This window comes from Companilactobacillus musae (genome assembly GCF_003967595.1).
Taxonomy (GTDB): Bacteria; Bacillota; Bacilli; order Lactobacillales; family Lactobacillaceae; genus Companilactobacillus; species Companilactobacillus musae.
Window position 1 is genome coordinate 576,713 of record NZ_BIFW01000001.1, and the last position, 115,343, is coordinate 692,055.

At 34.8% G+C, this 115,343-nt stretch carries 114 protein-coding genes, 4 tRNA genes, 1 pseudogene, 1 riboswitch and 2 other annotated features (2 of these 122 running past the window's edge); of the genes and pseudogenes, 28 read left to right on the forward strand and 91 right to left on the reverse strand.

Annotation, left to right across the window (positions count from 1 at the left end; genetic code table 11):
* The 15 genes from recN to LAB100_RS02880 all read right to left on the reverse strand — a co-directional run.
* Nucleotides 1–214, reverse strand: the 5' portion of a protein-coding gene (recN, locus tag LAB100_RS02810) for a DNA repair protein RecN (RefSeq protein WP_119326034.1). The gene continues 1,484 nt to the left of window position 1, outside the view; the window shows 214 of its 1,698 coding nt (coding positions 1–214); its start codon is at nt 212–214; its stop codon lies beyond the left edge, outside the window.
* Nucleotides 215–222: 8 nt separating this feature from the next.
* The gene (locus LAB100_RS02815; protein ID WP_119326033.1) at nt 223–1,047 is read right to left on the reverse strand and encodes a TlyA family RNA methyltransferase; all 825 of its coding nucleotides are present in this window, start codon (nt 1,045–1,047) and stop codon (nt 223–225) included.
* A 10-nt stretch (nt 1,048–1,057) separates the two neighbouring features.
* Entirely contained in the window at nt 1,058–1,906 is an 849-nt protein-coding gene (locus tag LAB100_RS02820; protein ID WP_119326032.1) for a polyprenyl synthetase family protein, read from the reverse strand.
* Complete coding sequence (locus LAB100_RS02825; protein WP_119326031.1) at nt 1,906–2,148, reverse strand: exodeoxyribonuclease VII small subunit; 243 nt, start codon at nt 2,146–2,148, stop codon at nt 1,906–1,908. The genes LAB100_RS02820 and LAB100_RS02825 overlap by 1 nt, the downstream gene beginning before the upstream one ends.
* Complete coding sequence (gene xseA / locus LAB100_RS02830; protein ID WP_119326030.1) at nt 2,141–3,490, reverse strand: exodeoxyribonuclease VII large subunit; 1,350 nt, start codon at nt 3,488–3,490, stop codon at nt 2,141–2,143. The genes LAB100_RS02825 and xseA overlap by 8 nt, the downstream gene beginning before the upstream one ends.
* Nucleotides 3,483–4,331: a bifunctional 5,10-methylenetetrahydrofolate dehydrogenase/5,10-methenyltetrahydrofolate cyclohydrolase gene (locus LAB100_RS02835; protein ID WP_371851200.1), complete on the reverse strand. Its 849-nt coding sequence runs from the start codon at nt 4,329–4,331 to the stop codon at nt 3,483–3,485. Before LAB100_RS02835 ends, xseA begins: the two co-directional genes overlap by 8 nt.
* A 38-nt stretch (nt 4,332–4,369) precedes the next feature.
* Complete coding sequence (gene nusB, locus LAB100_RS02840) at nt 4,370–4,774, reverse strand: transcription antitermination factor NusB (protein ID WP_119326028.1); 405 nt, start codon at nt 4,772–4,774, stop codon at nt 4,370–4,372.
* Between the two features lie 5 nt (nt 4,775–4,779).
* Complete coding sequence (locus LAB100_RS02845) at nt 4,780–5,199, reverse strand: Asp23/Gls24 family envelope stress response protein (protein ID WP_119326027.1); 420 nt, start codon at nt 5,197–5,199, stop codon at nt 4,780–4,782.
* A gap of 23 nt (nt 5,200–5,222) precedes the next feature.
* Nucleotides 5,223–5,786, reverse strand: coding sequence for an elongation factor P (efp, locus tag LAB100_RS02850; protein WP_119326026.1), 564 nt, complete (start codon nt 5,784–5,786; stop codon nt 5,223–5,225).
* Nucleotides 5,787–5,924: 138 nt separating this feature from the next.
* Complete coding sequence (gene rpmA, locus LAB100_RS02855) at nt 5,925–6,197, reverse strand: 50S ribosomal protein L27 (protein ID WP_057867981.1); 273 nt, start codon at nt 6,195–6,197, stop codon at nt 5,925–5,927.
* A gap of 12 nt (nt 6,198–6,209) precedes the next feature.
* The gene (locus LAB100_RS02860; RefSeq protein WP_119326025.1) at nt 6,210–6,554 is read right to left on the reverse strand and encodes a ribosomal-processing cysteine protease Prp; all 345 of its coding nucleotides are present in this window, start codon (nt 6,552–6,554) and stop codon (nt 6,210–6,212) included.
* 2 nt (nt 6,555–6,556) lie between these two features.
* Entirely contained in the window at nt 6,557–6,868 is a 312-nt protein-coding gene (gene rplU / locus LAB100_RS02865) for a 50S ribosomal protein L21 (RefSeq protein ID WP_025085481.1), read from the reverse strand.
* Nucleotides 6,869–6,879: 11 nt separating this feature from the next.
* Nucleotides 6,880–6,947: a sequence feature (ribosomal protein L21 leader region), on the reverse strand.
* Between the two features lie 44 nt (nt 6,948–6,991).
* On the reverse strand, nt 6,992–8,551 hold the full coding sequence (locus LAB100_RS02870) for a glycosyltransferase family protein (RefSeq protein WP_119326024.1): 1,560 nt from the start codon (nt 8,549–8,551) through the stop codon (nt 6,992–6,994).
* A 96-nt stretch (nt 8,552–8,647) separates the two neighbouring features.
* The gene (locus LAB100_RS02875; protein ID WP_119326023.1) at nt 8,648–8,896 is read right to left on the reverse strand and encodes a hypothetical protein; all 249 of its coding nucleotides are present in this window, start codon (nt 8,894–8,896) and stop codon (nt 8,648–8,650) included.
* Between the two features lie 146 nt (nt 8,897–9,042).
* Complete coding sequence (locus LAB100_RS02880; RefSeq protein ID WP_119326022.1) at nt 9,043–10,443, reverse strand: carboxylesterase family protein; 1,401 nt, start codon at nt 10,441–10,443, stop codon at nt 9,043–9,045.
* A 187-nt stretch (nt 10,444–10,630) separates the two neighbouring features.
* Here LAB100_RS02880 and LAB100_RS02885 point away from each other — a divergent pair, with 187 nt between their 5' ends.
* Together LAB100_RS02885 and LAB100_RS02890 are read left to right on the forward strand one after the other, a co-directional pair.
* Nucleotides 10,631–10,816: a hypothetical protein gene (locus LAB100_RS02885; protein ID WP_119326021.1), complete on the forward strand. Its 186-nt coding sequence runs from the start codon at nt 10,631–10,633 to the stop codon at nt 10,814–10,816.
* Nucleotides 10,817–11,280: 464 nt separating this feature from the next.
* Nucleotides 11,281–11,354: transfer RNA gene (locus LAB100_RS02890), tRNA-Arg, on the forward strand.
* 28 nt (nt 11,355–11,382) lie between these two features.
* Here the strand turns inward: LAB100_RS02890 and LAB100_RS02895 are convergent.
* Nucleotides 11,383–12,073, reverse strand: a pseudogene (locus LAB100_RS02895) (type 1 glutamine amidotransferase domain-containing protein).
* A gap of 86 nt (nt 12,074–12,159) precedes the next feature.
* Here LAB100_RS02895 and LAB100_RS02900 point away from each other — a divergent pair.
* Nucleotides 12,160–12,233: transfer RNA gene (locus tag LAB100_RS02900), tRNA-Arg, on the forward strand.
* Nucleotides 12,234–12,261: 28 nt separating this feature from the next.
* Here the strand turns inward: LAB100_RS02900 and LAB100_RS02905 are convergent.
* The 4 genes from LAB100_RS02905 to miaA form a co-directional block, all read right to left on the reverse strand.
* Nucleotides 12,262–13,266 carry a cation diffusion facilitator family transporter gene (locus LAB100_RS02905; RefSeq protein WP_119326020.1) on the reverse strand — a complete coding sequence of 335 codons (1,005 nt, stop codon included), beginning with the start codon at nt 13,264–13,266 and terminating at the stop codon, nt 12,262–12,264.
* A gap of 241 nt (nt 13,267–13,507) precedes the next feature.
* Nucleotides 13,508–13,639, reverse strand: coding sequence for a hypothetical protein (locus LAB100_RS11745; protein ID WP_281273966.1), 132 nt, complete (start codon nt 13,637–13,639; stop codon nt 13,508–13,510).
* A 491-nt stretch (nt 13,640–14,130) separates the two neighbouring features.
* Entirely contained in the window at nt 14,131–15,381 is a 1,251-nt protein-coding gene (locus tag LAB100_RS02910; RefSeq protein WP_119326019.1) for a methionine gamma-lyase family protein, read from the reverse strand.
* On the reverse strand, nt 15,374–16,300 hold the full coding sequence (gene miaA / locus LAB100_RS02915) for a tRNA (adenosine(37)-N6)-dimethylallyltransferase MiaA (RefSeq protein WP_119326018.1): 927 nt from the start codon (nt 16,298–16,300) through the stop codon (nt 15,374–15,376). The genes LAB100_RS02910 and miaA overlap by 8 nt, the downstream gene beginning before the upstream one ends.
* Before the next feature lie 85 nt (nt 16,301–16,385).
* Between miaA and LAB100_RS02920 the strand changes: the two genes are divergently transcribed.
* Nucleotides 16,386–16,580, forward strand: coding sequence for a DUF3042 family protein (locus LAB100_RS02920; protein WP_119326017.1), 195 nt, complete (start codon nt 16,386–16,388; stop codon nt 16,578–16,580).
* 61 nt (nt 16,581–16,641) lie between these two features.
* Here LAB100_RS02920 and LAB100_RS02925 read toward each other — a convergent pair whose 3' ends face one another.
* The 13 genes from LAB100_RS02925 to LAB100_RS02985 all read right to left on the reverse strand — a co-directional run bounded on the left by LAB100_RS02925 (nt 16,642) and on the right by LAB100_RS02985 (nt 28,844).
* Nucleotides 16,642–17,040: a rhodanese-like domain-containing protein gene (locus LAB100_RS02925; protein ID WP_162894197.1), complete on the reverse strand. Its 399-nt coding sequence runs from the start codon at nt 17,038–17,040 to the stop codon at nt 16,642–16,644.
* 21 nt (nt 17,041–17,061) lie between these two features.
* The gene (locus tag LAB100_RS02930) at nt 17,062–18,024 is read right to left on the reverse strand and encodes an ROK family glucokinase (protein ID WP_119326015.1); all 963 of its coding nucleotides are present in this window, start codon (nt 18,022–18,024) and stop codon (nt 17,062–17,064) included.
* Complete coding sequence (locus tag LAB100_RS02935; protein WP_119326014.1) at nt 18,021–18,251, reverse strand: YqgQ family protein; 231 nt, start codon at nt 18,249–18,251, stop codon at nt 18,021–18,023. Before LAB100_RS02935 ends, LAB100_RS02930 begins: the two co-directional genes overlap by 4 nt.
* The gene (locus tag LAB100_RS02940; protein WP_119326013.1) at nt 18,244–18,921 is read right to left on the reverse strand and encodes a rhomboid family intramembrane serine protease; all 678 of its coding nucleotides are present in this window, start codon (nt 18,919–18,921) and stop codon (nt 18,244–18,246) included. Before LAB100_RS02940 ends, LAB100_RS02935 begins: the two co-directional genes overlap by 8 nt.
* Nucleotides 18,905–19,465 carry a 5-formyltetrahydrofolate cyclo-ligase gene (locus LAB100_RS02945; protein WP_246001229.1) on the reverse strand — a complete coding sequence of 187 codons (561 nt, stop codon included), beginning with the start codon at nt 19,463–19,465 and terminating at the stop codon, nt 18,905–18,907. Before LAB100_RS02945 ends, LAB100_RS02940 begins: the two co-directional genes overlap by 17 nt.
* Before the next feature lie 58 nt (nt 19,466–19,523).
* Complete coding sequence (gene rpmG / locus LAB100_RS02950; protein WP_083477753.1) at nt 19,524–19,673, reverse strand: 50S ribosomal protein L33; 150 nt, start codon at nt 19,671–19,673, stop codon at nt 19,524–19,526.
* An 86-nt stretch (nt 19,674–19,759) separates the two neighbouring features.
* Complete coding sequence (locus LAB100_RS02955) at nt 19,760–21,856, reverse strand: peptidoglycan D,D-transpeptidase FtsI family protein (protein WP_371851208.1); 2,097 nt, start codon at nt 21,854–21,856, stop codon at nt 19,760–19,762.
* A gap of 37 nt (nt 21,857–21,893) precedes the next feature.
* Entirely contained in the window at nt 21,894–22,190 is a 297-nt protein-coding gene (locus LAB100_RS02960) for a HesB/YadR/YfhF family protein (RefSeq protein ID WP_119326010.1), read from the reverse strand.
* 54 nt (nt 22,191–22,244) lie between these two features.
* On the reverse strand, nt 22,245–22,721 hold the full coding sequence (greA, locus tag LAB100_RS02965) for a transcription elongation factor GreA (protein ID WP_119326009.1): 477 nt from the start codon (nt 22,719–22,721) through the stop codon (nt 22,245–22,247).
* Between the two features lie 105 nt (nt 22,722–22,826).
* Nucleotides 22,827–23,996, reverse strand: a complete 1,170-nt coding sequence (gene mltG, locus LAB100_RS02970) for an endolytic transglycosylase MltG (protein WP_119326008.1) — start codon at nt 23,994–23,996, stop codon at nt 22,827–22,829.
* Nucleotides 23,997–24,049: 53 nt separating this feature from the next.
* Nucleotides 24,050–26,455, reverse strand: coding sequence for a phenylalanine--tRNA ligase subunit beta (pheT, locus tag LAB100_RS02975; RefSeq protein WP_119326007.1), 2,406 nt, complete (start codon nt 26,453–26,455; stop codon nt 24,050–24,052).
* Nucleotides 26,456–26,459: 4 nt separating this feature from the next.
* Nucleotides 26,460–27,506: a phenylalanine--tRNA ligase subunit alpha gene (pheS, locus tag LAB100_RS02980; protein WP_119326006.1), complete on the reverse strand. Its 1,047-nt coding sequence runs from the start codon at nt 27,504–27,506 to the stop codon at nt 26,460–26,462.
* Nucleotides 27,507–28,082: 576 nt separating this feature from the next.
* Nucleotides 28,083–28,844 carry a TrmH family RNA methyltransferase gene (locus LAB100_RS02985; RefSeq protein ID WP_119326005.1) on the reverse strand — a complete coding sequence of 254 codons (762 nt, stop codon included), beginning with the start codon at nt 28,842–28,844 and terminating at the stop codon, nt 28,083–28,085.
* 65 nt (nt 28,845–28,909) lie between these two features.
* Here LAB100_RS02985 and LAB100_RS02990 point away from each other — a divergent pair, with 65 nt between their 5' ends.
* From LAB100_RS02990 to trpX, 3 genes are all read left to right on the forward strand, one after another.
* On the forward strand, nt 28,910–29,185 hold the full coding sequence (locus LAB100_RS02990; RefSeq protein ID WP_119326004.1) for an acylphosphatase: 276 nt from the start codon (nt 28,910–28,912) through the stop codon (nt 29,183–29,185).
* Between the two features lie 58 nt (nt 29,186–29,243).
* Nucleotides 29,244–30,245, forward strand: a complete 1,002-nt coding sequence (yidC, locus tag LAB100_RS02995) for a membrane protein insertase YidC (protein WP_119326003.1) — start codon at nt 29,244–29,246, stop codon at nt 30,243–30,245.
* A gap of 427 nt (nt 30,246–30,672) precedes the next feature.
* A complete protein-coding gene (trpX, locus tag LAB100_RS03000; protein WP_119326375.1) occupies nt 30,673–31,689 on the forward strand; it encodes a tryptophan ABC transporter substrate-binding protein in 1,017 nt (338 codons plus the stop codon).
* A gap of 42 nt (nt 31,690–31,731) precedes the next feature.
* Here trpX and LAB100_RS03005 read toward each other — a convergent pair whose 3' ends face one another.
* The 17 genes from LAB100_RS03005 to LAB100_RS03085 form a co-directional block, all read right to left on the reverse strand.
* Nucleotides 31,732–32,685 carry a hypothetical protein gene (locus LAB100_RS03005; protein ID WP_119326002.1) on the reverse strand — a complete coding sequence of 318 codons (954 nt, stop codon included), beginning with the start codon at nt 32,683–32,685 and terminating at the stop codon, nt 31,732–31,734.
* 87 nt (nt 32,686–32,772) lie between these two features.
* Nucleotides 32,773–33,867 (reverse strand): sensor histidine kinase, encoded by a 1,095-nt coding sequence (locus LAB100_RS03010; RefSeq protein WP_119326001.1) that lies wholly within the window; start codon nt 33,865–33,867, stop codon nt 32,773–32,775.
* Nucleotides 33,864–34,550, reverse strand: a complete 687-nt coding sequence (locus LAB100_RS03015; RefSeq protein ID WP_057867881.1) for a response regulator transcription factor — start codon at nt 34,548–34,550, stop codon at nt 33,864–33,866. Before LAB100_RS03015 ends, LAB100_RS03010 begins: the two co-directional genes overlap by 4 nt.
* 626 nt (nt 34,551–35,176) lie before the next feature.
* Complete coding sequence (gene gnd, locus LAB100_RS03020; protein ID WP_119326000.1) at nt 35,177–36,601, reverse strand: NADP-dependent phosphogluconate dehydrogenase; 1,425 nt, start codon at nt 36,599–36,601, stop codon at nt 35,177–35,179.
* 71 nt (nt 36,602–36,672) lie between these two features.
* Nucleotides 36,673–37,227, reverse strand: a complete 555-nt coding sequence (locus LAB100_RS03025; protein WP_119325999.1) for a YceD family protein — start codon at nt 37,225–37,227, stop codon at nt 36,673–36,675.
* Nucleotides 37,227–38,324 (reverse strand): nucleotidyltransferase, encoded by a 1,098-nt coding sequence (locus LAB100_RS03030; protein ID WP_119325998.1) that lies wholly within the window; start codon nt 38,322–38,324, stop codon nt 37,227–37,229. The genes LAB100_RS03025 and LAB100_RS03030 overlap by 1 nt, the downstream gene beginning before the upstream one ends.
* A gap of 287 nt (nt 38,325–38,611) precedes the next feature.
* Complete coding sequence (locus tag LAB100_RS03035) at nt 38,612–39,343, reverse strand: class I SAM-dependent DNA methyltransferase (protein ID WP_119325997.1); 732 nt, start codon at nt 39,341–39,343, stop codon at nt 38,612–38,614.
* Nucleotides 39,343–39,699, reverse strand: a complete 357-nt coding sequence (rsfS, locus tag LAB100_RS03040) for a ribosome silencing factor (RefSeq protein ID WP_174233487.1) — start codon at nt 39,697–39,699, stop codon at nt 39,343–39,345. The genes LAB100_RS03035 and rsfS overlap by 1 nt, the downstream gene beginning before the upstream one ends.
* Nucleotide 39,700: 1 nt before the next feature.
* Entirely contained in the window at nt 39,701–40,303 is a 603-nt protein-coding gene (yqeK, locus tag LAB100_RS03045) for a bis(5'-nucleosyl)-tetraphosphatase (symmetrical) YqeK (protein ID WP_119325996.1), read from the reverse strand.
* Nucleotides 40,296–40,934: a nicotinate-nucleotide adenylyltransferase gene (locus tag LAB100_RS03050; RefSeq protein ID WP_119325995.1), complete on the reverse strand. Its 639-nt coding sequence runs from the start codon at nt 40,932–40,934 to the stop codon at nt 40,296–40,298. Before LAB100_RS03050 ends, yqeK begins: the two co-directional genes overlap by 8 nt.
* A 17-nt stretch (nt 40,935–40,951) precedes the next feature.
* Nucleotides 40,952–41,266: a YhbY family RNA-binding protein gene (locus tag LAB100_RS03055; RefSeq protein ID WP_119325994.1), complete on the reverse strand. Its 315-nt coding sequence runs from the start codon at nt 41,264–41,266 to the stop codon at nt 40,952–40,954.
* Between the two features lie 10 nt (nt 41,267–41,276).
* Complete coding sequence (gene yqeH / locus LAB100_RS03060) at nt 41,277–42,401, reverse strand: ribosome biogenesis GTPase YqeH (RefSeq protein ID WP_119325993.1); 1,125 nt, start codon at nt 42,399–42,401, stop codon at nt 41,277–41,279.
* The gene (locus LAB100_RS03065) at nt 42,388–42,915 is read right to left on the reverse strand and encodes a YqeG family HAD IIIA-type phosphatase (RefSeq protein WP_119325992.1); all 528 of its coding nucleotides are present in this window, start codon (nt 42,913–42,915) and stop codon (nt 42,388–42,390) included. Before LAB100_RS03065 ends, yqeH begins: the two co-directional genes overlap by 14 nt.
* Before the next feature lie 71 nt (nt 42,916–42,986).
* Nucleotides 42,987–43,343 (reverse strand): 50S ribosomal protein L20, encoded by a 357-nt coding sequence (gene rplT / locus LAB100_RS03070; protein ID WP_057892750.1) that lies wholly within the window; start codon nt 43,341–43,343, stop codon nt 42,987–42,989.
* A 51-nt stretch (nt 43,344–43,394) separates the two neighbouring features.
* The gene (gene rpmI / locus LAB100_RS03075; protein WP_057867869.1) at nt 43,395–43,592 is read right to left on the reverse strand and encodes a 50S ribosomal protein L35; all 198 of its coding nucleotides are present in this window, start codon (nt 43,590–43,592) and stop codon (nt 43,395–43,397) included.
* A gap of 13 nt (nt 43,593–43,605) precedes the next feature.
* Nucleotides 43,606–44,139, reverse strand: a complete 534-nt coding sequence (gene infC, locus LAB100_RS03080) for a translation initiation factor IF-3 (protein WP_119325991.1) — start codon at nt 44,137–44,139, stop codon at nt 43,606–43,608.
* 260 nt (nt 44,140–44,399) lie between these two features.
* Complete coding sequence (locus LAB100_RS03085; RefSeq protein WP_119325990.1) at nt 44,400–45,413, reverse strand: NAD-dependent epimerase/dehydratase family protein; 1,014 nt, start codon at nt 45,411–45,413, stop codon at nt 44,400–44,402.
* A gap of 97 nt (nt 45,414–45,510) precedes the next feature.
* Here LAB100_RS03085 and LAB100_RS03090 point away from each other — a divergent pair, with 97 nt between their 5' ends.
* Nucleotides 45,511–46,002, forward strand: coding sequence for a MerR family transcriptional regulator (locus tag LAB100_RS03090; RefSeq protein ID WP_119325989.1), 492 nt, complete (start codon nt 45,511–45,513; stop codon nt 46,000–46,002).
* A 32-nt stretch (nt 46,003–46,034) separates the two neighbouring features.
* A complete protein-coding gene (locus LAB100_RS03095; protein WP_119325988.1) occupies nt 46,035–47,339 on the forward strand; it encodes a hypothetical protein in 1,305 nt (434 codons plus the stop codon).
* 53 nt (nt 47,340–47,392) lie between these two features.
* On the opposite strand, the gene thrS is transcribed toward LAB100_RS03095, so the two are convergent.
* From thrS to LAB100_RS03140, 9 genes are all read right to left on the reverse strand, one after another.
* Nucleotides 47,393–49,357 (reverse strand): threonine--tRNA ligase, encoded by a 1,965-nt coding sequence (gene thrS, locus LAB100_RS03100; RefSeq protein ID WP_119325987.1) that lies wholly within the window; start codon nt 49,355–49,357, stop codon nt 47,393–47,395.
* A gap of 299 nt (nt 49,358–49,656) precedes the next feature.
* Nucleotides 49,657–50,565, reverse strand: a complete 909-nt coding sequence (gene dnaI, locus LAB100_RS03105) for a primosomal protein DnaI (RefSeq protein ID WP_119325986.1) — start codon at nt 50,563–50,565, stop codon at nt 49,657–49,659.
* 2 nt (nt 50,566–50,567) lie between these two features.
* Nucleotides 50,568–51,938, reverse strand: coding sequence for a DnaD domain protein (locus tag LAB100_RS03110; RefSeq protein ID WP_119325985.1), 1,371 nt, complete (start codon nt 51,936–51,938; stop codon nt 50,568–50,570).
* Between the two features lie 11 nt (nt 51,939–51,949).
* On the reverse strand, nt 51,950–52,423 hold the full coding sequence (gene nrdR / locus LAB100_RS03115) for a transcriptional regulator NrdR (RefSeq protein ID WP_119325984.1): 474 nt from the start codon (nt 52,421–52,423) through the stop codon (nt 51,950–51,952).
* A gap of 21 nt (nt 52,424–52,444) precedes the next feature.
* On the reverse strand, nt 52,445–53,038 hold the full coding sequence (gene coaE / locus LAB100_RS03120) for a dephospho-CoA kinase (protein WP_119325983.1): 594 nt from the start codon (nt 53,036–53,038) through the stop codon (nt 52,445–52,447).
* Nucleotides 53,035–53,862 (reverse strand): DNA-formamidopyrimidine glycosylase, encoded by an 828-nt coding sequence (gene mutM / locus LAB100_RS03125; RefSeq protein ID WP_119325982.1) that lies wholly within the window; start codon nt 53,860–53,862, stop codon nt 53,035–53,037. Before mutM ends, coaE begins: the two co-directional genes overlap by 4 nt.
* Before the next feature lie 8 nt (nt 53,863–53,870).
* Nucleotides 53,871–56,528: a DNA polymerase I gene (gene polA, locus LAB100_RS03130; RefSeq protein WP_119325981.1), complete on the reverse strand. Its 2,658-nt coding sequence runs from the start codon at nt 56,526–56,528 to the stop codon at nt 53,871–53,873.
* Between the two features lie 113 nt (nt 56,529–56,641).
* Complete coding sequence (locus LAB100_RS03135; RefSeq protein ID WP_119325980.1) at nt 56,642–58,057, reverse strand: MFS transporter; 1,416 nt, start codon at nt 58,055–58,057, stop codon at nt 56,642–56,644.
* Nucleotides 58,058–58,164: 107 nt separating this feature from the next.
* On the reverse strand, nt 58,165–59,364 hold the full coding sequence (locus tag LAB100_RS03140; RefSeq protein WP_119325979.1) for a metal-dependent hydrolase family protein: 1,200 nt from the start codon (nt 59,362–59,364) through the stop codon (nt 58,165–58,167).
* Between the two features lie 187 nt (nt 59,365–59,551).
* Between LAB100_RS03140 and LAB100_RS03145 the strand changes: the two genes are divergently transcribed.
* A complete protein-coding gene (locus tag LAB100_RS03145) occupies nt 59,552–60,742 on the forward strand; it encodes a hypothetical protein (protein WP_119325978.1) in 1,191 nt (396 codons plus the stop codon).
* 74 nt (nt 60,743–60,816) lie between these two features.
* On the opposite strand, the gene murC is transcribed toward LAB100_RS03145, so the two are convergent.
* From murC to LAB100_RS03160, 3 genes are read right to left on the reverse strand one after another with little or no spacing between them, the layout of a single operon-like run.
* Nucleotides 60,817–62,148, reverse strand: coding sequence for a UDP-N-acetylmuramate--L-alanine ligase (gene murC / locus LAB100_RS03150; RefSeq protein WP_119325977.1), 1,332 nt, complete (start codon nt 62,146–62,148; stop codon nt 60,817–60,819).
* Nucleotides 62,149–62,156: 8 nt separating this feature from the next.
* On the reverse strand, nt 62,157–62,789 hold the full coding sequence (gene ytpR, locus LAB100_RS03155) for a YtpR family tRNA-binding protein (protein ID WP_119325976.1): 633 nt from the start codon (nt 62,787–62,789) through the stop codon (nt 62,157–62,159).
* Nucleotides 62,790–62,811: 22 nt separating this feature from the next.
* Nucleotides 62,812–63,138: a thioredoxin family protein gene (locus tag LAB100_RS03160; RefSeq protein WP_119325975.1), complete on the reverse strand. Its 327-nt coding sequence runs from the start codon at nt 63,136–63,138 to the stop codon at nt 62,812–62,814.
* 124 nt (nt 63,139–63,262) lie between these two features.
* On the opposite strand from LAB100_RS03160, the gene LAB100_RS03165 reads away from it, so the two are divergent.
* Nucleotides 63,263–63,577 carry a hypothetical protein gene (locus LAB100_RS03165; RefSeq protein ID WP_119325974.1) on the forward strand — a complete coding sequence of 105 codons (315 nt, stop codon included), beginning with the start codon at nt 63,263–63,265 and terminating at the stop codon, nt 63,575–63,577.
* A 10-nt stretch (nt 63,578–63,587) separates the two neighbouring features.
* On the opposite strand, the gene trmB is transcribed toward LAB100_RS03165, so the two are convergent.
* From trmB to LAB100_RS03180, 3 genes are read right to left on the reverse strand one after another with little or no spacing between them, the layout of a single operon-like run.
* Nucleotides 63,588–64,235 carry a tRNA (guanosine(46)-N7)-methyltransferase TrmB gene (gene trmB / locus LAB100_RS03170; protein WP_119325973.1) on the reverse strand — a complete coding sequence of 216 codons (648 nt, stop codon included), beginning with the start codon at nt 64,233–64,235 and terminating at the stop codon, nt 63,588–63,590.
* A gap of 18 nt (nt 64,236–64,253) precedes the next feature.
* Nucleotides 64,254–65,471, reverse strand: a complete 1,218-nt coding sequence (locus tag LAB100_RS03175; RefSeq protein ID WP_119325972.1) for an ABC transporter permease — start codon at nt 65,469–65,471, stop codon at nt 64,254–64,256.
* Nucleotides 65,471–66,205 carry an ABC transporter ATP-binding protein gene (locus LAB100_RS03180; protein WP_119325971.1) on the reverse strand — a complete coding sequence of 245 codons (735 nt, stop codon included), beginning with the start codon at nt 66,203–66,205 and terminating at the stop codon, nt 65,471–65,473. Before LAB100_RS03180 ends, LAB100_RS03175 begins: the two co-directional genes overlap by 1 nt.
* Before the next feature lie 89 nt (nt 66,206–66,294).
* Here LAB100_RS03180 and LAB100_RS03185 point away from each other — a divergent pair, with 89 nt between their 5' ends.
* From LAB100_RS03185 to LAB100_RS03205, 5 genes are all read left to right on the forward strand, one after another.
* Nucleotides 66,295–66,723, forward strand: a complete 429-nt coding sequence (locus tag LAB100_RS03185; protein WP_119325970.1) for an HIT family protein — start codon at nt 66,295–66,297, stop codon at nt 66,721–66,723.
* Nucleotide 66,724: 1 nt separating this feature from the next.
* Nucleotides 66,725–67,018 carry a hypothetical protein gene (locus LAB100_RS03190; protein WP_119325969.1) on the forward strand — a complete coding sequence of 98 codons (294 nt, stop codon included), beginning with the start codon at nt 66,725–66,727 and terminating at the stop codon, nt 67,016–67,018.
* Between the two features lie 106 nt (nt 67,019–67,124).
* Nucleotides 67,125–68,027, forward strand: coding sequence for a peptidylprolyl isomerase PrsA (locus tag LAB100_RS03195; RefSeq protein ID WP_119325968.1), 903 nt, complete (start codon nt 67,125–67,127; stop codon nt 68,025–68,027).
* A gap of 385 nt (nt 68,028–68,412) precedes the next feature.
* A complete protein-coding gene (locus LAB100_RS03200) occupies nt 68,413–68,874 on the forward strand; it encodes a universal stress protein (protein WP_119325967.1) in 462 nt (153 codons plus the stop codon).
* A gap of 54 nt (nt 68,875–68,928) precedes the next feature.
* Nucleotides 68,929–70,302: an Nramp family divalent metal transporter gene (locus LAB100_RS03205; protein WP_246001219.1), complete on the forward strand. Its 1,374-nt coding sequence runs from the start codon at nt 68,929–68,931 to the stop codon at nt 70,300–70,302.
* Between the two features lie 90 nt (nt 70,303–70,392).
* Here the strand turns inward: LAB100_RS03205 and LAB100_RS03210 are convergent, their stop codons facing one another.
* The 5 genes from LAB100_RS03210 to LAB100_RS03230 are packed head-to-tail and all read right to left on the reverse strand — an operon-like array spanning nt 70,393 to nt 77,399.
* A complete protein-coding gene (locus LAB100_RS03210) occupies nt 70,393–71,331 on the reverse strand; it encodes a 3'-5' exoribonuclease YhaM family protein (RefSeq protein WP_174233488.1) in 939 nt (312 codons plus the stop codon).
* Complete coding sequence (locus tag LAB100_RS03215) at nt 71,312–73,750, reverse strand: ATP-binding protein (RefSeq protein WP_162894174.1); 2,439 nt, start codon at nt 73,748–73,750, stop codon at nt 71,312–71,314. Before LAB100_RS03215 ends, LAB100_RS03210 begins: the two co-directional genes overlap by 20 nt.
* A 2-nt stretch (nt 73,751–73,752) precedes the next feature.
* Nucleotides 73,753–74,916 (reverse strand): metallophosphoesterase, encoded by a 1,164-nt coding sequence (locus tag LAB100_RS03220; protein WP_119325964.1) that lies wholly within the window; start codon nt 74,914–74,916, stop codon nt 73,753–73,755.
* A 59-nt stretch (nt 74,917–74,975) separates the two neighbouring features.
* Nucleotides 74,976–75,317 carry a YlbF family regulator gene (locus LAB100_RS03225; RefSeq protein ID WP_119325963.1) on the reverse strand — a complete coding sequence of 114 codons (342 nt, stop codon included), beginning with the start codon at nt 75,315–75,317 and terminating at the stop codon, nt 74,976–74,978.
* 9 nt (nt 75,318–75,326) lie between these two features.
* The gene (locus LAB100_RS03230; RefSeq protein ID WP_119325962.1) at nt 75,327–77,399 is read right to left on the reverse strand and encodes a PBP1A family penicillin-binding protein; all 2,073 of its coding nucleotides are present in this window, start codon (nt 77,397–77,399) and stop codon (nt 75,327–75,329) included.
* A gap of 91 nt (nt 77,400–77,490) precedes the next feature.
* Here LAB100_RS03230 and LAB100_RS03235 point away from each other — a divergent pair, with 91 nt between their 5' ends.
* Nucleotides 77,491–78,393: an RluA family pseudouridine synthase gene (locus LAB100_RS03235; RefSeq protein ID WP_119325961.1), complete on the forward strand. Its 903-nt coding sequence runs from the start codon at nt 77,491–77,493 to the stop codon at nt 78,391–78,393.
* Between the two features lie 83 nt (nt 78,394–78,476).
* On the opposite strand, the gene LAB100_RS03240 is transcribed toward LAB100_RS03235, so the two are convergent.
* From LAB100_RS03240 to LAB100_RS03275, 8 genes are all read right to left on the reverse strand, one after another.
* Nucleotides 78,477–79,397, reverse strand: coding sequence for a prenyltransferase (locus LAB100_RS03240; RefSeq protein WP_119325960.1), 921 nt, complete (start codon nt 79,395–79,397; stop codon nt 78,477–78,479).
* Nucleotides 79,398–79,409: 12 nt separating this feature from the next.
* Entirely contained in the window at nt 79,410–81,104 is a 1,695-nt protein-coding gene (argS, locus tag LAB100_RS03245) for an arginine--tRNA ligase (protein WP_119325959.1), read from the reverse strand.
* Between the two features lie 251 nt (nt 81,105–81,355).
* Nucleotides 81,356–82,297, reverse strand: a complete 942-nt coding sequence (arcC, locus tag LAB100_RS03250; protein WP_119325958.1) for a carbamate kinase — start codon at nt 82,295–82,297, stop codon at nt 81,356–81,358.
* A gap of 35 nt (nt 82,298–82,332) precedes the next feature.
* Nucleotides 82,333–83,439, reverse strand: a complete 1,107-nt coding sequence (locus LAB100_RS03255; RefSeq protein WP_119325957.1) for an aminotransferase — start codon at nt 83,437–83,439, stop codon at nt 82,333–82,335.
* A 13-nt stretch (nt 83,440–83,452) separates the two neighbouring features.
* Complete coding sequence (gene arcD, locus LAB100_RS03260) at nt 83,453–84,865, reverse strand: arginine-ornithine antiporter (protein WP_119325956.1); 1,413 nt, start codon at nt 84,863–84,865, stop codon at nt 83,453–83,455.
* 79 nt (nt 84,866–84,944) lie between these two features.
* Complete coding sequence (gene argF / locus LAB100_RS03265; RefSeq protein ID WP_371851202.1) at nt 84,945–85,982, reverse strand: ornithine carbamoyltransferase; 1,038 nt, start codon at nt 85,980–85,982, stop codon at nt 84,945–84,947.
* Between the two features lie 62 nt (nt 85,983–86,044).
* Nucleotides 86,045–87,274: an arginine deiminase gene (arcA, locus tag LAB100_RS03270; RefSeq protein ID WP_119325954.1), complete on the reverse strand. Its 1,230-nt coding sequence runs from the start codon at nt 87,272–87,274 to the stop codon at nt 86,045–86,047.
* Nucleotides 87,275–87,701: 427 nt separating this feature from the next.
* Nucleotides 87,702–88,178, reverse strand: coding sequence for a hypothetical protein (locus LAB100_RS03275; protein WP_119325953.1), 477 nt, complete (start codon nt 88,176–88,178; stop codon nt 87,702–87,704).
* Nucleotides 88,179–88,343: 165 nt separating this feature from the next.
* Here LAB100_RS03275 and LAB100_RS03280 point away from each other — a divergent pair.
* Nucleotides 88,344–88,414 (forward strand) — tRNA-Gly (locus LAB100_RS03280).
* A gap of 38 nt (nt 88,415–88,452) precedes the next feature.
* On the opposite strand, the gene LAB100_RS03285 is transcribed toward LAB100_RS03280, so the two are convergent.
* Both LAB100_RS03285 and LAB100_RS11750 read right to left on the reverse strand, forming a co-directional pair.
* A complete protein-coding gene (locus LAB100_RS03285) occupies nt 88,453–88,983 on the reverse strand; it encodes a TetR/AcrR family transcriptional regulator (RefSeq protein WP_119325952.1) in 531 nt (176 codons plus the stop codon).
* A gap of 197 nt (nt 88,984–89,180) precedes the next feature.
* Nucleotides 89,181–89,303, reverse strand: a complete 123-nt coding sequence (locus LAB100_RS11750) for a hypothetical protein (RefSeq protein WP_281273967.1) — start codon at nt 89,301–89,303, stop codon at nt 89,181–89,183.
* A 428-nt stretch (nt 89,304–89,731) separates the two neighbouring features.
* Here LAB100_RS11750 and LAB100_RS03290 point away from each other — a divergent pair, with 428 nt between their 5' ends.
* Nucleotides 89,732–90,013, forward strand: coding sequence for a hypothetical protein (locus LAB100_RS03290; RefSeq protein WP_119325951.1), 282 nt, complete (start codon nt 89,732–89,734; stop codon nt 90,011–90,013).
* Between the two features lie 136 nt (nt 90,014–90,149).
* Here the strand turns inward: LAB100_RS03290 and LAB100_RS03295 are convergent, their stop codons facing one another.
* The gene (locus LAB100_RS03295; protein WP_119325950.1) at nt 90,150–90,587 is read right to left on the reverse strand and encodes a MerR family transcriptional regulator; all 438 of its coding nucleotides are present in this window, start codon (nt 90,585–90,587) and stop codon (nt 90,150–90,152) included.
* A gap of 194 nt (nt 90,588–90,781) precedes the next feature.
* A complete protein-coding gene (gene glnA / locus LAB100_RS03300; RefSeq protein ID WP_119325949.1) occupies nt 90,782–92,110 on the reverse strand; it encodes a type I glutamate--ammonia ligase in 1,329 nt (442 codons plus the stop codon).
* Between the two features lie 307 nt (nt 92,111–92,417).
* Between glnA and LAB100_RS03305 the strand changes: the two genes are divergently transcribed.
* The gene (locus tag LAB100_RS03305) at nt 92,418–93,395 is read left to right on the forward strand and encodes a GMP reductase (protein ID WP_119325948.1); all 978 of its coding nucleotides are present in this window, start codon (nt 92,418–92,420) and stop codon (nt 93,393–93,395) included.
* A 349-nt stretch (nt 93,396–93,744) separates the two neighbouring features.
* Here LAB100_RS03305 and LAB100_RS03310 read toward each other — a convergent pair whose 3' ends face one another.
* Entirely contained in the window at nt 93,745–94,713 is a 969-nt protein-coding gene (locus LAB100_RS03310) for a glycosyltransferase family 2 protein (RefSeq protein WP_119325947.1), read from the reverse strand.
* Nucleotides 94,714–94,734: 21 nt separating this feature from the next.
* Nucleotides 94,735–97,140 (reverse strand): ArnT family glycosyltransferase, encoded by a 2,406-nt coding sequence (locus LAB100_RS03315; protein WP_119325946.1) that lies wholly within the window; start codon nt 97,138–97,140, stop codon nt 94,735–94,737.
* 222 nt (nt 97,141–97,362) lie between these two features.
* On the opposite strand from LAB100_RS03315, the gene LAB100_RS03320 reads away from it, so the two are divergent.
* The 4 genes from LAB100_RS03320 to LAB100_RS03335 all read left to right on the forward strand — a co-directional run bounded on the left by LAB100_RS03320 (nt 97,363) and on the right by LAB100_RS03335 (nt 103,062).
* Entirely contained in the window at nt 97,363–98,055 is a 693-nt protein-coding gene (locus tag LAB100_RS03320) for a response regulator transcription factor (RefSeq protein WP_119325945.1), read from the forward strand.
* Complete coding sequence (locus tag LAB100_RS03325; protein WP_162894173.1) at nt 98,039–99,364, forward strand: sensor histidine kinase; 1,326 nt, start codon at nt 98,039–98,041, stop codon at nt 99,362–99,364. Before LAB100_RS03320 ends, LAB100_RS03325 begins: the two co-directional genes overlap by 17 nt.
* 296 nt (nt 99,365–99,660) lie before the next feature.
* A complete protein-coding gene (locus tag LAB100_RS03330; protein WP_126322020.1) occupies nt 99,661–102,567 on the forward strand; it encodes a hypothetical protein in 2,907 nt (968 codons plus the stop codon).
* Between the two features lie 51 nt (nt 102,568–102,618).
* Complete coding sequence (locus tag LAB100_RS03335; protein WP_119325942.1) at nt 102,619–103,062, forward strand: ASCH domain-containing protein; 444 nt, start codon at nt 102,619–102,621, stop codon at nt 103,060–103,062.
* Nucleotides 103,063–103,116: 54 nt separating this feature from the next.
* Here LAB100_RS03335 and mscL read toward each other — a convergent pair whose 3' ends face one another.
* Nucleotides 103,117–103,512, reverse strand: a complete 396-nt coding sequence (gene mscL, locus LAB100_RS03340; RefSeq protein ID WP_119325941.1) for a large-conductance mechanosensitive channel protein MscL — start codon at nt 103,510–103,512, stop codon at nt 103,117–103,119.
* A 150-nt stretch (nt 103,513–103,662) separates the two neighbouring features.
* Between mscL and LAB100_RS03345 the strand changes: the two genes are divergently transcribed.
* Nucleotides 103,663–104,049, forward strand: a complete 387-nt coding sequence (locus LAB100_RS03345) for a hypothetical protein (RefSeq protein ID WP_119325940.1) — start codon at nt 103,663–103,665, stop codon at nt 104,047–104,049.
* 49 nt (nt 104,050–104,098) lie between these two features.
* Here the strand turns inward: LAB100_RS03345 and LAB100_RS03350 are convergent.
* Nucleotides 104,099–104,183 (reverse strand) — tRNA-Leu (locus LAB100_RS03350).
* Nucleotides 104,184–104,250: 67 nt separating this feature from the next.
* On the opposite strand from LAB100_RS03350, the gene LAB100_RS03355 reads away from it, so the two are divergent.
* Nucleotides 104,251–105,090 carry an NAD(P)H-hydrate dehydratase gene (locus tag LAB100_RS03355; protein WP_119325939.1) on the forward strand — a complete coding sequence of 280 codons (840 nt, stop codon included), beginning with the start codon at nt 104,251–104,253 and terminating at the stop codon, nt 105,088–105,090.
* Between the two features lie 108 nt (nt 105,091–105,198).
* On the opposite strand, the gene LAB100_RS03360 is transcribed toward LAB100_RS03355, so the two are convergent.
* From LAB100_RS03360 to LAB100_RS11755, 3 genes are all read right to left on the reverse strand, one after another.
* Nucleotides 105,199–106,836: a putative polysaccharide biosynthesis protein gene (locus LAB100_RS03360; protein ID WP_119326372.1), complete on the reverse strand. Its 1,638-nt coding sequence runs from the start codon at nt 106,834–106,836 to the stop codon at nt 105,199–105,201.
* Nucleotides 106,837–107,215: 379 nt separating this feature from the next.
* Entirely contained in the window at nt 107,216–109,630 is a 2,415-nt protein-coding gene (gene leuS, locus LAB100_RS03365) for a leucine--tRNA ligase (protein WP_119325938.1), read from the reverse strand.
* Nucleotides 109,631–109,674: 44 nt separating this feature from the next.
* Nucleotides 109,675–109,887 (reverse strand) — a binding site (T-box leader).
* Nucleotides 109,886–111,133 carry a glucosaminidase domain-containing protein gene (locus tag LAB100_RS11755; RefSeq protein ID WP_119325937.1) on the reverse strand — a complete coding sequence of 416 codons (1,248 nt, stop codon included), beginning with the start codon at nt 111,131–111,133 and terminating at the stop codon, nt 109,886–109,888. Its footprint overlaps the feature before it by 2 nt.
* A gap of 80 nt (nt 111,134–111,213) precedes the next feature.
* On the opposite strand from LAB100_RS11755, the gene LAB100_RS03375 reads away from it, so the two are divergent.
* Nucleotides 111,214–111,873, forward strand: coding sequence for a phosphatase PAP2 family protein (locus LAB100_RS03375; RefSeq protein ID WP_119325936.1), 660 nt, complete (start codon nt 111,214–111,216; stop codon nt 111,871–111,873).
* Here LAB100_RS03375 and LAB100_RS03380 read toward each other — a convergent pair.
* Nucleotides 111,820–113,295, reverse strand: coding sequence for an MDR family MFS transporter (locus LAB100_RS03380; protein WP_119325935.1), 1,476 nt, complete (start codon nt 113,293–113,295; stop codon nt 111,820–111,822). The two genes, LAB100_RS03375 and LAB100_RS03380, sit on opposite strands and share 54 nt — an antisense overlap.
* Before the next feature lie 72 nt (nt 113,296–113,367).
* Entirely contained in the window at nt 113,368–114,561 is a 1,194-nt protein-coding gene (gene metK, locus LAB100_RS03385; RefSeq protein ID WP_119325934.1) for a methionine adenosyltransferase, read from the reverse strand.
* Nucleotides 114,559–114,636: riboswitch (SMK box riboswitch) on the reverse strand. (Overlaps the previous gene by 3 nt.)
* A gap of 91 nt (nt 114,637–114,727) precedes the next feature.
* Between metK and LAB100_RS03390 the strand changes: the two genes are divergently transcribed.
* Nucleotides 114,728–115,343, forward strand: partial view of a hypothetical protein gene (locus tag LAB100_RS03390; RefSeq protein WP_119325933.1) — the 5' portion only. It continues 59 nt past the right edge of the window; 616 of the gene's 675 nt are visible here — the first part of the coding sequence; its start codon is at nt 114,728–114,730; its stop codon lies beyond the right edge, outside the window.

The following is a 115,343-nucleotide window of genomic DNA, read 5'->3' on the forward strand; positions in this document are numbered from 1 at the left end:
GTTTCACCTCAAATAGTCCTTGTACATTCAGCTGTTCTTGTCCGGTTCTAATAAAATCGATTGATGATCTACTTCCGACCAATAATCCCAATGCATCGATAATGATTGACTTACCAGCACCAGTTTCACCAGTTAAAGCCGTCATTCCATCATGGAAATCAATTTGCAATTTATTGATGATCGCAAAGTTATTGATTATTAGTTTTTTTAGCATTATCTCACCTATTTATTAAGATTTGCATATGCCGCTTCCATAGTCTTTTCAACGGAAACAGTATCTAAAATTTCCCCATCTTGAGCAGTCTCTGGTTTTTGAATATGCATCAAGAATTCAATATTACCTTCACCACCCTTAATTGGTGAGAAGTCTAATCCTGACACAATAAAACCAGCATTTTTAGCAAAATTAGTAATCTTTTCTAAGACCATCTGATGAACTTTGTGATCTCTGACAATTCCATGTTTACCAACATTTTCTGGACCAGCTTCAAACTGTGGCTTGATCAAACAAACAGCATCTGAACCCGGCAAAATAATATTAAACATTGGTGGCAAAATCAATTCCAAAGAAATAAATGAAACATCAGTCATCGCAAATTGAGGCAAGCCTTCATGAAAGTCTTCCGGTTTACTGTAACGGAAGTTAACCCGTTCCATAACCACAACACGTTCATCCTTGCGTAATTTCCAAGCTAATTGATTATATCCGACATCTAAGGCATAAACTTTTTGCGCACCATTTTGCAAGGCCACATCAGTGAATCCACCTGTAGAAGATCCAATATCTAGACAGATACGATCTGTCAAGTCAATATCAAAAGACTTCAAAGCTTTTTCCAATTTATATCCACCACGACTGACATACTTACTATGAGCATTTTCAGCCAAATGAAATATGGTATCTGGATCAACTTTTTCACCCGGTTTATCAAAACGTAAGTTATCTTGGTTATAAACTTCTCCCGCCATAACTGAACGTTTAGCCTGTTCTCTTGATTCAAATAAATTTTGTTCAACTAATAAAACATCAATTCTTTTTTTTGCCAATATGTGTCACCTATTCTTTAAAATAATTCAAAAAGCTTACCAATAAGTTTTTATCGAAATTTTCTTCCTTGAGAACTGCATTCAAAGCATTCTTGACCAAATCATTTAACTTAGTCTCAGTTGCTTTCTTACCGATCAAATTGGGGAAAGTATTTTTATCAATATCTTCGCCGTCATCGGCATCATTCAAATCATCCTTTAACTGAAATGCTAAACCAACACTATTAGCATAATCAACTAAATTTTTAGACAATTCATGTCCCGCACAAAAGGCTCCCATTGTTACCGCTGCAGTAATTAAATCAGCCGTCTTTTGTTTATGTAAGGTCGTCAATTCAGTTTCATCCAGTTTTTTATCTTCCATAGTGATGTCAGTCATTTGACCTGCCACCATCCCCATAGGACCTGCATTATGAGCCAGAATTCTAACAGAAGCCATTCTTTTATCAGTTTCCAAACTCGACTTAGCAATCCAATAGAATGCTTGAGTTAACAAACCATCACCGGCCAAAACTGCCGGACCAACACCAAATTGTTTATGATTAGACAATTTCCCACGACGATAATCACTATCATCCATTTCTGGCAAATCATCATGAATCAAAGAGTAAGTGTGAATCAATTCAATTGCTCCAGCAATATCAAAATACTTCGACAAATCAGTCATCTTAACGCCACAGGAATAAGCAGTCGCTAGAAATAACATAGGACGAACCCTTTTACCACCAGTATTCAAAGAATACAACATTGCTTCCTTGAGTGTTTCCTGCTTGATCTCAGAATTTAGACGATCATTCAAAAATTGATTGAAGTCTGGTAAGACTTGATCACAAAATTCCGAAAAATTTTTAATCTCCATTATTGATCATTTCCTTCATCCTGATTATTCTTCACGCTGATCTCTTGACCATCTTTGGTCATGATCTTAGTTACTGTTTCCTCAGCATCACTAAGTGTTTTTTCAAGCTCTTTGCTCAAAGTAACACCTTTTTTGAATTTTTCCATGGCCTCTTCCAATGGAACATTTCCTGATTCAAGATTAGTAACAATTGCCTCCAAATCAGCTAAATTTTCTTCAAATGTTTTCTTCTTTTCAGCCATTATTATCCTCACTTACTTCTTTGGTTGTTAACTTGACGCTTCCGTTTTTAACCTTCAAATCAACCTCTTGACCAACTTGATAATCCGACACATCAACTAATACCTTGCCTGTTTTATTAGTGGGGATAGCATAACCACGACTTAAAGTCTTTAACGGACTTAAAGAATCCAAGGCTGCTACCCGACTATTAAATATATTACGGTTTTTATTAATAACTTTATTTACGTTATTGATCAAAATCTGATAATTTCGATTAACTTGATTGCCATAACTGTATATCTGATCTCGTGGTGAAACGCGAACCAAACGATTAGCATATTGAATTAAATCAGTTTTTGAACGATTCAAAGTATTTTTCATACTTTGTTGCAACTTATCTTGTAAATAATCTACTTTTTGTAGATATACCTCATAGATTCTTTCAGGATGCTGCAAAAAGACGTTCTGAGACAAAGATTTGACTCTATCCTGGTAATTAGCAATCAAATTATTTTGAGCGCTGTAAAGCCTTTTATTAAGATCTTGGAGGTGTTCCAAAACATCACTCAAAACTGGCGTAGCTAATTCGGCGGCTGCGGTCGGAGTAGCGGCTCTTAAATCAGCTACTAAATCAGCAATTGTTGTATCAGTTTCATGTCCCACCGAACTAATAACTGGAATCTTACTTTGAACAATTGCCTGAGCGACAATTTCTTCATTGAATGGCCAGAGGTCTTCAATAGATCCCCCACCACGACCAATAATGATCGTATCAAAATTACCAGCTTCATTGATTCGCTTCAACTGCTTCACAATTGTACCAGCTGCTTCATCACCTTGAACTTGAGCCGGATATAAAACTAACTGCACAATTGGATAACGTCTAGCGACAGTCGTCATAATATCGTGAATAACTGCTCCAGATTGACTTGTTACTATCGCAATTCGTTTTGGAAATTGGGGAATCGGTTTTTTAGGTAAATCAAAGACACCTTGTTGTGCTAACTTTTTCTTCAATTGCTCAAAAGCTGCATACAAAGCTCCCAATCCGGCTGGTTCCATAGATTCAACATAAATCTGATATGATCCGGACGGTTCATATAAAGAAATTCGACCTTGAACAAGGACTTGCATACCTTCTTCTGGTTGAAATTTAATTTTTTCAAAATTACTTCTGAACATTATCGCAGAAATCTTAGCCTTATCATCTTTTAAAGAAAAATATTGGTGTGCATGAGGGCGTAATCTAAAATTGGAAATTTCCCCCATCAAATAGACGTGTCCCAAATAAGGGTCCACGTCAAATTTTCTTTTCAAATATTGGCTTAAAGCGGTAACAGTTAAATATTGCTCACTATCCATTTACCCTGCCTTCGGCTAATTCAATCACTTGGTCTACTAAAGCAGTGATTGTCATTGGACCAACACCACCAGGAACAGGTGTCATCATAGAAGCTTTTTCTTTGACATCATCAAAGTCAACATCTCCACAGAGCTTGCCATTTTCATCGCGATCCATCCCGACATCAACAACAATAGCCTGATCTTTAACATATTCCTGCGTGATAAACTTGGCTTTTCCAATAGCTACGACTAGCACATCAGCCTTACTTGTAATTTCTTTAAGGTTCTTAGTATGAGAATGCGTAATCGTTACAGTGGCATTACGATCCAGCATTAAAGCAGCAGTTGGTTTACCAACAATATTGCTCCGTCCGACAATAACAACATTCTTGCCATCAAGATCAACATTATAGTGATCCAACATCATCAAAATTCCTGAAGCAGTAGCTGGTTTGGTTAGTGGTGTTCCAATCCAGAGATTTCCAACGCTAATTGGTGTGAATCCATCAACATCTTTATGAGGATCAATTGCTTCAATAACTTTATCTTCATCGATATGATCTGGCACTGGTAATTGAACAATAAAACCATCAATTGCAGTATTATGATTCAATTCATCGATTTTATTCAATAACTCTTCTTCAGAAACAGTGGTATCAAAGTGAATCAACTGGAAATTAATGCCAAGCTTTTCTGCTCGACGTTTCTTATTGCGTACATAAACTGCACTGGCAGAATTATCACCAACAAGAATTACAGCTAATCCTGGAGTTACACCCTTTTTCTTTAAATCAGCAACTCTTTGAGTCATCGTTTCATCTAATGCAGCTGCTACTTTTTTACCTTCTAATAATTTCACACTAATCACCATAAAAAGGCTGGTAAATTTACCAGCCTTTACCCTTCTACAAAATTAGATAAAATACCATTAACGAAGGACTTTGAGTCCTTATCACCAAAATCACCAGCCATTTCAATTGCTTCATCAATAGCTACTTTCTTTGGTACTTCCAAACTGTTTTCCATTTCAAATAAACCAACACGCAAAACTGCGCGATCAATTCTAGACAGACGTTGAACTGTCCATTTGTTCTTCAAATGAGCAGCAATTTCTTTATCAAGTTCAGCCTGATGCTCATTTGCACCAGAAACTAAAAATGTTAAATAGTCAGGAACCTCTTCTTCAGCCAAATCGCATAGTTGCATGGTAGATGCGATAGCAGCCTCGGGAGTATCCTGAGTCGTTTCTATGGAAAATAGTGATTGAACTGCGAGTTCTCTGATTTTATGTCTACTTATCACTAGTTTTATTCCTTTTTATCTGTTGTTACACGTTCGATCTCGCCAGTTTCTTTTTTGGCGATCAATCCTACAACATGCACATTAATTTCACTCAAGTCTAAATCGGTCATGAATTCAAGTTGTTCAATGGCTGATTTTTGGATTTCTAAGGATACCTTAGGGATCGATACGCCATATTCCAAATATACATAAACATCCGCAGATATTTTATCATCATTGAACGACACATCAACACCCTTGCCATGGTTAATTCTACCAAAGAGTGAATCTATTCGACTAGAAATAGTCCCACGCATTTCGTAAACACCATCAACTTGGTTTGTAGCAATTCCCAGAAGGATCTCAATAACTTGATGTGATATTTCAACATTACCGTTTATTTTTCCACTATCTTGTTGTAGAGAAACATATTTTTGTTCAGCCATAAACTTATCTCCATAATCAGTTATTAATTAGCACGTGAAATGTAAGTACCATCTTGTGTGTTAATTGTTAGCATATCGCCTTCATTAACGAAGAAAGGTACTTGGACAACTAAGCCTGTTTCCATTGTAGCTGGTTTAGAACCACCTGATTGAGTATCACCTTTGATTGATGCTTCAGTTTCGGTAACCTTCAAGTCAACTGTATTAGGGATATCAACACCGATAGTTTCACCATTGTACATCATGATATTAACTTCCATGTTTTCTTTCAAGTACTTCAATTGTTCTTGAATTTGATCACCAGCAATAGTTAATTGTTCATATGTTGTAGTGTCCATGAAGACATAGTTGTCACCTTCAGCATATAGATATTGCATCTTCTTGTTTTCGATATTAGCTTTTTCAACTTTGGCTGTTGATCTGAAAGTCATTTCTTGAACAGCACCAGTTCTTAGGTTCTTTAACTTTGAACGAACAAAGGCACTACCCTTACCTGGCTTAACATGCTGAAATTCTACAACACGCCAGATACCATCTTTTACTTCGATTGTTAGTCCATTTTTGAAATCATTTACTGAAATTGACATTTTATTCTCCCTTGGTTCATAAGATTTTGCCGATAAAACACTATACATTATCTTACCAATATTTACGTGCTAATGGCAATAACCCAAGCTTATTATATAAAAAAAAGAGGAACATTGTCCTCTTTTTTTCTCAATATATTAATATACTGAAACTTTTCTCTTGTCTTTGCCAAGTCTTTCAAACTTAACAACGCCATCTGTAAGTGCGAACAATGTATCATCGCCACCGCGACCAACATTAGCACCTGGATGAATCTTTGTACCACGTTGTCTATAAATAATTGCACCAGCAGTGATAGCTTGGCCATCAGCACGCTTAGCACCTAGTCTACGACCAGCTGAGTTACGGCCGTTACTTGTTGATCCACCACCCTTATGGTGAGAGAAAAATTGTAAATTCATCTTAAGCATGAAGTTTACCTCCTAATCAAGATCTATCTTATTTTTTTGTACTTGAACTTCAATGTTTTTCGAATAACTGCTTTCAATATCCTTAAGGATCCAAAAGAGATTATCCAACAACAAGGCAGTATCATGTGATATCGCTTTGTCAAATTGGCATCCGAGATGCCCACCGTTTACTTCATCCATGACTACCTGAGGACTAGCCCCAGTAAGCTTTTCCAGATTATTGATGGTTCCAATCGTTACTGCTGAAACAGCAGCACAAACTAAATCTTGACCATAAGGTCCTGAGTCAGCGTGCCCTTTAATTAAAAAAGAATCGATTTTCTTATCTGAATTCTGGTGAAAACTTGCTCTAATCATAATTAAGCCTTGATACTATCGATAAGTACCTTTGTATATGGTTGACGGTGACCAGTCTTCTTGTGTGAATGCTTCTTAGGTTTGTACTTGTAAGTAACAACTTTCTTTTCCTTACCTTGTTTTTCAACCTTACCAGAAACACTAGCGCCTTCAACTACAGGGCTACCAACTTTAACAGTCTTGCCATCAGAAACTAAGATTACATCATCAAATGTAACTGCGTCCCCTTCTTTGACATCAAGCTTTTCAACATAAATTGAAGCATTTTCTTCAACTTTATATTGCTTACCACCAGTTTTAATAATTGCGTACATATTAGCGTACACTCCCTTCTAAGACTCGCCAATCAGGTGCACTAAGCTTAAACCTGATTTTGAGCGGTTGTAGATGCAATAGTGATTGCAACTTATAAAATATAGCAAATTTTACTTGTTTTTTCAACTATTCTTCGGAATTTTTTTCTTTTTCCAGCTAAGATCTTTTATTGATAAATAGACCAAATACATAATTCCCAATAGATTTAATAATAATGATCCAATTCCCAGCCAATCGTATTGAGTATGAATTTCAACAATACTCTTTCCAGGATGCGTTCTCAGTTGAATTGTCCCACGCTTAGAAATACTTGTTTTGACATTTTCATTATTTAATTGGATTTTATAACCAGAATATTTTTGAATCGGCAAATCTAAAATAACTGACTTAGGATTATAATATTGAATCCAATAATCATTAGCTTTTGTATAGAACGAAACTGAAGTTTTTTGGCCATTAACTAAGAATTGATTTTTACCATTAGTTGCTTTGTCATGATAATCAACAACAAATTTTTCATATTTGGCATTGGCCATGGCAATGGTCTTTGGTGCATGCAACTGTGTACTTTGACTGTACACCAAACTTGAAAAGCCTATCGTCGCAATAGCAACTAACAATAGTTTTAAAATACTAGGCATTTCCTGACAGATCAAAATAGCAATTCGACTGACAATAATTATTAAAAATATCTCCAAAATAATTTGGAAAGCAAAAACTAACCGACTGGCATCTGCAAATTGCAGTTTGATTGGAAATAAAATAGCCGCTGTCAAAGGTAACGTTTCTAGCAATAGTATTTTATAACTAAACTTACTCTTCAGAAAAATAATGATTAGCAATAGGCCTAGCAAAATAACGATACTCAGTAGCAAATATCGTTGTAACTGTGAAAAATTAAATTGATCAAACCACTTAAAATAATCGACATTCTTAATTGGATCTTGAACCATTTTGTTTGACGATTGCTTAACTAAAGGTCCCCAATAACCGACCGTTGTTATCAAAGTTATGGACATTAATTTGACGATATTTAAACACAGCATCCCCCAATATTGCCAATGATGAGAGGTCCTTTTAAAAATCATCGCAAAAAACATTGGAACAAGTGTTATAACAACTGCCAAAGCAATATAAGGAGCTGTCCAAATAGCTAAGACTAACCCCCAAGTCAAAATATGCCAATCCCTATTATTAAATAGCTGATAGGCACCAAAATAAATCATCGGTAAAAATATTAAAACCAAATAATTTTCCAAACGCTGATTTTGAAAAACTAAATTGAAACGATTCAAAGAAAAAGTGTAAATAACTGAAAATAGTAAAGATTCTAAAGTATCTTTAGAAAACTTATTCATGAAATAATATGCACTAACAAAAGTCAAAAAGGTAATAATCGCTAAATAAATCGTAAATCCATAAGGTACATTTATATTTACAAAGATCCACCCTGACAAAATGGTCAGCCAAGGACTGAAAAGATTTATCTGACTACCAGAATGATTCCAATAATTAAAATTAATAGGTGAAGTAAAAATATTTCCCAAACTTTTTAAATGCGCTATATTAAAAATCATCGTTTCGCCGAAGTTAGCCCGTTGATAAAACAATACTGCATAAAATATACTCAAAAATAAAAATATAATACCTAAAATTATTCTTTTCCATGAATGATTCGACATGGGTAACTCCCTCACAAACAATGTTTTATATCATTATACTAAAAAAAGGATTGTGCAACTGACTCCAACACAATCCTTTGACAATATTCAAATTTATTAAGCTAAGGTCGTCATAACTAAACGTCCTAAGACGATTAAGAAAAAGACGGTTACAAAAACCAATTTGCCTCTTTTTAGATTTAGTTTTGTTAGAACCTTAGTTATTAATACTAGAGCAATAATTAGACTAACCCCGATCAGAATCCCCATCAAGTTGCTAATAACCGCCTGTTGCGTTAAAAACGCCGCCATAACATCTATTAAAATGAAAGCAATCGTAATAACAAACGCAAACTTTCTTTTCAAAATACGTCCACCTCTAAAATCCCAGGCATTTCAAAAAATGCCTAAAGTTTAAGCACAACGGTGCTATTGTAAAATTAAATTATATACAATGCAAGATGATTTTATATTTAGGTGCCAAAAAGGTTAATACACCAGCAAATATTTTTTTATAATTTATACGATTGCCAAGGTAAATCTTGTGGATAGCGTTGGTTAATAATCGAAACACTTTTCAAATCATCTGGTTCCAACTCCAAAATTAAGCGATCATCATCAAACAAAGGCCATTCGTACTTTATTTCTTCAGCATAAGGTTTACCCGTTGCGATGAAATCAAACAACAAATTCAACAAATACTGCTGATTCTTACGATAATCAATATTTAATTCTGACACTGGCTTATTAAGATAATTGAGAATCCCACCATGTTGACCCTCAAATACTCGAGCTAAGTTGCAATAAACTTCAGCATCCGAATTTTGAACCAATAAATCTGCCAATCTTTTAGCTGGTAAAGCATACATTGCTAAACCCAACATCTTTACAAAATCACTTTTAGAATAGGTTTTCTGTAAAAGTTTCTCCTTCAAAACTTCTGCATTCTTGCCAAAGAGATCAGGCAAAACATCTTTTTCTAAGTGACTGATACTCATATCTTTATATGTTCCCAGTTCATTGCTACCAGCTGAAATAATTGTCTTAAAACGAGTTTTCTTAACACGTTTTAATAACTTATCTTGCCAGTCCTTTGAAATCAAATCATCGTCAATGACCGGCCCAAACCAATTTGTTGCTACATGGTCTTTCAATGCTCTTTGTTGAACAATTTGTAAACCATCATCTGTCAGATTAAATAGATCTTTAGTAGATTTGATATTATTTTCCCGACAAATTTGTTCAGAAACTTTTTGGGCTGTTTTCAAATCACGAATCGTCTGAACTCCGCCTGAAAGAAGAATGATTTTTTGAATACGATCCATAACGGGAGCATTGGAGGACATTAAAGCGGCAATTGATTTAGCACCGGCTGAAATACCAACTAAGGTAACATTTTCTACATCACCGCCGAAACTAGAAGCATTATCAACGACCCACTGAATAGCCATCAATTGATCAGACAATCCAACATTAGTATCACCACCGTCAACTGCGCCCCAACCAAAAAGTCCTAGACGATAATTAGGTGTCACGTGAACTACTGACTGATGATTCAGCCAAGACATTTGTTTACTATAATTTCCACCTCGTAAAAATCCTCCACCGTAAAACTCAATTACAATCGGGTATTTTCCTTCAACATCAGGGGTACAAATATCTAAATTCAAACAATTCTCACCAAAAGAAATTATGTCATTTCGATTCAAGGCTTGTTCTTGCATCGGTTGAATGCCCTGATGAACTGCATAATGCAATTTATTAACTTCATTGGGTCCAAATTTTGCAATAGAAAATTCTTCTGCCCTTTTGAAACGACGACCGTAACCAAATGGAATTCCCAAGAAATCGACATGGTTGTGATCCATTACTCCATGATAAGTACCTGTGGTAGTTTTCATTATCTTCTTCATGTAAAAATAACCCCCAATGAACAAAATATTAATTTAAATAACATTCTAAACTAATAATAGCAATGTACAAGAATTTCATGAAACCATTTTTATAACAAACTTATATGAAATTATTCATATTTAACCTTGTCTAGTTAAATAACCTTGTATATAATTTCAAAGATATGTTTTTAAGGGAGAGAAATATATGGTATTAACAGACGCTCAAAAACGTGCAAACGAAAAATGGCACAAGAATCACCGTGAACGCGCTAATTATATTGCTATGCGTTCGTCAGCAAGAAGTTTCATCAGAAAAAAGTCGACCTTAGATGATCTAGAAGAATTGCAAAATATCATTGAAAATCGACGTAAAGAACTCGTTCAACCCTAAATAATCAATTTTAAAAAATGTAAAGGCATACATTTGAATAATTAAAAATTTTTTATTGAAATAAGACATATTTTTATGTCAAATGTAATATTTCTGATATAATCTAGACATAGATAAGGGGTCAGGAAGCCTTATCTGTAAGGTGTTCTGTCCAGATGCTGATGACATTAAAAGCTGCGCTTATTTCGGAGATGAGAATCATGAAATTGATAGAATTAATCAAATCATTATTAAAAGCCGAAAGAACTGAAACTTCCACACATGACCGAGAGGTACTAGCTGAACTTGAGGGAGAAAACAAATCCTTTATTTTCGGGAAATAATGTCATTCAGTAAATTATTATTAGGGATGGTTCACTTTTAAATAAGTGAACCTTTTATTTTGTCTAAAATAACTTTTTTAAATTTATATCAAAATTACGTTGACAGAATCTAGCTTCTTTAACTATAATAATACAAGTGATGTCACAGTGGCTCAGTTGGATAGAGCAACGGTCTTCTAAACCGTAGGTCGTGAGTTCGAATCTCACCTGTGACATTTTTTTATACCTTTAAGTCGTCGGAATTTATTCCGGCGACTTTTTTAGTTTATCAACTAATATTTTAGCAACTGCTTTAGGTGAAAAGGGATTTTGTCCAGTGATAAATTGACCATCAGCCAAAGCGTATTCAGCATAAGCCCTCTTTTTAGAAAAGATGGCTCCATGTAATTGAGCAACATCTTCATTTAAAAATGGTACATATTTTTTCTTGCCACTCAGATTTTCTTCTGAATTAGTAAAACCGGTAATATGACGATGCTTGATCAAATACTGACCTTGCTCATTCTTCAAGAATAGTAAGCCTGATATTCCGTGACATACCGATGTTAAGAATCCACCGTTTTGATAAATCTGCCAACTGATTCTATGGAGATTCTCATCGTAAGGAAAATCCCACATCACACCATGTTCACCGGTAAAATAAATTGCTTGATAATCACTAGGATCAATTTGAAGCGGAGTTTTGGAATTAGCCAAAGCGCGTTGTTGAAAATCTTGTTCTTGATACATTTTCATATCATCCTCTGAAGCATATTTAAAACTCCGAGGATCAATTGGTACAAACCCACCTTTAGGGCTAAATATAATCAACCGTAAATCCAGCATCTTGTACAACTTTGACAAACTCTGTTGCTTCACCTAACCATAATCCGGTCGCCTCTGGTTGATATCCATATTGTGTTTGGTTAGTCAGTACTACTAATATTTTTCCCATCGTTAAATTTCTCCTAATAAACATCAAAATATTTTAATTTAGTCGTTGCAAGTTAAGGCACTTTTATCTATAATAGTACGAGTGATGTCACAGTGGCTCAGTTGGATAGAGCAACGGTCTTCTAAACCGTAGGTCGTGAGTTCGAATCTCACCTGTGACATTTTTTTATACCCTTAAGTCGTCAGAGATTATTCTGACGGCTTTTTTTGTTGTGTTGAAACCCAAGGAACCGCCATAACATCTGTATCCACAATTCCAAATTGGTGTCGCATTTGAGCCTCTATCCTTTCTCCTAAGCGATAACTATCTTTAACTTCCATATGGGCATCAACGGCAATAATAACGTCAAGGGTTACCATATTGCCGCTATAATGAGCATTCAATTCTTCAACCCGCTTTACTTCAGGCCACTTTTCAATCGCATGACGAAATTGGTCTTCAGCCTTAGGATCAAAATAATCAGCTAGATTCAAACTACTTTCTCGAAAAATTTTTATCCCAGCAGTCAATATAAAAATACCAACAATGATACTGGCGACCCCATCTAACCAGGCAATTTTAAATAATAAAGCTCCACCAATGGCAATTAAAGTACCTAAACTGGTCAATGCATCGCTTAAACTATCTTGGGCGGCCGCTGTCAAAGCAGCATTTTGTAACTTACGTCCACCGGTTTTATTGAACCACCATACAACCAGCATGATTACCATAGCAATAAACGCCCCAACTAAAGTTATTGGACGTGGGACTTCTTGATTAGACTGATCCACCAAACTTTTGATACCGTTATACATAACATTAAGTGAAATAGCAATCATGATAATTCCCGTGATCATTGTAAAGACTGTTTCATAATGAAATCTTGTTAATTGCAATCTTTGACCGCTTTTAGAAATATCTTCTGGCAATGGCTGTCCCATTAAATCGTCATCATCAATATCACGAGCAATGAAAATACCAATTAATAACAAAACAGCTGAAATTATTCCTGATAAATTATTTAATGCATCAGCTCGTAATGTCTGTGAATGTCCAACTACGGCTAAATAAAATTCAATCACAGAGATTAGCAGATAAGCTGCCACATTAAACCAAAGATGATGTGAAACACTGTGTAATTTCTTTAACTCTTTACTTTGAATCTTTTTCCAAGTTTTTTGCTCTTCTTGACGATGCTGTTGTCTTTCTTGCATACTCAAGCCTTCTTTTATTCATGCCCATCTATAACTAATATTAACAATTTATTAAACTAATAAAAAATAAAAAGCCCCTTCCATAATGGAAAGGACTTTCTTCATATCGTTGAGGATAGAACTGCAACTTTCGTTGCCCATTCAATATATCATCTACTAAGCCAAAATTCGAGTAATTCAGAAACATGTAAAACAACTGTATTCTAGATTACGATTTTGTTAATAATTGATAATCTCGATTCTATGCACTCATCTTCAATATTTTATTCATAGCTTCTTCAATTGACTTACCGCATGCAGAAACCCTAGTGTTTTTCTTATCAAATACGGTAAACAATTGATGCTTAGTATCTAAAGTAACTTTATATCTCATATTGCTTACCTCCAATTAATTATGATTCTTAATCATACTCGCTTTTTCATAAAAATCAATAGAAATAAACAAACATTTTTATTTTTTATGATTAATATAGTTCGGTACACTACTTTTGAGTTTCTCAAATAAACTGTCTAAATTAAGTAGTAGAGGCAATTAATAGTTTTTTTAGCCATCCCTAAATATATTTTAATGAAATCTTTTAAAACGGCATCTTGTCATTAATTTGTAATATTGTAATAGACATGTTATATAAAATTACTTTGCAGAAAATAAATCTTCTCATTTTTATTAATTCAATATTTTTTTCATACTCTAGTAAAATAATCCAACATCGTTCGTATTCTACTGAATTTAATCCATAAGATAACTATTCTTGTTTCATGAAACAAAGAAACCACGACAAGTATTGCTTTCTATCAAAAAAAGTCCAAGTATAGCAACTATCTCAATAGTCACCACACTTGAACTATATAATTAAATACTCTTTAAAAGAATAATTCCTTACAAGCATTAGAAATTGCAATTTTAACATGCTCATAGGTCAATCCACCCTGAATATAAATAATATAAGGCGCTCTCATAGGACCATCGCAGGAGAATTCAATACTTGCCCCAGAAACGAACGTTCCTGCTGCCATCACGACTTGATCTTCATACCCTGACATAGGGCTTGGAACTGGAGAAACATTAGAATCAATAGGTGAAAACATTTGAACTAATTTGGCAAATTTAACCATCTTATCAGGATCATTAAATTCAATCGTTTGAATCAAATCTGTTCGGTCATCATTCCACTTAGGAGAAACATTCAAACCAAGTTTTTCAAAAATTGCTGCTTCAAAAATTGCCCCTTTAATAGCATTTCCAGTCACTCTTGGTGCTAGGAAAAATCCTTGGAACATTTCAGATAAACGATCAATCGTAGCTCCTTCGGCAGCTCCAATTCCAGGAGCAGTCAAACGATAACTTGCCAATTCAACGAGCTCCTTTTTACCGACAATATAACCACCGACTTTAGCCAAACCTCCACCGGCATTCTTAATCAATGAACCAGCCATTAAATCTGCTCCAACTTCCGTTGGTTCAATTGTTTCAGAAAATTCACCGTAACAATTATCGACAAAAACAATCGCATCACTGACTGTTTTAACTTGTTTAATAATCTCGGCAATTTCCTTAACGGTCAAACTCTTTCTTGTTGAATAACCTCGTGATCTCTGAATCGCAATAACTTTAGGTTTTTCTTCTTTGATCTTTTGTTTCATCAACTCAAAATCAACCTTATCGCCATCCATTTTGACATAATCAAAGCCTATCTTATAGTCAATCAATGAACCCTTCTTATTACCTGCCACACCAATTACTTCTTGCATAGTGTCATAAGGTTCCCCAGTGACATAGAGTAAATTATCTCCCGGACATAAAAGTCCAAAAAGCGCTGTCGCTAAAGTATGAGTTCCAGAAACAAATTGTGGACGAACTAAAGCTGCTTCTGTTTTAAAAACATCTGCATAGACAGCTTCCAACTGATCACGACCACGATCATCATCCCCATAGCCGGTCGTACCTAAAAGACTACTCTCATCAATACTTTCTTTTCTAAATGCTTCCAAAACCTTACTTTGATTATCTAAAACTTGTTCATCGATCTCGGCTAGTTTTGGAGCAATCATTTGATCAGTTTCCTTAATAACTTCTTTTAGTTTATCTGGAAAAGCTGCATTCCACTTAGTCATTATGTCCTCCTAAAAAATTAATAATATTTTTTTCAATTATTTCTTGATAATTTTTATCATCACTAATATTATACCAATCTACATCCATTTGATTACGGAAATACGTAAATTGACGTTTGGCAAAATGACGGGAATTCTTTTTGATTTCATCTAAGCAATCATCCAAACTTGCTTGTTTATCAAAATATGGGAACAATTCTTTATATCCAATTCCCTTTTTTGCTTGCTCAAAATCTTCACGATGATCATAGACAAATTTAGCTTCGTCTAATAATCCAGCGTCAACCATTTTATCAACTCGCGAGTTAATACGTTGATAAAGTTTTTCACGATCATCAGTCAATCCTATCAAATAAAAATCAGCCCACTTGTTACCATTATTTTGATCGACAATTGATTTACCAGTAGTTCTTTTTACTTCAATAGCACGAATCAATCGCCGAGAATTATCAATATCTATCTTAGAAAAGGCCTTAGGATCCTCATGTTTCAAAATATCCTGTAATTGTTTGATCTGACCATTTTTTTCTAATTCCATCAAATCATGACGTAATTGACTGTTGCCATCATCTTTGCCGCCTAGATTCAAATTCTTAGTCAGAGAGCTCAAATAAAAGCCAGTTCCACCAACAACAAGTGGTAATTTATTTTTGGCAGACAGCTCTTCTATGACCTTTTGAGCTTTAGTTTGAAAATCCTTAACTGTATAGCGTTGATTGGCATCACATATATCAACCAAATGATGCGGAACTTCTTTCAATTCTTTTGGAGAGTCCTTAGCAGTACCAATATCTAAATGACGGTATATCTGCATAGAATCACCTGAAATTATCTCTCCATTGAACTTTTTAGCTAAATTTAAACCAAGGGCACTTTTACCAACAGCCGTTGGACCCACAATTGCTACAACTTTTATCAAAAAATTACCTCTCTTAGACAGTCTTTTATAGAAATTTTATAGGAAATAAGCCATAATGAGAATTAAAGACAGGAGGAATAGTATTATGGCAAAAAAACAAAAACACTTACGTTTCGTTAAAGGCTTCCTTGTTGGTTCATTAACAACAGCTACTGCAGTATATGGTGCATTGCATGCCTTCAAGAAGAAGGTCATTGAACCAGAAACCATTGAAAATGATCGTATCGAAGCTAACCGCAGACGTGCTAACCGTAAAAGCCTTCAAGCACACCAAGGTTAAAACAATACTTTAATTATACTAAAAAATGCTGTGTCAGAATTTTTTCTGCACAGCATTTTTTTTATAACTTTGTAGTTTTCTTAGTTTTTCCTTCCCAATCGGAAAAACGGTCTTCTAACCACTTAACTTCAGTAAAGCCCCACTTTTTTTGCATCTTGAGAGCAGCACGGACACACATATTCTTGTTATCTCCGTAAAGATAAACAGGAAGATCTGGACGTAATTCACCTTCATTATACTTTAATTGCGTATATGGAAGACTTCTAGCGCCTAAAATATGTTTAGCATCAAATGCGTTTTTCTCTCTTAAATCAACAATTTGAGCTTTTCTCATTGTTTCCTCAAAAGTTTTTTGATCCAAGGCACCTTTCATTTGTCTACCCTTTAACCAGAAGTAGAGCCATGATCCTACCCAATAAACCAAAAAGCCTATTACAATTACGTACAAAACAGCATTCAAAACTTGCATTAACATAAACCCCTAATCAACTTTAATCAATGAAGCAGCACCGATAACACCTGCACCGTTACCAAGACTAGCTAGTCTTAGTTCAGTGGAATCCTTAATAGTAGCGAACTCATTAGCACGCATAGCTTTATCAACTTTGTTGAGCAAGAAATCACCAGCAGCTGAAACACCGCCACCAATAACAACATATTTAGGATTCAAGGTATTAGCAATATTACCAAGAACAAATCCAAGTGAATCGCAAACATAATCAGCAACGATTACAGCTAAATCATCATCTTTTTTAGCTAAATCAAAAACATCCTTAGCTGAAATGTCTTGACCATCATCAAGCATAGCCTTCAATTCTGAATCTCCAGCATATTCTGATGCACGATCTCTAGCTACACGAACAATACCAGTAGCTGAGGCAATTGTTTCTAAACAACCTCTCTTACCACAAGTACACATGAAACCATTAGGATCAACAGTTACGTGACCAATTTCACCTGCAGCACCATTAGCACCTTGAACTAATTGACCATTGACGATGATACCACCACCAACACCAGTACCAAGTGTTACAAAGACAACATCATTAGCATTGTTACCAGCACCTTGCCATCTTTCACCAAGAGCAGCAACGTTAGCATCATTTTCAATAGTTACAGGAAGGCCTGTACCCTTTTCAATGTCACGAACTGGGTAAACTGAATCAGTCCAGTTAAGATTATAAGCACCCTTGATCGTACCATTTTCATGATTGATCGTACCAGGTGAACCTAATCCAATACCATCAAATTGATCAGCAGTCATGCCGTACATCTTGATATGATGATTGATTGAATCAATAATATCAGGAATAATCAATTGTCCGTCAGAAAGAATATTTGTTTCAATACTCCATTTTTGTTGAATCTCACCTTTGTCAGTAAGAATAGCAAATTTAATTGTTGTACCACCAAGGTCAACACCGATTAACTTTTTGTCTGTCACTTTGATCTGTCCTTTTCTTTCTTTTCTTCTTTTCTGTGCTCACGTTTTAAGACCAATTGAGCATCAATAAAAGTCTTTTTGTCGATCAATCCACTTTCGTACATACGTTTGACTTCAATAAACATCAACTCAATGTCCCACATTCTTTTTCCAAGATGGACAAAGGTTCCATACTTTTTGAGCAATTGTTGCACGTCATAGAGGGTTCTAAAGCTCATATTATCCATAAACTATCATACCCTTTACATACATATAATAAGAAATAGCGACAACTATCAGTAAAGCTAGTATTCGAAAAACCAACTTAGGACGGTTTATTCTTGGTATACCTAAGGCATAACCTAACAGTATTCCACCAACAGCACCGCCAATATGCCCCCAAATATCAATTCCCGACATCGTTAGATCCATTAACAAGTTAATAACAATCAATCCTAAGAAACTCTTGCCTAACTCAGTTAAAAAACGATTCTCACGATATATGAAAGCTAATGCTAGAAAAGCTCCAAACATACCAAACAACGATGTACTTGCTCCAGCAGATAAAGCATTATTAGCTCCAAAAGCAAAACTAGCTAAATTGCCCATGATTCCGCTTAACATGTACAGAATAAAGAATCGCCAATGACCTATCATCGGCTCCAATATTTGACCAACATATAACAGTGTAAACCCGTTCATTAAAATATGGAAGATACCAATATGTAAAAACATTGGTGTGATCAGTCGCCACCATTGACCTTCTTGGACCGCATAATTGGTTTTAGCTCCCAAGGTCATCAAAACATTGAGATTTTGAGAACCACCAATTAACGTTTCAACCAGAAACATTGCTACGGTAACTGTCAACAACACCCAAGTTACATAGGATCTACTCTGTTTATTGATTATCTGCATCTTGTTCACTCTTTGAAACGATAATTTTATCAATTGACTTATCCAAGACATATACAGGCCATGGAGTTTCTTGATAATATTGTTGCGATAAAGCTAAGGAGATGGTCTTAGTTGGATACTTTGCTAAATATCTATCAAAATATCCGGCTCCGAAACCAAGACGATTTTTATCTTCTGAATAGGCTAATCCAGGTACGATCATAAGATCAGGGGGATCCATTAGATTATTTTGATAATCCTTAGGTTCTCTAACCCCGAATGAACTCTCTTCTAACTCAGTATCCTTGGTATACTTAACAAAATTCATTGAATAATCTGCAAAAGTTTTAGGAATGTAAACTTCTTTTCCCATTTCCCAACATTGGTTAATTATAGGAAATGTAGGAATTTCATCATTCATACTTAAAGTAATCCCGATACTGGGCGCATTTCGAAAATCCAAATCATTGAATAATTGAAAATATAAATCATTGATTTCTTTTTGCGCTTGGTCAGATTTCATAAATTCACTAACGAGATCAATCTGTTTTTTTCTAAAGCTCACCTTATCCAACTAATCACTCCCTTAGTAAAAAAAAACAACAGGGGTTTTAACCTGTTGTTTATTTTGTTTCACGATGCAATGTAACAGTACGTTCGCGTGGACAATATTTCTTTAGTTCAAGGCGATCAGGATTGTTACGTTTGCTTTTATTTGTTAGATATGTACGTTCATGACATGAAGTACATTCTAGTGTTATGTTTACTCTCATATTGAAACGTCCTTTCATAATACTTAACTAAATTCAACTAATTAAATATATCATTTTTTGGCATATTTTAAAAGGTTAAATTCTAATTATTTCTGACCTGTCATTTTATAGTAATCAGTATAGATCTGATGTGCAAGTAAGTTTGGATAACTACCGTTCTCACTTGTTAGATTTGGAAATACAATAGCCATAGCAACATTAGGGTCATCGTATGGTCCAAAACTGACTAAACTGGTTGTAATAGTTTCTGGAGGATCAGAACTAGGATTATCAGGATCGTAATAGAATGATTGTGCTGTACCAGTCTTAGCAGCCACTGCTGGTGACAAATCAGCTAATTTTGTAGCTGTTGTCCAGTAACCACTACCATGAACTGCAGCATACATACCTCTTCTAACCACATTCAATTCATCTTGAGTAACGCCGACACGATTTAAGACAGAAGGTTTTGTGACAGATGTCAAAGCACCCTTTGTTCCATCATCCTTTGTCTTTTGAATTGATTGAACAACATATGGTTTCAAACGATAACCACCATTAGCAATCGTAGAAATATATTGAGCCATTTCAATTAAAGTATAGGCATCGTAGTTTCCGTATGACAAATCTAGTGCAGAACCTGTCTTCAAAGCTCCGGTACTAGTACGAGTTGAACCTTCAATACCCTTAGTTTCACCAGAAATATCAATTCCTGTCTTAACACCTAATCCAAATTGATTGAAGTAACCACGCAACTTAGAAAAGATATTAGGATTCATTGTCAATTCCTGATTTGGAATATATTTGGCATTTCCTTCCTTCATAGCTAAGTTCATCATATAAATATTTGATGAAAATTGAAGAGCTTGGACAGCACCCAAACTACCGAAAGTTCCGGCTGGATAAACAGATTTCTTAACTGGAGAACCTGGCAAGTAAATTGGATCATCAGCCTGTGTATTGTTTTCAGGTGTAATAACACCATCCATCAAAGCACCCAAAACAGTGGCACCCTTGACAGCAGAACCCATAACGAAGGTTCTGTTGATAACACCTAAAGCATCTTCAGAAGTCTTACCAGTCTTAGGATTATTATGAATACCAGCCATAGCTAATACAGCACCAGTCTTAGGATTCAAAACAACTGCATAAGCACCATCAGAATATTGAGTAATACCAGCGGCCTTAGCAGAATTATATTGTGTTTCAAGGTCAGCTTGAACCTTCTTTTGGAACTTAGAATCTATAGTCAAATTAAGATTGCCACCCTTTTGACCTTTATAAAGGACAGTACTCTTTTTAATTTGATTGTTAGAGCCAATTTGCACTTGACGTTTGCTCTTAGTACCAGAAAGGATCGATTCATAATTCTTTTCTAGGTAACTAGTACCAACACGATCGTTTCGTGAATAGCCTGAAGCTAGCATCGAATTGATCTCATCATCTGGAATACCTTGCTTCTCGGTAGAAACTCCACCAATAATACTGGCAATTGATTTTCCTTGTGGATAATCACGAGTCCAATTACTACCAATACTTACGCCCGGCAAATCCGTCAAATGTTCACTGACTTGAGCAATTTCTTTAGCAGTTAAATTCTTATCCTTCAAGAAAACTGTTGATAATGAGTATGCTGAACTCATTGTTTTAAACAAAGTTGCTCTTTGAAGGTCTTTATCATTTAAATGAATACCTTGCTTTTCAATATACTTAACTTCATTAGCATAGATTTTAGTGGATGATAATGCATCCCCATTAGAATCAACACGATCTGATTTAGGCATCTGTTTAAGAACTTGCGTTGATTTATTTGGAGCTGCCAAAATATAATCAGCCTTGTCACGTTCAGTCAAATCGCCCGTTTCAACGGTCATATATTTTGTTAATCTATTGGCAATAGTGTAAATATCACTCGATTTAACACTGCCACTTTTAGTATAAGTAATAGCATTAGCAGTCGCATTTCCAACTAATAGTCTACCTTTAGAATCATAAATCATTCCTCGTGGTACACTGCCCGTCATTACTGTCTTATCTGTTCGGTTAACTTCGGCTGTAAACTTACCACCATAAACGATCTGGAGATAAGCTAGTTGTGCAACAAGCATTGCGAATAGAACAAAGACAATAAAAAAAAGCAGGTTTAGACGAAATGGAATAGTAGACTTCGCTTGACTACCTGTTCTTTTCTTTATTATATCCAGTATTCTTCTCATATTTATCCTTCAAAAAAACGAATAATTATTCATTCGATTTAAAAATATACTTAGGTCCATCAAGATCCTTATCATATTCAACTAATAAGTCATATCTGGCAAAAAACCAAGTATCACTATCAGTAATATAATAACTGATTCCATCAATAATAGTATTGGCTACAGGATCAACTGGTTTTTCTTTACGCATAGCAATAGAAAAACCTTCATGAACCATAGTTTTACCATAGACCTTACCATAAAAATGTACACCATCACCGGGTACTAAGTCCAACTCTTCTTGGAACCATTTTGCTGCTTTTTCAGTAATTTCAATCTTCATTGTGATGCCCACCTCAATTTTTTAATAAGATAAACATATCAGAAAACGTATACATTAAGCAACTTCAACGGCTTTTACTGTTACCTCATAGCTGCCAACAGGTGTTTCAACAGTTACAACATCACCAGTATGCTTACCTAGAAGCGCCTTAGCGATTGGTGAATCGTTTGAGATCTTGCCATTGTCAGGATCTGATTCAGCAGCACCAACGATTGTATAAACGTCAGGTTCCTCACCATCTTCTTGAACAGTAACTTTCTTACCAATTGAAACTTCATCATGAGCTACTTCATCGGCATCAATAACTTTAGCGTATTGAAGCATTTCAATAATTTGTGAAATACGTGATTCAACAACACTTTGTTCATCCTTTGCAGATGTATATTCAGAATTTTCAGAAAGGTCACCAAAACTTCTGGCAATCTTAATACGGTTAATAACTTCTGGACGTTTAACCTTCTTTAAGTCTTCTAATTCTTCTTCCAGCTTTTTTTTACCTTCAGCTGTCATTGGATAACTTCTGTCTGCCATTTTTATAACTTCCTTTTAAATTAAATTTATTTATTCTAATTTCAAAATGTCACCTAACCGAAATTGATTAGATGACATTTTTTCGTTCTAAATGTTAATTATACATTATTGTCCAGTGGTTGCATATCTGCTGTTATGTTCTTCAAGAGTATTTGAATATGTAATCTTACCTGTCTTCAAGTTAGCGAAGAAGTATAGATAATCTTTATCTCTATCGGAAGGATTCAAGGTTGCTTCAATTGAATCCAAACTTGGCGTATTAAATGGACCAGGTCCATAACCCTTATTCTTATATAAGTTATAAGGAGATTTCACACTAGTATCTTTATTCGTCAATTTGGTCTTGTGAGTATTCAAAGCATACATAACTGAAATATCAGATTGTAAAGGCATATCAATTGCTAAACGGTTATAAAAGACCCCAGCAATCTTCTTACGATTCTTTGTATCCAGACCTTCACGTTCAACTAGTGAAGCAATGGTCAAGACTTGTTGTACCGTGTAGCCCTTAGACTTAATTGTTGAATAATATGGTTGTAATTTTTCATTTTCATTTTCAACCATTTGATCAACTAGCTCTTTTAAGGTCATTCCACTGTAAACACTATAAGTTGCAGGGAACAAATAACCCTCTAAGTGGTATCTGACATTCTTTTTAGCCATTGTAGAGTTAAGCAATTCCGGGTATTTCTTTTGAAGTTGTTTCATATATGATTCATCCTTCATCAACTTCATGAAATCCTTTTTCTTAAACTTCAAGCTCTTCTTAGTACCGCTCTGAATAGCATCCCCAACTTGATCGATCGTAATACCCTCACGAACTAAAACTGCATCGCCTGAATCACTGTTACTTGCAGGTGGTTGAGCACTCCCACCCTTTTGTAATTCCTTAACGACATCACTCACACCCCATGATTGTTTAAACCTATAATATCCAGCCTGAAAATCATTATAGTTCTGAGCCTTAGTATAGAAGTTAAAGACTGTTGCACTCTTAATAACTTTATCTTTTTCAAGAGTCTTTGCAATCTCTTTACTAGAAGAACCTATTGGGATTTTGACAACAACTTCTTTTTTACTATTTGCATTATATGGTTGTAGTGAACTATTCACATAATTGAAGCCAATAATCGCAACAACGACTGCTAAAACGGCAATCACGCCAACAATCCAGTAAGCAATATGATTTGCTACTGAACGTTCTTTAGCGCGAGTCTTTATCTTATCATCCGATTCTTGCTTTAGTGCTTCTTTTTTTTCATCCTTTTGGCTCAAGACACAGCCTCCCGAGTTAATTTATTAGAATTATACCATTAGTTTTGGAATAATTATCTAATTTCTACATTAAATTTTTGAACTAAACTGTCTTTAACAAGTGAGAATGCCTTTTCTACTTCTTCGTCTGTCAGAGTATCATTAGGGTTCAAGAAAACCAAATGGTAACCTAGTGACTTATGATCTTGCTTGATATTCTTACCTTCATAAACATCAAAGATATTAACATCTTGCAGGTACTTACCACCATTGACAAAAATATCATTAATAATTTGACTATTTTGAATGTCTTTATTGACCAAAATAGCTAAATCACGAGTAATTGCTGGATACTTAGGAGCACTTTGAGCTTTAACGCTCTTAGTATTCAAACCAAACAATGCATTAATATTCAATTCAAAAACAAAAGTATCAGTAATACTATGCTTCTTTTGATAATCAGGATGAAGCTTACCGATAAATCCAACAACTTGATCATTTGCTAAAATCTTAGCTGTTTGACCAGGATGCATATTGGTATACTCATCAGTTGCTACAAAGGTAAAATCAGCATCAGCATTAGTAAATGAAAGTAATTCTTCAACAATTCCCTTTACATAATAGAAATCAACTTGCTTTGGTTCAGTATTCCATGAATCCTCAACCACGTTACCACTAATAGCACCAGAAATATATGGTATTTCATTAGGACGATCTTGACCAGTAGGTCTAGCAAATACACGAGCCTGTTCAAAAATACTTAGATCATTGTTCTTACGTGCTTGATTATAAGCCACATTACGAACCAATCCTGGAATTAAACTATTTCTCAAATATTCATGATCTTCAGTCATTGGATGCAACAATTTAGTATATTCTGTCTGATTGACATTAAAATCAGCAACTTCTTGTTTACTCAAAAGTGAGAAATTAATTACTTCATCCATTCCCTCACCTAATAAGATATCACGTAATTTATTACTTAATTCACGTTTTGCACTATAACCACCACGAGTTTCCATACCCGCTGGCAAAGTATTTGGCAAGTTCTCATAACCATAAATACGGTTAACTTCTTCAACCAAGTCAGCTTCAATACCCATATCCCAACGACGAGTAGGAATAGTTACAGTTACCGCATCACCATTTAGTTCACTTGTAAATCCAAGACGATCAAAAATTCCAACAATTTCATCTGCCGAGAGATCTAAGCCCATCAGATGATTAATATGGTCAATACTACCTTTGATTACAGTTGGTTCTGCTTTAGTAAAATTACCAACAATTGTCTGTGAAATCTCTTGAGCAGGTGAAATTTGATCAACTAATTGAGTTGCTCTTGTTAAAGCTTCTTCAACGATGCCGTTATCAACACCCTTTTCAAAGCGATTTGAAGCATCATCACGTAAATCATGTCTTTGAGCTGTCTTACGAACAGAGGCACCATCAAAAACACCAGCTTCAAGTACAACATTCTTAGTGTTTTCATCAACTGTGGCCTCTGGTCCATTAATAATACCGGCTAAGCCCAAAATCTTATCACCTGAAGTTACTACTAAGTCATTAGCAGTTAAGGTCTTTTCAACATCATCGGCTAAATTCAATTTATCGCCAGCATTAGCTAACTTAACCGTCAAACTTTGATTCAACTTATCCAAATCATAAGCTTGGACAGGTTGGCCGTATTCGATCATTACATAATTCGTAGCATCAACTACGCTGTTAACTGGACGAATGTTTTGATTCCACAATCTTCTTTGCATCCAAAGTGGACTCTTAGTAACTTTGATATCTTTTAATTCGCGAACTAAATAGTCAGGAACTAAATCTTTAGCATCAACGGTGACATCTATATCTGTTAAATCTTTTACTTTAGAATCATCCAATTCTGGCTTTTTGAAAGTTGGTTTTTCATTGTAAGTAGCACCAATTTCCCAAGCGGCACCGTGCATCCCTAAAGTATCAGCACGATTAGGTGTGATATCAATATCAATCATTTGTTCCTTTAAACCAAGTAAATCATACACTTCAACACCTGGTTTTTGAGGTTGATCAAAGACATAAATACCATTTTCAAATTCTTCTGGCATATATTTGGCAGGGACTCCTACTTCATCAAGACCACAGATCATACCATTTGATTCTTGACCACGTAATTTTCCACGCTTAATACGAACACCATTAGGAAGATGGGCACCATGTAAGGCTACGATGACATATTGATCAACTGCTACATTAGGAGCACCACAGACAATCTGAATGTCTTCTGATTCGCCAACATCAACTTGGCAAACCTTTAAATGATCTGAGTCAGGATGTGATTTTATACTTGTAATATGACCAACAACTAAGTTAGTTAGTTCCTCTCCCAATTTAACAGGACCAGATTCGATCCCAGTTAGTGAAATCTTATTAGCCATCTCTTCGACTGTATGGTCGACGGGAATATATTCTTTTAACCAATTAACAGAAATCTTCATTATCTTAATTTACTCCTTTGAATTGTTCTAGGAATCTAACATCGTTTAAGTAGAAATCACGAATATCGTTAATTCCGTATTTAAGCATTGCAAAACGTTCTGGTCCAAGGCCAAAAGCCATACCACTGTATTCGTTAGGATCAATTCCTGACATCTTCAAAACATTAGGATGTGTTAAACCAGCACCTAGAACTTCGATCCAACCAGTATATTTACAAATGCGACAACCTTCACCACCACAGTTAAAGCAAGAAACGTCTACTTCAACTGATGGCTCAGTAAATGGGAAGTAACTTGGACGGAAACGAATCTCACGATCTGGTCCAAAGACATGACGACATAAAGCATCTAAAGTACCCTTTAAATCGGCCATACTAATATTTTTGTCAACAACCAATCCTTCGATTTGATGGAATTGATGAGAGTGAGTAGCATCATCATCATCACGGCGATAAACAACACCGGGTGAGATCATTTTCAAAGGTCCCTTAGTAAAGTCATGGGCTTCCATGTCACGACCTTCTTGAGCAGATGTCTGAGTTCTCATTAATAATTCATCTGACAAATAAAAAGTATCCTGCATATCACGAGCTGGGTGATCCTTAGGGATATTTAATCTTTCAAAGTTGTAATGGTCTTCCTCAACTTCATAACCACCAGCAACTTCATAACCCAAACCAATAAAGAATTGCTCAATGTCTTCAATTGTTTGATTCAAGATATGTTTAGTACCTTGCGTTTGTTTAGTAGCTGGTAAAGTTACATCAATTGTTTCTTCTTCTAGCTTTTTGGCAACTAATTTTTGATTCAATTCTGACATTTTTTCTTCAATGGCAGCTTGAATATCTTTCTTAACATTGTTAGCCAAAGTACCGATTTCAGGACGTTGTTCTGCGGGAACATCTTTCATTCCTCTAAGTGCTTTAGTAATTGGTCCCTTTTTACCTAGAAGATTAACTCTTAGGTCATTCAATTCTTGAAGTCTTTGTGCACGTTTGGCTTCATCGATACCATTTTCTCTTAAGTTCTTCAACGTATCATTTAATGACATTGATTGCTTCCTCCTGTTTGCAGAAAATTGTTATAGTTTATTTCTCTTTGTATTTTTTCTTTAAAATATGCCGTCCTCCGCAACAAAGAAAATTAGGCCAGAACGTAGTGAGCACGAATTTGAACCAATTGAAATTCACAATTGTTTCACATCTCGACCTTTTTCTAAGTGACTTTGTCACTAAGAAAAATTTCACTACTGAGCCCATTTTCTTTGTTGCTCCAGACTAGTATTACCTGTTACGAACAAAGTCAGTATCCACAGAGGTTTCGTGAACGACGACATCCTTTAATTGTTGATATAAAACCCAAATTGAGACCAGAAAAAAAAGAATCCCCATCCCAAATAAGGGACGAGGACTCGCGGTACCACCCTAGTTCATGTCAAAAACATGCACTCAAGCGGTTATATAGTGACCAACTAATAACTCAGAAAGTGAATTCACTGTTTCATTTATTAAGCCTTTCTCAGTCAATGGCTCTTCCTGTCATAAATTCCACAACTACTATTTTTCTTCAAAGTTTAAATATTATTTTATATAGATGATTATACAAAAACTAAAAAGTTTCGCAAGTCTTATAGTGTTTGTAATCCGTACATTAAGACGCCGGCTGCAACCGCTACATTAAGTGATTCAGCTTTTCCTAAAATCGGAATATAAATATTTTCATCCGTTTCACTCAAGACCTCTTTAGTTACACCATGGGCTTCATTACCCATAATCAAGGCAAAATTATCTTCTTTAGACAATTTAGTATATGGCTTAGCTTGTGCATTAACTTCTGAACCATAAATCAATAAATCAGATTGCTTAGCCATTGCAATTGCCTTGTTGATATCCATACGATAAATTGGCAAATGGAATTGACTACCTTGCATTGAACGTTGCACCTTAGGTTGATAAAAATCAGCTGTGTCAAGACTGGTAATTACGCCATCATAACCTGCTGCATCAGCAGTTCTAACAATTGTTCCAACGTTTCCAGGGTCTTGAACGTCATCTAGCATGACCCATTTTCCGGAAAAGTCTGTCAAATCATCACTATCTTGAACTTTTAAAACTGCAAAAATTCCTTGAGGAGTTTTTGTTTCAGATAATTCTTTAGCAACGTCTTCAGAAATTGTTGTAGCAATGTCATAGTACTTTTTAACTAAACGATCGTCTTGATACTTTTCAGTAACCAATAATTTTTCAAATTTTTGTTCATATTGATCAGCTTCACGGACTAAATGAAAACCTTCGACCATGTATGTTCCAGTCTTACGAATATTCTTCGTAGCTGATAACTTCTTTAATTGTTTAATTTCGTCATTCTTCTTAGACTCGATATATTTCATATGATCCATCCCTCTTGTTCTATAATATAGATATTAACACATTCAAAGATCTGAGGTGATCAGTTGTGAAACATCTTTCTATAAACGTAGACGGTTTGGTTCAAGGGGTGGGGTTTCGTTATTCTACTTTTCAAGTAGCGCAAGATTTAGGGGTTACTGGCACAGTTCAAAACGAACTCGATGGTTCAGTATCCATTGAAGCCGAAGGGGAACAAAAAACTCTTTATATTTTCCTAAATCGGGTCAAATCTTCACCATCACCCTTTGGAAAAGTAACCAAAATGGACTATAATTTTTCTGACGACTTACAACATTACAAGAAATTCACTGTGATTGGTTGAAACGTCAAATGAGTTAACGTATATTACTTTGTATACGATTAAAAGGGTGGTTTATTAAGTGAATAAAAAATACGTCAAATATCTATCAGTGCTGTCATTAGTCTTAGTACTGACACTAGTTTTGACGGGGTGTGCACAAGGCTCAACTAACTTACATGCTCCTACTAGTGGGCCATATGGATTTATCTATAAATGGCTAGGAATTCCTTTCCAAAATTTGATTTTGAAAACAGCACAAGCTGTTGGTGGTACTAATGCTTATGCTTGGGGAATTGTAATTATTTCTTTTGTTGTTCGTCTTGTATTGGTTCCATTGTCATTAAATCAACAATACAAATCAACAACACAACAAGAAAAAATGCGTGCAATTCAACCACAATTGAAATTAATTCAAAATGCACAAAAGAAAGCCAAAGATCCTGCTGCTCAACAAAAAATCAGCGGTATGATGATGGATGTCTACAAACAAAATAACTTGAGTTTGACTGGTGGTATGGGTTGCTTACCATTATTACTACAAATGCCTATCTTGATTGGTATTTATCAAGCGGTGCAATATTCTAAACAAATTGGTGCCGCTACTTTCCTTTCAATTCCATTAGGAAAACCAAGTATGTTGATTGCTATCATCGCTACTTTGTTCTATCTCTTACAAGGTTGGATGTCACTTCAAATCGTTCCTCAAGAACAAAGAAAGCAAATGCAAGCAATGTTACTCATGAGTCCTATGATGACATTCTTCATTTCATTGATTTCAACTGCTGCTCTAGCTCTTTACTTCTTAGTTGGTGGTATTGTAATTGTAATTCAACAGTTGATTACAAACTATATTGTTACTCCTAAGATCAAAAAGAGAACTGATGAGGAATTAGCTAAGAACCCAGTTAAGATCGTTGTTACTCAAGAAATGATTGACGATATTCTCAATGGTTCAGGTACTGACAACGGTTCTACTTCTACCACTACTGCAGATCCTACAGTTAAGGCAGAAACTAAAGAATTACATAAAAACATTCGTGAACTCAATAAGGGTAAACAGAATCATAACGATAAGGACTAAAAAATCTTCATGTGATGGCCAGGCTAAAAATGGTTGTCACATGAGGATTTTTTATTTACTTTCTAATTTATTCTTTCATTAGAGCTTTATTTTAACGAATTCAAATTAGTAACAAATTATAAAATTTTAATTGACAAAGTACGATTTATGAAATATATTTTAGACATCAATTTTGTTAGGAGATAATATTATGAAAAACATCAATTCTCTAAACATCGTGAATATTCGTTGGCAAAGCCGATAACTCAGATTGATCCGAGATGGATACAATCTGAAAATGGATTGTATCCGTGTCGGCTTATTAAACTATCAAAAATTTAAAGCCCACATGGAAAATTTTTTAAAAAATTAACCATGTGGGTATTTTATTGTAGACGATCCCACAAAAATTCTGGGGTCGTCTTTTTTATTTGGGGGAATAATCATGATGAAAAAATCAAAGAAACTTTATACAACTATTGCTACTTTAGTAGCATTTGCACTTATTTTAATTGGAGCCTACTTCTATACCGGTCGAGCTGATGCCCAGAAACAAACTGAAATTCCTAAAGTCGGCATCTTGCAATTAATGTCCCATCCAGCTTTGGACCAAATTCACCAAGGAATCAACGATACTTTGAAAAAGAATGGTTATGTAGACGGAAAGAATATTGAAATTGAATTTCAAAATGCTCAAGGGGATCAAAGTAATTTAAGAACTATCAGTAAACAATTTGTACAAGATAATGTCGATGTTGCTGTAGGAATCGCTACTCCTGCTGTTCAATCATTGATGAACGCTACCAAAACGACGCCAATCATTCTTGGAGGAATCACCGATCCTGCTGGTTCTGGACTTGTCAAAAGTGAAAAAAAACCTGGTGGCAATGTAACTGGTGTTTCGGGTCAGGCACCTTTAAAAGATCAACTAAAACTAATGGAAAAAGTCATCCCTAATTTAAAAACACTCGGAATTATTTACACATCAAGCGATGCCCCTTCTGCCAGTCAAATGAAGGATATGGTAACACTAGCAAAAAAAGATGGTATCAACGTTAAAGTTTCCAGTATCAGCTCAGTTAACGATATTCAACAGGTTGGTACAGCTTTAGCTAATGAAGTTCAAACCATCTATGTTCCAACTGATAACACTGTTGCATCTGGAATGAAGCTATTATCATCTATTGCCGCTAAAAAGAATATCGCTGTTTTCCCTGCTGCTACAACCATGGTCAAAGATGGTGGTTTAGCTACTGATGGTATTAGTCAATATGAATTGGGTCAAAAGACCGGTCAACATGTCGTTAACGTTTTGAAAGGCAAAGAAACCCCCGCCACAACTCCAGTGACTGTAGTTGCTAAGGGACACTTAATGCTCAACGAAAAAATGGCAAAAAAATTAAATATTAAATTTCCAGATGATCTTGTTAAAGAAGCTAAATCTAATGGACAAATAATAAAATAACCAATAAAAAAAGCAACTAACCGTTTAAAGTTAGTTGCTTTTTTACTGTCCACTATCTGGAACATCTTCACTTTCACTGATATCAGGTTGATTTGAATCAGCGTCTACTGAATTATTGTCAGGTTCCTCTGATCTATCAGGATTCAAATTTTGAGGTGCTCTGTGAATAATAGTTCGATCTTGAAAAACTGTCCAATCATCCAAATAAACCACTCCAGTCGTAGTTCTACGGAACAAACGTACCCAATAAACACTTTGACCATTATAAGTACCAAATGGTCCATTATCTGTACCACTACCCATAGTACAATATTGAACTCCATCTGGAACTGGATCATTTTGACTTTCAACCAAGGCAATTGCCATTTGACCATTATAAATTGGTCCCACTGGTATTTTCACTTTTGGTTTATTATTTTCTTCGGAATCGTCGGAAGATTCTTTTTCATTATTCCTAGAATTATCAACAGATTTCTTTTTCTTCTTAGTCGATTGATATTCCCTTTGTAAATTATCATCTTTTAAATTGGTAGACTTAGAAACCGTCTTATTTAATTCACTATAAGCCAATCTATTCTGCAGATTCTTATAGTAATACAAGCCAATTGTTTGAAAATCTGTCCCATCAATATCTTCAAATAAATGCTTTATTACTTTAGTACTATTGGATTTAACGATGAAATTATCATTGACTGATATAACATCTGATTTTTTTGCATGTGTTAAAACAAATTTATCTCCTGAAAATTGGATATCCTTACTAGTTCGATTAACAACCTTCAAATCAATAGCTATTAAATTATTCTCTGATGTCACTTGACTAAAAGCAAAAGTCATTTCATTTTTTTCTGATTGGCTAAGCTTTGAGTACTCTACTCTTTTAACTGTCGTTTCAGTTGCATCTTTAGTTGTTGCCTTGTTATTGGTTACCTTATTACAACCAACGACGAAGAACAACAACCCTAAAACGGCAATGATCAATCCCCTTTTTCTCATTGTCTTCCCCCCGATGATTATTATGATATACCTTTGTCAAAAGCTTTTCCTTAATAAAATAAAAAAAGCAACCTTCAAAATTCAAGGTTACTTTTCAGTTTTATCATTATCTTTTTCAGTTTGTTCTTCTTCAGTACTTGGTTGGACCAAAGGTAATTCAATCTTGAAAACCGTTCCTGAGCCAACAACACTTTCTACTTCCAAACTACCATGATAGATTTCAATTAATCTTTTAGCGATAGAAAGGCCTAAACCGTTTCCTCCACGCTTTCTAGAACGAGCCTTGTCAACTCTATAAAATCTATTAAAGACTCGTTTCAGGTCGTTTTTAGCGATTCCTAGACCATAATCTTGGACAACCACTTCCAATAAAGCTGAGTTTGTCGAAGCAGCCAAGTTAATTTCTTTACGATCAGCTGAATATTTAAAGGCATTATCTAATAATATAACTAACACTTGCTCCAAGTGATTACGATAAATCTTAACTTCACTACCCTCGCGGATATCGTCATCGAAATTGATCACAAAATCTGGATGTAACATCTTAAAGTCATTATAAACTTGCGTAAATAACGGCTTAACCTCAGTTGTCTGTTCCAAATATGCACTGTCGATCTGTTCAACACGTGTAAGGTCTAGCATCTCTTGAATCAAGGATTGCATTCGCTTTAACTCTTGCAATGAAGACTTAATCGAGTCATTTAACACCTCAGGGTCGTCTTTACCCCAACGTTGCAACATACTCAAATGACCTTCCAATACTGCAACTGGTGTTCGTAATTCATGCGAAACATCCTCAACAAATTCTTTTTGTTGATTAGTGTATGCTTGCATTCGATCTAGCATTTTATTGATATTGACAGTTAAATCATAAACTTCGTCATTTCTTTTACGTAATTTAATTCTAGAATCAGAATCAGGCTTTTTATTTAAATCATCAATAGTTTGATTGATTTTTTTTAAATCATTCAAAACCATCGTGACTGCGCAAAAGCTCAATAATACACCTAAAATAAAAACAACGATTCCACCAATAATCAATTTGGTTGTAAAATGATGAATTTCTGTAACAGAAGCTACACTTTGAACGGTTCTCATTGCTAATACGCCTACAAAGACATAAGCCATCAAAATAACAATCGAAATTAAAGCCGTCCATTTAAATCTAATAGAAATTCTCATCGACGCATCACGTATCCTTTACCACGAACGGTTGAAATATAACTAGGTGCGCCAGCTCGATCGATCTTATTTCTAAGATATTTGATATAAACATCAACTACGTTAGTTTCTGTTGAAGAACCTGTTCCCCAGACACGCTCTAACAAATCATCACGACTCAAAACAGTTCCAACGTTTTCCATTAAAGCACTCAACAAATCATATTCACGACGAGTTAAGTCAATGACTTCACCATTACGCTTCAATGTTTGAGTAGTCTTATCAATAACCAAGTTCTTATACTTAAGTACTTGATCATTATTTCTAGTCACATCAATGTCCAAGTCAATTCGTCTTAACAAAGCTCGGATTCTAGCAAGCAATTCTTCGATTGCAAATGGTTTAACGATGTAATCATCAGCACCATGGTCTAAGCCAGATACACGATCAATTATTGAATCACGTGCAGTCATCATAATAATTGGGGTATTTTTCTCTTGACGAATACGACGGCAAACTTCGATACCGTTTAATTCGGGCAACATTAAATCAAGTAGGATTAAATCCCAATCTTCAGATAAAGCTGCATCGAGGCCGGTTCTACCATCACGTTCAACTGTTACTTCATAATTCTCATGTTGAAGTTCGAGTTGAACGAATTTTGCCATATTCTCTTCGTCTTCAATAACAAGTATTTTAGCCATACGTATCTCCTATACATAAAATATTAAATTATCTTTAATTATAGCTTAATCATTAATTAAAATGTGTCACTCTTTTGGCAATGCACTAATGATTTTAACATATAGCAAAAATTAAAAGAAGACAAGCTTTTATTTTTATTTTTTTAATTGGTATTATCTGGGTTATTTTTTGGTTTTCAAATATGCCGTTCTCCACAGCCAATTCGATTGGATTGGACTATTTTTTCTCATTACCGTTATATTTCAAGCTACCAGTATTTACAGAACCCCAATTAAACCTCAACTGCAATAATTTACTTATTAATCGGAAATAAAATATTACAGATTACCGCAAGTTTAGTCGACAAGTCTAAATACAGAAAAACTAGTCCGGAACAACAAGAAAATTGGCTCAGTAGTGAAATTCTACTTAGCTCGCAACGCGAGATTAGTAGAAGGCCGAGATTTGAAACGATTGTGAATTTCAATCGGTTCAAATTCGTGCCCACTACGTTCCAGCCAAATTTTCTTGTTGCGGAGGACGGCATCTTTTAAAACAACATCCTTCAATTAACACATAAGAAAAGTCGACTGACCTCTTCGGGCCAATCGACTTTCTTCATAGAACATACAATTCAAAATAAAAATTATTGTTCTTCATACCATGTATAGTGGAAAATACCTGGTTTATCATTTCTTTCATATGTATGAGCACCAAAGTAATCTCTTTGAGCTTGAATCAAGTTAGCTGGCAATACTTCTGAACGATATTGATCGTAATATGAAATAGCTGCCATGAAACCTGAAACAGGAATACCTGCTTGAACGGCAAAGCTTACAACATCACGAACATCTGATTGATATTCTTTAACGATACCCTTGAAGTAATCGTTCAATAGTAAGTTATCTAGTTTTGGTTCTTCATCATATGCATCAGTGATCTTTTGTAGGAATTGAGCACGAATGATACAACCGGCACGCCAGATTTGAGCAATCTTACCATAATTTAGATCCCAATCATAGTGATCTGAAGCTGATTTCATTTGAGCAAATCCTTGAGCGTAACTGATAATCTTACTGAAGTACAAAGCTTTGCGAATTTTGCTTACTAATTCATCAACATCTTTTACAACTGGCTTTGTGTCAGGTGCAGGTAATACTTTGCTTGCCTTAACACGTTCGTCTTTATAGGCTGAAACGTAACGTGAATATACTGATTCTGTAATCAATGATTGTGGAACACCAAGTTCTAGAGCACTTTGTGAACTCCACTTACCAGTACCCTTGTTACCAGCTTTATCCATGATCTTATTGACGATATAGTCATCTGAACCTTCGTCATCTTTTCTAGTCATAATCTTTGATGTAATGTCGATCAAGTAACTTGAAAGTTCACCTTTATTCCAGTCTTGGAATACTTCAGCAATCTTATTAACATCATTGTTAAATAGATGCTTTAGCAAATTATAACTTTCAGAGATCAATTCCATGTCACCATATTCGATACCATTATGAACCATCTTTACATAGTGACCAGCACCATTTGGTCCAATATATGTAACACATGGTGCACCATCTTCGTCAGCCTTGGCTGAAATTTGTTCCAAAATAGGAGCAACTAAATCATAGGCTTCCTTTTGACCACCAGGCATCAATGAAGGACCTTGAAGTGCACCTAGTTCACCACCAGAAACACCCATTCCAATAAAGTTGATTCCTGACTTGTCCAAAAGTTCACTACGTTTGATAGTATCCTCAAAGAATGTATTACCACCATCGATCAAAACATCACCTTTATCAAGTAAAGGCAACAATTGATTAATAACAGCATCTGTACCTGCACCAGCTTTAACCATCATCAAAATACGACGAGGTTTTTCTAGTGAGTTTACAAAGTCCTCAATTGTATAACTTGGTACTAATTTCTTTTCTGGATGCTCTTCTACAACTGCTTTAGTCTTTGAACCTGTACGGTTATAGATAGCAACTTCATATCCACGACTCTCAATGTTTAGGGCAAGATTCTTACCCATAACCGCCATACCGATAACACCAATTTGTGGTTTTGCCATTATAATAATTACCTCCGATTTTTGTTCACATTATCATCTTAACAAAAAAATAAAAAAGGAGTATATAAAAACTACTCCTTATCACTATTATCTTTAAATAAATTTTTTAATTTTGCAAATTCAGGGTTAACATGTTCCTCTTCTTTTTGCTTCTTGAAGTCTTCTTCAGAAATAACTTCCCAATTCTTTCCTGAAGGCATGATATTATCTTGTTCTTCTTTCTTCGTTAGAATTTTTGAAGGAATGCTTAGCAAAATATTATCAATAACTGATTCATAAATATTAATTGTTGGATTATCATCGTCGATTGGAATAACGATATTGTAATCTTCCAGATCCTCCGCTTCAACATTCTCAACGTTATAAGCCTCGTTGATTCTGATATCGACTGGAAATTCAACTGGTAATAGACTTCGTGTTGATGGTACCTTCAAAGTTGTCTTAACTTTTACATCTGAAATAACTAAACCATTGTCATTGAAGAGTTGTCCTTTGATTTCAACTGGTGTTGCTTCTAGAACATCCTCTGAGCGTGACTTTAGTTCTTTAGTTAAATCGAGTTTTTCCTCAAATTCAAAAGGTTTGTCTTTGTAACGACGAACATCTTGAACATCCCAATTTAGCATTAATGTACCCCTTTCATATAAGGTATTTTTCCAAAATTTTCTTCTTGATTTGTTAACAACTGACGAATTCGATCCGCCTTTATCTCTAAATCAAGTGTTTTTGCTTCTTTTTTTCCTATTCTAGTCAATAAATACAAATCTTGTTTTTTCAAAGAATTTAAATATTTTTGACCGATATCATTGAATCCTAGAATTCTTAAATAAGGATTTTTATAGACATAATTAATTTCCGACTCTTTAACATTCAGCAAAGTATAAATCATCAGCCGCCTGAGTCGTGCCATAGTATAGCGTTTTGACTTAATTTGTTCAACAAATTGAACAAAGCTATTACTCGTCGTAATCTCTTTTTTTAATTTATACTCTAATCCTTCAACCATCTGATAGATTTGTTGCAATTCAGTTATTGAAGAATTTACTACTTGATATTTTAAATAAGGAAAATAATTTTCCCACGTAACTAAATTATTCTCAGTCAAAGCATCTTGTGTCAAACTTGGAGCTAATTCAGTTATATCCTGATTATTCTTCAGACGTCTCCTAATTTCAGTAGCACTAAAATTACCGCGACGCTCAATAGTTTTTATTGATATTGGCAAATTTTGTTTCTTAATCTGACGGACATAATTTAATCCTAACAATTGATTTGGCAATTTAGCAATATCAATTCCCAATGATTCATAATAATCAGTCAAATTATCAGCTGAACTCTTTTGATAATTTTGTTGAAATTTTCCATCGACCTCGACACTCTTTTGAGCGATCTCCATAAAATCAACTTGGTTCTCCGTTCCAAAAACCAATGTATCAATTTTTAGTTGCTGCAGCAATTCCACAGCTCCTTTGGCAAATAACTCTGCTGGCTGAACCGCAAAAGCCATTGGCAACTCAACTACTAAATCAACGCCTAATTCTATGGCAATTCTAGCCCGCGTCCATTTATCCAAAATGGCAAAATCACCCCGCTGAACAAAATTGCCAGACATAACAGCAATTAATACATCAGGGTGATATTTTTGTTTGATTGAATCAATGAACAATTTATGACCATTGTGAAACGGATTAAATTCGGCAACAAAACCATAAATTTTTGTCATAAGATCCTCTTATTTTAATTCTTGCTCAAGTTTAGATACAACTAATATTAACTGAGTTGTTAAAATAACTAATCAACAAAGCAAAACTTAGTCCGGAGCAACAAGAAAATGGGCTCAGTAGTGAAATTCTACTTAATTCGCGATTTTTGCGGATTTAGTAGAAGGCCGAGCTTGAAGACTGTTGGCAACGCCAAGAGGCTCCAAGTCGTGCCCACTACGTTCCAGCCCAATTTTCTTGTTGCGGAGGACGGCAAGCTTACACTTTATCCAAACTCAAGTAAAATTCTTTATTTTTCTGCTGAGAAGAACCAACGTGTTGAATCATCTTGAACAGTTGATTCTCCAAAATCGGCATTAACTTGAATATTCTTAAATCCGATATCTTGTAAGATCATCTTAAAAGTTTCAATTGGATAAGTTCTTTCTTTATGTAATTCAGTATTAACTGAATAACCTTTGATTTTTTCATTCCAATTAAAGAAAGTCAATTCATGTTCAATGCTATGAGGATATTCACCTTCAAAACTATTCCACATAAAAGCTGAATCCTCAGTTCGATGATTGAACATATATCCAGGAAATACTTCGTCCATTTGATAAAGTGAATGAGCATCAAATAAATACTTTCCACCTTCGTTCAAATGTTCAAAAGCTTGATTAAAGGCAATTCCTAACTCATCTTCATTTTTCAAGTAACAAATTGAATCGTCAAAACAAGTAATCACATCAAACTTGTCAAATTCAAAAAGATCCATCATATTACTCTGAATGAAAGAAATTTGTCGATGCGCCTTTTGTGCCTTTTCAGCCGCTATTTTTAACATTTCTTCTGATAAATCAGTTCCAGTGACTTGAAATTTATCAGCCAAAAGTATTGTCAGATCACCTGTACCACAGGCAACATCTAACAAACTTTTTGATTTATCAGTAACCTGATTTTCAACGTATTGCGCCCATTTTGCATAAAGAGAATCATCCATCAATTCACTATAAACTCGCGCAAATGAGTTATAAATCATTATTCAGTTACCAAGTCTGAAATATCAACTTCAGTTGCATTTGCCCAAAGCTTTTCAAGATTGTAAAAATCACGTTGTTCTGATGTAAAGACATGGATAATAACATCGTGAAGATCGATCAATACCCAATCAGAGTTACGATTTCCTTCAACGTGACCAATTTCAACATTATTTTCGCCAGCTTTATCCAAAACTGATTGTACGATAGCGTCTACTTGACGTTGTGATGATGCATCCATGATAACAAAGTAATCAGCCATAATACTTACTTCACTGATATTTAAAACTTTAATATCATTAGCATGTTTTTCATCAGCTGCTTTAACAGCGATTTCCATTATTTTTTTTGAGTCCAAATTATAATTCTCCTTTTTTGATCCAGTAATTGTAACTTACAAATGTTGCTGGATAGATTGCTCTATTTTTTGTTACTAAGTGTTGTACAGAATGCTTTAATTCAAATGCTACCGCCGCATCCAAAGACTTCTCTGCATATTTACGAGCTTCTTTTATTCCTGGAAAATCTCTTTGAGGTTCAATGAAATCTCCAACAAACACGCACTTATCAACCTGTGTCATCTTAGTAGCACCAACAGTATGTCTTCTAACAGCGTTTAAAACATCTTCATCATAAATACCCAATTCATCTTTAATAATTTCAGCACCAACGATTCCGTGCCAAATAGCATTATTATATTTCAATAACTCAGGGTCTAAATTCTTATTTTTAATTACATCAATAAATTCTTGATCACTGCGTTCTTTAGCATAATCATGTAACAAACCGGCCAAGCCCGCACGTTCTACATCACCATCATATTCGGCAGCCAATCCACGACAAACTTTTTCGACTCGTAAACAATGAGTGTAACGGAAATCGCTTAAAGTGTCATGCATTCTGTTCAAAATTTCATCACGATTCAAATCGCTTTTAATTCGATCATAATTAAAATCAGTCATTATAAAGTCCCCTATCCTTTATATACCAAGCGACATCATCAGGAACTAGATACTTGATCGACTGTCCCTTTTGAATTCGCTGGCGTATCATACTTGAACTAATTTCTAATTCAGGAGTATTTACCCAAAGTATAGGATATTTCGATTTTTTCTCAAAACCCTTTCGACACACACCAACAAAATGAATCATTTGAATCAATTCATCAATATGAGCCCACTTAGGCAAGTTTTCAACCATATCGCCACCAACGATGAAATAATATTCAGTATTAGGATTGAGATCCTTTAGCAATTTAATTGTTTCATACGTATAGCTTATTCCACCGCGTCTAATATCAGTCAAATCTAAATCAAAATGCATATTATCTCTAATGGCTAATTTGATCATCTCAATTCGATCGTCACTCGCAATGTCGGGCATAGTTTTTTTTACTCCACGATGAGGTGGAATTTTATCTGGTAAGAACAGAACTTTATCAAGGCATAACTGCTCATAGACCTGTTCTGCAATTACCAAATGTCCTAAATGTATTGGGTTGAAAGTTCCACCTAGAATTCCGACATGTCTTTTAGGCAAATTACTATGAAACTCTAATTTTGCTTTAGTTAATAATTGTTTTTGAGTATTCATATCTTCATCACTTAAATTTAAATATTCTCTAACTCGATTGAGTATTTACGATTTTTAATTTTAGAAGCCTTTTTATACAAGACCATCTTTGAACCAATTGTTTGAATAGGAACGATTTGTTCATCGAACTCATTCAAAGCATCAATTACATCTTGTGGTTCAACCGCTGTATTTTGCAATAATGAAATTTTGATCAATTCATTTTTTTCAATCAAAATTTCTAATTGATTCAAAAGATTTTCAGTGATACCTTCACGACCAATTTGTAGAACTGGCTTCATGGTAGCTGCCTGACTTCTCAAGTAACGGTTCTTTTTTCCTTTAATTATCATTTAATTCTCCTTAAATAATTGCATTACGGATCGAAACATGAACTCCATCAGGTACATAGGCTTTCACCTTAGAACCAGCAGGAATTGTTAACCAACCTAAACCGTAAATAACAATATCTGATTTTTCATGAGCTGAAAAAATTTGACTCTTGAATTTAGGAAATTCTCTGACATCAGTTGGTGGTGTCAAAATGTCACCTAAATGATTCTTATAAAATTCGTCAGCATTACTTGTCTTAGTTCTATGTAATGGTAATCCCTGATTAACATAGAAAGTAACGTTAGTCTTATAATCTAAGAAATCGAAACGAGCCAAACCGGCCACAAAAATCGTCTGTTCATCACGTAATTGGAATGTTGCTGGACGCAATGGCTTTTTAGGTGTAACTGTTTTTAAATCTTGAGCATTCAGAAAATGAGCTAATTGATAACGATGAATAATACCAGGTGTGTCAATTAAATAATGACCATCATCTAGAGGAATATCAATTTGATCCAAAGTAGTTCCAGGGAATCTTGAAGTCGTAATCAAATCTTTAATATCAGAATGAGAACTAATAATTCGATTGATCAAAGTTGATTTACCAGTATTAGTTGTTCCAACGACATAAACATCTTTGCCATCACGATACTTTTCAATCATATCCATCAATTCATCAACATTAGTTCCCTTAACAGCTGAAACCATAATTTGATCAACTGATTTGATACCATTTTCCTTACTCTTTTGTTGTAACCAGTTCAAAAGACGGTTTTGATTAACTGAATTTGGCAATAAATCAACCTTATTACCAACGACTAAAATCTTCTTGTCACCAACAAATCTTTGTAAACCTGGAATTACACTACCTTCGTAGTCAAAAATATCAACCACATTCACGACTAGAGCATCTTTATCAGAGATTGAATCTAATAATTTTAAGAAATCATCGTCAGAAACATCCACATCCGTAATTTCGTTGTAATTACGTAATCTAAAACATCTCTTACAAAAGAGTTCTTTATTTTCATCGCCATCATCTTCAAGATATTTCTTCAAAGTTGATGTTTGAACGTATCCTGGTTTATCTTTGTCTTCTGTTTGAATCTCAGCACCGCATCCCATGCAGTACAATTTTTCATCATTTTCTGTCATTTAATGAATCCTTCCAATATAAATTTTTATCACGCATTTGCATTGCTTTCAGAATAGGACGCTCAAAAAATCTATTGACACGAGTTTTTTTAGCATCAGTATTGACTAACGGTTTAACTAAAACTGTTTTTAATTGTGCCATATTTCCTGCCAAAACATCGGTCATAACTTGATCACCAACAAACAAAACTTGTTCAGGATCAATATTTTCTTCTCTAATATGATTCATGATCACAAATGGCAAAGGTTTAACTGCACGAGCCACAATGCTGACTGGCAAATCTCTGACGGCCTTTTCCACTCGTTCATAACTATTATTTGAAACGATCATAACTTCGATATCATTTTGGGCCATTTGATTAAGCCATTTACGTAGTGATAAATCATATTCATTACTATTCCATGGCAAAAGAGTATTATCCAAATCCGTCATGATCGTAGTAATATTGAGGTTTTTAAGTGATTCAACATCAATATCCGTGATTTTATCAAGCATAATATACGGTTTAAACATAATTTAATCCTCATCTTTGCTAAATTAGTAAAAAAACGTAATTTGGGTTTATCCAAATTACGTTTTTAAAATTAAGCTAAAGCTTTCTTAGCTGTATCTACTAAACTTGTGAATGCTTTTGGATCTTCAATAGCAATTTGAGCCAACATCTTACGGTTAATGTCAACATTAGCTAACTTCAAACCATGCATTAATTTGCTGTAACTGATTTCATTCATTCTTGCAGCAGCATTGATTCTGGCAATCCAGATCTTACGGAAGTCGCGTTTAACTTGGCGACGATCACGGAATGCATAACGGTATGAAACCATGATTTGAGTATGAGCTGCTTTAAAAGTGATATGTTTTGAACCACGATATCCTTTAGCTAATTTTAAAACCTTTTTACGACGTTTGCGAGTTACTGTTCCACCTTTTACACGTGGCATAATGACTCCTCCTTTAATTTACGAAAATAAATATTTAAGTGATTAGCTAAATTAGTATGTAGCTAACATTTGTTTGATACGTTTCATATCACTTGCGTTTACCATACCTGGCTTAGCCAATTGGCGACGTTGCTTCTTTGTCTTACCGTGGAAACGGTGACTTGTGTAAGCATGCATTCTCTTCCAACCACCATTAGCAGTTTTCTTAAATCTCTTTGCTGATGCGCGGTGTGTCTTTTGTTTAGGCATGAAAATCCCTCCACTATTTCTTCTTTTTGTTATCTTTGGCGTTAATTGGATCAAGCATTAAAAACATACTACGACCGTCCATCTTAGGTCTAGTTGTTACCGTAGCAACATCCTTAGTCTGTTCAGCAACACGGTCTAAGACTTCCTTACCTATCTCTTTATGAGTAATCGCTCTACCCTTAAAGCGAAGAGAAACTTTGACCTTATCACCTTTAGCTAAGAACTTACGAGCGTTATTAAGTTTTGTATTGAAATCATTTGCTTCAATAGTTGGACTTAAACGCACTTCTTTAAGACTAACAGTTTTTTGTTTTTTACGTGCTTCACGATCTTTCTTTTGAAGATCAAACTTATATTTACCATAATCCATAATTCTGGCAACAGGTGGTTTAGCACCTGGTGACATTAGAACTAGGTCCATATTAGCTGCTTCGGCTAATCTTTTAGCTTCTGCGGTTGGCTTAACACCAACTTGATCCCCATTTTCAGCGATCAATCTAACTTCTTTCGCACGTATTTGATCATTTAATAATAATTCTCTTGCTATGAGTAGTCACCTCCGGAGTAATTTGGCCCACAAAAAAAGCAGGCTGCACAAGCATGCCCACTATATTATCTACGTAATCGTATTAACCTAGAGGCGAATGCATAGGTGAGAAGCGGGCGCTTCTGCTTAATCTCAACAGTTATAAACTATAACAATATTTTCTTTATCTGTCAATATAACTTGACGTTTTTTGTTATAGGAATGTTAAAAACAATATAAATAACTTAACACATTTCATTACTTTAAACAATTATTAATCCTTAAACCAACTCATATTTAATTAAACTATCTATCGCTGACATCACTGCTTGTTGATTATTGGCTATTGGTTGCCATTCAAGAACTTTTTTTGCGTGCTGATTGCTGACATTACGATTCATTTTAATCATTAATTTACCTTCTTTGGCCTTGGAATTAAATAATGATGCCATAGTTATTAACCAATTAGGCAACAAGCCTCGAGCTATTCTTTGATTCAAATCTGGATAATTTTCTTTTATCAACTTGGCAATTTGCTGCATTGATATTTGACCATCAGCACTAGCAATGAACCTTTGCATACTTGCAGATTTAACTTCCATTGCTCTAATCTCAATATCTACAACATCCCTGACATCAACAACATTCAATGGTAAATTTGGCATTTTCTTACCATTCAGTATTTCTTTTAATAAATCAAAGCTACCAGAAACATGCGCATCTAATGAGGGTCCAAAAATAGCTACTGGATTAATGGTCACAAATTCCAAATCGACATCAGAACTATTTATATATTTCCAGGCAGCCTCTTCAGCTAATAACTTTGATTTTTCATAAACTGACAGTCCGTTTTCATTTTTATCAGTCCAATCATTTTCCGTTGTTAGTCCGTCTTTTTTACTAAAACCAACTGCACCAAAGTTCGAGGTCATTATCACGCGTTTAACTTTACTTGCGTTAGCAAACTTTAAAATTCTTAAAATTCCATCTAAAGCAGGTTTAATTGCCTGCGACTCATCATTAACCTTTTCAAAAAAAACTGGCGATGCAACACTAAAAACAACCTCACGGTCATTCATAGCCTGATACCAATTAGTATCTTGAGAAAGATCAGCCTCAATAAAAGAAAGATGTTTTAAATTCTTAACATTATATGTTATTAATACTTTTTTGATCCTATCAATTCCACTCATTTTTCTAATTGTTGTTCTGACATCGTAACCATCATTTAACAATTGTAAAATCAACCTTAATCCTAAAAAGCCTGTTCCGCCTGTAACTAAAACTTTTTTCATAACTATATTCCTCACACTTGCACTTAATTTATTAATTGATTATCATCACTTTAAACCCTAAACCATAGTTCATAGCAATAACAAAAGAGGAATTTTTATGAAAAAAACTTATTCTATCAAGGAAGTTGCCACCTATTTCAATTTACCAATTTCTACCATTCGTTATTATGACAAAAAAGGACTATTACCATTTGTTTCTAAAAATACTTCCGGTTATCGAATTTTTTCAAAATCAGATTTTGGATTTATCAAAACAATTTGTTGTTTAAAAAATACTGATATGCCTATCAAGGACATCAAAACTTATATTGACCTATGTATGCGGGGTATTTCAACAATTGACCAACGCAAAAAAATGTTGAATCAACATAAAGAAAATGTTTTAAAAAAACAGCGGATTCTTGAAAGAAACCTTTTTGAAATCGAAACTAAAATTAACCGATATAGCTCAGATGATTCTGTTGAAATAATAAAAAAGCAAATTGATTTTGTTCAAGATGAAAAAGAACAGTTACACTTAAAAAATCCTTTTATATTAGGAAGAAAAGCATTTTTTTGGACAAATAATCTAAAACGCTCTTTAATTTAATTAAGATGTTTAAACATTAAGGAGTGATATCAATGGTAGAAGTAAATAACCCTCAAGAATTCGTTCAAGCCCTTGCTGCACAAGAAGAAAATATCTATATATCTCGAAGTATGATGCTAACACATTCGATAACGCTACCTAGTAATACCGCGATTTTGGGTAAACCTCAAGAGGATGCATCCTTACCTATTCTAATGTTTCAAGATAGCGATGGTATTGGTTTGACTGCTAATAATCGACTTGAAAATTTAATCATTCATGTTCCCACAAACCACCGTTCCATCTTCAATACTAATTACATAGAAGATCTTGGTGCTTTTAATTTTGAAAATCTAGAATTAACCGGTCAATTCTCGTTTCTTTCTAAATCTAAGTTAGATAATACCTTTTTAAATTTCAAGAATGTTCATATTCTATCTGCCGATACAAGAAGTTACCTAGAACAACCACAGAAATATGGTGTCAATGTTCTTCAAGGAGCCTTAACTATTTATAATTTGAATCCTGATCCTAATAGTTTAATAACTGTCAGTGCTAAGAAAATTTCCATTGGACTCAAAAATGCACCTGTTATTGGTTCAGGAATCTTCATTGCTGGAGCTGGCGATAAAGGAGGTCGGGTTGAAATAGATGATTTAGATACCAATGACGTTTATTCCACTGGTAAAATTCCAATGGGCGTTGCGGATATTATTACCGGAGCGGTCTTTATTGTCAACGGTGCTCATGCTAAAAAAGTAATCCAAAATGGTGAAACAACAACTTATGGTGTTAACGATATGGTTCTTGATGCTTGGGGTGCTGTTGATGATTGGAACGTTTATGGACCGATAACTTCTTATGGACCATCCGGCATTGGTTTCGTTAACTTTGGAATTGTTAAATCATTCAACGCTCAGGCCCCTATTGAAACGTTTGGACTTGGTGCTCGTGGCTACAATCAATATGATGGAACTTTAGAAGAAGGACACTTTTCATCAATTATGACCTTTGGCGATGGCTCAATTGGTGTTCAAATTTCTAAAAAAGTCGGTCACTTAGTTTTCGATGGCGGAATCGTAACTCACGGTGAGGTTGGAAACTCATTGGTAAAAGGCATTATTGTTGAATTACCAGCTTATGCTTTGAGTATTAAAACTGGTGGTTTAGTTGCCAAAATCGAAGTCAACGGCAATATTCAGACTAAGGGTAATTCCGTAGCCAGCTATAACGTTGAAACCGGCGGAATTGTCAATAATATGACTGTGACTGGAAAAATATTGGCTAGTGGTAAAGGTTCCATTCCCCTTCAAATCCAAGATGGTGGAAAAACACCGCTTAACTTCTCGACCAAATAAAAAAAGTTCTTATAGTTGGCGTCTGACCAATTATAAGAACTTTTATATTTTTACTAGTTATTAGCTTTATCAGTAACATCTTTACGACTAAAGTTAGCGATATCAGCAACAACTGAACTTACAAACATCTTAGCATTTTCAGCTGCGGAATCATCTTCACCATATTTTCTTACTGATACAGTAGCATTCTTAGCTTCTTCATCACCGATAACAACTGTGTATGGAACCTTCATTGTTTGAGCGTCACGAATCTTGTAACCCATCTTCTCATCGCGGTCATCAATTTCAGCACGAATATTCTTAGCACGTAATTCTGAAAGAACGTGGTTAGCATATTCTGTATGAAGTTTTTGGTTAACAGGAATGATACGAACTTGTGTAGGAGCCAACCATGTTGGGAATGCACCCTTGTAAATTTCAATTAGGTAAGCAATAAATCTTTCCATTGTTGAAACAATCCCACGGTGAATCATAACAGGTCTGTGATCTTTACCATCAGCACCAACATATGTTAGTTGGAACTTCTCTGGTTGCATGAAGTCTAATTGGATAGTTGATAATGTTTCTTCGTTACCAAGAGCTGTCTTTGTTTGAACATCAAGCTTTGGACCATAGAAAGCAGCTTCACCTTCAGCTTCATAGTACTTCAAGCCAAGATCATCCATAGCGGCTTTAAGCATTGATTGTGATCTGTTCCACATTTCATCATCATCAAAGTACTTCTCTGTATTAGCAGGATCACGATAACTTAGACGGAATGTATAATCATTGATATCAAAGTCTTTATAAACTTCAACCATCAATTGTAGTGTACGTTTGAATTCTTCTTGAATTTGATCAAGAGCAACGAATGTGTGACCATCATTTAGAGTCATTTCACGAACACGTTGTAGACCTGACAATGCACCTGATTTTTCATATCTGTGCATCATACCAAGTTCAGCGATACGCAATGGAAGATCTCTGTATGAACGATTGTGGTGGTTATAAATTTGAATATGTGAAGGACAGTTCATAGGACGAAGTTCAAGCATTTCGCCATCACCCATGTCCATTGGTGGGAACATGTCTTCACGATAATGTGCCCAGTGACCTGAAGTCTTATAAGCATTTAAGTTCATAAGAATTGGTGTATAAACGTGTTGGTAACCCCAAGCAACTTCCTTGTCAATAATGTATCTTTCAATGACACGACGGATAGTAGCACCATTTGGCATCCAGTATGGAAGACCAGCTCCAACTTCTGGATCAACGAAGAACAAGTCAAGATCACGGCCAATAGTTCTGTGGTCACGTTCTTTGATTTCTGCACGACGTTTAAGATCAGCTTTTAGGCCATCTTCCTTATAGAAGGCAGTACCATAAATTCTTTGAAGCATTGGGTTACTTGATTTACCTTGCCAATAAGCACCAGCAACTGAAAGTAATTCGAAATGTTTCAAAGCTTTAAGGTTTGTAAGAACAGCATCATAACCAAAGTCAACAAAACCATCCAAAGTATAAACAGGAATTTGAACTGATTCGATAGCAGCAACTAATGATGACTTGTAAGGATCATCCTTGAACATTGCTTCAAGATCTTTCTTGTCCATCATTGATCTTTCGATCTTGTCATTGTTTTTGATGATTTTATTCATCATAGCAGTGATTTCTTTCAATTCATCAACACTGATTTGACCTGACTTGCTATCAGTATCAACATAGAAGCCATCATCATTGGCTTGTTTTTCACCAAAATGAAGATCTTCTTTAAAATTCTTAGCAGCAGCTGCAAATACCAATGCGGCAGTATTTCTTAGTACCTTTTGAGCATCTTCTTTATCTTCAGCTGAGATAATTTCAATCTTAGCATCTTGTTTAATTGGACGTTCAAGATCAACTAAAGTGTCGTTTAGTTTACCAGCAACAGCTTTTTTACCTAGTGATGTACTAATTGATTTAGCAACGTCTAGTGTAGTTGTGCCTTCGTCAAACTCCTTAACTGAATCATCTGGGAATGTTAACTTGATTTTTGACATAGACTATTTCCTCCTAAAATTTGATAACAAAAAAATACGTCCCTGAAGTATATCCATATCTTTTGATATGTGCATACTTCAGGGACGTATTTTCTACGCGGTTCCACCCACTTTAAAACTGTACAACAAATAACAGTTTTCTCTCATTTGGTTATAAAGTAACCGACCATTATACAGTTTTATGTGAAAGTGGTAACTCCAGTAATGGGTAAGCTTTCAGTAATCGTACCCTCCCTGAATAGAACCGAAGTGTTATCTTTCATGGCTTTATTGAAACATTAATTTTTCGAGAATGCAAGTTATTTTTCAAATCTTCTATTGGGACCACTGACAATAACCTCGCGAGAAAGGTACTTAACTCGCTCCATGATCCGCTTAGCTTTAACGGGTTCTTCTTCGCCTCTTTGATTGATGGCAAGGTGTTTTTCCAATTCTTTCATTGAAAAATTGGAAGAGAAAAAGGTTGGCAAGTTTTCCTGCATTCGATATTGCAAAATAACTCCCAAAACTTCATCTCTGATCCAACTTGACATCGAATCAGCTCCAATATCATCCAACATCAAAATCTCTGCACCTTTGATTTTATTAACTTTTGCCAAAACACTATTTGAACCAATAGAATTTTTCATTTCGACCGCAAAAGTCGGAAAGTGCATCATCGTCGTATGCACATCATGTTTAAATAATTCATTAGCAATTGCTCCAAGCAAGTATGTCTTACCTACCCCAAAATCTCCGGCCAAATATAAACCAGGTACGAATCCCTTTTGATTCAAATAATTGTCAATAAAATCCAGAGCCTTACTCAAGGCCTCTTGACGTCCCTGTCCGCTATAATCATCTAATTTTGCCTGTCTTATGTCTGATGGCATATCCATCAACACAAAACCAGTTTCATATTGTGAACGTTTTTCTCGATTTTGAGTTCTCTCATTAGGATAATAAGCAACTTCAATATTATGATTATTAACAATCAACTTAGGGTAATAACCTCGTGACAATTCACTGGCATGGTTTTTGTTATTATAAAATTCATAAATACTAGCAGCACTGGTAGAGATAGCATTAGGATTTATTGAATCGCTGTTGTCCTTCAAAAACTTCTGTACATCGGGATCTTTCAAGGCACCATTAAGTAGACGGCGATAATCCTCCGTCAAATTCTTTGAATTTAAATATTCTGCCAGTCTGTTTCCTAAATTTTCCATGCTTAATTATCCTTATTTCTTAATCGTTTTAGTCGATCCTGCAATTCATTGCGACCGTCTTTAGAACCTTGCTGGTTTGGAACTTTTGCTTTCACTTTAGTCCAATCAGTTGCCTGTTCAACTTTACGATTTTTATTGTTGTTATAACGGCGTTTGGGATTACGCGGTTTATTTTGAAAGTCGTTGATTCTTTGCAAAGCTTGCTCAGGAGTTTGAACATCATTTTGCTGCCAATCATTTGCCATAGTTTCCATCAATGGCAATGTTAAAGTTGGTGAATTTTGTAAAATATAGTACACCATAATATTCAAAACCGAAGCAGGCAAGTATGACTTCATTGCCATATCACGCAAAGCCCTTGACTCAACAGTCCCTGTAAAGCCGCCACTCTTTTGTTTTTGTGCAGCCAGAAAATCGGCCGGGGTCATTGATTTAGCCTGTTTCAAAATCAATTGATCTGAACGATTCATATTTGTCGTTGGCGTTTCATCCGTTTGCGTTATAGATGCTTGTTGTTTAACCGAAATGTTAGCATTTTTTTCAAATCGGTCTTGAACAGATTTTTTCAGACGATCAGGGTCAATTTTATTATTAACGATATCGCAAGTTTTACCAATCAAATCAATCAGAGTTATTTCATCCAGACCGTAAAAAGCGTGTAAATTCAAAATTAATTCTTGATTCTCCAAAAGATTGTCTGGATGAATCTTAAATAACTGCTGTATCCGATCAGAAATCAACTCCCAATCTAGTTGGGGAACTTCTTGCTCACTTAAAGCTGGTTTCTTAGGGGTAGATGAACTGGTGAAATTACCTTGAGCATTTTTTACTTCTGTCGGTGTATTAATCAAATCACTATTACTTAACTGAAAGACCTCTAAGAAATCCTTTGTAACTTCCTGTGAATCTTTCAAAATCAAATCTGAATGAGCATATTTATCAGCCAATAAACGATATTTACTCTCGCCCACTTGCTCATACAAAAAGATACTCATCAAATCATCCTTAAAGAAATCATCTGGTAATAAGGGTTCAAATAGCTGATATACATAGTAGGGGCCAAGATCATCTTTTTTTTCAAAAGTTCTAATCAAACCTAAAGCTTCAGCCTTAATTCGGGCTTCATAAAAACGTTTTAAATCAATTCCTAAAAGGCTCATCAATTCAGCGTGGCTCTTGCGTTGAGTAACTAACTGCTTATTCGGTAACTTCTCCCATAATAAAAGATACAAACTAAATGACTCAGTACCCAAAATGGGTAAATACAAATCGGTTAGAACATGACGATCATCATCATTGAGATGACCACTTGGCAAACACCAATAGCCTACTAAGGGTGTAAACTTTTCTGATCCAAAATTACTTGTAGACACTGGCCCACCTCTTATTTTTTGTCAATTTTCTTGCCGTTCGCCATCATCTCTTGAACTTCTTGCATGAAACTATTCATGTCCTTAAATTCTCGGTAGACACTGGCAAAACGAATATACGTAACATCATCAACTTTAGCTAAAATCTTCATGACATGTTCACCAATGATCTGTGAACGAACTTCACTCTCACCAGTTGCCCTGATTTCATTTTCAACTTTATCAACGATATCATTCATTTGGTCCATAGTAACAGGACGCTTTTCAGCCGCACGTACAATACCACGCAATAGCTTCTCACGACTGAATTCTTCACGATTACCGTTCTTTTTAACTACTAAGAGCGGTGACTTTTCTAATCTTTCAAATGTCGTAAATCTAGTACCGCAGTATTCACACTCACGACGTCTTCTAATAGCACGTCCTTCATCACTGGGACGACTGTCAATAACTTTGGATGAATCATGATGACAATGTGGACAAATCAAGATTCCAACCTCTTTTCTAAATTAAAGTTGCACGATCAATCGATCGAATTCATCAGCCAAATGCGTCAAATCACCTGAATTATCAATTACAAAATCTGCTCTTGAGCGTTTCTCGTCCATTGACATCTGAGAATTAATGCGATTCATTGCAACCTCTTTTGTTAAATTGTTACGTTTCATTAAACGGTACAACTGCACTTCAGGTTCAACATAAACTGTAATCACGCCGTCAAAATATTGCTGATAATTCCCCTCAAACAATAATGGAATTTCAAAAATTGAGATTTCCTTGTCTGAGGACTTTTTAGTTTCATTTATAATTTTTAATATTTGTTCTTTAATAATTGGTCGAGTGATCTTGTTTAATGCCTGTAATTTTTTAGCATCCCCAAAAACTATTGAGCCTAGTTTTGAACGATTCAAAGTTCCGTCTTCTAAAACTACTTCTGAACCAAATTGTTCAATTATTCTTTGTAGACCAATTGTTCCTGGTTCAACTATTTGACGGGCCACTTGATCAGCATCATAAACCTTACAGCCAAACGTTTTAAAAAAATCCAAAATAGTTGATTTACCAGCAGCAATTCCACCAGTTAAACCATAAATTTTACTCATTTCACAACTTGACACTTTGGACAAAAATGCGTTCCACGACCACCAACTTTGATTTTTTCAATCTCAGTTCCGCATCTCGGACAAGGTGTCCCCTCTTTTCCATAGACTTTTAAACTGTTCTGCATATTCCCCTTGTGTCCAGTAGCATCAATGTAAGAACGAACTGTTGAGCCACCAGCTTCAATAGCAGTTTTCATTTCCTGATTAGAGGTTTCAATAATATTTTGAATATCTTCATCACTTAGATGGTTAGCCGGAGTTTCTGGATGAATTTTAACTTTCCAAAGCACTTCATCGACATAGATATTACCTAGACCACTCATCACTGATTGGTCTAATAAAACCGTTTTGATATCTTTATGATGACGCATTATCCTTGGTTTCAAGTTTGTAAAAGTAAATGCAGCTGACAATGGTTCTGGACCAAGTTTTTTGATCGACTTATTCTCTTCCAATTGGTCAGTATTCCATAGCTGCATTCGACCAAATTTACGAACATCGTTATAAATCATCTTTTTACCATTATCTAATGTAAAAATAGCGTGAGAATGTTTATCAATTGCACTTGGGTCAGCCGAAATACGATAACGACCTTCCATTCGCAAATGACTAATAATTGTATAACCATTATCCAAATGAATCAACAAAAACTTTGCTCGACGACCAATATCAGTAATAGTAGCTCCGGTTGTAAACTCAATAAATTGATTTACGTCGCCTGTAATCAAATCAGGATAACGAATCTCAACGTTCATTATTTTGTGTCCCTTAACTTGGGCTATTAACCCTCGTCTAACTGTTTCTACTTCTGGCATCTCTGGCATATTATCACCTATTTTGCTTCATACCAAGTCTTACCATGAGCTGTTTCAACCTTCAAAGGAACATCTAGTTTAACAGCTGAATCCATAACACTCGGTACTAATTTTTCTAGAGTTTCAATCTCTGATTTAGGAGCCTCAAATATCATTTCATCATGTACTTGTAAAAGTAAATTGGTCTGAAGATTTTCCTTAACTAACATCTTCTGCATATTGATCATTGCCACTTTAATAATGTCGGCAGCGCTACCTTGAATAGGAGTATTCATTGCTGTACGTTTAGCAAAGTTGCGAACATTAAAATTACTAGAATGGATATCTGGCAAATAGCGGCGACGATGCATTATCGTTTCAACATAACCATTCTCACGCGCATATTTGACAATATCATCCATATACTTTTTAACACCTGGGTACTGTTCAAAGTATGAATCAATAAAAGCTGCCGCTTGTTTACGACTAATACCAATATTTTGTGACAAGCCATAATCACTAATACCGTAAACTATTCCAAAATTAGTTGCTTTAGCTTGACGTCGCATGTTAGGAGTTACTTCATCAGTACTATTCAAACCAAAAATTCTCATTGCTGTATGAGCATGGATATCATAGTCTTCATTAAAGGCCTCTTGCATATGTTCATCCCCAGAGATGTGGGCTAATACACGCAATTCCACTTGTGAATAATCAGCTGAGAAAATCTCCCAATCTTCATGTTGTGGTACAAAAGCCTTTCTAATTTGTTTACCTTCATCAATTCTAATTGGAATGTTTTGTAAATTAGGCTCAATTGATGATAAACGTCCTGTTTGGGTCAAAGTTTGCAAATAAATAGTGTGAATCTTGTTATCTGGTTGTACAAATTTTTGAAGACCAACTACATAAGTTGATTGAATCTTAGAAATTTGACGATAATCTAAAACCATTTGAACAACTGGTGATTTATCTTTTAATTTTTCCAAAACATCGACTGAAGTTGAATATCCTGTCTTAGTCTTTTTAACAACTGGCAATTTCAAATCTTCAAATAATACTACTCCCAATTGTTTAGGGGAATTAATATTAAATTCCTTACCTGCTTCTTGATAAATCTTTTGTTCAATCTCTGCTAAACGTGTGGCAAAAGTATTTTCCATTTCCTTTAACTTCGACACTTCAACTGTGATACCCTTGATTTCCATTTCAGCCAAAACATTAGACAATGGTAATTCAATTTCATCATAAAGACTATCTTGATCATTATCTTTTAATTCTGACATCATCTTTTCTTTTAATTCAAAAATCACTTGGGCCTTTTGAGCTAAGAAATTCAGTAAAAGTTTATTGTCTTCTGGAACAGCTTTTTTGACCCCTTTACCATAAAACTCCTCTTCAGTAGGTAAGTTAACATTATAATTCTTTGCAACTAAACCAATATCTTGCTTATTATCATTAGTATCAAGCAAATATGCTACCAACAACATGTCAAAACTGATACCGGAAATTTTACAGCCATAACGATGTAATAAAGCAATCGTTCGTTTATTATCAAAAAGATACTTCTCTTTGGTATCATCAGCCAGCCAATTTTTCAACTGATCATTCTCTAGAATTGAAATATCATCGGTACCGAAAAACTCTTTGCCATCAGAAATCAAAAGTCCAATAATCGGTGCTGTATGATAATTCTCGCCAAAACCTTCAACTATTAAAGTATGAGCTTTATCACTAGCATTGATTTTCTCAATTGCTGCTTCATCTAAAGTATGAACTTCAATATCAGCCAAGTCTTCAGCAGTATTTTCTTGAGGGACATCCATTCGATTCAAAAAGGTTTTAAAATCCATTTTTTGATAAAATTGCATCAACTCTTCTTGATTGTCACCATGATATTCAAGATCACCCAGACTAACCTCTACTGGAGCATCAAGATCAATTGTTGCTAGTTTTTTACTCAAAATAGCCTTATCTTTGTCGTTGATCAAATGTTCTTTTAACTTGCTTTTCTTCATTTCATCAACATGATCATAAATACCTTCAACACTGCCATACTGATTAATCAATTTAATAGCAGTCTTTTCGCCGACCTTTTCAACTCCAGGATAATGATCTGAATTATCACCCATTAATCCCTTCATATCAATAATCTGCTTAGGTGTAATGCCCAATTTTTCTTGCACATGTTCTGGAGTGTAGCTTTCTGTTTCAGTAACGCCTTTAACATTAACCTTTACAGTGACCTTATCTGTTACCAATTGCGTCAAATCTCGATCACCGGTAATAATGGTAACGTCCATGCCTTCTTTTTCGGCTTTCTGTGACATAGTTCCGATAATATCGTCGGCCTCATAATCTGGCAACTCATATGTTTTAATACCACGATCATTCAACAATTCTTGGATCAAAGGCAATTGCTCCATTAACTCCTGAGGAGTCTTAGCACGTGTACCTTTATAATCATCAAACATCTTAGTTCTAAAAGTTGTCTTACCAGCATCAAAAGCAACCAAAGCATGCGTTGGCGCCTCATCCTTTAAAATGATTTCCAACATATTATTGAAGGCGTATAAGGCGTTTGTATGGATACCATCGCCATTCACAAATTTATCTAGAACGTTATGCATCGCAAAAAATGCTCGAAACGAAACACTATTTCCATCTATTAAAAGTAACTTTTTATTTTTTGACATATATTCTCCAATAAAACCGAATTAACTAATCTTATTTTAACAAATCACAGCTCTTTGTAACAGTTTCACAAAGACTAAAAAAGCCTAGATTCCAGTGGAATCAAGACTTCTCACTAATTATTCTTCTTTTCATATCTAAAATAGACATAAATTACAGAGATAAGTACTAATAATGATAAAACAGTCAAAAGAGCAAAGTCAATTTTTGTACCTGCAATAGTATTCAAAACTTCATTCCTAGATCCTGTTAAGGCAACGGCCGAAATAACCACTGACAAGATATTGGTTCCTAATGAGCCCGCATATTGTTGCATCATACTGAAAAGCGAATTTTGATCAGACTTGCTAGATCCTGTAACCTGCATACTCCCGTCTGACAATGACGCTCCGAAACCAAAATTAAAACCGATTCTGATTATTAAATATATCAAAGTAATACTCATCAAAGTCAAACTTTCACTTTTAATCCAAAAAGCGGCCGATCCTAAAGTAATTAAAATCCCACTAGTAATCAGGGGAATCGCCGCACCTCTTTTATCGTAAAGATAACCTGCAATTGGTCCTACGATTGCTCCCAAAAGCGAACCCGGCAAAAGCATTAATCCGGCTTGTGCTGAATTCATTTTCAAAACTGTCTGCGCAAAAATCGGTAAAACAAACGACAATCCAATGTTAATAAATTGCAAACTAAAATAGCTAAATAATCTTAATCGTAAAACCGGTTTTTTTAAAATCGAAAAATCAATCAATTGTCGTTGACTCTTACGGTTATACCACACAAAAATCCCAAATATCACTAATGAAACAATGATCCATAATAAAAACTGTGCTGACGTCCAACCGTATCGACCGGCCTGATCAAAAGTAAAAAGAATCACTGAAAAAATCACAGCTAATCCAATAACACTACCATAGTCAAAGGAAATCCCTTTAGTTCCGCGTGCTTTACCGTGAATTGAAAATACTCCAATTACAAATAATAAAATTATCAATGGCAAAACGCCTACAAAAATTTCTCTCCAAGTCCAAATACCATTAATAATGCCACCATACGTAGGTCCTAAAGCTGGAGCTAAAGAAATAACTATTCCCGCTAACCCTGTATAAAGTCCCAATTTAGATGATGGTATTTCCTCAAATATTAAACTAAACATCAGAGGCGTCGACAACCCGGTAGCAATTGCCTGCAATAATCGTCCTGCCATTAAAATCGGAAAATTCGGCGCTACTAAACAAATCATTGACCCAATAAAACAACAAGCAACCGCAAAGATAAAAATTTTTAACGGATCAAATTTCTTTAAAATATATGCCGTAGTGCTCATTACAATCGTCGTTAATAACAAATAACCAGTCGTTAGCCATTGAACTGTCCCTAAACTAACTTGCAAATCTTTCACTAAAGTTGGAAAGGTAACATTCATTGACGTTTCAATTAAAATACCAGTAAACGATAGTAATCCTACTGCTAATATTGATAGTTTAACGCGTAGTGATACTGTTTCTTCCACGTTTTTACCTCTTTTCATAAAAAAAGGCCATGACAATTTGCTCTGTCATAGCCCAACTCTTTATTTTTACTTTACTATTATTTAAAATTTTTTGCTAGAATTTTTTATAAAATTATTTAATTCCCTTATTTAACCAATTGACCTTTTTTATAAACTTGCTTATCAATTTGTTGAACGGCTTTAACATCGGCCAAAGGATCATCATCAAGTACCAAAAAGTCAGCTATCTTTCCTTCCTTAAGTGAGCCGTACTTATCATCGATACCCAAAAGATGTGAACTATTCTTAGTTGCTGACAAAAGAACCTCAGCATTACTAGCACCTACATCAGTCAATAGTTCTAATTCCTTAGGAATGTCTGCAAAACGATTGAATGGTGTCCCCGCATCAGTTCCAAAGGAAATTTTAACACCTGCTTTAGTAGCTGCTTCCATGCGCTTATAAAATATCTTTAAGAATCCTTTTGCTTTGGTAATCATATAATCAGGTAAATCACCATCCTTAGCAGTTGCTATCGCATAAGAGGCGATGATAGTTGGTGTAATATAAATATTTTTGTCATTCAAAAGGGCAATATCTTCATCGGTGATCATACAACCATGCTCAATTGAATCCACTCCAGCCACAATAGCACTATGAATTCCTGCAGCTCCTTCAGCATGAGCAGCAATTGTCATATGCTTTGTATGTGCTTCAGCAACCGCCACGCTCAACTCTTCTGGCGATAATTCCACATCATCAATTTGATCGGTTGCTGACATAACACCACCAGTTGCCATAACTTTAATATTCTTGGCACCTAATTTGAACTCTTTACGAATTGCATGACGCATTTCATCTGGAGAATCGACAATATTTCCCCAAGTTGTTTCTCCATCAAGACCTTCGGTAAAATCAGCATGTCCACCAGTTATACACATTGGACGACCTGAAGGAACAATTTCGGTTCCTCCCAACTGTCCTTCTTCTTGAAGACGACGCAATTTGATATCTACATCAAAGGCACAACCGCAATCTCTTACATATGTTACACCTGCTTTTAAAGCCTCTTTTAGATTATTTAAGGCCGTGAAAGTTACTTCAGCTTCTGAAAGATATTCTAGTTTATTAGTAATTGGGTTCATCATTAGATGAACATGAGAATTAATAAGTCCTGGCATAACGTATTTTTTCTTCAAGTCAACAACATTTTCAACATCTGGGGCATCCTTAAAACCTAATTTAATAATCTCACCTGACTTGCTATCAACAATAAACCAGGCATCTTTTTGTATTTCAGGTTTATCACCATCGAATAAACTAAAGTTCTTATATAAAGTTTGCATAATAAACTTGCCTCCTAAACCATTTTGACCTGAGTTTAAGTGATATTATTTTAATTTTCAAAATATAAGAATTATTTTAATTAAAAATATACTTTTCGTATTATTAAAAGTATATTAATTGCTTAGCTCCTAAAAATAGAATAAATTCTGCTTTAAGAATTGAATAAATTTTTAGGAGGTCGATATTATGACCTATTTATTTTCTTTCACCATCGTAATGATTTTTATGTTAATTGGTGAATGGGCATCCGCCGCCACCAAGGCCTATGTTCCTTCGATTTTCATCACCGCCGTGCTCTTTGCCATCGGTTTCTGGACAATTCTTCCTAAAAATATTGTTAATCAAGCTTCGTATACTCCACAATTTGTTGGTGTTGCGATGTCGTTGTTATTAGTTCAAATGGGAAGTCTAATGAATCTCAAGGAATTATTTAATCAATGGAAAGCTGTTTGTATAGCACTATTAGGTGTCTGTGGTACTCTATTGTTCACTTTAGTTATTGGATCATTTTTCTTTGATTGGAAAACTGTCGTTGCTGCAGTCCCTCCTTTAACTGGAGGAATCGTCGCCGCATTATTAATGACTAATGGTTTAAAAGCTGCTGGTATTACTACTCTAGTTGCCTTGCCAGTTTCAATGTTTATCATGCATTCAATGATCGGATATCCCCTTACTGCCGTTTTACTTAGAAAAGAAGGCAAACGTCTTTCTGGAATCTATCAGGCACAAAAGAATGATCCTAATTCTGAAGCTTCTAAAATGGTTCGCCAACACAAAAATTCTGAAGAACAAGAAAAACCTGTTCTTAATTTGTCAGCACAATTTCAAACGCCAGTCTTTATTATTACTCGAGTTGCCATTGTAGCTTTATTGGCTAATTGGGTCGGAGCATTGCTCCATGGAGTTATTAACGCTAACGTTATCTGTTTGGTCTTTGGAGTTATCGCCCATCAAATTGGCTTTATTGAGACCAATGCTTTAGATAAGGCTAAAATTTTTAACTGGTTGATGTATGGTTTACTTGCCTATATCTTCGAACAATTGAGTTTGACTACACCTAAGGTTATCGGTGGAATTATCATTCAGATCATCGTCTTGATTCTCTTAGGAATTCTAGGTATGTTCATTGCTTCATTCTTACTTGCTAAACCTTTTGGATTAAGTCGTGAAATGGCATTTGCATGTTCACTAACAGCACTATTTGGATTTCCAGCTGATTTTATTTTAACCACTGAGGTTTGCCATACAGTTGCTCATAGTGAAGACGAAGAAGCTTATCTAACAGAAAATATTCTACCCAAGATGTTAGTTGGTGGCTTTGCTACCGTTTCAGTTGCTTCAGTTATTATTGCTTCAGTCTTTCTCAAATTACTTTAAGATACTAAAAACAAAAAAAGGTATTCCATTAGAAACACATTACGTGTGAATCTAACGAAATACCTTATTATTTTTTATTGTTGATTAGGATTCAAAGTACTTAAAAGTTGTTCGTATGCTGTTTCATACTTTTGAACATCTCCAGCACCCATGAATATCATTACTGTATTATGGTAATCCAATAATGGTGACAAATCATCAAGTGTTAGAACATTACCACCCTTATGAATCTTATTGCCAAGATCTTTACTTGTAATATCTCCATGAGCTTCACGAATTGAACCAAAGATATTTGTTAAGTAAACTTCATCTGCCAAATCAAGTGATTTAGCAAAGTCATCCATCAAGGCCAAAGTTCTTGTATAAGTGTGTGGTTGGAAGACAGCGACAATTTTCTTGTCAGGATATTTTTGTCTAGCAGCATCAATAGTAGCCTTAATTTCTTGTGGATGGTGAGCATAGTCATCAATGATAACTTGGTCAGCAACTTTCTTTTCGCTGAAACGTCTTTTAACACCACTAAATGTTTGTAATTCACGATTGATCAAAGCGTGATCAAGTTTTTCCATATGACCAACACCAATTACAGCTAATGAATTCAAAACATTATGTTCACCAAACAATGGAACTTGGAAATTACCGATATTTTCACCATCAATAGATACGTCGAATGATGAACCTTTGACAGTACGTTTAATGTTTGTAGCACGAATGTAATCAGATTCATCTAAACCATAAGTATAAATTGGAGTATCAGCTTGAATTGACTTAGCATGCTTATCTTCACCCCAGATGAAGATTCCCTTCTTAGTCTTTCTAGCTTCTGATTCAAAAGCGTCAACAACATCATTGATTCCACCAAAGAAATAATCTGGATGGTCAAAATCAATATTTGTAATAATCAAGTAATCTGGTGCGTATGATAAGAAATGACGACGATATTCATCAGCTTCAAAGACAAAGAACTTAGCATCCTTAATACCCTTACCAGTACCATCACCAATTAAATATGATGTCTTAGCAATTCCACTTAGTGTATGAGCTAATAGTCCAGTTGTACTTGTTTTACCATGTGAACCGGCAATACCAATTGATGTATATTCTGAAACTAACTTACCAACAAGCTCTGGATATGTAATAACTGTTAAATGCATATCATTAGCTTTTTTAATTTCTACTTGATCATTGCTAAAAGCGTTTCCTTTAACAATTGTCAAACCTTCGTGAATGTTATTTTCATCAAAAGGTAAGATTTTGATACCTGCTTGTTCAAGTCCACGTTGAGTAAATGTATATTTATCAATATCTGATCCTTGAACTTCATATCCGAGGTCTTTTAGGATAAGTGCCAAAGCACTCATACCTGTTCCTTTAATTCCAACAAAATGATAGACTGTTTTTTCCATAATAGCTCCTAATCGAACAAATTCTTTGCTGCTTCAAAATCAAATGCTGTACCAGCTGTACCGTTATCAAGTACTAAAATACCACGCTTTTGCGGAGCATTAGGAATACCCAATTCACGTGCTGAACAAATCATACCAAAACTATCAACACCACGTAGTTCACCAGGCCAAATTTCGGCTCCAGTTGGCATTACTGCTCCCGGTAAAGCCACAACAACTAATTGTCCTAAAGCAATGTTAGGTGCACCACAGACGATTTGAACTGGTTTATCCAAGCCCACGTCAGTTTTAGTAATATGCAAATGATCTGAATCAGGATGATCTTTAATCTCATCGACATGTCCTATAACAAACTTAGGACTATTGTCAGCCTCTAATTTATCAGAGAAGCCCGCCTTAGCAAGAGCATCATTTAAAACGCCTACTTGTTTTTCGTCAAGAAATACTTGACCAGAATCATTTTCAATACCTAATTCTTTACCTAAACCAAAGAAATTAAAACCAATTGTGGCTTCATTCTCTTGGTTAAAAATACGTACTACATTATCTTTTTGAGTAACATCTTGTGTTGCAACATCTTCTGCTGTTTCAACAATCAAGACATCCCCTAAAACATCTGGATTATAAAAGCTTAATAGCAAGTTTTTTCCCTCACTTGATTAATTATTTGTTAATTACGCTGTTAATAAAGGTCTCAACTTCTTCTTTAGTTTTTCGATCTTTATTTACTAGTCTACCAATTTCTTTGCCATTTTCAATAACAACAAAGCTAGGAATACCCATAATTCCTAATTCTTGAGCAATTTCCATATTATCATCACGGTTAAAACTGATCCAGTTAAAGTCAGAGTACTCTTTTTCTAGTTCAGGTAATTTAGGTTCGATAAATTTACAATCAGGGCACCAGTCAGCATGCCAAAACATGATATGCTTGCCTTCTTTAGTTACTTCGTGCCAATCTTTTACGCCATAGTCTTCAAATGTCTTCATATTATTTCACCTCTCCAATAAGATACTTTTTATTTGTTAAACGGTCAATTAAGTGCTCTTGAGTATTAGATTGAGATATAATAGTGGTAATATATCAGTAAATCGAAATCAAGGAGTGATTTTTATGAGTAAAAAAGGTATCGGTTCATTAATCGTTGCTGGTTCTGTACTTGCTGCTGGTGCAGCCGCTACAGTCTTAGTAAAACACCATCTAGATAGCGAGAAAATTATTGACAAAGTTAAGTCCGTTTTGGGCGAAGACAGCAAAGTAATCGGTTCATGGGTTGAACCATTTTATCAAAGAGTCGACGTTAATGGACGTGCAACATGGGGAATCGTTGGTGGAGTTACCACAATGGACGAATTCGATGTTGCCCAATATCACTTCATCGCCGATGCTATAACAGGCGAATTGCTAAATATCAAAAAAGTACAATAATCACAACAATTTAATTTTTAAACTGGGCTTTCAGGAAATTGATCCTGAAGCCTTTTTTTGAAAACTTTTCTTCATATTCAGTTTCAATATTATTTTGATTCAATTCTTCATTATTGTGAAGATCCAATGATATTTCATCAAACCTCATACCAAAATTATTCATACTAATCAGTGAATATTCAAACAAGCCCTGGTTATCAGTCTTAAATTCTAGATAGCCATCATCTTTTAAGATGTATTGATATTGTTTTAAGAATGATTTATAAGTTAAACGACGTTTTTCATGACGTGTCTTAGGCCATGGATCTGAAAAGTTCAAGTAAACTCCATCAATTTCATTTTCGGCAAAGTACTCTGATAAATCGGCACCATTAGCTAATAGCAATTGCAAGTTGGGTAATTTTAACTCAACTTGCTTTTTTAGTACTAAGGCAATTGCCCCTTCTTGAACTTCCATCGCAATATAATTATTTTGAGGATTTTGTTTAGCTAATTCTGTAATGAATCTGCCCTTACCTGAACCAACTTCAATAAATAAAGGTTGTTCCTTTTCAAAACGATCTTGCCATTTTCCTTGCATGTTCTCTGGTTGGATTGAGATTAAATCAAGATTTTCATTGATCATATCTTTAGCCCAAGGTTTGTTTCTTAATCGCATAAATATTAATTCTCTCCATTAATCTAAATATTTTTTCAATTGTCTTGGCATATAGAAATAGTTGACGAAAATCAAAACCGCTAAACCTGCCACAATGATGATCAAACTATTTATACTAAAACCAAATTTATAAAAAATTGCTAGTGCACTGACGATCCATTGAATCGACAGAATAATCGTACTTAATTTTGTAAAATCAGCAATCTTAGTTTTACCACTAATTGGATATAGTCGCTGCATTAAATTTTGCATAACTTCCTTAAAATATGGTTTCAACTGGAAGCCAACTAGATAAATAAATAGCATCTCTACTATCAAGGAAATATAGAAATTGTCAATCAAAGCCAACATAATGGCCTGAATAACCGTCAAACGTAAGAATAAACCAATATATTCATTATTTCTCACAAAACCTCGTGCAAATAAATATAAGTAAGTATTGTTGTTTACTAATTTAATTGGTTTATATAAGCCATCTAGCCACTTACGACGTTTGATCTTACTATTGACACCTGGTACATCAGTAAAGAGATTGTAGAATCGTTTAATTCTAAACATACGCTGATTTTCAGTTTCAATCGCATATTTCCATTCCAATTGACCGCTTGTTTCTAAAGTCTTACTTTGGGCATTTAAAAAGAAATAGTAACCTAATCCTATGATAATCATTGTCCAACTAAACCAATAAGTTGAAACTATTAAAGCAACAACTAGTAATAAGTTAGAAACTAAACGCATACTCAAACTACCAAACTTAGCTCGACCATAAATTTCCATCAAATTAACATTCAAAAATCCCAACTTGAAGATGATCAAACCAATTGCGACTACAACGATATCCAAAATATGCATCCCAGCACCTCGAGAAGCAAAAGCTGATAGTAAAAAATTTACTAATGCCAATGTCACAATCGGTACAAAACTACTATAATTTTTAGCCGCCTTAAAGTAACGATAAAATTCTTTTTCCTTCACCAGCAAAAACGTACTATCAGGTGCTTCCAACAACGTAGCGATTCCACCAACCTGAGTTGCCAAGAATAACAGTAATATCACAATTGGTTTCCCCAAAAGCAAAGGTTGATGAATCGTTCCTAAAAGATTTGAATACCAAAATCCTAAAGCACCTATTAGAACGATAAAAGCCAATACAAAATTATCATTAAAAATTAATCGTAAATATTTGAATTGATTAAGTTGATGTCTTCTTAATCTTTCATTCCAAAGTTTTAACATTATAGATCCTCATTTGACATCTTGATATAGATATCATCAAGATTAGAATCTTTTTGCATATCAAATTTTGCTTTTAGTTGATCTAAAGTACCATCGGCCCTAACTTGACCATGGTTGATCAACACGAACTTATCCGCATGGTTTTGAACAGTAGCTAACACGTGAGTTGACATCAAAACTGAACAACCAGCTTGTTTCTTTTCTTCAACAATATTCAGCAAATCATTGACTGCTAGTGGATCTAAACCAGTAAACGGTTCATCAATGATAAATAAACTTGCATCGGTCATGAAAGCACAAACAATCATTACTTTTTGCTTCATACCTTTAGAAAAATTCTGTGGAAACCAATCTAACTTATTATTTAGACGAAATGTCTTTAACAACTTATTAGCATTTTCCCAAGTCTTATCATGATCTAAATCGTACGCCATAATTGTTAGATCAATATGTTCTCTCAAAGTTAATTCCGGATAAAGAATTGGCATTTCAGGAACATAAGCAATCTTTTTTCGATACTTTTCCACATCGTCGTGCAAACTAATACCATCAATTAGTATTTGTCCACCACGTGGCGTCAAAAGACCAATGATATGTTTAATTGTTGTTGATTTACCAGCACCGTTGAGCCCAATCAGTCCTACGACTTGACCACTTTCAACAGTAAAAGTTTCTTTCTTTAAAACTGATACTTGACCGTATCCTCCGGTCAGTTCTTTTACTTCTAAAGTCATGGATTAAACCACCTATATCTGTTTTTAATAATGTTATTATGATAGCATTATAGTAAATATAATGCTGTTTTTTGAAAGGAGATTTTTACATGGATGATTGCATCTTTTGCAAAATAATTAACAATGAAATCCCTAGTACTACTATTTACGAGGATGATGACATCAAAGCTTTCTTTGACATTTCCCAAGTAACTCCTGGACACACTTTGGTTGTACCTAAGAAGCACGTTCAAGATATCTTCGCATATGATGAAGATTTAGCTGAACGTGTCTTCAAGAAAGTTCCCATGATTGCTCGTGCCATCAAAGCATCTAACCCTAAGATTATTGGTATGAATATCTGCCAAAACAACGGTGAAATTGCTTACCAAAGCGTTATGCATTCACATATTCACTTAGTTCCACGCTATTCAAAGGATGACGACTTCTCAATGCACTGGGGTGACAACACCGGACTTGCAAGCAATGAAGAGTTACAAGTACGTGCTGACAAGATCAAACAAAACTTGGAGGACTAACATGAAATTTTTTGCTGGATTAATGATTGGGACAGTTTCTGGCATTGCTTTACAACTATTTCAATCCAAAGACGCCACACCTAGTGTTAATGATACCAAGATATTTCAGAATATTAAAGATTTTAAAGATATATTAGTTGATCTACAAAAGAATTCCGCTGTTGTTCCTGAAGTTTTATCCGGTATTCAAACCGATTTAACAAACTATACAAGTAGTATAAAACCTGACGTAGAAGAACTGCAGAACTCTATTCATGACATGCAAGAAACCCTTGATGGCTTTAACAAAGATTAATGCCAATTATGAATTTTTTGTGATTTTTTCTTAAAATGATAAACTATTAACTTTATTTTATGGTAGTCTTTTCAATTGTAGATATATTAATTAAGGATGTGTAAAGATGAATAAACGATTAACTAAATGGATCTTAGCTATTGCTGGTCTATTTATGGTAACAGTTGTTGCCGGTTGTTCTGGTAATAAAACAGTTGCTACTCTTAAGGGTGGCAGAATTACCGAAGAAGAATATTACAAGGAAATGAAGAGTTCTACATCTGGTAAACAAACTCTTCAAACAATGATCATTACCAAAGCTCTTGAAGATCAATATGGTAAAGACGTATCAACAAAACAAGTTGATAAAGAATACAATAAATACAAGAGTCAATATGGTTCATCATTTAGCCAAATTCTTCAACAAAATGGTATGACAACTGCTCAATTCAAGAAGAACATTCGTACTAACCTTCTAACAAAGGTTGCTTTGAAGAAGAACAAGACAGTTACAAACAAGGATCTTAAGAAGGAATGGAAGAGTTACCAACCTAAGATTCAAGTTGCACAAATTCTTGTAGCTAAGGAAGACACTGCTAAGGAAGTTATTACAAAACTTCAAAATGGTGAAGACTTCAGTAAACTAGCTAAAGAATACTCAACTGATTCAGCCACAAAGAACAAGGGTGGTAAGATGGCTGCCTTTGATAACGACAGTACAAGTATCGATACTGACTTTAAGACAGCTGCATACAAACTAAACAAAGTCGGCGACTACTCAGATACACCTGTTAAGACACAATATGGTTACAGTGTTATCAAGCTTATCAAGAAACCTTCTAAGGGTAAGATGAGCGATCACACAGCTGAACTTAAATCTAAGCTATATGCTTCATGGATGCAAGATTCAACTGTTATGCAAAAAGTAGTTTCTAAGGTACTTAAGAAAGCTGATGTTTCAATTAAAGACAGTGACTTGAAAGATGTCCTTGCGGGTTACGTTTCATCAACATCATCATCTAAGAAATAGTTAGTCAGTAACGTTGATAAATTTATCAACGTTATTTTTTTACCTTATTTTATTAAAAGTTAGTGTATCTAAACAATTTTCTTTAAATTATTAGGATATTTTTTTTAATAAACGATACATCTACTAAAAAGATAATTATAATTAAGTGGAATGTTATTCATTAATCTTAGTAACATTTCACTGCTTTAATATTTTGGCTCAATTTTGTTTCTAGTTATTTGTTTGTTCAGTCAAACTTTTTTTAGAAATAATATTATTTGCATTTAAAGATAATCCGTTTATACCCTGCTCTTTTAATCGTTATTTGATATCATTTTCATCCCTTGTACTATCTCTAAACATAGGTATGATGAGACTATAATTTAACTGAGGAGGAATTATTTTTATGGACTATCAAAATGTCAAAGACCCTTTGATTTATCGACGTATTTTATTAACTGTGGACGAAGATGACAACGAATCAACAACTCGTGCTTTCCGTTTTGCTATTACCCTTGCCCACGATTATGATGCCAAACTAGGAATCGTTTCTGTTATGGAAAGTGAAGACATTAATATCTTCGATTCCCTAACGCCTTCCAAGATCAAAGAAAAACGTGACTTTTTAAAAAAAGCTGTTGAACAATATGTCCAAATGGCAGAAGATAACGGACTCAAAAATGTTGAGCCTCTAGCCTATGAAGGTGGCGACGTTGACGACGTCATCTTAGAACGTGTGATTCCAGACTTTAAGCCCGACCTGATAGTGACTGGAGCTGACACCCAATTCCCTCATTCAAAAATTGCAGGGGCAATTGGTCCACGTTTAGCAAAACGAGCTCCTGTTTCGGTGATTGTTGTCCGTTAAAAAATGGAACCTCACAAGTAGGATTAAAATACTACGAAAAGAGGTAAAATCATTTTGACACGAAAAAATGAGAAAAAGCATGAGCATAAATTCGTTGAAAATACCGGTACTCAACGCAAAAGTCTAGACGAAATCAATGGCTCAATTGACGTCCCAGATAATGCTGGTTATTTCAAAACGCTCTTAGCTTATACGGGACCAGGCGCATTGATTGCGGTTGGTTATATGGATCCTGGTAACTGGATTACATCAATTGGTGGTGGTGCTCAATTCAAGTACACTCTTTTGAGTGTCGTACTATTATCAAGTTTGATTGCCATGTTACTGCAAGCAATGTCGGCCCGTTTAGGTATCGTAACTGGTCGTGATCTAGCACAATTGACCAGAGAAAGAACTTCTAAAACTGGAGGTTTCATTCTCTGGATCATTACCGAATTGGCCATTATGGCAACTGATGTTGCAGAAATCATCGGTTCTGGTATTGCTTTGGAGCTACTTTTTGGTTTCCCATTAATTGTCGGTATTACTATTACCGCTTTTGATGTTTTAATTTTATTATTCCTAATGCGTTTAGGTTTCCATAAAATTGAAGCTATCGTTGCTACTTTAGTAGCAGTCATTCTCTTCGTCTTTGCTTATGAAGTATTTTTATCAAAACCAGACGCTTTAGGTATTGTGAGTGGTTATGTTCCTCGCGCAAAAATTCTAACTAACCAACCAATGCTCTATCTTGCTTTAGGTATCGTTGGTGCCACAGTCATGCCTCATGATTTATACTTAGGTTCTTCAATTTCTCAAACTCGTAAATATGATATTCATGACCATGCATCGGTTAAAAAAACAATCCGCTTTACAATTGCTGATTCCAATATTCAATTAACAATTGCTTTTGTAGTCAACAGTTTGCTCCTAATTTTAGGTGCAGCATTATTTTATGGAACTAATAGCGAATTGGGTCGTTTCGTTGATCTATTCAATGCTTTAAGTAATTCTAAAATCGTTGGAGCAATTGCCAGTCCAATGTTAAGTATGCTCTTTGCAATTGCTCTTCTAGCATCCGGTCAAAGTTCTACCATCACTGGTACCTTAGCTGGACAAATGATTATGGAGGGATTCATCCACTTGAGAATGCCCCTTTGGGCACAGCGTCTTTTGACACGATTAATTTCAATTACCCCTGTTTTGGCTTTTGCCATCTACTACAAGGGTAACGAAGCTAAGATCGAAAGTCTTTTAACTTTCTCACAAGTATTCTTATCCATAGCATTACCATTTGCCATGATTCCCCTTATTCTATTCACTAGTGATAAAAAACTCATGGGACCTTTCGTCAACCGTTCCTGGGTCAAATATCTTTCTTGGGTGATTGCCATAATTCTAATCATCTTGAACTTACAATTAATTTGGACCACTTTATTTCCAAATTAATTAAAAACTCAAAAAGCAGCATCTATTAAAAATTCTGTGCATCAGAAATTTTTAATAGATGCTGCTTTATTTTTCGTAAAATTGATCAAACTAACTATGCTTATAAAATGAACGATTGTCCAATCCAAAAATCCGTTCTGAAAACTTACCATTCTCAGTCTTATCCAAAGCTTTAGTGATCATATTGATTGAGGCATCCATCATATCAATATTATGTAATACTTCCGCTTCTAAAAGCTTAGGACGTTCAGGTGAACCATATTCTAGTAAACCATGATGCGATAGAATCATATGTCTTAGAAGAATCATATCTTCGCTCTCAAGGCTTATATCTAACTCCTGAGCCGCTTTTACGATTTCCTCATCAACTATTGTAATATGGCCTAACATGTTTCCTTCAAAAGTATATTCAATATCTAGGCTACCTGTTAACTCAATAATCTTACCAAAGTCATGCAAGCAAGCTCCGGCTATCAAAAGAGCTCGATTTATCTGTGGATATTGATCTGAAATACCTTCTGCCATTCTTACCATACTCAAAGTGTGAAAAGCTAAGCCACCTTGAAAATCATGGTGATTACTCTTAGCCGCTGCACTTGTAAAGAATCGATCATGATATTTTTTAAACAAAAATCTAACGATTCGATTCCATGCCCCGTTAGTAATCTGTAAGAAAACATCGTCGAATTCATTCTCCATATCAACACGCTTCATTGGCGCAGTTTGAACGAATTGCGACATATCAACTGTTTCAGGATCCAACAAACCCAAACGAGTTATGTTAACTTGGGGTTTGCCTTGATAAAGATCACGTCGACCTTCTAATTGAACAACTGCACCAACGTGAAACTTCTTAGCATCTTCTTCACTGGCATCCCAATACTTACCAGGAATCTGTCCTGATTTATCTTCAAATACTAAAGATAAAAAATTCTTACCATTCTTTGCCAATCGAAAATCTGAACGTTTAATGATAACTTCCAAACTCATGTTATCGCCCTTATTAAAATCAATTATATGTTTTGGCAATCTCTTTTTCCCCCAATTCTAATATATGATCTGCTGGTATATTTTGTGGTTTATTCGCCGTAACGTAAATGACTTGATTAGTTTTTGAGATTTCTTGTATCAATTTAAAAACGTTTTCGGTTCTAGAAATATCAAAATCAACAAAAGCATCATCAATCAAAATTGGCAACTTGATCAAATCAGAAATTTCAGTGACAAAAGCCAATCGTAACGACAAATATAACTGAATCGTCGTTGCTTTGGATAATTCATGAACATCAAAAAGAACTTTAGATGAACTAGTTACTGATAAATCTCTTTTATTAAAAGTAATTTGAATATAGTGGCCATTCGTTAATAATGAAAAATATTGTGTAGCCTTCTCTAGCATTTTAGGATAGCGATTTTCAGTAGCTGTATTAAGCATCTCTTTAATCCAATTACTGGCAAGCTTCTTAGATAACCATTCATCGTAGTTATCAATAATGTCGGATTGAACTTGTGCCAACTCGGTTGTCACTCTTTGATAATGAGTATTATCAAAAATCTGTTGCATCTGCTCTTTCAAGGAACCCATTTTACGACTTAGTTCATTATTTTTTTCTGCCAAACTAGTCTTTTTATTGATGGCATCTGTTAATTCTTCTGCTAACTTTTCATGACTAGAATATTTTTGCAATTCCGACAAATCAGTACCTAGAAAATCTTTATCCTGCTCTATTTGAGTTGTCAGACGTTGATTCTCTATTTGCCGTGTATGCATTCTCATAAAATCATCCATATTAACAACTTGATATTTTTGTAAAACAGCAAAAATTTCCTGATTAAGTCTTTGAAGTCGCTGACTACGTTCATCAGCTAACTTTTGCGTTTCTACCTGATTCTGTTCTGCCAAATCTGCTTTAGCCTTAATTTGATCCAAACGGGCAAAATATTTTTCGATTTGTTCATTGTAGTTGTCGTCTTTGTAAGATTCCTCAAGGACATTCAATTCGATTAATATATTGCGCCATTTGTTCATATCCACTTCAATCGACTTAATTCCATCAATCAAACTGTTTTGAGTCTGATGAAAATTATCTAAGGCAATAACAGTTCCTTGAATACCCAAAATGGCTTCCTTGGATAAACTACTATAACCCTTTTCCTGTAAAAATAAATAATTACTCAGATCATTCTTGGTACGATTCAAACGTTCTTGATACCAGTACCAACCACCGCTTGCCACGGCAACTATTACAAACAGCCATCTTAACGGATTCAATAAGAAAGCTAAGACAACAGCTATTCCACAAATTATTAAAGGAATATTATTTTTACTCTGTTGTGAAGCTAATTGGTCTATTTCATCACTAGTCAAAGGTAACATTTTTTCCGATAATTCAGGATGATTTTTGAACAACTGATCAACCTGAGTATCGACTTTCAATAATTTAGAATTCATATCATCGCGATGAAATTGTAAATTCTGTAATTCAAATTTCTGATTACGAATATAGTCCAAACGTGTTTGATTTTGACGATAATTATTGAGAATATTTTTTTCAACATTATCTAAATCAGCAATCTTGTTTGGGGTGGAAGTTTCCTTCAACGTGCTTAACTCTTGATTAGCTTTTAAAACTTTTTCCCAATCATCATCGCTAATTCGATTCTCAACACCATTAGGATTCTTATTCTGTTGCAATTGCTCGTAACGAGACCACTTCTTATCCAAATTACGTAAGTTGTTTTCAGTTTCACTGACCTTTTTCAAATACTTTTCGTTATCATCAAATTCGACTTGAGTTTGATCCAGCTCTTCTTTAACTCGCTGATAAGCTAATTCTTGATTCTCAATTTCAGATTTTTCATCTACTAAATCATCATATTTCTTTAAATTAACGACCAATGGTTGTTTTTGACCACGTTGCTTATAAATATCTTCCGCATCATGATTCAAATGCTCGGCAGTTTCTAACCACTCTTTGCTGCCGACAGCCCCAATTGACATAACTTCAGTTTCCAATTTGTTCTCATCTAAGCTATAAATCGACAAGATACTTTTATCATCAAAAACATGTGTATTTTCAAAATCGTCTTTTGAAAAATTGCCAATTATTTCTGACAACAACTTGATAGGAACCTGTTGATCATCGTGAAAAAGTGTAACGTCACCATCACCTTTTCCTTCAATTCTCCTAATCGTCCACAGACTACTATCATCCGCTTTAAAAACTAACTCGCCACCATAACTGCCACTATTTTTTGGTTTATATTGCAAATATTTATTATCGCCTCGAGCTGAAGCAAAACCAAAAAGAATACTTTGAATAAAATTCAAAAGTGTCGTTTTACCAGCTTCATTAAAACCAAAAATCACTTGATAATCTTGTTCAAAGTTAAACTTTTGGTCGACCCATTTGCCAAAACCGTATATATTTGCTTTAACTAATTTCACGATTATTCTCCAGTATATTTTTGATTAATTGTATTTCTCGTCAATTCCGTTATCTTCTTTAAAAAATCTGGTTCATTGATATGATCACGAATAATAGTGGAAGCATATAATTTATGATCCAAATCTTTGATTTTATCCAAATCAAGCACTGAATCTTTAGCTTGGTCCCAATATTTCTGATCAATCTGGGACAACTGTGGATTATCGTTGAATTTTAAGTTTATTTTGTAAAGAAGACTTGGCGTTTTAATATTATTGAAATGTTGTAGTACTTCGTTTCTTTTTATAGTCTTTAGAACTTCTTCATTTAAATTTTGAGCATTATCAATCGTCAAAGTTACCAATGTATCTGTCATATTCAAAGAATCTGTGATCTTAGCGATCAACGAATCAATTGTTTCATCAGCATTAACCTTCAAGATGACTTTATCCCACGTATAGATACTGCTTTTAATGAACTTTAATTGTGTTGTCTGGTGATCTACTGAAACTAAATAAAAACCTTTAGGAGTAGTTTCATTTTGATTACGACCTTGGATATCTCCAGGATAAACTATGGCAGGATTCTCATGCAAAATCTCACGTTTATGAATATGCCCTAAAGCCCAATAATCATACCCTTTCTGCAATAAGTCACTAACTTGAAACGGTGCATAATTATCATCACCAACGCCTGCGTGCAAAATACCAATCTGATAATCAAAATCACCTCTTTGAGGATACTCTTTAACTACCGCTTGATTGATATGTTGTTGATGATAGCTGAACCCTGTAATACCTATTCTCTGTCCATCGTTAGCAACAAATTGTTTCGTAGTAACATCTTGACCAAACACAAAAACATTTTCAGGGAATTTAACCACAGCAAAATTATTACGATAATAATCATGATTACCGTAAATCAAATAAACCTTAATATTAGCGGTCGCCAGCTTTTCAAATTCTTCTTTTAAAAACATCTGTGCTTTAAGCGAACTATCAGTGTCATCAAAAATATCTCCTGCCAAAATGACGAAATCGACTTGTTCTTTCAACGCCGTTTCAAAAACTTTTTGAGCTGCCTGATAGGTTGAAGCACGTAATTTTTTTTGAAGTTCCTTTGAAAAGTTGCTAATACCGACAAAAGGCGTATCTAAATGTAAATCTGCTGCATGCAAAAACTTCATTCTAAACTCCCCTGTAAAAGAAAAGGACTTGAGCAAATTACTTAAGCCCTAAGTCCTTGTTATTTATCTTGATAAATTTCTGCGATAGGCTTTGAAATGATTTTGTTCAATTCATCCATCATAGAATTCATCTTTTGCTCTTTTTCCATTAAGTTTTGGATTTCACTGTAATTTGAAAGTTGATCTGTTAATTCGCGCATTGCTTTAATATCGTCATCTGTAATTTCTTGACCTTGCATTTGCTTTTGTTGAAGTTCAAATTGTTTGTTTTGAACTTTATCAAAAAGCTTGTAAGCCAAATCATTAGCCTTAACAGCTTCAAAAGCAAGTTTTAATTCAGAAACTTCTGTTGTCTTTCTTAAATCTTGTTCAAGTTGATTGGCGCTATCGTAAATGTTCATATAGTCCTCCTATTGACCAAAAAAGTTCTTAATATCATTGTACCATTCCGCAGCTTTATTTTTAACGTTATTTACTCCATCTTGGATAGATTTCGTAATATCATTACTACCAGTATCTGTATCATTGTCAGTGGCTAATTTAGCAGCATCCTTAACTCCAAAACTAGTTTCCTTTGTTTCTGGCAGAATACTTCCCATTTCGCTCTTAAACAACGTCGACATGCCATTCTCATTAGCCGCAGTTAAGAAATGATTTTGATCTGTTTTATCAAACCCCATCCAACTGGCAACAACAACATCAGGTGTATAACCCACCATCCATTGATCTTTTGTACCAGCGTAGCCCCATGATTCTGGAACTTCAGTACTACCAGTCTTACCAGCAATTTGATAGCCACTTGGCTTAGCCAATTTACCAGTACCTTCGTTGTAAACACCAAGCATCATACTAGTCATTTCTTTAGCTGTACTCTTACTAATAATCTGTTTAGTTGAAGTATTCGTATTATTAATAACTACTGTACCGGTTGAATCAACAATTTTCGTAATAAAGTGAGTATTGGCAAGTTTTCCTTCATTTGCAAAAGCAGTATAAGCTCGTGCCAATTGTAGTGGTGAAATACCATTGCTCATCCCACCTAAAGCCAAAGCCAAATTTTGATCACTCTTTTTAACGTGAATACCAAAGTTTTCCACTGAGCTGACACCTTTTTTAACACCAATCTTATCTAACAGGGCTACCGCAGGAATATTTTCACTCTGGTACAAAGCCTTATACATTGGAATTGTTTCTGAATACAATCCATCCGCATTCGTAGGCGAGTACTTATTCTTCCCAAAAGTAGTAATTTCATTTGGCAATTCAGAATCATAGCTATAACCATTTTCAATCGCCGGTGTATAAACCGCCAATGGTTTGATAGTCGAACCTGGCTGACGTTCCAATTGTGTAGCACGATTCCAACCTCTAAAGGTATGATCACCACGACCACCGACAACAGCCAAAATACCACCATTCTTAGGATCAACTGCAATTGAAGAACCTTGAACCTTAGTACCATCAGCTGCATTACCTGGGAACAAATAAATATTATCAAACGTATTTTGCATCGAACTCTGCATCTTTTGATCTAAAGTTGTATAGATCTTATAGCCTTTATTTAAAATATCATCTTCTTTAAGACCATATTTGTTAACGGCTTCTGCAATAACAGCGTCAAAGAAATAAGGATACTTATAAGAACTACTAACTTCGTAATTGTCATTTAAGTTAATTGCAGTATTCTTATAATACGAAGCCTGAGCAGATGTGATTTTCTTATTATCGGCCATCAAATCCAAAACAAGATTACGTCTTGACGTCGAATTATCCATACTGTCAATTGGATTATAAAAATTAGGTGCCTTCAAAATACCAGCCAAAACTGCACCCTCGGCTGGGTTCAATTCAGATGCATTTTTTCCAAAGTACTTTTCAGATGCATCTTGAACACCCCAAACACCATTACCAAAATAAGCATTATTCAAATACATCGTTAAGATTTCTTTTTTTGAATAAACATGATTAATTTCAATCGAAAGGAATAACTCCTCACCTTTTCTGGAAAGCGTCTGTTTCTGAGTCAAAAGCGAGTTCTTAGCTAACTGTTGTGTCAATGTACTACCACCACCAGAAATACCATGATGGATCAGATATCCTAAAGCAGCTCTAGCATAACCTTTGATACTGAATCCAGGATTAGTCCAAAAAGTTCGATCCTCTGTCGAAATAACAGCGTTTTGAATATTCTTAGATATCTTATCAAAACTGACATAAGTTCCTTTATTAGCGTATAATTGACCAGCATCGTCCCCATCTTTATCGACAATAGTTGTCTTTGCCTGCAAAGAAGATTGCAGATCTTGAACGTTTGCTGTTTTTGCTTTGTAAGTCCAATAGCTACTCAAAATAAGAATCAACGTTAGCACTAATAGAATTAACCAACGTGTAATTTGAAATCTCTTCCAATATTTTTTTATAAAAGACCAAGCAACTAGTAATTTGGGTTTAAACCACTCCCAAAAACCATTGTTATTATTCATCGTTTAAATACCTCTGTATAAGAACAAATTTTATCACATTATGAGAGCATTTTATAAATTACTCTCATAATCTTTAAGGAGCCAAGCATCTATGTACCAAAAAATAATCACTTATCAACCCGAAAATGATGAGAATCTAACTATTAGAGAATTACTAAAAAAATGGCTAGTTCCCAAAAAATGGCAGCATTTTTTGCGAATTCAAAAAGATATTTTAATCAATGATCATTATCAGCCATTCAATACTATCGTAAAGAAGAATGATATCATAACTATCAATTTCAACTTTCCTCCTCGAACCGATCAACATTATTTACCAGGAAATGATCCTGTCGACGTTGTCTATGAGGATGACGATATCATTGTTGTTAACAAACGAGCTGGTAAAAAAACTCATCCTAATAAAGAACTAGAACATGATTCTCTGATGAATGATGTTGAAACTTATTTAAAAAATAATCATCCCTATATGGTTCATCGAATTGATATGGAGACTTCCGGTTTAGTTCTTATTTCCAAAACTCCGTATTTAGTCCCCATCTTTAATCGTCAATTAAGTAGTAAGACCCTCCATCGTGAATATTTAGCTGTTGTTAATTTAGATCAACCCATTTCTGACAAGGGAACTATCAACTTACCTATTGGACAAGATCCAACTGATGTTCGTAAAAGAATGGTCACTAGTTCCGGTTTAAACGCTGTAACTAAATATAAAGTTTTACAAAGGAATGATCATTATGCACTTTTACAGTTAAACCTTCTGACTGGTCGAACCCATCAATTGCGAGTTCACTTGGCACACAATGGCTGGCCCATTGTAAATGATCCACTTTATAATCCTCATGACAAAGACGGAGAATTGTTACTATTTGCTCATAAATTGATTTTTCAGCAACCTTTCAGTAATAATTTCAAAATAATTACAGCAAAGTTACCTCAAAATATGTATAATTTAATATGTGCTTATTTAAAAGCAACCAAAAAGCTCACCTAATCCCGACAATTAGGTGAGCTCTTCTTTTATGTTCAGAAAGAAGTTTTAGGAGTGATTTTTTTGACTCTTTCTGAGAAGCCTAACTAAATTACTGCCATAACTAGTTTGAAAATTGCCCCGACAGCAATTAACAAAATATATGTTACGGAGAATTTACCTACGGCCTTAATTACTAGAGGATACGTCTGGGTCTTTATCTGCTTTTGTAGATAAGGACGAAGATCGTCCCAAATATTTGGATAAAGCAGCACGACCAACAGTGTAATGTAAGGTACTACTTTCAACAAAGCTAAGATGGGAACTAACAGAAAGGCTATTGCCCAACTAGCTTTAAACAAACTTAAAGCATTGGCTTTCCCTACTTTACTAACCAATGTGTGACGACCATTTTTTTCGTCTGCTTCTAGATCACAAGTACCATTACTCAACTCTGCACAAAAGAATGCAAAAGTATTAGGCAAACTGACTAAGATCACCGAAATGGCAGTGCTAGAATCAAACTTTGCTGTTCCCGCTAGCCCTAGATAGGAGTAGGCTATTGGAATCAGTTGGCTTATGGCAATAGCCACCACGACTTCTCCAAACATTGTGGAATTCAATGGCTTAGGACCTGCTGAATATGATAAACCAACTAAAACTCCGATGACCCCGATCATCAAAGTTATCCAGCCAGTTTGATATGTCAGAAAAGCCCCAATAATTAATGGAAAAATGGCCAAACCGTACATCCATTTTTTGACTATTGCCAGTGATTCACGATTAATACCGATTGTACTGATCTTTTGGCGATACTCTTCATTGGTCGAATTACGATAATCCATATAATTATTATGAAAATTAATAAATAAATGAATAAAGAAAACGGCAATGAATCCTAAGATTCCATATAAGATATTAAACGTTCCGTAATTTAAATATATAAACGCAATTGCTAACAACAACCATGCCACGTCCAGCGTGGTTGTTTTCATTTCCGATAGTTCGCTAAAAAGTTTTCTATCCAAAAGTACTTCACCCTACATTTCTTCAGGAGCTTTAACACCAAGAAGTGCTAGAGACATTTGAAGCACGATTGATACTGATTTAACTAATGCAAGTCTAGCTTTCAAACCTTCATCATCAGCTAAGATCTTACTATGAGCATAATATTGGTTGAAACTCTTAGCTAATTTCAAAACATACTTAGCAACAACTGATGGTTCATATTCCTTGGCAGCACGTTCAAGCACGTTTGAGAAGTCTTGCAATAACTTGATAGTATCCCAAGCTTCTGGATCTGTAACAGCTAAATCCTTAGCGTCAGCGTAATCAACATCGCCAGCTTTTCTCAAAATACTTAAGGCACGAGCATTTGTGTATTGAACATAAGGACCTGTTTCACCTTCAAAACGAACAACTTCTTCTAGATTGAAGTCAAAACTATCACGACGATCATTCTTCAAATCATGGAAGACAACCGCACCGACACCAACAGCTTCAGCAACGGCATCTTTATTTTTCAAATCTGGGTTCTTTTCTTCGATTTGTTTCTTAGCAAGATCAACTGCATCGTTCAAAACATTTTCAAGTAAGATAACACGACCAGAACGAGTTGAAAGCTTCTTACCACCTGTTGTGATCAAACCAAATGGAATGTAGTCAATATCATCAGACCAGTCATAGCCCATTTTCTTAAGAACAATCTTTAATTTAGTAAAGTGTTCTGCTTGTTCACTACCAACAACATAAAGTGATTTAACAAAATCAAAAGTATCTTTACGATACTTAGCAGCAGCCAAGTCACGAGTGATATAAAGTGTTGCTCCATCAGTCTTTTTGATCAAGGCTGGTGATAGATCATATTCAGAAAGATCGACGATTTCAGCACCACGACTTTCTTTTAGAAGACCTTTTTCTTCAAGTGTATCAACGATGGCATCCATCTTATCGTTATAGAATGATTCACCTGTAAAGTGATCAAAAGTAACACCTAAACGATCATAAATCTTTTGGAACTCTTTTAATGATAGTTCCTTGAACCATGTCCAAAGTGATAAGGCTTCTTCATCGCCATCTTCCATCTTCTTGAACCAAGCACGAGCTTCATCATCAAGTTCTGGTTTATCTTCAGCTTCTTTATGGAAACGGACATAATACTTCAAAAGATTATTGATTGGGTCAGCTTCAACTTCTTCAACTGAACCCCATAGTTTGTAACCAACAATCAACTTACCGAATTGAGTTCCCCAATCACCTAAGTGATTGATTTTAACTGGTTGATAGTTTAACTTTTTGATGATTTCAGCAATTGAATTACCAATAACTGTTGAACGTAAGTGTCCCATTGACATTGGTTTAGCAATGTTAGGTGATGACATATCGATAGGAACGTTACGTCCCTTACCATCGTCAGTATTACCGTATTCATTTTTCTTTGTAAGAACTTCATGCAAAACATCGTTTGAAAAGGCTTCTTTATCTAAGAAGAAATTGATGTAGGCACCAGTATTAACTACTTTTTCAAAACCGGTTGTATCAATCTTGCCAACTAATTCTTCAGCAATCATATTAGGTGCTTTGTGTAATGTCTTTGCCAAAATAAATGTTGGAAAAGCATAATCACCTAAATCTGATGTCTTAGGTTTTTCGATTAATTTTGTAACTTGTTCCTCAGTAATTTCCTCAGGTAAAACTTTAACTAGTGCGTCTACTACTTGTTTTTTAAAATCCATAATTTCCTCCTTTAGATAAAAAAAACGCCTCTTCCAATAAACTATTGAAAGAGACGAGATTTCCCGCGGTACCACTCTAATTGATTAATATCCACTCATTAATTTGAATTATTTAATTTTATAAGAAGGGTACGACTTAATTTGTGAATTGGTCAACTCTCACCAAAGCTTGACCTCGCTGTAATTCGAACAATTAATTATTCCTTCTTTTGCACAAGTATAATAGCACATTAAATTATCAATAACAATAATTATTTGTGAATAACCGTTCCTTTATTACCAGCAATGATTTCTTTAACATCATCCAAAGCACCGATAACAGCAGGTTTGCCAGTAGCTTGAACAAATGCCACAGCTGCTTGAACTTTTGGCATCATACTACCCTTAGCAAATTCATTATTATCAATATGCTTTTGAATCTCATCAGCAGTCACATCAAAAATTTCTTCTTGATCTGGCTTTCCGAAGTTATAGAATACTCCCCCAACTGATGTCAAAATAATTAATTTGTCAGCATCAACTAATTGAGCAATCTTGGAAGCACCAAAATCTTTATCAATAACAGCTTCTTTACCGATTAGTTTATTCCCATCTTTAACAACAGGAATACCACCACCACCGGCAACGATTGGAATTACGCCAGCTTTTGAAATAGCTTCAATAGCTGGATATTCATTAATTTCAACTGGCTTTGGTGATGGAACAACTCGACGATATCCACGACCAGCATCTTCAACGATAGTCCAATCTGGATGGTCTTTTTGAAGTGCAGGTACTTCAGCTTCTGTATAAAATGGTCCAATTGGTTTAGTAGGATCACCAAAAGCAGGATCATTTTTATCAACGATTGTTTGTGTAATCAAAGTTACAACTTGCTTATTAATACCATTTTTTAACATAACTTCTTTCATGGCATTTTGGAACCAATATCCAATACTTCCCTCAGTCATTGCGCCACAAGTATCCAATGGCAAAGCAGGATTCTTTTCACTGTCGGCTGCAGCTTGTTGCAACAACAAGTTACCAACTTGGGGACCATTACCATGAGTAATGATCAAATCTTTATCATTTTTAACGAATTCAACTAGTGATTCAGAAGTCTTCTTAACGGCTTCTTGTTGAGCCTTTGCACTAGCATCTGTACTTAAAATAGCGTTACCACCTAAAGCAACTACAATACGTTCTTTTGTCATAATAGTTTCTCCTCAGAATGAGCGAAAAAATCGCTTTAATTAGCTTGTAAATAATCTCCTAAAACTTCTAGACCTTTAGTTAAAGTCTCATGTGGTGCACAGTAACCCAAACGCGCATATCCGGGAGTATCAAAGGCTTCACCAGGGACAAGTAGAACTCCGGTGTCCTTCAATAGATCGCGGCAGAATTCCAAACTAGACTTTTTAGTTTCTAACTTAACAAACGATGTCGACACACCATTTGGAAAGACACAACTGATTTTGTCCGTTTTTTCAACCCAATCTTTAAAATATGCTAGGTTATCTAATACAATCTTTTTATTGCGGTTTAAAACCTTATCTTTATTTTCCAAAATTAGACATGCCATCTGATCACTGAATACTCCAGAACAAATCATTGTATAATCACGATATTTTCTAAAGATATCAGCTAATTCTGAATTAGTTGCTGTCCAACCAACTCTAATTCCTGGCATTGAATAAGTTTTAGATAATGAATTAGTTGAAATTCCCTTTTCGTATAAATCTACGATTGGTGCAAAATCAACACTTTCATCGAAAGGCAAATATACTTCGTCGATCAAAATATATGCGCCAACACTGCGAGCAACTTCAACGACTTGTTGTAAAAACTTCCTATCTAAAATCGTTCCAGTTGGATTATTCGCATTATTGATACAAATCATCTTAGTATTTGGACGAATTAATCTCTTTAATTCTTCGATGTCAGGGTACCAATTCTTATCTTCGTGCAACTTCCAAAAACTAACATCAGCACCTAATGATCTCGGGATATCATAGAGCTGTTGATAACTTGGATAAACACTAATGACATGATCTCCTGGTTCAATCAGAGAATAAATTGCCAAAAGATTAGCACCAGTAGCACCATTTGTTTGCAGAATATTGTCGGGGTCAACATTCTGATACATCTTACTTACTTCTTTTTTAAAAGTTGGCGAACCTTCGATCCACCCATAATTCATTTTTTGCTCATTAAGTTGATTATAAATATCAGCCTGGGTCAATTTCTTAATTTCATCCATTGAAAAAGATGTAATTGTACTCTGAGCCAAATCATATTTGGCTTCACGTTCGTGGACATTGAGCCACTCTTCAACACCAAATCCAGCTATTTTCATATAAACACACTTCCTAGATTTTAATTGAGCCCGTTGCAATCATCACAATACTGATAATTGCCAAAGCCACGATAATTATTGACCACAAAATTTCTGATTTAGTTAATTTTCCACCATCAAGATTGTACTCTTTCTTAGCACGATAGTAGAAATAGATTCCTGGTAAATAACCGATACAGACTAACATCAAGAAATGCAAACCGGCTAATATAATTGCAATTATCTGAAAGGCAGCCGCAAATATTCCAATCCAGAGTTGTTTTGTATCTTTATTTTGGAGTGAGAATTTGATTTGATACAAACCAACGAAGATATAACAAACAACGATAGCTGCAGTACATAATGATAATGCAAAGTTATAGGCTTCTGATGAGAATAAGAGGATAACCAAGAACACTTGGATCAAAGATGCTGTCAAAACTAATGAGAAAGTTGGAGCACCATTCTTATTCTTTTTACCAAATGATGAAGGCAACATTTTTTCTTCCGCCATCAACATCGTGGTATCAGCTGGCAACATTGTCCAAGATAACCAAGAACCTAAAATTGCGATAACCAAACCAATACCGATAAAGGCACCGCCCCATTTTCCAACCATATCTTGGAAAATATAAAGCATAGCAGGTTGATTAATTTTAGCTAATTCATTCTGTGACAAGTAACCATATGGCAAAACTGAAGCTAAAACATAAATTACTAATAAACTGATAATTCCAATGATTGTAGCTTTTCCGGCATCATTTTTGTCTTTAGCACGTGATGACAACATACTAGCTCCTTCGACACCAACGAAAACCCACATCATGATCATCAAACAAGATCTAAATTGTTCAGCAATATTGCTACTTCCAGCTACACCTGATGCTACATTTGACCAGAAATGAGCTGTAAAAATGCCGCCCTTGAAAACGACAATTCCAACAACAATAAATGCAAACAATGGAATCAACTTACAAATTGTAATAATTGTATTCATCGCCGCCGCTGATTCAACACCGCGATTAACGATAAAGGTCAACATCCAAGAAACGATACTTGCAAAAATTACCGAAGGAATGTTTTGTCCACCTTTAAAGATTGGAAAAAAGTAACCTAATGAACTCATCAAAACGGTTGCAAAGGCCACATTTCCTAACCAAGCCGATAGCCAATAACCCCATCCACTAACAAATCCAGCAAAATTTCCAAATCCTACTTGTGCGTACGCTTGAATACCTTCTGATTCTGGTTGTTTCAATAACAAGTTGTTCAAAGACATAGCTAACATCATAATTCCAAATCCAACGACAAACCATGCCAATAAAACTGGACCAGGAGCTGCTCCTGATGCTAATGAGCTTGTTAAGGTAAATACACCTGAGCCGATAGAACTTGTAACGACAGCGGCCGTCAAAGCTCCAAGTGATAGACCCTTCTTTTCTTCCATATTAATCATTCCTTATATTTTAAAAATTCTGAATGAAAAAAGGGCCAACCATTATGATTAGCCCTTCCTCAATAACTGATTAAACCTTAGGGATGAACAAGTTACCTAGAGTTGCTGCCATAATGGCTTTAATGGAGTGCATTCTGTTTTCAGCTTCTTCAAATTGACGTGCATATTTGCTTCTGAAGACTTCGTCTGTAACTTCCATTTCACTAAGACCATATTTGTCTTTAATGTCTTGTCCATATTTTGTATTTGTATCATGGAATGCAGGTAGACAGTGCATGAAGATAATTTGGTCGTCAGGTTGACCGGCTTTCTTAATCATGTCCATATTTACTTGATATGGTTTAAGAAGTTTAATTCTTTCTTCCCATTGACTTTCTTCACCCATTGATACCCATACATCTGTATAGATAACATTTGTTCCTTTAACACCTTCATCGATGTTATCAGTAATCAAGAACTTGCTGCCTGATTCTTCAGCATACTTCTTAGCTGTATCAACAACACTTTGATCTGGGAACAATTCTTTAGGAGCAACGATATGGATATTTACACCCAACATTGAACCTGTTACTAAGAAACTATTAGCCATATTGTTACGACCATCACCAACGAATGTCAAAGTCTTACCTTTGATGTCGCCGAATGTTTCTTTCATTGTCATGAAGTCAGCCAACATTTGTGTTGGATGCCATTCATCTGTCAAACCATTCCAAACTGGAACGCCTGAGAACTTAGCAAGATCTTCAACAACTTTTTGTGAAAATCCACGGAATTCAATACCATCAAACATGCTACCAAGAACACGTCCGGTATCTTCAACACTTTCCTTTTTACCAAGTTGAATATCATTTGAACCTAAGAATTCTGGATGAGCACCTAAATCAATAGCAGCTGTTGTAAAAGCTGAACGTGTTCTTGTTGAATTCTTTTCAAATAGTAAAGCAATATTCTTACCTTCTAGGTAATGATGTGGAATGCCCTTTTTCTTTAGAGCCTTCAAATGAATTGCGAAATCAATTAAATATTCTAATTCTGCTGGTGTGTAGTCCTTTTCTGCTAAAAGACTTCTACCTTGAAATACTGATTCTTCTTTACCTTTATAATCCAAAGTGATCCCTCCATAATGATGAGTTAGACTTAGTCTAGCACAAATCTCTAATTAAATTAAAATTATTTTAAGTCTTCACGTACTAATGGCATACTCATGCAACGAGGGCCCCCACGACCACGAGATAATTCACTTGAAATTGTCTCCAATACTTTCAAACCATGTTGTCTTAACATTTCATTTGAAACGTAGTTACGATCATAAGTAACAACAACACCAGGTGCGATTGCAAGTGTATTTGATCCATCATTCCATTGTTCTCTAGGAGCAACGATAGGATCGCCATTTCCTGTTGGGATCAAGTCAAGATCATCTAAACCAAGTTCTTTCTTAAGAACAGCCTTCAAATCTTGATTGTGTTCATAAGTTAAATCACCATCTTTAGTTGGGTGGATTGTCCATGTATCGATCTTGCCACCTTCACCAAGAATTCCTGGATGAACTGTAAATTGATCATAGTTGATCATTGTAAATACAGTATCCAAATGCATCATAGCGTGATTATGTGGAATCTTGATAGCAATAACTGTATCGTAATGGCTGTCACTGAATAGGCTTCTAGCGATATCTTGAATAGCTGTAGCTGATGTTCTTTGAGAAACACCAATTGCTAGCACGTGATCGCTAAGTACTAATTCATCTCCACCTTCAATACGATGTGTATGGTTTCTATCACGCCATACATGCAAACCTTTGTTAGCAAAACGTGGATGATATTTAATAATTGCTTCCATAAACATTGATTCACGTTGTCTTGCAGCGAAAGTCATATGGTTAATACTTAAACCATCACCGATTGAAGCTGCAGGGTCTCGTGTGAAGTATAGGTTTGGCATTGGGTCCATAAAGAATGGATAATCTTCATCTTCAGCTGCACTGACAAGATCCGTCGGGTGGAAGTCAATGTCGTTCTTACGAACTCCGATCATCAATTGGTTAACCATTGCGTGTGTATCAAGACTCATCAAATATTCTTTCAATGCGTCATGATCTGCACCAACGGCATAGTCTGATTCGCGAAGCATCTTTTCTACAAATGCTTCTTTAACATTTCCAGCATCGATAGCTTCAGCTGCTAAATCTTCAAGATAAAGAACTTCTGTTCCGTTATCTCTCAAGATTTGAGCAAAATGGTCATGTTCCTTTTGGGCAATTGGCAAATATGGGATGTCATCGAACAATAGTCGGGGCATTGTATCGGGTGTAATGTTTTCAACTTCCTGTCCGGGACGTTTCAACATTACTACATCTAATTTTCCAATTTCTGAAGTAACATGGATTGGCATAGTCATAAAAATCACTCCTTAATTTGAATTCCGTTACCAACACCCACTATATCGAACAGATATTAGTTTTGCAAGCGATTTCAAAAAGGATTTTCATTATGAAATATTTTTTAATTTTTTTAGTAAACCTAATCCGCGTTATATCTAGCAAGCGGTTACACTAATTAGAATTTTTTTAATCAAAAATTATTTCTCCAAATTACCAAATAGCTGATTATAATTTTATAAATATTTTCTGAAATTATTTTTATTTATAAAATCTTGCTCATTTTAGATATCATATATCCATTAAAAAAAGACTACTCAATTTAAAACGGTGAGTAATCTATACCTTTAATTCAATAAATAAAAATTATATTCTTTGAAATATGATTATGAAACAAACAAAAAAGGTTTTGGATAAAGATAATAATCTTTATCCAAAACCTTTTAATTATTTAGCATTCTTTTGAGCTGTTTTAACGGCTTGCTTGTGAGTTCCGTTATATAGTTTCCATTGCTTACCATCAGAAGTTTTGATTGTTGTTTTGCCAACCTTAGTGAAATTCCAGTCAAAATCAGGTTCTTTGATAACTCTAAAACCATCAATCTTGAATTTCTTAGCGTTCTTCTTGTTAAGAACAATCTTGGCCTTCTTAAAGTCAGTAATAACTTTCTTTGAGCCATCTTTGTTTACACGAACGAATTGAACAGTCTTGTTGTCTTTACCAGTAAAGAATGTGATGTATTCATTCTTGTTATCTTTACTTACACCAACATAATCTTGATTTTTAATCTCACTCTTAGTGATCTTCTTTGCAGAATGTTGCTCTGCCTGTTGTGTGCTTTGGTTTGAACAACCAGTTGTTACGGCGGCAAAACCACCCATTAATGAAACAGCGGCTAATATTGTAACCAATGTTTTTTTCATTATAATCTTCTCCTTGATGCAATTTATTGATAAAAATTCATCGTCACCTTTGATTTTATGGTAATGAAAACTAAAAATCAATTTATATTGTAAATTCATAGAACTTTTTTAAATAAACTTTATCTTTTTGAAATAAGTTATTGTATAATAAAAGAGTTGTGAAGTGCGAACTTAGTTTAATGGTAAAATACCAGCTTCCCAAGCTAGTGTCGCGAGTTCGATTCTCGTAGTTCGCTTATATATTCGTCGTTAGTCTTTTGGCTAACGGTTTTTTTTATTTCTCCGTAAAACTTTCCAAACCATTTTTGAACAAATTTTCAAAGAAAATACTCAATTTTGCAGTACTGATATTGGGATTGTTCAACCAATATTTAACTAATCCCTTTAGAGCCGATGACAAATATTGAATGAATAATTCTTTTTGTCTAATATCCAAACCACTAAGTCCTTCCTTGATCTGTTGCAATCCCTTAGCGGTTAGTAGAGAAATAAAATTATCTTTAAAACGTAAATCACTATTTTCATTCAATAAAATACCAATATCACCCCTTTGCTTATTAATACCTTCAAATAACCCTTTCGGCCCATTACCACTTACTAAAGAAATCGGAATTGGATTTAAATCCTTCAAAATTCGATCTTCTACTGTTTGTAAAATATCGTGCTTATTGACATATCGTCCATACACTGTCGTTTGATCGACTGAGCTTTTGTCAGCAATTGCCATTATTGAAATTTCCGATAATGGCATCTCTTTCATCAAATCTAACAACGCTCTTTGAATCTTTTCATCAATTATATCCATAAATTCTCCTACACTAATTGATTCAAATAATTACTTTATTTTCTACTAGTTGATCAGACTATTCAATTGGGTTTTTAAATTAAAAAAAATAGTAAATCAATATCAATTTACACAAAAAAAATAATAGCCAACCATGTGTATATCATCATGGTTGGCTATATTTGAAGTATTTCATTATCTAATTGCTGCATAAATTTTTAAACGGTTTGAAGCTTTTTTACGGCTTCTTCAATTGTTTTACCATCTGCAAAAACATGAGTGTTTTTATCTTCAACAGTAAACAACTGAGATTTGATATTTAGTTCTACACGATATTTCATTTGTTTACCTCCCCATTAATTATTTCTTTATATCTGCTCAACGGATAATAAATGAAATTATATTCTTTATTTATTAAAATGCAAGCCCTTTCTTTTTAATGTTTTCATTCTTTAAAATTTTTTTGGTGGCATAAATAATCAGTTCTGGATATAATGGAGTCAGATAATAAGGAGAAGATGCAAAATGAAGAATATATCCAAAAAAGAATATCCGTCGTGGTACCCTCATAGAAGAGGGCATAACACAGTAGAATTTAATAAGCCAGATAAATGGTACGAATGGTCGGCCATTCTGGATGTTATCTTTTTTGCGATTTTTTTACTTATCATAAATCATTAAATGAAAAGCCATGTTTGAACTTTCAAACACGGCTTTTTCTATCATCAGCGCGTAACTTTGCTATAATCAAAGTTAAGGAGGCGGTATCATGGCTTTAAATATTAATTTAGTTAATGGCAGAAGTATTCATATAACTGAAGATACTTACCTTATTGCTTGGAAGTATCAATCATCACTAATGGCCAGTAATACAGACCACTATTATCTAGACTGTATCTTTAAGGGTGGCTTTGAGGATGGCAAAGTTACTGAAGAAGATGAAGAAAATAAACTCGAAGGTTTGATCAGTGCTGCTGATTGGATCACTATTGGTAAAGATAATAATAATTCCTTAAAAACATCCGCTGTTTTAAGTATTACTAGAGATTAGAAACTAAAAAGACCTCAGTCCATAGACTGGGGTCTTTTCTGCTCTCTGGGGGGAAAGCAGTAATCAGAATTTTGATTACGCCAAATATTAACATTCTAAAAAAGAAAATTCCAGAGAATTGCTTATATACAAAAAATTAGTTATTCATTGATTGGCTGGCTTTTGAAGCTGCTTCCAATGTATCACAAAAATCCTCTAATCCTTCTTCTGATCCGTTAGCGCAAGCTGCCTCAAAATACTTAACCTTATGGTCTAACTTTTCCAAATATCTCTGTGATTGCTCAATTTGTTTCATAACTTCATCACGTTGTTTCTTAAACATCGCTAAACGTTCTTCTAAAGTACAATTACCTTCCATTGACATATTAACAAACTGTCTAATTTCTTTTAATGACATCCCTGTTTCTTTCAAACATGATATCAAATCAACAAAATCCATATCATCATCAGTAAATTCACGACGACCACCGTTCCCACGATGTACAAAAGGCATTAAGCCCTCCTTATCGTAATAACGTAGTGTATAACTGGAAAGACCGGTCTTTTCTGCCACTTGTCCAATTGAATAAGCCATATCGGCATTCCTCTTCTCTTTAAAAATATTACTTTAAGTATAACCGTTAATTTAACATTTTATACTATTTAAAATAAACAAAAACACTTTAAAAAATAATTTCTTTTGCACAAAAATCCTCCTGTAGCAACCATCAAAGATGATCATTACAGGAGGATTTCTTAGTATTCGGGAATTGAATTCATTTTTTGTAATTAATATTGAGACATGTAAGTATCTCTTTCCCATTGTGAAACTGTTTGTTGGTATCTAGCCCATTCAGCATTCTTAGCAGCGAAGAAACTATTTGTTAAGCCTGTACCAAGGGATTGTTGAACATATTCATCTTTACGTAGTGCTTTCAAGGAGTTGTGTAAAGTTGAAGGTAAGTCAATAATACCCTCTTCACGACGTTTTTCTTCGGACATTTCATAAATGTTGTCCTTAACTTCTGGCATAAGATCATAATCGCTCTTAATACCATCCAAACCAGCATCAAGGATACATGCGATAGCTAGGTATGGATTAGTTGTTGGATCGACACTTCTCATTTCAATACGTTTTGACTTACCTTTTGCAGCAGGTACACGTACTAATGGTGAACGGTTCTTACTTGACCAAGCAATATAAGTTGGAGCTTCATAGCCTGGTACTAAACGTTTATATGAGTTAACAGTTGGATTATTAACAGCAGTTAATGCACGAGCATGCTTCAAAATACCACTCAAAAACTTTTTGGCTGTATCTGACAACATATCATTTTCATCGTCAAAGATATTATCATCACCATTAAATAATGACATATTGATATGCATTCCTGAACCATTGATTCCTTGAACAGGTTTTGGCATAAAGGTAGCATACAAACCATGTTCCTTAGCAATTGTTTTAACTACCAATTTGAAGGTTTCAATACTATCTGCTGCAGATAAAGCATCTTCATATTTAAAGTCAATTTCTTGTTGACCTGGTGCAACTTCGTGGTGACTTGCTTCAACTTCAAAGCCCATCTTTTCAAGGCCCAAAACAATATCCTTACGAACATTAACACCCAAATCAACTGGTGAAAAGTCAAAATAGCTACCATCATCATTAAGGTGCAAAGTTGGATTGCCATGTTCATCTGTATTAAACAAGAAGAATTCAGGTTCTGGTCCAATATTGAAATTAGTGTAGCCCATATCATGCATCTTTTTGATAATTCTTTGAAGGTTAACACGAGGGTCCCCTTCAAATGGTGTGCCATCTGTTTTATAAATATCACAGATCAAACGAGCAACTTTACCATGTTCTTCACCCCATGGGAAGATCAACCATGTTGATAGATCAGGATGCAAGAGCATGTCACTTTCTTCAATACGTGTAAATCCATCAATTGATGAACCATCGAAAGTAATCTTATTTGCTAAAACCTTGTCTAATTGTGAGACAGGAACTTCAACGTTTTTGATGATTCCGTTAATATCTGTAAACATTAAACAGATGAATTCAACGTTTTCATCTTTAACCATTTTTGTAATATCTTCTGCAGTATAATGTTGCACTTTTAACCACTCCTATTGGATATACCGATTTTTTTGAGAACACTAACAAACGTTATTAATATACCGTTCTATTAATAATATGATGATAATACCAATTACAAATCTTAGTGTCAAATATTTTCATTAATATTTTCAATAAATTCCAATATTAAATACTAAAATTATCATATAAGAAAATTCTATCACAATAAATTATATTATTAGCAACTTTAATTTGACTTCTTTAACTTTTCCGGTTAAATTATAGATACGAACGAAATTCAATATAAAAATAATAATTGTTCGTAATTAATGGAGTGAATAATAAATGCAAGTTTTTGATTATGAAGATATCCAACTAATACCGAATAAATGTATCGTCGACAGTCGTTCTGAATGTGATACAAGCATTAAATTCGGACCAAAAACATTTAAAATTCCGGTTGTCCCTGCTAATATGCAAACGATCATCGATGAAAATTTAGCTGAAAAATTGGCAGCTAATGATTTCTTCTATGTGATGCATCGTTTTGAGCCAAAGACAAGAATCAATTTCATTAAAGATATGAACCAAAAAGAATTATTTACTTCAATCAGCGTTGGTATCAAAAAAGAAGAATTTGATTTTATTGATAGCCTCGTTGCCGAAGGCCTAAAACCAGATTATATAACAATCGATGTTGCCCACGGACATAGTGATCGCGTTATTAACATGATTCATTATATTAAAAAGAACATTCCTTCAACCTTCTTAATCGCTGGTAATGTTGGAACTCCTGAAGCTGTACGTGAACTAGAAAACGCCGGTGCTGATGCTACAAAGGTTGGTATTGGACCTGGTAAAGTATGTATCACTAAACTAAAAACTGGCTTTGGCACAGGTGGTTGGCAATTGGCTGCAGTTCGTCTCTGCGCTAAGGCTGCCAGTAAACCAATTATCGCCGATGGTGGAGTCAGAAATGATGGTGACATTGCCAAATCCGTCCGATTTGGAGCTGATATGGTCATGATTGGTTCTTTACTTGCTGGTCATAAGGAATCCCCTGGTGAAGTTATCGAAAAAGATGGTCAAAAATATAAAGCCTATTTCGGATCTGCTTCCCAATATCAAAAAGGTGAATACAAAAATGTTGAAGGTAAAAAAATGTTAGTTCCCTATAAGGGCGAGATTATGAATACCTTAAATGAAATGAAACAAGATCTTCAATCATCAATTTCTTACGCAGGTGGCAAAGATCTTAACTCTCTTCGTAAAGTTGATTATGTTATCGTTAAAAATTCAATCTACAATGGCGATGTTTACTAATTAAAAAGCACCTATAAAAAGTATCGAATACTGCTCAATTCTTGAGCAATGAAAAATCCCCGTGCAGCAACCTTTAAGAATGGTTGTAACACAGGGATTTTTATATGAAATGATTTATATCATGTTTCAGATTCTTATTAAAATTCTTTAAGAAAAGAAAAAGAAGTTGACGACTGGGTGTTCGTCAACTTCTTTTTTATGAATGGGATAGTTCATGTTCAATTTGATAAGAATCGGTTGTCCATCAAACAACTTTTACATCCATCAAATTTACCACTACTTTAACACATTCCCGAAAAATTAAACAGTATGAAAACTTTTAAAGTAAAAAAGATTTTTTCTAATAATATTAATTATTCATTTGACGAGCTGTGAAATGATGGATACCTTTATTTCGTTCTTCAAACCCTTCCGTCTTACTTACAATATAACGAGGGCGATTATTGACTTGATCCAAAACTCGACCCAAGTAGCTGCCAAGTATCCCAATAGATAGCATCAACAATCCTAAAGTGAATAAAAGAATCGTAACTCCAACTGAGGCAACACTATAATTACCACTAGCGATTAAATATCCTAAAGTAAATATACCACTGGCTAAAGGTACAATTGAAAAAATATTGACAAATTGTAATGGTTTCATAGAAAAAGATGTGATTCCATCTAATGCTAATTTAACCATCTTTGAAAGCGGATATTTGGTTTCACCAGCAATTCTTTCTTGACGATGATATTGAACGCTAGTCTGCCTGAAGCCAATCCAAGTAACTTGTCCGCGAACGAATGGATCTTGCTCATGCAATTTTAGTAATTGATGAACAGCCTTTCGATCCATTAGACGAAAATCACCTGTATCTAGTGGCATATCAATTGTTGCTAGTTTTTTAAAGGTACGATAGAACATTTTGGCAGTAAATTTCTTAAAGAAAGTTTCTCCATCACGTTGCATTCTTTTACCATAGACAATTTCATAGCCTTCATGCCATTTTTCAATCATTTGGGGAATGACTTCTGGTGGATCTTGTAAGTCAGCATCCATAACTACTACGGCATCCCCTTTTGTATACTGCAATCCAGCAGTAATAGCTAGTTGATGTCCGAAATTACGTGAAAACTCAACTAATTTAATATTATCGTGTTGAGTAATGGCTCGGTTAATAATAGCAACTGATTTATCTTTAGAACCATCATCAACGAAGATCAATTCATAAGCTTCTTCTTGTTGTTCAATATAATTTAATAATGTATCAATTGTTGCTTGAATACCCGCCTCTTCATTAAAGACAGGCAATACTATAGAGATTAATTGATTTTTCATATGCGAGGATTCCTTTCATTATTACTTATAGATACTTGATAAATCATAAAGCGTTCCAGATTGACCGGGACCACCCATACCGCCTTTGCCCATTGAAGGACTATTAGATTTATTTTTCTTCATTTTCTTTAATTGTGCTTTAGTTAACTTCTTCTTACCTGTTGGTTTAGTTCCATTGCCATTTGGTTGATTTCCAGAAGGACCATTACCGCTTGGTGCATTAGAGTTTGAACCAGATGGTTTGGCTGGTGGAGTTGATCCTGTTGAAGAAGTTGGAGCATTACCAGGAGTTTGTCCAGCGCCATTTGGAGCTGTTGTAGATTTTGTTTTGGATGAAACCGTTACTGCACTTGAATTATTAGTTTGCGTACTGCTATTAGATAAACTTACTTTCTTAGCATGTTTCTTGATCCAACTAACAATCTGACTATTAGAACCGCCAGTCTTACCACCTGAGTAGTAATATTTAAGCTTACCTTCTTTAATCAATTTTTTAAATTGTGCCAAAGTAATAGCTTTATCGGTACCATTGAATCCACCCATTGCCATAACTGCTTTACCAGTGGCAATAATATAAGGTGCTGCAGTACTTGAATCATCAGTGGCAAATAGATATTCAGCCTTACCCTGATGTTTTTCAACATAATTCAATAGTGTTGAATCGACCTGGGAATTACCCATGCCGCCACCACCGCCCATAGACGATAGTAATGACGGACCAGCACTAGGAATACCATCACTTGATCCAGCTAAGGTTGGTGTTAATGACCACCAAGTTGGAGCTAACATGACAATAATCATCGCTGCAACTGGCCAAATTCGTTTATTCTTCAACTTAATTGCAATCCAAGGTAATGCAAATAATGGAATGGAAATTACAATTCCAGCTATCAGTAAGACCCATGCTAAAGTTGGATAATAGTCTGTTAAATACCATGCTTGTAAAATGCTGGTTGATAAAATTGCTATTGGCAAAAGCATCGCCCAAAGTGACTTTTCACGCCACTGTTTGATCATCGTATAAACTCCGATACCTGCTAAAACTGCCATTGCTGGAGCCAACATAATCGTGTAATACGGATGGAAGAAACTGGCTACTGAAAAGAATCCTGCAACTGGGACTAGCCAACCAACCCAAAGCCAAAGTTCTTTTCTTTGTGGATTGAGATTGTACCATTTCTTCATCTTAGAACCTCTGAAATAAGCATAACTGGAAATAATTCCAAAAACTGCTAATAACATTAACCAACTGATTTGAGGTCCTAATTCTTTTTGAAGTAATCTAAATGGTCCAGCTGTACCAATATTGAAGGCTCCACCACCTCCGCCACCAGTACCTTTATTATTTCCGCCAGGTTGACCACCCTTACTCATTTTTGGAGCATTAGTTTTAGAACCAGATGGCTTAGCTGGTGGATTACTACTTGTAGATTTTTTCTTTGCGCCACTTGGAGGTGTTGGTGCATTGCTTGATGATTTCGTACCACTTGGTTTTTTAGATTTACTACCAGATGGTGGTGTCATTGATTTACTACCTTTTTTTGAAGAACTACCCATACCAGGGAAAGCTCCACCAGTACCAGTTGTCTGACCAAGCAAACGTTGCGTACCATTGTACCCAAAGGCTAATTCCAATGCTGAATTAGTTTCTGAACCACCTTCATATGGTCTTTTTGATGAGTTAGTCATATCAACTGATAAGGGCCAAAGTAAAGTGAAAACAGCTAGAAAAACCGTTGCAATTGACAAATGTGCCAATTTCTTTTTCCAATTTGTTTCTGCAGCTAACCAGTAATAAAGATATAAAGCTGGCAAAATCATAAATGCTTGTAACATTTTGATATTGAACGAAAAACCTATCAAAGCGAATCCAATCCAGAGATATCGTTGCTGTTTCTTCAAAACTGCCTTCTGAACAAACCAAACCGATAATAATAGGAAGAAAACTAAGGTTGCATCCATATTATTAGTTCTTGAGTCAGCAACTACAATTGGAGTTAATGTCATAATTAATGCAGAAATTCGGGCAGGAATCCTGCCAAAGCGTTTTGAAACGAGATTATAAATTAGATAAACCGACCCAATTCCAAATAAAATTGATGGTAGGACAACACTCCATCCATGAACACCAAAAATCTTGGCACTGATAGTCATAAACCATAATGCAACCGGTGGTTTATCAACCGTAATAAATCCAGCTGGATCAAAACTAGCGTACCAAAAATTCTTAAAACTCTTGGTCATACTGACAATCGCAGCTGTATAAAAGTTGTTGGCCTCTCCTGCTTCCCAAATATTCCAGGCGTACAAGAATGCCGCCAAAATTAAAATGGCAATCAGCCAATAATCATATTTAATAGTTCTTAATTTATTGAAAAAGTTAAACTTTTCATTCTTTTGAACACGACTTGGTTCTTTTGATTCCATCATTTATCTTCTCCTATCCTTAAATAGCTATATTTATAAAAAAACAAATGATTGAATAAACTAAAATCGAAAATAGAATCGATTTTAAATGTAAATTATTTTTCATCTGTTCAAATTCCTTTCTTAACAACAAGGACAAGATTAGACAAACTAGCTTAAATTAAGCTTAAATTGAAATTTATGTTTTATAATTATGAATAGAATTTAAAAAAGGAGATTGCAATGTCAAATAATATTAGAATTTTAGTAGTTGAGGATGATGAAAATCTAGCCAACAATATTGCAACATTCTTACACGATTTTTCTGAAGTGGATATCGAAAATGATGGTCTTAGCGGAAAATTTGCTGCTACAGAAGATGTTTATGATCTAATTATTTTGGATATTATGTTACCTGAAATGAATGGTTATGATGTTTTAAAAAACATCCGTGCCGATAAAATCAACACCCCCGTTTTGATTTTGACCGCTAAAGCCGAAATTGATGATAAAATTCACGGCTTCAATTTAGGGGCTGATGACTATCTAACCAAGCCATTTCATCGTGAAGAACTATTAGCCCGTGTCAAGGCTCTGCTAAAACGTGGCGGCTCTTTAGCTGACGATTCAATTCTCAAAATTAGAAACCTTGAAGTAAACTTAAATAACCATGAAATTAAAGCCGGCGGCAAACAAATTTCATTAAATGGTAAGGAGTATGATTTACTGGTTTATTTATTACAAAACAAAAATACCATTTTAACGAAAGATCAGATTTTTGAAAGAATCTGGGGGTTTGATTCTGATACCTCTATTACTGTAGTCGAAGTATATATGAGCAATCTACGTAAAAAACTTCGTCCTTCCGAGAACGATGGTCTAATTAAAACCATCAGAAATGTTGGGTATATTTTCCAAGATGAAACTGAAATCTAAACAAAGTAAAATTACTCGCCGCCAACAATTTAAACTATTTCTATCAATTATGGCCGCATTTGCAGTCTTATTCCTTACTTTAGGCCTGATCATTTTCAATCTCTTTCAGTCTTCAACTTACAAAAGTATTGATAAAGATATTCGAAATCAGGTCGTTTCAATCCAAAAACAACCCAATATGAAGAAACAAGTAGAACCTGACCCTCACGACCCTAATAATCACTTCAATAACAACGTCAATAAACCCAATCCCAAAGCTCCCTTTCAAGCTTCAATTTTAGTTTTCAACAAAAAGGGAAAGTTATTGAACAAGAGTAGTCTTGGAAATCGTTATTCCGTTTTAAAAAACATAAATTTAAATAAAAATAATGTTAATTTGAAACAAACTTTAGTTGTTAATAATATGAACTTCCGTTCAATACTAATAAAAGTCTCAAAGAAAAATAATAATCCGATGTATGCTGGAAATTATGTTTTAATCATGCAAAATATTGATACTCAAATCCAAGCCATCGAAAATTTTGAACGAATTCTAATTATTACTTTCTTCCTTTTTTGGGTTATCGCCTTAGTTATTTCTTATTTCTTAGCACGTATAAATATGTTGCCGATCATTAAATCCTGGCAACAACAAACTGAATTTGTTAACGACGCAGCCCATGAATTAAGGACCCCTTTAACAATCATTCAAGGAAAACTCGAGTACATGCTTACAAAACCAAATAAAAAGATTATTGATGAAGCCGAGGCTATTTCAGTTTCGTTAGATGAAGTCAATCGGCTAAATTCCTTAACCAATAACCTATTAGTTTTGGCCCGTTCAGATTCGGCTACTACTAATCTAAAATTTGAATTAACTAAACCAGAGTTTTTCTTAAAAGATCCCATTGTCCCTTTTAAAGACATCATCAATTCTCAATCAAAGGTCTTTCAGATCAACCTTAATGACAATCCAACCCTTAACTTAGACCGCGACAAGATCAAACAATTACTAATAATCCTCTTAGACAACGCTACTAAATACACACCTAAGAATGGTACTATCAAAATTTACGATCAAGTTGAAGGATCTAAATATCAATTTATTGTTTCTGACACTGGTGTTGGCGTGGCTGATAGCGACAAAAGAAAAATCTTTGGGCGATTTTATCGAGTTGATAAATCACGTAATACCAATAGTGGCGGACATGGACTAGGTTTGGCAATTGCTCAACAAATCGTCAATGTTCATCATGGCAATATCTTTGTACGTGATAATCTTCCTCACGGCAGTGAATTTGTCGTTGAATTACCTATTAAACATCATTAGAAAATACTGTATAGCTACTTATGAAAAAAAACAGCATTTATTAAGAAGCATTCGAGATATATTAACACATCTCCGGATCTCTTAATAAATGCTGTTTTTGCGTTAAAACCCTTTGTATAAATTATTTAATTTAGGTTATTTTAATAAGTTCTATATTAGGATTAACTTAATATTTTTGATTTTATTTTTAATATTTTGCGGTCCATTTCACAAAAAACCGCTTTCCTGTTTTTGAATCAGTCGTCAATATTTCTCATGATAAGATTACGAAATCGTTTATTGAGGGAGGATTCCACATGAGAAGGAAAAGCATAACCATACTATACATGTCATTGATGACATGCATGTTATTTCTTTGCCTAAAAACTACCACAGTTTTTGCGGAACAAGCAGACGATGCGGATATAACAGAAATTTACGAATATAAAAATGATACCGGCGTTAATATTAGTTACGTATTAGATTCTGATAAAACTATGATCTTAAGTACTTCTGAAAAAAACGTAATTAATCAAGCCAAATTAGCCGAGGAAATCGGCGAAAAAAATATTTCAGTTAATGAGGATAAAAACGAATTCAAATTAACACTCGATGATCCTAAAAAAATCGACTTCTTGTTAACCATTGATAACAAAAAGCCATTCAAATTATCAGTCCTTAATTCAAAAGAAGAATTATTATTCGATTATGATTTTAATCAACCGAAAGATGATTACATAGAAAGTTTTGGAAACGCTGAAGATGCCAGTTGGCGTCGCTCAGATAAACTAAGACTTAGTCAAGGACCAATTCTTGATCATACCGATGGTGGAAAAACAGTTCCCTATCTCTATTTCGGAGATTTTAATTATGCCGAAAGAAGAACTACCATTGCTGAAGCCTATTCTGGAAAAGGCGGTACTAGCAAAAAACCTAAATCACGTTTAGACAGTTTAACTGCTCCTAATTCGGCAGTTCTTTATTCTCCAGAGGGTTCAACCATTGAAAGTGGTCCCCACGGTGAAGGAAATCACCTTTATACTTCACATTACGGAGATGCTCAAAGCTTTGATACTACTCCAACGACTTGGATTGGTGAGGAACAAGATAAACCTTATGGTTCTCCTAATTCTTTTACATCAAATAATTTATTTAATTATGTAAAAAAGACTGATAAAAAAGCCCGACCTGGTACTTCAGGTCCTGATAGATATGGTAGTAGCTATGCCATGTCTGAAATGCCAAAACTATACTATCGTATTGACCCCGAAACTGGCTATGAAGAACAAAAGTTAGTCTATAAACAACAAGATTTTCTTGTTGCCAAAAAAGGTCGTGATATCCACAAATTACAAATTACGATCAATCATAAATTCGACTCTACTGGAAAAACTATCACTAAAATTTCATACCAAAATGTTAGTGCTGTTGGAATGGCAGATTTTATTGGTTTTTCTTCACATGATATTTCTATAAACAAAGACGGAAAAGAAATTGAAGCCATTAACGGTAAAAAAATTGGTAATTATATGCCTATGCGTTCCTTAGGAAATGAACGTGGTATGTATTTACAATCACAAAATAACGAAGTTAGAACTAGTTTCTATGTTAATTCTGCGAATGGTCCCGATGGTTGGGCTGGTAGATCAATTGGTAGATCGTACTTAGCTACTAAGGGTTTTTCAAAAACTAATTTGCTATATCTTCCAGGGGTACAAATCGCTAGTGAAAGATATTATCCTTGGAAAATCGGTAAATATCCTGACAAAGACAAATTTTACGATAACAAGAAAAAGGAATATCGTTCTCCTTATGTCTCTCGTGGGCTTTTCAATGCCTTCTACGATAGAGACGATCGCGGGGATAAAGGAAAAAATTTACCAGCTGGTGCTCGATTATCTACCGATGAAGGAACATCTTACTGGGATTCTGGTTTGACTATGCGTACAAAATCGCAGATGCTCGCACCAAAACAAAGTGTTGAATTAGAATTTTCTTCAAAACTCGATGTCATGGGACTAAGATTCAACCCTGTTCTTGGATTGGACCAGATGGGAACCAAAGATGACCCATTTTTGATCCCCGCAAAAAATGATACTTTAGATTTAAGCGGTTTATGGTATGACTTTGATAGTACATTTGAAAAAATCTTTTTCACCATTGACGATGAAAATCTTGACATTGATTATGCAGCCGTTTTGGATAGTTATACTCAAACAGCCAATGAAGCTGTCGATGGAAAAGTACACGATTGGAAAAGACAAATTTCTCTTCATGGATTAAATAATTCCAAACATACTTTAAGATTCTGGATGCAAGATGGTGAAGGAAATCTTTCTCAGGTTCAAACTCTTGTTATCAAACGTATCAAAAATCCTGAAAATAAGCCTCAAATAGATATCATTACTCCTGGCTCTTCTGAAGACAGCCCTAACTCACCTATGTATCATCACCTAAACATTAGTGGAGTTTGGTCAGATAAAGACAGTAAAACTATCAAATCAATTACTTATAAGATTGATGATGGTGAAGAAAAAATATTGCAACAAAATATCCAAAACAAAAAACCTGGTACTTCAATGCCTTGGAAAATTGAAAATTTAGATATTTCAGCACATAATGATTTTGAAAAACATAAAATAGAATTTAAAATTACCGATCCAAAAAATAATACCGATACGGATACCTTCTACTACCAACACAAAGGTGGAAGTTATCAATTATTTGCCCCTGAAACAATCGACTTCGGTCAAACTTCAGTTTCCAAAGCCTCAATGGCACCTAAAAAACCAGTAGTTCATGGAGATCTGCTTGTTGAAGATTATCGTGACGCGAATGCACCGCCACTGGAAGTCACCCTTTCCGTTGATTCGTTCTACAAAGAACTTGACGATGACAACGACGATGGGGATGATGGCGAAGACGAAGGTGACGATGGCGATGGACTTGAAGACGGTGAGGACGAAAAAAAGCCAAAGCTTAGAAAAATAAACACAAGTGAATCATTGTCACACGATATTTTCTGGAAAAATGAATTTGTTAATGACCACGATTTAATAGTTGGTATGTCCGATTCTGATTGGGATGGCAAATGGGAACGAACAACTAATTTAACTTCAAATATTACTAAATATCTCAAATTAAATTTCAGATCTAATGAGACTGGATCATCTCCAGGTAAATATATCAGTGTTTGGACTTGGAATGCCACAGATTCACTATAAAATTAAACCTCCGTATGTTATCTTTATTAAGAATACACGGAGGTTTTTTTGATGGATAAAGAAAAAATTCAAGACTATTGGTTTAATTTCCTGAGAGATAAAAATTCACTCTACTACCCTTTAGGTGACATTACTATCTTCGGTGGCGAACCACAAAAACTAGCCGAATTGGTTTATGATGGCATTAAAACAGCCACCTCATCATCATATGAACTTTATGAGCCTACTGAATACATGCCTCAAATCGGTGACTACAATATCATTTTAGACGGCGACCAAGAACCGGTCTGCATTACTAAAACACTTGTTACCGAAGTGATCCCCTTCAAACAAGTTAGTGCTGAACATGCCTACCACGAAGGTGAAGGTGACCGTACCTTAGAATACTGGCGTCAAGTTCATGAAGACTTTTTCAAAAAAGAATATGCTGAAGCTGGTAAAACATTTAATGAAGACATTCCCGTCCTTTGTGAGGTTTTTGAACGCATTTATTAAAAAACGTAATTAAAACTGTTGACGGCAGTTTTAATTACGTTTTTTGAATCTTTTTTATTTTTCAGAATCCTTTTCATCTAAAGAGTCAGAGATTTTCTTTAAATACATAACCATTTCATCTTCTTTAGTTGGCTCCTCATCTTCTGTTTCTTCACTATCACGTTTCTTAATGATCTTATTCATAACTTTAACTAACAAAAAGACCACAATAGCGATAATCAAGAAATTAATAATCGACTCAATAAAAGTCCCATATTTGAAAGTGGCATCCCCTACTTTAAATACCAAGCTACCTAGATCAATCTTTCCTAAAAACAAACCAATCAACGGATTGATCAGATTACTTACTAATGATTGAACAATAGCTGTAAAAGCAGCACCCATAATGACACCAACGGCCAAATCCATTACATTGCCGCGGCTAATAAAATCTTTGAATTCTTTTATCATATTCCCAATCTCCTAAAATGATTTCTACCTTTAATTATGGGGGTTTCCAAGTGTTTTTTGCAAATTTTTAAGCAATTTAAACTATACGAAACGACAATTATTCGCTTAAATAATAAACAGGTATAATCTATATTGAAAGGCCGTGAAAATATGACTAGTTTTGACATCTATAAAATGATTTTAGAAATTATCTCCGAAAAAAATCCTAAAGATTTCCAAGAATTATTGGACGCTTCCCAAAGCTACCAAATCGTAAAAGATTATATTGCCAGCGATAATCCAAATCAATTCTTAATCGATGATATGCAAAATTCAACCATCAGTATGATTAATGACGGATTGGTTTCTGGTATCATTAGCCCTTTAAAATACGTTACTCTCATTAAACTAAATGGATTAACAATTGAAGGATTTCAATATCTCAAAAAATTAAGAGAGAAAAACATCGAACAACAAGTTAAAAATATTCTGGAAAATGATGGACTAGTAATGAATCCTAAAACTTTGACCAAAGCTCTTTCAGAATTAATATTTTAATAAAAAAAGGTAAAATCGCTTTAACTCAACGATTTTACCTTTTTTATACTGCCGTTGGCGGGATTCGAACCCGCACTCGAGAAACTCGAACAGCGACCTGAACGCTGCGCGTCTGCCAGTTCCGCCACAACGGCAAATAGATACAAATAACCTTGGAATTAGATTACAATGAAAATGATACTACAATTGGAGGACCTTGTAATGGAAAAAATTGATAAAAGCATTTTAAACCAAGTAATAACTCCTCGAAATCCTGAATCATACAAAGGAAACTACGGCAAAATTCTAATCATTGCTGGTTCAACACAGTTCGGTGGAGCAGCGCTCTTATGCAGCAGTGCCGCTATTCACAGTGGCGCTGGTCTAGTTACAGTAGCCACTACTCCTGAAAAGTTTAGCACCATCAATACTAAAATTCCCGAAGCCATGACCATTGATTATCACGACAAAAAAGCAGTTTTAACTGCTATCCTCAATAATTCTGTTATCGCAATTGGACCTGGACTTGGAACGTCAACAATCGCTAAGGGTCTTGTAAAGGCCGTCCTAAGTAATACTAAAACTGACCAAACGGTTATTCTTGATGCTTCAGCCTTAACAATAATCGCTGAAGATAAAATTCCTATTCAAACTACTGCTCATGTTATCATGACACCTCATCAAGGAGAATGGCAAAGACTATCGCATTTACCTATTCCTGAACAAACTGAATTAAATAATTTCAATAGTATTCAAGATTTAAATCCTGATGCTGTTTTGATTTTGAAAAAACACCACTCAGAAATCTATTATCAAGACTTAGCCTTCCAAATGAATGCTGGTAATGCTGGTATGGCAACTGGTGGTATGGGCGACACTCTAACAGGCATTATTGCTGGATTCATCGGTCAATTTGGTTACTCTTTAGCTACTATCCAAGCTGCCTTATTAATCCACAGTACCATTGGTGATAAATTAAACGAAAAGCATTATGTAGTACTTCCATCAACTATTATTGAAAAACTACCTAAATTTATGTCTAAATACAGTTATCAAAAATAAACCATTTAAGAGTAGCATCTATAGGAGAAAAATATTAAATTCTTATAGATACTACTCTTTTAAATTTACACCAAATAAAAAAAGACATGATCACTCACGTCTTTCATCTTATCTAATATTAAAAATTCTTCTGATTCGTTCAACTCTTGTACCTAATATCTTGTCCGCTAATGATGTCTTTAAAACTAAGTAACCATAAATTGCGCCACCTAACCCAGCTTCTAAGACTAAGACAACGACACTGATAATTCGATCGGAATTGCCAACAAAATGGAAGACAACCCAGTCAACGAACATAACTGAAGCAAACATAATCAATGAAAATAAAATAATTCCACTAATGCGACGAGAAATACGTCCCGTATTAAAAGGATATATTTTGTGCAATTCTCGAATCATTAGCCAACAAACAACTGCCATACCGATACTTGTTGCTACCAAAGGACCAAATTCATGGAAAAGCCAAATCATTGGTAATTGAGCAACGACTTTGACAATAAAACCATAAACAAAATACTTAATTGCTAATTTATTACGATATAACGCCTGCAGTACTGCTGACAAGACTGTAAACAATCCTAATAAAATCGAAATGATTGATGAGAACTGCAACATCAAAACGCCTAAAGCATCATAACGATAAAAGGTCGTCCAAAGTGGTTGTGCCACAGCATACATCCCTAATGAAGCTGGAATCATAATGAAAAAGAATAATTCCAAAGTATTAGAAATTTGGCTCTCGATTTTTTCTTTATTACCTTTTGAATATAGACCTGACAAAATGGGAACCGCTGTAACAGCCATCGCAGTTGATAAAGAAACAATGATCATAATTAATTTATTAGCTTGGAATCCAAACAATGAATAATAATTATCCAGTTGAGCCCCAGTCGCATTAACAAACATACGCATGAATTGATTAAAGGTCGATTGATCAAAAAGATTAAAGAAAGTTATTCCCGCATCAAGAATAATAAAAGGAACCGCTTGTTCAAAAATCTCTCTGGTAAAGTTAGTTTCATTAACATCAGCCACTGGTTTACCGCTTCGTGACAATCGACGCAACTTAGGTAACTTCTTTAATAAAGCTAGAACCAAAATACCAATGGCAACACCTGCTCCAATAAAAGCAGCAAAAGTTGATTGAACAACGGCATTGATATAACTCCCCTTATTAACAACCATAATAATATAAGTTGCTACTAACAGGTAAATAACTCGAGCTATCTGCTCAATGAATTGAGAAATAGCTGAAGGTGCCATATCTGAATATCCTTGTAAATATCCACGCAAGATACTCAAAATAGGAATGATCAAAACAGCCACTGATAATGATTGAATAACAGGAATACTTCTAGGATCACCATCAGTAAATATTGTTGCAAGGACTGGTGCTCCAAAATACATAACGGCCCCAAAAAGAATTCCCATAAAGGTCATTATTTTTAAACCATGTTTAAATAATTTATTACCTGTCGAGTATTGATCTAAAGCATTATAATGTGAAATTTGCTTCGAAATAGCTCCTGGAATACCAGCAGTCGAAACAATCAAGAACAAACTATAAATGTTATAACCTTTAGCAAACAAGGCATTAGCTGCGGGATAATATGATCCCATCCATGCCATCCAAGGGATAATATATATCGCACCTAAAATACGAGAAAAAATACTACCAGCAGTCATCCACGCTGAACCTTTTAGCATGGTATCTTGCGAAGAAACTTCCGGATCCATCACTGGCATTACTTCTTCTTCATTACGGCTTTTATTTACGCCCAAAACCTGCACCACCTTAAAAACTATCCATTTAATTATAGCAAAGTTCTTATCCTAAAAATTTTAAATTACTCTTAAATTCACTAAAAAGCAAATTAGTTTTAAAAAAATCAGCTTTCTTTACAAAACTAACAAATTGTAAAGTTAATTAATAATCATTTTATGATAAAATATTTTTGTTGAATATGGGAATTATTCATTTAAGAATTCACCTACAAAACTCGTATTACGCAATTATTCACAGAATTGAAATTCCTTCATATAATATAATCACCTTAGACAATAAGTATGATTCTCATGTTCAGCTTATAAAAAAAGACTTCGGAATATTCCGAAGTCTTTTTTGTTATTTAACAACAATATTAACAATCTTATTAGGAATAACGATAACCTTAACAATCTTCTTATCACCAATGAATTTTTGAATCTTTTCATCAGTAGTAGCCATCTTTTCAAGTTCATCTTTAGCTGTATTTGTAGCAACTTCAAACTTATCACGCAACTTACCATTAACTTGAACAATGATTTCAACTGTATCTGAAACCAATTTACTCCTATCAAAGGTAGGCCATTTAGCGTAAGCAATTGATTCAGTATGTCCAAACTTACTCCATAATTCTTCCATCATGTGTGGCGCAATTGGAGCTAATAATTGAACTAAACCTTCAGCATAAACCTTTGGCATTGTATCAACCTTGTGAGCTTCATTGACGAAGACCATCATTTGAGAAATAGCGGTGTTAAAGTGTAAAGCATCATAATCTTCAGTAACCTTCTTAACAGTTTCATTATAAACTTTATCAAGTTTACCATCATTTTCTTCTGTTAAGAATCCATCTTTAAGAGTACTGTAATCATCATCATTGATGAATAAGTTCCAAACACGATCCAAGAACTTAGCTGAACCAGATAGACCATTTTCTGACCACGCAATTGAAGCATCCAAAGGACCCATGAACATTTCATAAGTTCTCAACGTGTCAGCACCATATGAATCAACAACATCATCGGGATTAACAACATTTCCTTTTGATTTAGACATCTTTTCGTGACCTTTACCAAGGATCATACCCTGATTAAATAGTTTTTGGAAAGGTTCCTTAGTTGGAACAACACCTAAATCATACAATACCTTGTGCCAGAATCTTGCATACAACAAGTGAAGTACGGCATGCTCAGCACCACCAATATAAAGATCAACTGGTAACCATTGCTTCAACAAATCATAATCAGCCAATTCTTTATCATTATGTGGATCAATATATCTCAAGTAGTACCATGATGAACCAGCCCATTGTGGCATTGTATTGGTTTCACGACGACCCTTACGGCCATTTTTATCAACGACATTGACCCAATCAGTCAAGTTAGCTAGTGGACTTTCACCAGTACCTGATGGCTTGATATCTTGATCAGCAGGTAATTCTAGTGGTAATTCATCTTCAGGAACTAATGAAGTAGTACCATCTTCCCAATGAATAACAGGAATTGGTTCACCCCAATATCTTTGACGTGAGAAGACCCAGTCACGAAGACGGTAATTAACTTTCTTTTCACCGATACCTTTATCTTCAAGATATTCAACCATACGATTGATGGCATCTTCCTTATTCAAACCATCCAAGAAATCAGAATTAATATGCTTACCATCACCTGTAATAGCACCATCTTCCAAATTTCCTTCAATAACTTGTGTCATTGGCAAGTGGAACTTAGTAGCAAAGGCAAAGTCGCGGTCATCGTGTGCTGGAACAGCCATAACTGCACCTGTACCATAAGTAACTAATACATAATCTGAGATCCAGATTGGAATTCTCTTACCATTAACTGGGTTAATAGCATAAGCACCAGTGAAGACACCTGTCTTCTCATCATTCAAATCAGTTCTATCAAGATCAGATTTGTGAGAAACTTCTTCTTTATAAGCATCAACAGCGGCTTTTTGTTCAGGAGTTGTGATCTTATCAACTAATTTATGTTCAGGAGCCAAAGTCATATACTCAACACCGAAAACTGTATCTGGTCTAGTAGTAAAGACATTGATTTTGTCATCAGAATCAGCGACTGTAAAGGTAATTTGTGCACCGACAGAACGGCCGATCCAGTTTCTTTGCATTTCTTTGATGTTTTCAGGCCAATCAATATCATCCAAGTCGTCTAATAATCTGTCAGCATAAGCTGTAATCTTCAACATCCATTGACGCATTGGCTTTCTAACAACTGGGAAACCACCACGTTCAGTCTTACCATCAATGATTTCCTCATTAGCAACAACTGTACCCAAATCTGGTGACCAGTTAACTAATGTTTCTGATTCGTAAGCCAATCCCTTTTTGTACATTTGTTCAAAGATCCATTGAGTCCACTTGTAAAACTTAGGATCAGTTGTTTGAACTTCACGATCCCAATCATATGAAAAACCAAGTGAATTAATTTGACGCTTGAAGTTTTGAATATTTTTTTCAGTAAATTCAGCAGGATTATGACCAGTATTCAAAGCATATTGTTCAGCAGGCAATCCAAAAGCATCAAACCCCATTGGATGCAAAACGTTATATCCTTGAGCACGTTTCATTCTGGCAATAATATCAGTTGCTGTATATCCTTCTGGATGTCCAACATGAAGACCTTGCCCTGATGGATATGGAAACATATCCAAAGCATAAAAGTTCTTCTTTTTAGGATCATTAGTTGTCTTAAAAGTATCGTTTTCCTTCCAATACTTTTGCCATTTCTTTTCTACGGTGTTGTGATTGTACATATTTTTCCTCCTATACAAAAAAAGTCCTATGATTATTAAAATAATCATAGGACGAGTTATCGCGTTACCACCTAAGTTCCGTACTCAAATAAGTACGACTCTCAAAATCCTTAACGAGGATCAAGCGCAGTCACTTACTTGGGTTCAGCAACTATTATAAGTGGACGAGTTCGAAAACAAAGATCTACGTATTCACATCCCCATACGCTTTCTGAAAAGTATCTTCATAATCTACTACTTCCGTTGTGTTATATCTTATACCATTAATGTTTGTCCGACAACCAATAAATCTGAATTTAAGTTATTTAATTGTCGAATATTATCAACAGTTGTTCCTGCTTGTGAAGCAATAGAATCAATTGTATCACCATTTTGAACAGTCACTGAACTATTGTTTTGACTACCAGAATTATTAGAATCATTTGAACTGTAATCATTTTGAACGTTGATTGAAGAATCTGAATCAGTGTCATCTGAAGGAACATACTTCTTCACACCATCACGTTCATCTTGAACAATAACCGGTGCCTGTTGTGTTCCATAAGCATCGCCAACACTACCTGTATCACTTGTATTGTTTGACATATTAGTCATTGATGCTGATGTAGAACTATTTCCAATAACCTTTAAAACAGTCAAAACCTTACCTGGATAAATATAATTATCTGTCTTCAAATCATTCAAACTCATTAAAGTATCAGTCGTCATATTGAATTTATCAGCTATTGACTGCAAAGTATCCCCTTGAGCAACAGTATATGTTTGATCCTTATCAGTAGCATTAGTATCAAACTGTGTTAAATTATATTTCTCAATAACGCTATTTAATTTATCCGCATATGTCGTATCGGTAGCATAACGACCAGTTAAATATTTAGTAGCATCCTTGTAAGAAGTAGTATTACTCTTCCATGCTCCTGCATACATCTGTGAATTTCCAGAAGTTCCACCGCGAAGTAATGAAACATAATCTTCAAGAGATTCCTTATATGAAGGATATTTTCTGAAGTTAGAGTTAATTGAGTAAAGACTACCTGTTCCGTCGTCTTCTTGGGTACCCATATTAACTGATTCACCTTGATAATCTCCTTTGATACCAAAGAGATTGTAATTAGGCGCACTGGCAAGTCCACTAGTTCCCCAGCCACTTTCAATCATGGCTTGAGCAATCATTACGGATGCATAAAGATCATTATTTGAGGCTAGCTTACGGGCAGAATTACCAATATAATCAATAAATTGTTCATCACCAACACCTGAAGAAGTAACCGGTGTAGTCGTTACAGCTGAATTTTGATTTATCAAATTGCCTACAGATAATGCTTCAGCTTTAACGGGTGTTGGAGCTGAAATTGTAGTAATTTCAGCCACGGCAGCACCAACAAACATACTTGACCCTAAAATTGTCATATTCTTACGTAAGTTTGCGTTCTTACTCTTTTTATTATTTAATCTAGTCAAACGGCTATCTTCGATTTTGCGTTCATGACGTGTAATAACCATAAATATCTGCTCTCCCTCAAAATCTTTATACTTTATTATATTTCTTAACAAAAACTTAAACAATAGAGAGATCAAAAATTATGAAAATATCTGAAAAAATATCAATCTTAAATGTACTTTTGTTGATTTTGTTGATTTTGTTCATTTTTTGGACTATCAATGTGGTTTTACAAACAACCCTAATTAAAAATTACGATTCCACTTTAATAAATCAAATTTATCATCAAAATAATTTCACTATCAGTCTTTTTCAATCAATCACTAATATTGGTGATACCTATGAAACCATTACCATGACGGTAGTAATTTTTCTATTATTAATAATAAAAAAATATTATTATGCTTCAATCTACTTAGTTTTAAATAAGGTTGTTATCGCTGGTTTAAATAGTTTGATCAAAATCTTTGTCAAAAGAGAACGTCCTGAACACATGCATTATATTTACGCTGGCGGCTACAGTTTTCCTAGTGGCCACTCTGCTAGTTCCTTTGCACTATATATTTCTATTTTGATTATTAGCCTCTACATTTTCAAAAAACTAAGTCTCAAAATATTTATCAGTGCTATCTGTATTCTTACAGTCCTCTTGATTGGATATAGTCGAATATTTTTAGGAGTTCACTATCCTAGTGATGTCCTAGGAGGATATCTTCTAGCAGCTACAATCCTAACTTTCAACACTCTATTATTCAGAGCCAAGGATCTTTCGATTCTTCAACTCAAAGGCATTAAGAATTAAACCCAACACTAATAGTACAAGAGAAGCAATGTAAATATTGTGCAATCCTGAAAAAAGAATTTGTCGCATTTTGGGTAAAAGTTGATTTGGCAATGAACTCGCTGTTTGCGGATCAATCAACTTGTTCATCATATCAACCGTAATACGACTATCACTAGCAGCCCCTTTAGCCAAAGCCATATTCAAAACAATTCCATATACTGAAACCATCATTGACTGACCAATAGTTCTTAACAAGGTATTAAAACTAGTAGCAACACCAACATTTTCTGGTTCAACAACTGTTTGAGCTGTTACTGTGGTAGTTGTAATAGTTAGTCCAAAACCTAACCCCGCAATACCAGCTAACATACAGAAGTACCAAAATGGCGTGGTAGCATTGGCCATCAACAATAATCCATTAGCAATTGCTAGGAAAAATAAACTGATGTAAATGACACGATTGGGTGCCATTTTTTTTATTAGCGTTCCAGCCCAGAAAGATCCAAAAATCCAGACAATTGAACTTGGAGTAACAGCAAAACCCCCCATTGAAGGACTCAAACCTAAAATTCCCTGCATCCAAGTGGGGATATAAGCTTCAAAACCTATCAAAAAACCACTGACTAACAAAGCTAGGATATTTTGAATAACGAAAGTCTTATTTTTGAAAAGTTCCAATGGCAAAATTGGATCACTAACATGCTTCTCTACATGAATAAATACAAAGACCGAAATAATTGAAACTAATACTAATCCTAACGGCAAAATCATATTGCCACTACCAATATTTTGTAGAGCTAACATCAGCGGCAACAACACCAAAATCAACATAATTGTTCCCAAATAATCTATTTTTAATTTCTCATGTTCTTTTTTATCTTCCTTAAAGTAGAACCAAATTAACCCCATCGTTAATAATCCAACTGGTAAGTTAATCAAAAAGGCCCAATGCCAACTCAACTTTTCAACAATAAAACCACCTAATAGTGGTGCGATAACTGCTGCAATTCCCCAAGCGGAACCATTAAGTCCTAATATTCGAGCTCTTTTTTCAAGTGGGTAGATATCAGCAATAATTGTAAATGTTAATGGTTGAATCGCTCCTGAACCAATTCCTTGAATCACTCGAGCTAAAATTAATGTCAACATTGAATTAGACATTGCACATAAAGTCGATCCAATTACGAAAATAACAAGTCCAATCAACAAAATTGGTTTACGGCCGACTATATCTGATAACTTTCCATAAATTGGTGTGGCAACAGCAGTCATTAATAAATAAATTGAAAAGACCCAATTCATTAAACTAACTCCATGTAAACTACCGATAATCGTTGGCATCGCTGTTGAAACAATTGTTCCCTCAATTGCCGTCATAAAAGTTGCGATAAAAACAGCAATCGTAACGATCACAACATTTGATTGATTTTTTTGTGCCATTAAATAATTCCTCCCATAAAAAAAGAGACGTTTCCTAAAGATAAACTTTAAGAACGCCTCTGTAATCACCGATTAAATTTTTAAGAAACTCTTGATATCATCAACTTTATCAAGTTTTTCCCATGGTAAATCGATATCTGTACGTCCGAAGTGACCATATGCGGCCGTCTTCTTATAAATTGGTCTTTGTAGATCAAGCATTTGAATGATACCTAATGGACGAAGATCAAAGAATTTGTTAATAACTTCTTCAATTTGTTCTTCTGAAAGATCACTGGTACCAAATGTATCAACATGAATTGATACAGGTTTTGCTACACCAATAGCGTAAGCAATTTGAATTTCAACCTTTTCAGCAACGCCAGCAGCAACAAGATTCTTAGCAATATATCTTGCAGCATAACTTGCTGAACGGTCAACTTTAGTAGCATCCTTACCAGAAAAGGCACCACCACCATGACGAGCAAAGCCACCATATGTATCAACGATAACTTTACGTCCTGTAAGACCTGAATCTCCTTCAGGTCCACCAATAACGAAACGACCAGTAGGATTAATTAAAATCTTTGTCTTGTCGTCCATCATATCTGTAGGAACAACTTCATCAATAACATACTTTTTGATATCTTTTTGAACTTGTTCCAAACTAGCCTCAGCTTTATGTTGAGTACTCAAAACAATTGTATCGACACGAACAGGATGATCATTTTCATCATATTCAATTGTTACTTGTGACTTAGCGTCAGGCATCAAATAATCAATTGTTCCATTTTTTCTAACTTCAGCTGTCTTTCTCATTAGCTTATGAGCTAGAGAAATTGGTAAAGGCATAAACTCTTTAGTTTCATTAGTAGCGAAGCCAAAAACAAAACCTTGATCACCAGCACCGATTTGATCCAATGGATCTTTATCATTGTTACCACGTTCTTCAAGTGCATCATCAACACCCTGGGCAATATCAGGAGATTGTTCATCTAGTGCAACTAGTACGGCACAACTATTACCGTTAAAACCAGGATTAGCACCATCATAGCCAATATCTGTGATTGTTTTACGAACAACACTTTGAATATCAACATATGCGGAAGTTGAAATCTCACCTACAACTAGCACTAAACCAGTTGTAACAGTTGTCTCACAGGCAACACGTGCATCTTTATCCTTTGCTAAAATAGCATCGAGAATTGCATCACTTATTTGATCAGCAACTTTATCTGGATGTCCTTCTGAAACTGATTCAGAAGTAAATAAATAATTTTTTGACATATCTTTTCCACCTTTTCGGTTACAGGGCCTCTCCTTAAACAAAAAAAGGATCCCATCAGGAACCTTTTAATAGGTTAACACAAACTAATTACATTTTCATGAAAAAATCGGTTTGACGTTAATCTTTTTCTACATTAATATTATTTTATGATTAGAAGGAGAACCCATGGACAAGTTAAAATCTAAAAAGTTATTAGCAGCTTTAGTGGAATTTATCAGCTACCACATCTTTCCATTTATTTTTATTTTCGTACATGATTTAAATAACTATTCACTTCATGGTTTTTTAATTATTATGGTAGCCATGGTGGCTTTGTATAAAGAATTCATTCTGACATTGAACCCTAACAGATACTTCCATATTCTATATAGTGTAATTTATTTAATTCTAATGTTACTATCTCTACATTCATTGAATCTCTTCGTCATGATTCTAGTCTTTGCTCAACTAGCATTTTTATATATGATTCGCTATTTACCCGATAATTATAAAAATATTGCTTCATTAGTTGAAAACTTCGTTGTGCCGAGTTTCATGTCAATTGCTCTAGCCTTCACCTATATGCATTTTATTTCAGTTACATTTGTCGTTCCTCTACTATTAGTAAATTTGGCAACTGTCCTAATTAACTACTTTGAAGGTAGTAAATTGGATTATATTGAGTTAATTGCTATTTCGGTTTTAAGCGTATTACTTTTCCTACTAAACTATATTAGTATGTGGACTGCATTGGTCATAGTTGTTTTTGTGGTTACCATGTCGTTGCTGAAAAAGTATCGCA

What these genes read in the sequence shown, in the direction of transcription:
- LAB100_RS02820 (WP_119326032.1), bottom strand. Translation starts at nt 1,906, where the DNA reads ATGGAGATTAAAAATTTTTCGGAATTTTGTGATCAAGTCTTACCAGAC.
- LAB100_RS02825 (WP_119326031.1), bottom strand. Translation starts at nt 2,148, where the DNA reads ATGGCTGAAAAGAAGAAAACATTTGAAGAAAATTTAGCTGATTTGGAG.
- xseA (WP_119326030.1), bottom strand. Translation starts at nt 3,490, where the DNA reads ATGGATAGTGAGCAATATTTAACTGTTACCGCTTTAAGCCAATATTTG.
- LAB100_RS02845 (WP_119326027.1), bottom strand. Translation starts at nt 5,199, where the DNA reads ATGGCTGAACAAAAATATGTTTCTCTACAACAAGATAGTGGAAAAATA.
- efp (WP_119326026.1), bottom strand. Translation starts at nt 5,786, where the DNA reads ATGTCAATTTCAGTAAATGATTTCAAAAATGGACTAACAATCGAAGTA.
- rpmA (WP_057867981.1), bottom strand. Translation starts at nt 6,197, where the DNA reads ATGCTTAAGATGAATTTACAATTTTTCTCTCACCATAAGGGTGGTGGA.
- LAB100_RS02860 (WP_119326025.1), bottom strand. Translation starts at nt 6,554, where the DNA reads ATGATTAGAGCAAGTTTTCACCAGAATTCAGATAAGAAAATCGATTCT.
- rplU (WP_025085481.1), bottom strand. Translation starts at nt 6,868, where the DNA reads ATGTACGCAATTATTAAAACTGGTGGTAAGCAATATAAAGTTGAAGAA.
- LAB100_RS02870 (WP_119326024.1), bottom strand. Translation starts at nt 8,551, where the DNA reads ATGTCGAATCATTCATGGAAAAGAATAATTTTAGGTATTATATTTTTA.
- LAB100_RS02880 (WP_119326022.1), bottom strand. Translation starts at nt 10,443, where the DNA reads ATGAAGAAGATAATGAAAACTACCACAGGTACTTATCATGGAGTAATG.
- LAB100_RS02885 (WP_119326021.1), top strand. Translation starts at nt 10,631, where the DNA reads ATGGTATTAACAGACGCTCAAAAACGTGCAAACGAAAAATGGCACAAG.
- LAB100_RS02905 (WP_119326020.1), bottom strand. Translation starts at nt 13,266, where the DNA reads ATGCAAGAAAGACAACAGCATCGTCAAGAAGAGCAAAAAACTTGGAAA.
- LAB100_RS11745 (WP_281273966.1), bottom strand. Translation starts at nt 13,639, where the DNA reads ATGAGATATAAAGTTACTTTAGATACTAAGCATCAATTGTTTACCGTA.
- LAB100_RS02910 (WP_119326019.1), bottom strand. Translation starts at nt 15,381, where the DNA reads ATGACTAAGTGGAATGCAGCTTTTCCAGATAAACTAAAAGAAGTTATT.
- LAB100_RS02920 (WP_119326017.1), top strand. Translation starts at nt 16,386, where the DNA reads ATGGCAAAAAAACAAAAACACTTACGTTTCGTTAAAGGCTTCCTTGTT.
- LAB100_RS02935 (WP_119326014.1), bottom strand. Translation starts at nt 18,251, where the DNA reads ATGGATAATATGAGCTTTAGAACCCTCTATGACGTGCAACAATTGCTC.
- LAB100_RS02940 (WP_119326013.1), bottom strand. Translation starts at nt 18,921, where the DNA reads ATGCAGATAATCAATAAACAGAGTAGATCCTATGTAACTTGGGTGTTG.
- rpmG (WP_083477753.1), bottom strand. Translation starts at nt 19,673, where the DNA reads ATGAGAGTAAACATAACACTAGAATGTACTTCATGTCATGAACGTACA.
- LAB100_RS02960 (WP_119326010.1), bottom strand. Translation starts at nt 22,190, where the DNA reads ATGAAGATTGAAATTACTGAAAAAGCAGCAAAATGGTTCCAAGAAGAG.
- greA (WP_119326009.1), bottom strand. Translation starts at nt 22,721, where the DNA reads ATGGCAGACAGAAGTTATCCAATGACAGCTGAAGGTAAAAAAAAGCTG.
- pheT (WP_119326007.1), bottom strand. Translation starts at nt 26,455, where the DNA reads ATGAAGATTTCTGTTAATTGGTTAAAAGAATATATTCCCGTCGACCAT.
- pheS (WP_119326006.1), bottom strand. Translation starts at nt 27,506, where the DNA reads ATGTCATTAAATGATACGTTGAAGAACTTAAGAGAAAATGGTATCGAT.
- LAB100_RS02985 (WP_119326005.1), bottom strand. Translation starts at nt 28,844, where the DNA reads ATGAAATATATCGAGTCTAAGAAGAATGACGAAATTAAACAATTAAAG.
- trpX (WP_119326375.1), top strand. Translation starts at nt 30,673, where the DNA reads ATGAAAAAATCAAAGAAACTTTATACAACTATTGCTACTTTAGTAGCA.
- LAB100_RS03005 (WP_119326002.1), bottom strand. Translation starts at nt 32,685, where the DNA reads ATGAGAAAAAGGGGATTGATCATTGCCGTTTTAGGGTTGTTGTTCTTC.
- LAB100_RS03010 (WP_119326001.1), bottom strand. Translation starts at nt 33,867, where the DNA reads ATGAGAATTTCTATTAGATTTAAATGGACGGCTTTAATTTCGATTGTT.
- LAB100_RS03015 (WP_057867881.1), bottom strand. Translation starts at nt 34,550, where the DNA reads ATGGCTAAAATACTTGTTATTGAAGACGAAGAGAATATGGCAAAATTC.
- gnd (WP_119326000.1), bottom strand. Translation starts at nt 36,601, where the DNA reads ATGGCAAAACCACAAATTGGTGTTATCGGTATGGCGGTTATGGGTAAG.
- LAB100_RS03025 (WP_119325999.1), bottom strand. Translation starts at nt 37,227, where the DNA reads ATGCTAAATTGGGATGTTCAAGATGTTCGTCGTTACAAAGACAAACCT.
- LAB100_RS03030 (WP_119325998.1), bottom strand. Translation starts at nt 38,324, where the DNA reads ATGACAAAAATTTATGGTTTTGTTGCCGAATTTAATCCGTTTCACAAT.
- LAB100_RS03035 (WP_119325997.1), bottom strand. Translation starts at nt 39,343, where the DNA reads ATGATTTATAACTCATTTGCGCGAGTTTATAGTGAATTGATGGATGAT.
- yqeK (WP_119325996.1), bottom strand. Translation starts at nt 40,303, where the DNA reads ATGACTGATTTTAATTATGATCGAATTAAAAGCGATTTGAATCGTGAT.
- LAB100_RS03050 (WP_119325995.1), bottom strand. Translation starts at nt 40,934, where the DNA reads ATGAATACTCAAAAACAATTATTAACTAAAGCAAAATTAGAGTTTCAT.
- LAB100_RS03055 (WP_119325994.1), bottom strand. Translation starts at nt 41,266, where the DNA reads ATGATAATTAAAGGAAAAAAGAACCGTTACTTGAGAAGTCAGGCAGCT.
- yqeH (WP_119325993.1), bottom strand. Translation starts at nt 42,401, where the DNA reads ATGACAGAAAATGATGAAAAATTGTACTGCATGGGATGCGGTGCTGAG.
- LAB100_RS03065 (WP_119325992.1), bottom strand. Translation starts at nt 42,915, where the DNA reads ATGTTTAAACCGTATATTATGCTTGATAAAATCACGGATATTGATGTT.
- rplT (WP_057892750.1), bottom strand. Translation starts at nt 43,343, where the DNA reads ATGCCACGTGTAAAAGGTGGAACAGTAACTCGCAAACGTCGTAAAAAG.
- rpmI (WP_057867869.1), bottom strand. Translation starts at nt 43,592, where the DNA reads ATGCCTAAACAAAAGACACACCGCGCATCAGCAAAGAGATTTAAGAAA.
- LAB100_RS03085 (WP_119325990.1), bottom strand. Translation starts at nt 45,413, where the DNA reads ATGAAAAAAGTTTTAGTTACAGGCGGAACAGGCTTTTTAGGATTAAGG.
- LAB100_RS03090 (WP_119325989.1), top strand. Translation starts at nt 45,511, where the DNA reads ATGAAAAAAACTTATTCTATCAAGGAAGTTGCCACCTATTTCAATTTA.
- LAB100_RS03095 (WP_119325988.1), top strand. Translation starts at nt 46,035, where the DNA reads ATGGTAGAAGTAAATAACCCTCAAGAATTCGTTCAAGCCCTTGCTGCA.
- thrS (WP_119325987.1), bottom strand. Translation starts at nt 49,357, where the DNA reads ATGTCAAAAATCAAGTTAACATTCCCAGATGATTCAGTTAAGGAGTTT.
- dnaI (WP_119325986.1), bottom strand. Translation starts at nt 50,565, where the DNA reads ATGGAAAATTTAGGAAACAGACTGGCAGAATATTTAAATTCAAAGAAT.
- coaE (WP_119325983.1), bottom strand. Translation starts at nt 53,038, where the DNA reads ATGAGTAAAATTTATGGTTTAACTGGTGGAATTGCTGCTGGTAAATCA.
- mutM (WP_119325982.1), bottom strand. Translation starts at nt 53,862, where the DNA reads ATGCCAGAGATGCCAGAAGTAGAAACAGTTAGACGAGGGTTAATAGCC.
- polA (WP_119325981.1), bottom strand. Translation starts at nt 56,528, where the DNA reads ATGTCAAAAAATAAAAAGTTACTTTTAATAGATGGAAATAGTGTTTCG.
- LAB100_RS03135 (WP_119325980.1), bottom strand. Translation starts at nt 58,057, where the DNA reads ATGAAAAGAGGTAAAAACGTGGAAGAAACAGTATCACTACGCGTTAAA.
- LAB100_RS03140 (WP_119325979.1), bottom strand. Translation starts at nt 59,364, where the DNA reads ATGCAAACTTTATATAAGAACTTTAGTTTATTCGATGGTGATAAACCT.
- LAB100_RS03145 (WP_119325978.1), top strand. Translation starts at nt 59,552, where the DNA reads ATGACCTATTTATTTTCTTTCACCATCGTAATGATTTTTATGTTAATT.
- murC (WP_119325977.1), bottom strand. Translation starts at nt 62,148, where the DNA reads ATGGAAAAAACAGTCTATCATTTTGTTGGAATTAAAGGAACAGGTATG.
- LAB100_RS03160 (WP_119325975.1), bottom strand. Translation starts at nt 63,138, where the DNA reads ATGAAGACATTTGAAGACTATGGCGTAAAAGATTGGCACGAAGTAACT.
- LAB100_RS03165 (WP_119325974.1), top strand. Translation starts at nt 63,263, where the DNA reads ATGAGTAAAAAAGGTATCGGTTCATTAATCGTTGCTGGTTCTGTACTT.
- trmB (WP_119325973.1), bottom strand. Translation starts at nt 64,235, where the DNA reads ATGCGATTAAGAAACAAACCTTGGGCTAAAGATATGATCAATGAAAAT.
- LAB100_RS03175 (WP_119325972.1), bottom strand. Translation starts at nt 65,471, where the DNA reads ATGTTAAAACTTTGGAATGAAAGATTAAGAAGACATCAACTTAATCAA.
- LAB100_RS03180 (WP_119325971.1), bottom strand. Translation starts at nt 66,205, where the DNA reads ATGACTTTAGAAGTAAAAGAACTGACCGGAGGATACGGTCAAGTATCA.
- LAB100_RS03185 (WP_119325970.1), top strand. Translation starts at nt 66,295, where the DNA reads ATGGATGATTGCATCTTTTGCAAAATAATTAACAATGAAATCCCTAGT.
- LAB100_RS03190 (WP_119325969.1), top strand. Translation starts at nt 66,725, where the DNA reads ATGAAATTTTTTGCTGGATTAATGATTGGGACAGTTTCTGGCATTGCT.
- LAB100_RS03195 (WP_119325968.1), top strand. Translation starts at nt 67,125, where the DNA reads ATGAATAAACGATTAACTAAATGGATCTTAGCTATTGCTGGTCTATTT.
- LAB100_RS03200 (WP_119325967.1), top strand. Translation starts at nt 68,413, where the DNA reads ATGGACTATCAAAATGTCAAAGACCCTTTGATTTATCGACGTATTTTA.
- LAB100_RS03220 (WP_119325964.1), bottom strand. Translation starts at nt 74,916, where the DNA reads ATGAAGTTTTTGCATGCAGCAGATTTACATTTAGATACGCCTTTTGTC.
- LAB100_RS03225 (WP_119325963.1), bottom strand. Translation starts at nt 75,317, where the DNA reads ATGAACATTTACGATAGCGCCAATCAACTTGAACAAGATTTAAGAAAG.
- LAB100_RS03230 (WP_119325962.1), bottom strand. Translation starts at nt 77,399, where the DNA reads ATGAATAATAACAATGGTTTTTGGGAGTGGTTTAAACCCAAATTACTA.
- LAB100_RS03235 (WP_119325961.1), top strand. Translation starts at nt 77,491, where the DNA reads ATGTACCAAAAAATAATCACTTATCAACCCGAAAATGATGAGAATCTA.
- argS (WP_119325959.1), bottom strand. Translation starts at nt 81,104, where the DNA reads ATGGATTTTAAAAAACAAGTAGTAGACGCACTAGTTAAAGTTTTACCT.
- arcC (WP_119325958.1), bottom strand. Translation starts at nt 82,297, where the DNA reads ATGACAAAAGAACGTATTGTAGTTGCTTTAGGTGGTAACGCTATTTTA.
- LAB100_RS03255 (WP_119325957.1), bottom strand. Translation starts at nt 83,439, where the DNA reads ATGAAAATAGCTGGATTTGGTGTTGAAGAGTGGCTCAATGTCCACGAA.
- arcD (WP_119325956.1), bottom strand. Translation starts at nt 84,865, where the DNA reads ATGGAAGAAAAGAAGGGTCTATCACTTGGAGCTTTGACGGCCGCTGTC.
- arcA (WP_119325954.1), bottom strand. Translation starts at nt 87,274, where the DNA reads ATGACTATGCCAATCCATGTTACTTCAGAAATTGGAAAATTAGATGTA.
- LAB100_RS03275 (WP_119325953.1), bottom strand. Translation starts at nt 88,178, where the DNA reads ATGAAAAAAACATTGGTTACAATATTAGCCGCTGTTTCATTAATGGGT.
- LAB100_RS03285 (WP_119325952.1), bottom strand. Translation starts at nt 88,983, where the DNA reads ATGGATATAATTGATGAAAAGATTCAAAGAGCGTTGTTAGATTTGATG.
- LAB100_RS11750 (WP_281273967.1), bottom strand. Translation starts at nt 89,303, where the DNA reads ATGAAATATCGTGTAGAACTAAATATCAAATCTCAGTTGTTTACTGTT.
- LAB100_RS03290 (WP_119325951.1), top strand. Translation starts at nt 89,732, where the DNA reads ATGGCTTTAAATATTAATTTAGTTAATGGCAGAAGTATTCATATAACT.
- LAB100_RS03295 (WP_119325950.1), bottom strand. Translation starts at nt 90,587, where the DNA reads ATGGCTTATTCAATTGGACAAGTGGCAGAAAAGACCGGTCTTTCCAGT.
- LAB100_RS03305 (WP_119325948.1), top strand. Translation starts at nt 92,418, where the DNA reads ATGCAAGTTTTTGATTATGAAGATATCCAACTAATACCGAATAAATGT.
- LAB100_RS03310 (WP_119325947.1), bottom strand. Translation starts at nt 94,713, where the DNA reads ATGAAAAATCAATTAATCTCTATAGTATTGCCTGTCTTTAATGAAGAG.
- LAB100_RS03315 (WP_119325946.1), bottom strand. Translation starts at nt 97,140, where the DNA reads ATGGAATCAAAAGAACCAAGTCGTGTTCAAAAGAATGAAAAGTTTAAC.
- LAB100_RS03320 (WP_119325945.1), top strand. Translation starts at nt 97,363, where the DNA reads ATGTCAAATAATATTAGAATTTTAGTAGTTGAGGATGATGAAAATCTA.
- LAB100_RS03325 (WP_162894173.1), top strand. Translation starts at nt 98,039, where the DNA reads ATGAAACTGAAATCTAAACAAAGTAAAATTACTCGCCGCCAACAATTT.
- LAB100_RS03330 (WP_126322020.1), top strand. Translation starts at nt 99,661, where the DNA reads ATGAGAAGGAAAAGCATAACCATACTATACATGTCATTGATGACATGC.
- LAB100_RS03335 (WP_119325942.1), top strand. Translation starts at nt 102,619, where the DNA reads ATGGATAAAGAAAAAATTCAAGACTATTGGTTTAATTTCCTGAGAGAT.
- mscL (WP_119325941.1), bottom strand. Translation starts at nt 103,512, where the DNA reads ATGATAAAAGAATTCAAAGATTTTATTAGCCGCGGCAATGTAATGGAT.
- LAB100_RS03345 (WP_119325940.1), top strand. Translation starts at nt 103,663, where the DNA reads ATGACTAGTTTTGACATCTATAAAATGATTTTAGAAATTATCTCCGAA.
- LAB100_RS03355 (WP_119325939.1), top strand. Translation starts at nt 104,251, where the DNA reads ATGGAAAAAATTGATAAAAGCATTTTAAACCAAGTAATAACTCCTCGA.
- LAB100_RS03360 (WP_119326372.1), bottom strand. Translation starts at nt 106,836, where the DNA reads ATGCCAGTGATGGATCCGGAAGTTTCTTCGCAAGATACCATGCTAAAA.
- leuS (WP_119325938.1), bottom strand. Translation starts at nt 109,630, where the DNA reads ATGTACAATCACAACACCGTAGAAAAGAAATGGCAAAAGTATTGGAAG.
- LAB100_RS11755 (WP_119325937.1), bottom strand. Translation starts at nt 111,133, where the DNA reads ATGGTTATTACACGTCATGAACGCAAAATCGAAGATAGCCGTTTGACT.
- LAB100_RS03375 (WP_119325936.1), top strand. Translation starts at nt 111,214, where the DNA reads ATGAAAATATCTGAAAAAATATCAATCTTAAATGTACTTTTGTTGATT.
- LAB100_RS03380 (WP_119325935.1), bottom strand. Translation starts at nt 113,295, where the DNA reads ATGGCACAAAAAAATCAATCAAATGTTGTGATCGTTACGATTGCTGTT.
- metK (WP_119325934.1), bottom strand. Translation starts at nt 114,561, where the DNA reads ATGTCAAAAAATTATTTATTTACTTCTGAATCAGTTTCAGAAGGACAT.